At 36.0% G+C, this 115,343-nt stretch carries 108 protein-coding genes and 1 pseudogene (2 of these 109 cut by a window edge); 71 read left to right on the top strand and 38 right to left on the bottom strand.

All coding sequences use genetic code 11. The features are described from left to right. Both QP953_RS00765 and QP953_RS00760 read left to right on the top strand, forming a co-directional pair. Positions 1–1,068 carry the 3' portion of an acyl-CoA dehydrogenase family protein gene (locus tag QP953_RS00765; RefSeq protein WP_052595755.1) on the top strand. 738 nt of this gene lie to the left of the window's left edge, so the window shows 1,068 of its 1,806 coding nt (coding positions 739–1,806); its start codon lies beyond the left edge, outside the window; its stop codon occupies positions 1,066–1,068. A gap of 408 nt (positions 1,069–1,476) precedes the next feature. Then, positions 1,477–1,992 (top strand): hypothetical protein, encoded by a 516-nt coding sequence (locus tag QP953_RS00760; protein ID WP_309553655.1) that lies wholly within the window; start codon positions 1,477–1,479, stop codon positions 1,990–1,992. 79 nt (positions 1,993–2,071) lie between these two features. Here QP953_RS00760 and QP953_RS00755 read toward each other — a convergent pair whose 3' ends face one another. Next, positions 2,072–2,470, bottom strand: a complete 399-nt coding sequence (locus QP953_RS00755; protein WP_156039722.1) for a hypothetical protein — start codon at positions 2,468–2,470, stop codon at positions 2,072–2,074. Between the two features lie 311 nt (positions 2,471–2,781). Between QP953_RS00755 and dinB the strand changes: the two genes are divergently transcribed. Further along, positions 2,782–3,837, top strand: a complete 1,056-nt coding sequence (gene dinB / locus QP953_RS00750) for a DNA polymerase IV (RefSeq protein WP_052595674.1) — start codon at positions 2,782–2,784, stop codon at positions 3,835–3,837. 139 nt (positions 3,838–3,976) lie between these two features. Here the strand turns inward: dinB and QP953_RS00745 are convergent, their stop codons facing one another. After that, positions 3,977–6,649 (bottom strand): S8 family serine peptidase, encoded by a 2,673-nt coding sequence (locus tag QP953_RS00745; protein WP_309553654.1) that lies wholly within the window; start codon positions 6,647–6,649, stop codon positions 3,977–3,979. Positions 6,650–7,167: 518 nt separating this feature from the next. Further along, positions 7,168–7,812, bottom strand: a complete 645-nt coding sequence (locus tag QP953_RS00740; RefSeq protein ID WP_052595670.1) for a DUF4294 domain-containing protein — start codon at positions 7,810–7,812, stop codon at positions 7,168–7,170. Between the two features lie 307 nt (positions 7,813–8,119). Here QP953_RS00740 and rplM point away from each other — a divergent pair, with 307 nt between their 5' ends. The 6 genes from rplM to frr all read left to right on the top strand — a co-directional run bounded on the left by rplM (position 8,120) and on the right by frr (position 12,734). Further along, on the top strand, positions 8,120–8,566 hold the full coding sequence (gene rplM, locus QP953_RS00735; protein ID WP_052595668.1) for a 50S ribosomal protein L13: 447 nt from the start codon (positions 8,120–8,122) through the stop codon (positions 8,564–8,566). Between the two features lie 13 nt (positions 8,567–8,579). Next, positions 8,580–8,966, top strand: a complete 387-nt coding sequence (gene rpsI / locus QP953_RS00730; protein WP_052595666.1) for a 30S ribosomal protein S9 — start codon at positions 8,580–8,582, stop codon at positions 8,964–8,966. A gap of 131 nt (positions 8,967–9,097) precedes the next feature. Beyond that, a complete protein-coding gene (gene rpsB, locus QP953_RS00725) occupies positions 9,098–9,829 on the top strand; it encodes a 30S ribosomal protein S2 (protein ID WP_052595664.1) in 732 nt (243 codons plus the stop codon). Positions 9,830–9,985: 156 nt separating this feature from the next. Further along, the gene (tsf, locus tag QP953_RS00720; RefSeq protein ID WP_052595662.1) at positions 9,986–10,825 is read left to right on the top strand and encodes a translation elongation factor Ts; all 840 of its coding nucleotides are present in this window, start codon (positions 9,986–9,988) and stop codon (positions 10,823–10,825) included. Between the two features lie 499 nt (positions 10,826–11,324). Continuing rightward, positions 11,325–12,035, top strand: a complete 711-nt coding sequence (gene pyrH, locus QP953_RS00715; RefSeq protein WP_052595660.1) for a UMP kinase — start codon at positions 11,325–11,327, stop codon at positions 12,033–12,035. A 135-nt stretch (positions 12,036–12,170) separates the two neighbouring features. Beyond that, positions 12,171–12,734, top strand: coding sequence for a ribosome recycling factor (frr, locus tag QP953_RS00710; RefSeq protein WP_309553653.1), 564 nt, complete (start codon positions 12,171–12,173; stop codon positions 12,732–12,734). A 65-nt stretch (positions 12,735–12,799) separates the two neighbouring features. On the opposite strand, the gene QP953_RS00705 is transcribed toward frr, so the two are convergent. From QP953_RS00705 to prs, 9 genes are all read right to left on the bottom strand, one after another. Continuing rightward, on the bottom strand, positions 12,800–13,183 hold the full coding sequence (locus QP953_RS00705; protein WP_052595656.1) for a hypothetical protein: 384 nt from the start codon (positions 13,181–13,183) through the stop codon (positions 12,800–12,802). A 102-nt stretch (positions 13,184–13,285) separates the two neighbouring features. Then, positions 13,286–13,756: a nuclear transport factor 2 family protein gene (locus QP953_RS00700; RefSeq protein WP_052595655.1), complete on the bottom strand. Its 471-nt coding sequence runs from the start codon at positions 13,754–13,756 to the stop codon at positions 13,286–13,288. 73 nt (positions 13,757–13,829) lie between these two features. After that, positions 13,830–16,325 carry a TonB-dependent receptor gene (locus QP953_RS00695; protein WP_309553652.1) on the bottom strand — a complete coding sequence of 832 codons (2,496 nt, stop codon included), beginning with the start codon at positions 16,323–16,325 and terminating at the stop codon, positions 13,830–13,832. 399 nt (positions 16,326–16,724) lie between these two features. Next, the gene (locus tag QP953_RS00690) at positions 16,725–17,393 is read right to left on the bottom strand and encodes a hypothetical protein (RefSeq protein WP_309553651.1); all 669 of its coding nucleotides are present in this window, start codon (positions 17,391–17,393) and stop codon (positions 16,725–16,727) included. A gap of 106 nt (positions 17,394–17,499) precedes the next feature. Next, positions 17,500–18,162 (bottom strand): hypothetical protein, encoded by a 663-nt coding sequence (locus QP953_RS00685; RefSeq protein WP_309553650.1) that lies wholly within the window; start codon positions 18,160–18,162, stop codon positions 17,500–17,502. Positions 18,163–18,268: 106 nt separating this feature from the next. Next, positions 18,269–18,937, bottom strand: coding sequence for a hypothetical protein (locus tag QP953_RS00680; protein WP_309553649.1), 669 nt, complete (start codon positions 18,935–18,937; stop codon positions 18,269–18,271). Between the two features lie 13 nt (positions 18,938–18,950). Beyond that, positions 18,951–19,937 (bottom strand): hypothetical protein, encoded by a 987-nt coding sequence (locus QP953_RS00675; protein WP_309553648.1) that lies wholly within the window; start codon positions 19,935–19,937, stop codon positions 18,951–18,953. A 249-nt stretch (positions 19,938–20,186) separates the two neighbouring features. Then, positions 20,187–21,641: a nicotinate phosphoribosyltransferase gene (locus tag QP953_RS00670; RefSeq protein ID WP_309553647.1), complete on the bottom strand. Its 1,455-nt coding sequence runs from the start codon at positions 21,639–21,641 to the stop codon at positions 20,187–20,189. Between the two features lie 55 nt (positions 21,642–21,696). Next, entirely contained in the window at positions 21,697–22,536 is an 840-nt protein-coding gene (gene prs / locus QP953_RS00665; protein WP_408913524.1) for a ribose-phosphate diphosphokinase, read from the bottom strand. Between the two features lie 460 nt (positions 22,537–22,996). Here prs and QP953_RS00660 point away from each other — a divergent pair, with 460 nt between their 5' ends. From QP953_RS00660 to QP953_RS00640, 5 genes are all read left to right on the top strand, one after another. After that, a complete protein-coding gene (locus QP953_RS00660; RefSeq protein ID WP_309553645.1) occupies positions 22,997–23,956 on the top strand; it encodes a WG repeat-containing protein in 960 nt (319 codons plus the stop codon). A 303-nt stretch (positions 23,957–24,259) separates the two neighbouring features. After that, positions 24,260–26,218 carry a YgiQ family radical SAM protein gene (locus tag QP953_RS00655; RefSeq protein ID WP_052595640.1) on the top strand — a complete coding sequence of 653 codons (1,959 nt, stop codon included), beginning with the start codon at positions 24,260–24,262 and terminating at the stop codon, positions 26,216–26,218. Between the two features lie 63 nt (positions 26,219–26,281). Next, a complete protein-coding gene (locus QP953_RS00650) occupies positions 26,282–26,659 on the top strand; it encodes a hypothetical protein (protein WP_052595638.1) in 378 nt (125 codons plus the stop codon). 398 nt (positions 26,660–27,057) lie between these two features. Beyond that, on the top strand, positions 27,058–28,587 hold the full coding sequence (locus tag QP953_RS00645) for an aldehyde dehydrogenase family protein (RefSeq protein WP_052595637.1): 1,530 nt from the start codon (positions 27,058–27,060) through the stop codon (positions 28,585–28,587). Between the two features lie 149 nt (positions 28,588–28,736). After that, positions 28,737–29,849 carry a hypothetical protein gene (locus tag QP953_RS00640; protein WP_309553644.1) on the top strand — a complete coding sequence of 371 codons (1,113 nt, stop codon included), beginning with the start codon at positions 28,737–28,739 and terminating at the stop codon, positions 29,847–29,849. 128 nt (positions 29,850–29,977) lie between these two features. Here the strand turns inward: QP953_RS00640 and QP953_RS00635 are convergent, their stop codons facing one another. The 9 genes from QP953_RS00635 to QP953_RS00595 form a co-directional block, all read right to left on the bottom strand. Then, the gene (locus tag QP953_RS00635) at positions 29,978–32,773 is read right to left on the bottom strand and encodes a DUF3458 domain-containing protein (RefSeq protein WP_052595633.1); all 2,796 of its coding nucleotides are present in this window, start codon (positions 32,771–32,773) and stop codon (positions 29,978–29,980) included. A gap of 534 nt (positions 32,774–33,307) precedes the next feature. After that, positions 33,308–34,768, bottom strand: a complete 1,461-nt coding sequence (locus QP953_RS00630; RefSeq protein WP_309553643.1) for a hypothetical protein — start codon at positions 34,766–34,768, stop codon at positions 33,308–33,310. Positions 34,769–35,057: 289 nt separating this feature from the next. Next, positions 35,058–35,321 (bottom strand): hypothetical protein, encoded by a 264-nt coding sequence (locus QP953_RS00625; protein WP_309553642.1) that lies wholly within the window; start codon positions 35,319–35,321, stop codon positions 35,058–35,060. A gap of 169 nt (positions 35,322–35,490) precedes the next feature. Further along, positions 35,491–36,891: a hypothetical protein gene (locus QP953_RS00620; protein ID WP_052595627.1), complete on the bottom strand. Its 1,401-nt coding sequence runs from the start codon at positions 36,889–36,891 to the stop codon at positions 35,491–35,493. A 118-nt stretch (positions 36,892–37,009) separates the two neighbouring features. Continuing rightward, positions 37,010–37,738, bottom strand: coding sequence for a type III pantothenate kinase (locus QP953_RS00615; protein ID WP_052595625.1), 729 nt, complete (start codon positions 37,736–37,738; stop codon positions 37,010–37,012). A 187-nt stretch (positions 37,739–37,925) separates the two neighbouring features. Beyond that, positions 37,926–38,384 (bottom strand): GNAT family N-acetyltransferase, encoded by a 459-nt coding sequence (locus tag QP953_RS00610; RefSeq protein WP_052595622.1) that lies wholly within the window; start codon positions 38,382–38,384, stop codon positions 37,926–37,928. A gap of 1 nt (position 38,385) precedes the next feature. After that, on the bottom strand, positions 38,386–39,552 hold the full coding sequence (locus QP953_RS00605) for an ArsA family ATPase (protein ID WP_052595620.1): 1,167 nt from the start codon (positions 39,550–39,552) through the stop codon (positions 38,386–38,388). A 277-nt stretch (positions 39,553–39,829) separates the two neighbouring features. Continuing rightward, positions 39,830–40,996: an aminotransferase class I/II-fold pyridoxal phosphate-dependent enzyme gene (locus QP953_RS00600; protein ID WP_309553641.1), complete on the bottom strand. Its 1,167-nt coding sequence runs from the start codon at positions 40,994–40,996 to the stop codon at positions 39,830–39,832. A 45-nt stretch (positions 40,997–41,041) separates the two neighbouring features. Beyond that, complete coding sequence (locus QP953_RS00595) at positions 41,042–41,941, bottom strand: flavin reductase family protein (protein WP_052595617.1); 900 nt, start codon at positions 41,939–41,941, stop codon at positions 41,042–41,044. Between the two features lie 420 nt (positions 41,942–42,361). Here QP953_RS00595 and QP953_RS00590 point away from each other — a divergent pair, with 420 nt between their 5' ends. Both QP953_RS00590 and QP953_RS00585 read left to right on the top strand, forming a co-directional pair. After that, positions 42,362–43,954 (top strand): PQQ-binding-like beta-propeller repeat protein, encoded by a 1,593-nt coding sequence (locus QP953_RS00590; protein WP_309553640.1) that lies wholly within the window; start codon positions 42,362–42,364, stop codon positions 43,952–43,954. Positions 43,955–44,303: 349 nt separating this feature from the next. After that, a complete protein-coding gene (locus QP953_RS00585) occupies positions 44,304–47,903 on the top strand; it encodes a PKD domain-containing protein (RefSeq protein ID WP_309553639.1) in 3,600 nt (1,199 codons plus the stop codon). Between the two features lie 109 nt (positions 47,904–48,012). Here the strand turns inward: QP953_RS00585 and QP953_RS00580 are convergent, their stop codons facing one another. From QP953_RS00580 to QP953_RS00565, 4 genes are all read right to left on the bottom strand, one after another. Further along, complete coding sequence (locus tag QP953_RS00580; RefSeq protein WP_052595611.1) at positions 48,013–49,005, bottom strand: cytochrome d ubiquinol oxidase subunit II; 993 nt, start codon at positions 49,003–49,005, stop codon at positions 48,013–48,015. A gap of 1 nt (position 49,006) precedes the next feature. Then, positions 49,007–50,344 (bottom strand): cytochrome ubiquinol oxidase subunit I, encoded by a 1,338-nt coding sequence (locus QP953_RS00575; protein WP_052595609.1) that lies wholly within the window; start codon positions 50,342–50,344, stop codon positions 49,007–49,009. Between the two features lie 668 nt (positions 50,345–51,012). Beyond that, positions 51,013–51,729, bottom strand: a complete 717-nt coding sequence (locus QP953_RS00570) for a peroxiredoxin (RefSeq protein WP_309553638.1) — start codon at positions 51,727–51,729, stop codon at positions 51,013–51,015. Positions 51,730–51,825: 96 nt separating this feature from the next. Then, positions 51,826–53,094, bottom strand: a complete 1,269-nt coding sequence (locus tag QP953_RS00565; RefSeq protein WP_309553637.1) for an FAD/NAD(P)-binding oxidoreductase — start codon at positions 53,092–53,094, stop codon at positions 51,826–51,828. A 360-nt stretch (positions 53,095–53,454) separates the two neighbouring features. Between QP953_RS00565 and QP953_RS00560 the strand changes: the two genes are divergently transcribed. After that, positions 53,455–54,372, top strand: coding sequence for a TraB/GumN family protein (locus QP953_RS00560; RefSeq protein WP_197043818.1), 918 nt, complete (start codon positions 53,455–53,457; stop codon positions 54,370–54,372). A 56-nt stretch (positions 54,373–54,428) separates the two neighbouring features. On the opposite strand, the gene QP953_RS00555 is transcribed toward QP953_RS00560, so the two are convergent. Continuing rightward, the gene (locus QP953_RS00555) at positions 54,429–55,436 is read right to left on the bottom strand and encodes a DUF2279 domain-containing protein (protein WP_309553636.1); all 1,008 of its coding nucleotides are present in this window, start codon (positions 55,434–55,436) and stop codon (positions 54,429–54,431) included. A gap of 203 nt (positions 55,437–55,639) precedes the next feature. Then, on the bottom strand, positions 55,640–56,605 hold the full coding sequence (locus tag QP953_RS00550) for a hypothetical protein (RefSeq protein ID WP_052595599.1): 966 nt from the start codon (positions 56,603–56,605) through the stop codon (positions 55,640–55,642). Between the two features lie 571 nt (positions 56,606–57,176). On the opposite strand from QP953_RS00550, the gene QP953_RS00545 reads away from it, so the two are divergent. The 5 genes from QP953_RS00545 (at position 57,177) to QP953_RS00525 (ending at position 63,128) form a co-directional block, all read left to right on the top strand. After that, positions 57,177–59,432, top strand: coding sequence for a patatin-like phospholipase family protein (locus tag QP953_RS00545; RefSeq protein WP_052595597.1), 2,256 nt, complete (start codon positions 57,177–57,179; stop codon positions 59,430–59,432). A gap of 226 nt (positions 59,433–59,658) precedes the next feature. Next, entirely contained in the window at positions 59,659–60,249 is a 591-nt protein-coding gene (locus QP953_RS00540; RefSeq protein WP_052595595.1) for a 50S ribosomal protein L25/general stress protein Ctc, read from the top strand. A 119-nt stretch (positions 60,250–60,368) separates the two neighbouring features. Beyond that, positions 60,369–61,064 (top strand): aminoacyl-tRNA hydrolase, encoded by a 696-nt coding sequence (gene pth / locus QP953_RS00535; RefSeq protein WP_081909518.1) that lies wholly within the window; start codon positions 60,369–60,371, stop codon positions 61,062–61,064. A gap of 537 nt (positions 61,065–61,601) precedes the next feature. Continuing rightward, positions 61,602–62,165, top strand: a complete 564-nt coding sequence (locus QP953_RS00530) for an outer membrane beta-barrel protein (protein WP_052595593.1) — start codon at positions 61,602–61,604, stop codon at positions 62,163–62,165. Positions 62,166–62,492: 327 nt separating this feature from the next. Beyond that, positions 62,493–63,128 (top strand): outer membrane beta-barrel protein, encoded by a 636-nt coding sequence (locus QP953_RS00525; RefSeq protein WP_063833075.1) that lies wholly within the window; start codon positions 62,493–62,495, stop codon positions 63,126–63,128. Between the two features lie 150 nt (positions 63,129–63,278). On the opposite strand, the gene QP953_RS00520 is transcribed toward QP953_RS00525, so the two are convergent. Further along, a complete protein-coding gene (locus tag QP953_RS00520) occupies positions 63,279–64,040 on the bottom strand; it encodes a hypothetical protein (RefSeq protein ID WP_309553635.1) in 762 nt (253 codons plus the stop codon). A 203-nt stretch (positions 64,041–64,243) separates the two neighbouring features. Between QP953_RS00520 and QP953_RS00515 the strand changes: the two genes are divergently transcribed. Then, a complete protein-coding gene (locus tag QP953_RS00515; RefSeq protein ID WP_063833077.1) occupies positions 64,244–65,008 on the top strand; it encodes a hypothetical protein in 765 nt (254 codons plus the stop codon). A gap of 72 nt (positions 65,009–65,080) precedes the next feature. Here QP953_RS00515 and QP953_RS00510 read toward each other — a convergent pair whose 3' ends face one another. From QP953_RS00510 to QP953_RS00490, 5 genes are all read right to left on the bottom strand, one after another. Beyond that, positions 65,081–66,280, bottom strand: coding sequence for a hypothetical protein (locus tag QP953_RS00510; protein ID WP_309553634.1), 1,200 nt, complete (start codon positions 66,278–66,280; stop codon positions 65,081–65,083). Between the two features lie 131 nt (positions 66,281–66,411). Further along, positions 66,412–67,566, bottom strand: a complete 1,155-nt coding sequence (locus tag QP953_RS00505) for a hypothetical protein (protein ID WP_052595582.1) — start codon at positions 67,564–67,566, stop codon at positions 66,412–66,414. A gap of 157 nt (positions 67,567–67,723) precedes the next feature. Further along, positions 67,724–68,884, bottom strand: a complete 1,161-nt coding sequence (locus tag QP953_RS00500; protein ID WP_052595580.1) for a hypothetical protein — start codon at positions 68,882–68,884, stop codon at positions 67,724–67,726. After that, positions 68,865–69,965 (bottom strand): hypothetical protein, encoded by a 1,101-nt coding sequence (locus tag QP953_RS00495; protein WP_052595579.1) that lies wholly within the window; start codon positions 69,963–69,965, stop codon positions 68,865–68,867. The genes QP953_RS00500 and QP953_RS00495 overlap by 20 nt, the downstream gene beginning before the upstream one ends. 217 nt (positions 69,966–70,182) lie before the next feature. Continuing rightward, entirely contained in the window at positions 70,183–71,307 is a 1,125-nt protein-coding gene (locus QP953_RS00490; RefSeq protein WP_156039717.1) for a hypothetical protein, read from the bottom strand. Positions 71,308–72,087: 780 nt separating this feature from the next. On the opposite strand from QP953_RS00490, the gene QP953_RS00485 reads away from it, so the two are divergent. The 3 genes from QP953_RS00485 (at position 72,088) to QP953_RS00475 (ending at position 74,818) form a co-directional block, all read left to right on the top strand. Continuing rightward, positions 72,088–73,440 (top strand): DUF58 domain-containing protein, encoded by a 1,353-nt coding sequence (locus tag QP953_RS00485; RefSeq protein WP_052595574.1) that lies wholly within the window; start codon positions 72,088–72,090, stop codon positions 73,438–73,440. Between the two features lie 7 nt (positions 73,441–73,447). Then, positions 73,448–73,705, top strand: coding sequence for a hypothetical protein (locus QP953_RS00480; protein ID WP_309553633.1), 258 nt, complete (start codon positions 73,448–73,450; stop codon positions 73,703–73,705). An 87-nt stretch (positions 73,706–73,792) separates the two neighbouring features. After that, positions 73,793–74,818 carry a zinc-binding dehydrogenase gene (locus tag QP953_RS00475; protein WP_052595569.1) on the top strand — a complete coding sequence of 342 codons (1,026 nt, stop codon included), beginning with the start codon at positions 73,793–73,795 and terminating at the stop codon, positions 74,816–74,818. 2 nt (positions 74,819–74,820) lie between these two features. Here QP953_RS00475 and QP953_RS00470 read toward each other — a convergent pair whose 3' ends face one another. Beyond that, positions 74,821–76,080, bottom strand: coding sequence for an START domain-containing protein (locus tag QP953_RS00470; protein ID WP_309553632.1), 1,260 nt, complete (start codon positions 76,078–76,080; stop codon positions 74,821–74,823). A gap of 169 nt (positions 76,081–76,249) precedes the next feature. Next, positions 76,250–76,981 carry an RDD family protein gene (locus QP953_RS00465; protein WP_052595566.1) on the bottom strand — a complete coding sequence of 244 codons (732 nt, stop codon included), beginning with the start codon at positions 76,979–76,981 and terminating at the stop codon, positions 76,250–76,252. Positions 76,982–77,714: 733 nt separating this feature from the next. Between QP953_RS00465 and QP953_RS00460 the strand changes: the two genes are divergently transcribed. From QP953_RS00460 to QP953_RS00440, 5 genes are all read left to right on the top strand, one after another. Continuing rightward, positions 77,715–79,595 carry a stage II sporulation protein M gene (locus tag QP953_RS00460; protein ID WP_309553631.1) on the top strand — a complete coding sequence of 627 codons (1,881 nt, stop codon included), beginning with the start codon at positions 77,715–77,717 and terminating at the stop codon, positions 79,593–79,595. Positions 79,596–79,605: 10 nt separating this feature from the next. Next, positions 79,606–80,340, top strand: a complete 735-nt coding sequence (locus QP953_RS00455) for a DUF4129 domain-containing protein (protein ID WP_197043817.1) — start codon at positions 79,606–79,608, stop codon at positions 80,338–80,340. 111 nt (positions 80,341–80,451) lie between these two features. Beyond that, positions 80,452–81,798, top strand: a complete 1,347-nt coding sequence (locus tag QP953_RS00450; RefSeq protein ID WP_052595559.1) for a DUF4350 domain-containing protein — start codon at positions 80,452–80,454, stop codon at positions 81,796–81,798. 95 nt (positions 81,799–81,893) lie between these two features. Continuing rightward, positions 81,894–82,877: a MoxR family ATPase gene (locus QP953_RS00445; protein WP_052595556.1), complete on the top strand. Its 984-nt coding sequence runs from the start codon at positions 81,894–81,896 to the stop codon at positions 82,875–82,877. 10 nt (positions 82,878–82,887) lie between these two features. Further along, on the top strand, positions 82,888–83,076 hold the full coding sequence (locus QP953_RS00440; protein WP_052595554.1) for a DUF5522 domain-containing protein: 189 nt from the start codon (positions 82,888–82,890) through the stop codon (positions 83,074–83,076). A gap of 45 nt (positions 83,077–83,121) precedes the next feature. Here QP953_RS00440 and QP953_RS00435 read toward each other — a convergent pair whose 3' ends face one another. Further along, positions 83,122–83,892: a cyclase family protein gene (locus QP953_RS00435; RefSeq protein ID WP_052595753.1), complete on the bottom strand. Its 771-nt coding sequence runs from the start codon at positions 83,890–83,892 to the stop codon at positions 83,122–83,124. Positions 83,893–84,306: 414 nt separating this feature from the next. Between QP953_RS00435 and rpsL the strand changes: the two genes are divergently transcribed. The 35 genes and pseudogenes from rpsL to QP953_RS00265 all read left to right on the top strand — a co-directional run bounded on the left by rpsL (position 84,307) and on the right by QP953_RS00265 (position 105,944). Beyond that, positions 84,307–84,690, top strand: a complete 384-nt coding sequence (gene rpsL, locus QP953_RS00430; RefSeq protein ID WP_052595552.1) for a 30S ribosomal protein S12 — start codon at positions 84,307–84,309, stop codon at positions 84,688–84,690. A gap of 135 nt (positions 84,691–84,825) precedes the next feature. Beyond that, positions 84,826–85,311 carry a 30S ribosomal protein S7 gene (gene rpsG / locus QP953_RS00425; protein WP_052595550.1) on the top strand — a complete coding sequence of 162 codons (486 nt, stop codon included), beginning with the start codon at positions 84,826–84,828 and terminating at the stop codon, positions 85,309–85,311. Positions 85,312–85,393: 82 nt separating this feature from the next. Further along, on the top strand, positions 85,394–87,523 hold the full coding sequence (gene fusA, locus QP953_RS00420; RefSeq protein ID WP_309553630.1) for an elongation factor G: 2,130 nt from the start codon (positions 85,394–85,396) through the stop codon (positions 87,521–87,523). Positions 87,524–87,607: 84 nt separating this feature from the next. Continuing rightward, the gene (gene rpsJ, locus QP953_RS00415) at positions 87,608–87,916 is read left to right on the top strand and encodes a 30S ribosomal protein S10 (RefSeq protein ID WP_052595546.1); all 309 of its coding nucleotides are present in this window, start codon (positions 87,608–87,610) and stop codon (positions 87,914–87,916) included. 47 nt (positions 87,917–87,963) lie between these two features. Beyond that, the gene (gene rplC / locus QP953_RS00410; RefSeq protein ID WP_052595544.1) at positions 87,964–88,584 is read left to right on the top strand and encodes a 50S ribosomal protein L3; all 621 of its coding nucleotides are present in this window, start codon (positions 87,964–87,966) and stop codon (positions 88,582–88,584) included. A 2-nt stretch (positions 88,585–88,586) separates the two neighbouring features. Continuing rightward, positions 88,587–89,081, top strand: a pseudogene (gene rplD / locus QP953_RS28590) (50S ribosomal protein L4); the annotation flags it as partial. A gap of 90 nt (positions 89,082–89,171) precedes the next feature. Then, positions 89,172–89,414, top strand: a complete 243-nt coding sequence (gene rplD, locus QP953_RS28585; RefSeq protein WP_368667157.1) for a 50S ribosomal protein L4 — start codon at positions 89,172–89,174, stop codon at positions 89,412–89,414. 39 nt (positions 89,415–89,453) lie between these two features. Further along, complete coding sequence (gene rplW / locus QP953_RS00400) at positions 89,454–89,804, top strand: 50S ribosomal protein L23 (RefSeq protein WP_052595539.1); 351 nt, start codon at positions 89,454–89,456, stop codon at positions 89,802–89,804. 78 nt (positions 89,805–89,882) lie between these two features. Beyond that, positions 89,883–90,713 carry a 50S ribosomal protein L2 gene (gene rplB, locus QP953_RS00395; protein ID WP_052595538.1) on the top strand — a complete coding sequence of 277 codons (831 nt, stop codon included), beginning with the start codon at positions 89,883–89,885 and terminating at the stop codon, positions 90,711–90,713. Continuing rightward, entirely contained in the window at positions 90,714–90,983 is a 270-nt protein-coding gene (rpsS, locus tag QP953_RS00390) for a 30S ribosomal protein S19 (RefSeq protein ID WP_052595536.1), read from the top strand. It begins immediately after the preceding gene. A 31-nt stretch (positions 90,984–91,014) separates the two neighbouring features. After that, a complete protein-coding gene (gene rplV / locus QP953_RS00385; protein WP_052595533.1) occupies positions 91,015–91,437 on the top strand; it encodes a 50S ribosomal protein L22 in 423 nt (140 codons plus the stop codon). 29 nt (positions 91,438–91,466) lie between these two features. After that, positions 91,467–92,204: a 30S ribosomal protein S3 gene (rpsC, locus tag QP953_RS00380; protein ID WP_052595531.1), complete on the top strand. Its 738-nt coding sequence runs from the start codon at positions 91,467–91,469 to the stop codon at positions 92,202–92,204. Between the two features lie 125 nt (positions 92,205–92,329). Further along, a complete protein-coding gene (gene rplP, locus QP953_RS00375) occupies positions 92,330–92,749 on the top strand; it encodes a 50S ribosomal protein L16 (protein ID WP_052595529.1) in 420 nt (139 codons plus the stop codon). 23 nt (positions 92,750–92,772) lie between these two features. Next, positions 92,773–93,027: a 50S ribosomal protein L29 gene (gene rpmC / locus QP953_RS00370; RefSeq protein WP_063833074.1), complete on the top strand. Its 255-nt coding sequence runs from the start codon at positions 92,773–92,775 to the stop codon at positions 93,025–93,027. A 17-nt stretch (positions 93,028–93,044) separates the two neighbouring features. Beyond that, the gene (rpsQ, locus tag QP953_RS00365; protein WP_052595527.1) at positions 93,045–93,308 is read left to right on the top strand and encodes a 30S ribosomal protein S17; all 264 of its coding nucleotides are present in this window, start codon (positions 93,045–93,047) and stop codon (positions 93,306–93,308) included. 10 nt (positions 93,309–93,318) lie between these two features. Continuing rightward, on the top strand, positions 93,319–93,684 hold the full coding sequence (gene rplN, locus QP953_RS00360; RefSeq protein ID WP_052595525.1) for a 50S ribosomal protein L14: 366 nt from the start codon (positions 93,319–93,321) through the stop codon (positions 93,682–93,684). Positions 93,685–93,691: 7 nt separating this feature from the next. Beyond that, positions 93,692–94,021 (top strand): 50S ribosomal protein L24, encoded by a 330-nt coding sequence (gene rplX / locus QP953_RS00355; protein ID WP_052595522.1) that lies wholly within the window; start codon positions 93,692–93,694, stop codon positions 94,019–94,021. Between the two features lie 2 nt (positions 94,022–94,023). Next, positions 94,024–94,575: a 50S ribosomal protein L5 gene (rplE, locus tag QP953_RS00350; RefSeq protein ID WP_052595520.1), complete on the top strand. Its 552-nt coding sequence runs from the start codon at positions 94,024–94,026 to the stop codon at positions 94,573–94,575. Positions 94,576–94,580: 5 nt separating this feature from the next. Continuing rightward, positions 94,581–94,850: a 30S ribosomal protein S14 gene (gene rpsN / locus QP953_RS00345; RefSeq protein WP_052595518.1), complete on the top strand. Its 270-nt coding sequence runs from the start codon at positions 94,581–94,583 to the stop codon at positions 94,848–94,850. 131 nt (positions 94,851–94,981) lie between these two features. Further along, the gene (gene rpsH, locus QP953_RS00340) at positions 94,982–95,386 is read left to right on the top strand and encodes a 30S ribosomal protein S8 (RefSeq protein ID WP_052595516.1); all 405 of its coding nucleotides are present in this window, start codon (positions 94,982–94,984) and stop codon (positions 95,384–95,386) included. Positions 95,387–95,441: 55 nt separating this feature from the next. Then, the gene (gene rplF / locus QP953_RS00335; RefSeq protein ID WP_052595514.1) at positions 95,442–95,996 is read left to right on the top strand and encodes a 50S ribosomal protein L6; all 555 of its coding nucleotides are present in this window, start codon (positions 95,442–95,444) and stop codon (positions 95,994–95,996) included. Between the two features lie 36 nt (positions 95,997–96,032). Continuing rightward, a complete protein-coding gene (rplR, locus tag QP953_RS00330; RefSeq protein ID WP_309553629.1) occupies positions 96,033–96,401 on the top strand; it encodes a 50S ribosomal protein L18 in 369 nt (122 codons plus the stop codon). Between the two features lie 11 nt (positions 96,402–96,412). Then, complete coding sequence (gene rpsE, locus QP953_RS00325; protein WP_052595510.1) at positions 96,413–96,931, top strand: 30S ribosomal protein S5; 519 nt, start codon at positions 96,413–96,415, stop codon at positions 96,929–96,931. A gap of 19 nt (positions 96,932–96,950) precedes the next feature. Further along, entirely contained in the window at positions 96,951–97,130 is a 180-nt protein-coding gene (gene rpmD / locus QP953_RS00320) for a 50S ribosomal protein L30 (protein ID WP_052595508.1), read from the top strand. Between the two features lie 79 nt (positions 97,131–97,209). Beyond that, positions 97,210–97,896: a 50S ribosomal protein L15 gene (gene rplO / locus QP953_RS00315; protein ID WP_309553628.1), complete on the top strand. Its 687-nt coding sequence runs from the start codon at positions 97,210–97,212 to the stop codon at positions 97,894–97,896. Between the two features lie 71 nt (positions 97,897–97,967). Then, entirely contained in the window at positions 97,968–99,308 is a 1,341-nt protein-coding gene (gene secY / locus QP953_RS00310; protein WP_052595506.1) for a preprotein translocase subunit SecY, read from the top strand. 118 nt (positions 99,309–99,426) lie between these two features. After that, positions 99,427–99,645, top strand: a complete 219-nt coding sequence (gene infA / locus QP953_RS00305; protein WP_052595504.1) for a translation initiation factor IF-1 — start codon at positions 99,427–99,429, stop codon at positions 99,643–99,645. 14 nt (positions 99,646–99,659) lie between these two features. Continuing rightward, positions 99,660–99,776 carry a type B 50S ribosomal protein L36 gene (gene ykgO / locus QP953_RS00300; RefSeq protein WP_072010990.1) on the top strand — a complete coding sequence of 39 codons (117 nt, stop codon included), beginning with the start codon at positions 99,660–99,662 and terminating at the stop codon, positions 99,774–99,776. 31 nt (positions 99,777–99,807) lie between these two features. Then, positions 99,808–100,185, top strand: a complete 378-nt coding sequence (gene rpsM, locus QP953_RS00295) for a 30S ribosomal protein S13 (protein WP_052595502.1) — start codon at positions 99,808–99,810, stop codon at positions 100,183–100,185. Positions 100,186–100,223: 38 nt separating this feature from the next. Continuing rightward, entirely contained in the window at positions 100,224–100,610 is a 387-nt protein-coding gene (gene rpsK, locus QP953_RS00290) for a 30S ribosomal protein S11 (RefSeq protein ID WP_052595500.1), read from the top strand. Between the two features lie 70 nt (positions 100,611–100,680). Next, the gene (rpsD, locus tag QP953_RS00285; protein ID WP_052595498.1) at positions 100,681–101,295 is read left to right on the top strand and encodes a 30S ribosomal protein S4; all 615 of its coding nucleotides are present in this window, start codon (positions 100,681–100,683) and stop codon (positions 101,293–101,295) included. A 117-nt stretch (positions 101,296–101,412) separates the two neighbouring features. Beyond that, positions 101,413–102,411: a DNA-directed RNA polymerase subunit alpha gene (locus tag QP953_RS00280; RefSeq protein ID WP_052595496.1), complete on the top strand. Its 999-nt coding sequence runs from the start codon at positions 101,413–101,415 to the stop codon at positions 102,409–102,411. A 114-nt stretch (positions 102,412–102,525) separates the two neighbouring features. Then, positions 102,526–103,062: a 50S ribosomal protein L17 gene (rplQ, locus tag QP953_RS00275; RefSeq protein WP_052595494.1), complete on the top strand. Its 537-nt coding sequence runs from the start codon at positions 102,526–102,528 to the stop codon at positions 103,060–103,062. A gap of 317 nt (positions 103,063–103,379) precedes the next feature. Then, positions 103,380–104,762, top strand: a complete 1,383-nt coding sequence (locus tag QP953_RS00270) for a flippase (RefSeq protein WP_309553627.1) — start codon at positions 103,380–103,382, stop codon at positions 104,760–104,762. 174 nt (positions 104,763–104,936) lie between these two features. After that, the gene (locus QP953_RS00265) at positions 104,937–105,944 is read left to right on the top strand and encodes a calcium/sodium antiporter (protein ID WP_309553626.1); all 1,008 of its coding nucleotides are present in this window, start codon (positions 104,937–104,939) and stop codon (positions 105,942–105,944) included. Here the strand turns inward: QP953_RS00265 and QP953_RS00260 are convergent. Continuing rightward, entirely contained in the window at positions 105,941–106,597 is a 657-nt protein-coding gene (locus QP953_RS00260; RefSeq protein ID WP_309553625.1) for a DUF6992 family protein, read from the bottom strand. The two genes, QP953_RS00265 and QP953_RS00260, sit on opposite strands and share 4 nt — an antisense overlap. A 707-nt stretch (positions 106,598–107,304) precedes the next feature. Here QP953_RS00260 and hflX point away from each other — a divergent pair. The 5 genes from hflX to QP953_RS00235 all read left to right on the top strand — a co-directional run bounded on the left by hflX (position 107,305) and on the right by QP953_RS00235 (position 115,014). Then, positions 107,305–108,513, top strand: a complete 1,209-nt coding sequence (gene hflX, locus QP953_RS00255; protein ID WP_052595486.1) for a GTPase HflX — start codon at positions 107,305–107,307, stop codon at positions 108,511–108,513. 19 nt (positions 108,514–108,532) lie between these two features. Then, complete coding sequence (locus QP953_RS00250; RefSeq protein ID WP_052595485.1) at positions 108,533–109,651, top strand: acyloxyacyl hydrolase; 1,119 nt, start codon at positions 108,533–108,535, stop codon at positions 109,649–109,651. A gap of 271 nt (positions 109,652–109,922) precedes the next feature. Further along, on the top strand, positions 109,923–111,011 hold the full coding sequence (locus QP953_RS00245) for a DUF3078 domain-containing protein (protein WP_052595483.1): 1,089 nt from the start codon (positions 109,923–109,925) through the stop codon (positions 111,009–111,011). Positions 111,012–112,056: 1,045 nt separating this feature from the next. Further along, the gene (locus tag QP953_RS00240) at positions 112,057–113,238 is read left to right on the top strand and encodes an amidohydrolase family protein (RefSeq protein WP_309553624.1); all 1,182 of its coding nucleotides are present in this window, start codon (positions 112,057–112,059) and stop codon (positions 113,236–113,238) included. Positions 113,239–113,283: 45 nt separating this feature from the next. Further along, positions 113,284–115,014 (top strand): hypothetical protein, encoded by a 1,731-nt coding sequence (locus QP953_RS00235; protein ID WP_052600252.1) that lies wholly within the window; start codon positions 113,284–113,286, stop codon positions 115,012–115,014. Positions 115,015–115,093: 79 nt separating this feature from the next. Here the strand turns inward: QP953_RS00235 and QP953_RS00230 are convergent, their stop codons facing one another. After that, positions 115,094–115,343, bottom strand: the end of a protein-coding gene (locus QP953_RS00230; protein WP_309553623.1) for a thioredoxin fold domain-containing protein. It continues 890 nt past the right edge of the window; only the last 250 of its 1,140 coding nucleotides appear in the window; its start codon lies off the right edge, out of view — the gene reads right to left on this strand; the stop codon is at positions 115,094–115,096.

The raw sequence follows: 115,343 nt of genomic DNA, 5'->3' as shown, positions 1-115,343 counted from the left end.
CACAAATCAGCAGTTTTAGGCGAAATCGGAAAAGGGCACTTAATTGCATTTAATGTATTGAACATTGGTCGCTTTAAGTTAGGTGTAATGGCTTTGGGAGCTGCTAAACGCAATGTACGCGCTGGTATTGCTTATTCTAATGAGCGTCACCAATTCAAACAACCTATTTCTAGTTTTGGTGCTATTCAATATAAACTGGCAGAGCAAGCAGTTCAAATTTATGCTGTAGAATCGGCTTTGTATCGTACGTCAATGTTGTTGCAACAAAAAGCAGAAGCATTGTATGATAATGGCAAAGGAATGTCTTATGCAGAAGCGAAGTTGCAAGCAGCTGAAGAATATGCTGTAGAGTGCGCTATGTTAAAAGTATTGGGATCAGAAATGTTGGACTATGTTGTCGATGAAACGGTTCAAATCCATGGAGGATATGGTTTCTCTGAAGAGTATGAAGCAGCACGTCATTATCGCGATGCTCGTATCAATCGTATCTTTGAAGGTACCAACGAAATCAACCGCTTATTGACTTTGGCAATGACCTTAAAGCGTGCGATGAAAGGACACATCGACTTGGTTGGTCCAGCATGGGCGGTACAAAAAGAATTGACATCTATGCCTAGTGCTTCTAAAACAGAAGGTGCATTTGGAGTGGAAATTGACACGGTCAAGAATATGAAAAAAATTCTATTGATTGTGGCTGGTGGTGCTGCCAAAGCTCAAATGGATGGTAATTTGGATTTGAAAATGGAACAACAAATTACGATGAATATTGCTGATGTAATGATGGATGTCTTTACAGCAGAATCTTTGTTGTTGAGAGTTCAAAAATTAGCTATGAAAGGGGGCGATGTGACCAATCCAACACATATCTTAGAGGTGTTCTTGTTTGATGCAATTGATCGAATTGCTAAAAATGCAAAAGACGCTCTCTGCTCATTTGCAGAAGGCGAACCATTGCGTATGATGTTGATGGGAATCAAGCGTTATGCAAAATACAAAACAGTAAACGTTAGAGATGCTCGTAGAGCAATCGCTAAACCAATTATTGAGTCTAACGAATATTGTTACTAAAAATATGTAGATTCTACTTCTTGTTTGAAGTAAGACAGATAGCAATTTATTGCAAAGCCTATGGTATTCATTTACTGTAGGCTTTTTTTTTGAAAAAATTAAGCCTGTCTTTTTTGCGTAATCTGTAATTGTATAAAGTAGCCTGTTGTCTAAAAATAGAACGAAAAGCTGTCAGAAGATTTATTATGTGATAAGCATTAACGAAAATTATGAAAAAAGTGCTTTGAGAGTTGTACAAAATAGATTAATAAGAAGATCGTAATACTTTTTTGTATTGAAGTGAAACTATTATTTTGTTTTTTTAGTTAACTAAAACCTAAGGCGTTTTTTAAATGACGTTTTGTTTTTCTAGACTTACCCCAGACAAGCTATGTCTTTATTCGAAAAATCAACCACCAAAACCAAATTATGGAAGAGCCTGTCCTGGAGAAAAAAAATTCTTCAAAGCACCAGCGAAAAACCATTATAACCGATGACTTTTTATTAATTCGACTATTGATCTTAATAGCAGCTAGCTTTGCAATGTTAGGTTATGCGCACTTATTACCTACTTTGCTCAATGATTTGTTTTATAATTTAGAGGGATATGGAAAGTTGTTAGGGCGTTACTCATTTTTGTCCATGCTTTTTTTGCAAGTGGTATACATCTTTGGAGTTAAACCCGAAATATCGGGACGAGAAAAGGGACCCAAAGGCGATACTACTTATTTGTTTTGTTATATGTTGCTTACCTTATTGCCATTTGTCACAACCCTAATGTTTGGATTATTACAACCTTTTCTAATTTATCTAAATAGTTTTCTACCTACTTTAGTCGTCTTGTATCTGGTAACTATATTACCTGCTTTAATACTGTTAGAGTTGTTGGTTCGATGGCGTTTTAAAGCTTATTGCGAGAGAATTTACAACCGTTGGAAACGATAATGTATAGATAAAAATGCTTTATTCCAGTAGAAACAAAGCATTAATATTAAAAGAAATCAAGTAGGGAACAAGCTACAATCTAAAAAATAGTAACATGAGTTTCTGTGTCTGAACAGAATGTAATGACAATGTTAAAGGGACCAGAACTAGTGACACAAGCTGGATTCCAGCAAGTGTTTATCTGCCAACTCGCCGATCCCCCACCAAAAATACTAGCTCCAATTCTATAAGGACGATAAGGTCCTGTACAACCTGAGTCAGGGTCTGGAAATGTTAATGTTGTTGTTGTTCCGTCAGGAACTGGATCCGTTGTGTTGACGGATGCTCCAATACTAGGTGGACATACATTGGGAGATTCGCAGGTCAGTTGCGCTCCAACGGTAAGCGGGAAACCTGTTGAGTTCGTGACAACTAATGTCTGTCCATAAGAGAAACTCATTAGGAAAAAGAAAACACTGCATAAAAATAAGTTTTTCATAGTTGTATAAATTTAGGTGATGAATGAATTTAAATATTAGTATTACTCTAATATAAGTTATTAAATCTTTTTGTGAACAAAAAATCCATATTCGTCAAGAGAAAAGCAATATTGGTATCACATGAACTCATATTCGTCGTTTTGGCAATGCTATAATGTGTTTTATTTTAGCAGGAAGTGTTGTTATTTAAGAATATGATTCTAATTATTCCTAATAAATCATAGTATATTCGTATTAAAATTACAGGCATTTTAAGTTTTTACAATTGGGAATAGAAGCTGATTATACTAGACGAATTATACACATTGATATGGATGCATTTTATGCTTCCATAGAGCAGCGAGACCATCCAGAACTGAAAGGAAAAGCTATAGCTGTAGGAGGAGGAGGTTCTAGAGGAGTGGTGGCAACGGCTAGTTATGAGGCTCGTAAATATGGGGTGCACTCTGCAATGTCTAGCTTTAGAGCCAAGCAATTATGTCCTCAACTAATTTTTGTCCCTGCTCGATTTGATGTGTATCGGCAAGTTTCGCAACAGATTCGTACAATTTTTGAATCGTATACAGATTCGATAGAGCCTCTTTCGTTGGATGAGGCTTATTTGGATGTAACAACCAATAAAAAAAATATTGCCTTGGCAACAGATGTAGCCACTAGCATCATGCAAGACATTTGGGAAGCTACACAATTGACCTGTTCTGCGGGTGTTTCCTACTGTAAATTTATTGCTAAAATTGCTTCGGATTTAAAGAAACCCAATGGCATTACGGTTATTCGTCCTCATCAAGCTATTCCCTTTTTGGAGCAATTGCCCGTAAAAAAATTCCATGGAGTCGGAAAGGTAACGGCTGAAAAAATGCGTAGCCTTGGTCTTCAAACGGGAGGAGATCTTAAAAAATTGACCAAACTAGAGTTGGCGCAATATTTTGGTAAGGTCGGGCGATTTTATTATAACATTGTCCGAGGAATTGACAACCGACCAGTTAATTCCAATCGCATTCGAAAATCGTTGGCTGTAGAACGAACCTTTAGAGAAGATTTATCAACATTTGAAGATATTGTAATAGCCTTAGAGCCAATTATCTTACAGTTTTTTGAACGGCTGACCAAAGCCAATAATTTTGGTAGAACGATTACACTAAAGTTAAAAACAAGTGATTTTCAACTCATGACTCGCTCTTTGTCGAAGGAGTACTATATTACTTCTTTGGATGAAATTCGGAAGTTTGCCCACGAGTTATTACGAGATAACATAGATAGCTTTGAAAAAATAAGACTAATAGGTCTAACTGCATCTAATTTGCAAAAACAAGGAGATATTCCTGGTATAGGTTATCAACTTAAATTTGATTTTGATGATTTTTGATTGATGGTATAGTTTAGTAGCAGCGCAGCTAACTGTTGATAGTTAGTAGTTAGCTTTTGTGGTTTCAACCTAATCGTAACAGTAGGATAAAAAAAGCCAGCTTTCGCATGAAAACTGGCTAAGAGAAGCAAGTACTACTTTATAATTTAACAATTCGCTTAGTGACCTGTCCGTCTTGTGTTTTGACTTGTAGAAAATAGACCCCTGTTGGCATATTGGGAGCTAACTCGATTGAATGAACCCCTGTTGTTTGATTTTTTAAAATATCATGGTAGACCAATTGCCCTGTTGCCGATAGAATTGACAAATGAACATCTGTATCTTGGTTTAAATCTAGCGTTAATGTAATCTTTTCAGAAAAAGGATTAGGGGCAATGGTGCAAGTGCTAAGGCTACTAGGAAGTTGTTGGATGGCTGTTCCTGGAATTATTTGCACACAATAATCTTCAATTTCTCCTAAATCGGTTACCCCACAGACCAATGGAGGGTTGTTCCAGCGAATCCCAACACGCATTCGAGTAACACCCAACAAAGCAGTTGGAGGGACAATGATAGAACCGTAGATTGTAGACATATTAACAGGCATAACAGCACTATAAATTTCTTCTCCTGGATCCCAAAAATCACCATCTTGGTTTAAATCCAACCAAATTTTTACATGCTCTGTAAAGCTCTTACCTTGACTAATCGCTATGTTGTGAAAGTCTCCTTTGCCTAGGAAAATATCAATATTGCTATATAAAAAATAGCCATTATTATTGCCAGAAGCATAGGTGAAATTATCAACCCTAAAGGTATCTATCCAGTCATCGGTCGTATTGTTGCCATTGGCAGCACAGTAATTGATTGTACTGCAAGATGCACAGCCCAATGTTACAAAGTGGATGGTATCCGAATAATTGGTTCTAGCACCATTATTACAAATCGTTTGAATACGCAAATCATAATAACTACAGGCATTTAGACCAGATAACCAGTAGCTGTTGTTACTTGTACTAGGCAGTTGTTGCCATGTTGTGGTATTAATTTCTTTGTATTCAACTAGATAACTATTGGCAGCTAGCACACTAGACCACTCCACATATACCGAATCAGGACTAACTGAAGTATGGGTGATATTTCTAGGAGCTTCACAGCAACCATCGGTTTTGAAGCTAAAAAAGTTTTTTTCACCTGTTGAGCCATTACAAAAAGAGACAATCTCTACATCGTAATTGGTACAGGCTGTGAGATTGTTCAATGTAAAATTGGATTGCCCTACAGGAATAAGGTTGTACGAAGACCATGCCCCACCTTGTGCTTTGTAGCGATATTGAGCTTGATTAACGGTAGGAGTAAAGGTGAAATTGATTTGGGCTTGTGTATCAATAACAGCACTAGAGTGAATGGCGTAAACAGAGAAACAGGTATTGGTAGGACAGTCATTCACACATAAGTTTAAACTATTATTTAAGTTTAAGTAGCCTTCCGAAACACTGCGTCCTGCCAAATCTGTAATGGGGACTACTCCGTTCATCAAGTATGTTTTCATTTTGAGTGCCGCACTGTCTGGATGCGCTAAAGAGTAAGACATAAAATTACTACAAGCTCCAGCATACATCAATGCAACAGCTCCTGCTACATGAGGACAGGCAGCGGAAGTTCCCCCAAAGGTGCCAAAACCAGATGGCGCCTTGGTGGTGTAGACACCAGCACCAAAAGCACCTAAATCGATACTAATATTGCCATATGCCGCACCAAAGTCTTTTTGACCTAATTTATTAATATTGGTAACTGCTACTAAATAATCGCTAGGGCAAGCTGTTGGAAGATCACCAACCACTTCTATATCTACATTAGCATTGGCGGTAGAAGCAATGTTTAGTATTCCATAGGAGCCTAAGGTATCAAAAAACGAACACCAAAGCGGAGCATTGGCGGGTTGTCCATTATCTAAACCCCAAGAAGCATTGGTAGCAACTACATAAGCTCCACGCGCTCCATTGGTTTGATTATAAATTTTTCGTTGTGTGAGTACATATCCATAAGAAGACAGAACATGGGCTTCATTGGTGTTAAAATCATTTTTTATAATCATCATTTTTACATTCCAATTTACCCCAGCAACTCCATTGTTATTATCACCTTTTGCACCAATAATGCCTGCTACTGATGTTCCATGTGAACCTCCAGCAATTAAATCTGTATTGCTAGTGGGGTTCCAACCTTTGTAGTCGTCTTTATAGCCATTTCCGTCATCATCTACATTGTTATTAGGGATTTCAGCATGGTTGACCCAGATATTGTTGCCAAAATCGGTTTGAGATGGACTTATTCCATTGTCTAAAATGGCGACAACAATGGTATCGTTGTTCGCTGTCAGTCCTCCTGTGGTAATATCCCAAGCTAATTCAGCATCTAAGTCAACACCTGCTGTGCCTCCACCTGCTCCAGTATTGATGTATTGCCATTGATTGTTAAATAAAGGATCATTAGGAGTCGTTGCCATTGGGCTAGGCGATCGAAGGTTTACTTTGTGGTTGTACTGAGCAACCTGTACCATAGACAAGTCTTGCAAAATATGTAAAAGTTTTTCTTGCAAATTGGGTTGGTTGTGCTCTAATAGCCAAATGTCCATGTTAGGAATGAGTTGTTGTGGCTTTTGCCACTCTATAGAACGGTTGTAATCAACTAATCGAGCCATTAGTTCTTTGATATTATGCTGAGCCTTGATCTGAATCAAAAACTGATTGGGAACATACTGTTCGTTTTGGGCAAGACTGAAGGTGCTAAGAAAAATGCTGATTGTGATCGAAAAAATAATCCCTTTCATACTGTTTTATTATGTCTGTGATGTGGGGAGCGATTAAGTTATTTTTGAATGAATATTAAATTAAAGGGGATTTTAGAGTGTTGATATTGTAAGGTTACAAAGTTACTTGATTTTTACATCTAAAAAATAGAGGGCTAAGGTATACTCGTTTGGGAGTGTGGTTGTGTCTAATTATTCATTATTAAGAGGACAAAAAAATAAAGATATGGCTAAAAAATAACAATGTCCATTGTTAATACCGAATAAAAAACTTTGCCCCCTACCTTTGAGTTGCAATTTTTTGCCTATTTAAAGTTTTTTGTTCAAAACAATCCCTTAGTAGATTGTAAATCTACTTTTAGAAATAAAGTAATGACTACCAATTATTAAATATAGTATTATAACGATACAAGAAGTTGAATTATACACAAGAATAGTAAAAAACAAAACCTACAAGTTTTTAGGTTTGTAGGTTTTGTTTAGCAATAACAGAGGTGAACTCTGTGCCCAATTTATTTCTAATAAGATTCGCTTTGGTTTTATTCTTTCACTTTTTCAGTTCCATAGGTAATGTTAAGATCGGCTAAAATAGATTCTAGTAGCTCGTCATCCTTGGGATCATATCCTGTTTTTAGATTATAACCATACCATCTACCTAATGTTTGCCATTGCATGGCTTTCCAACGACCTTCTAATTGAACAACAACATCAAAGAAAGGTTTTTTTAATTCCCGCTCAACCATTTTGATAAGAATATACCCTTGCGATTTGGTTAACTTTTTTAGCTCTTCGGTATATTGCGGTTTTAATTCTTTTTCTTTCTTGCGACCATATTTTCGTTTTTTACCTTTTTTCATGTCTTTAGTAGCTTCTTCTACTTCCCTATAAAGCCGAATGGCTTCAGCGGCATAGGGATATACTTTGGCAGCATATTTTCTCCATTGTTTGTAGCGTCTACGTTCTTCTCTGTTAGCAAAATTTCGTTTTTGAGTTACTTGTATGCCCTCCATATCTGCCACAGGAAGGGTATCGCCATCTATAATTAATATCTTGACAATATGACCATTGATGGTTGTAGTGCCGTAGTATTCTCCATGTCGAATTGCTGTCGAATTTCCTTGTGCGAATAAGTTGCCAACAGAATAGAGCAGGAGGGAGGTTATGATTATTTTGATTGTTGTCATATATATAATTGAATATTTAGAGTTAATAGACGACTATTGATCTGATACCATTAAGGTAGTCAATAACTATACTAAATTGTTAAAAAGTACCTTTGAAAAAGCTAAAATAACGCATTTTTAACAGGTGTTTTAAAAAGCTGTGCGATTTTTTTACTGTTTTTCAGTGGTTTATAAAATGAATTTCAAAAAAAAAGGAAAAAAAACTTCTTTTTTAAAAAAGCTCGTTGTACTTTTGCATTCGCTTTGAGCTATGTATATCTAGCTCATTTTAAAGAGACAATTTTTTAATAATTAAAAGAATATAATTGTGGATACATTGAGCTATAAAACTCAATCGGCTAAGAAGGAGACTGTTTCTCGTACTTGGTTGGTCATAGATGCAGAAGGACAGCCATTGGGCCGTATGGCATCTAAAATAGCTGCAGTTTTGCGTGGAAAGCACAAAGCTAGCTATACCCCGCATGTAGATTGTGGTGATTATGTGATTGTAATTAATGCTGAAAAAGTATTGCTTACAGGTAAAAAATTAACACAAAAAGTACACTATACGCATTCAGGGTACCCAGGTGGGCAAAAACAAAGAACACCTGCACAAATCTTAGCAAAATACCCAAATCGTTTGATCGAGATTGCTGTAAAAGGAATGTTGCCTAAAACAAAATTGGGGAATGCTATGTACAAAAAACTATTTGTTTACGAGGGGTCAGAGCATCCACACAACGCTCAAAAGCCGTCTAAACTAGAGCTAAAATAAAAGAAGTATCATTATGGAAATTATAAATGGACTAGGGAGAAGAAAAGCTGCTGTTGCTCGTGTTTACTTAAAGCAAGGTAGTGGTAATGTTGTTGTGAATGGCAAAGATTACAAAGAATACTTCCCTGTAGAACATGTTCAAGGAAAAATTTTGGAGCCATTGACATTGGTTGATGTCTTGAGTATTTATGATTTAAAAGTTAACGTTAGAGGTGGTGGTATCAAAGGACAAGCAGAAGCGGTTCGTTTGGGTATTGCTCGTGCATTGTGCAAAATCAACGAAGAATTTCGTGAGCCTCTTAAAGCTGCTAAGTTACTATCTCGTGATTCTCGCGTTGTTGAGCGTAAGAAATACGGTAAACCTAAAGCACGTAAAAGCTTTCAATTTAGCAAGCGTTAATTTTTTGTCTATCTATTTCAGGTTGGGCAACTTGTTGGCTTTTTTTCAAAAGCAATTCGACAAAAAGCCTTTCCTATATTTAACATTAACCTTAGACTTCTACAAATAGTCTAATCAAAGAATAATATAATATGCAAACTCCATCTCATAAAGAACTATTGGATGCAGGATGCCACTTTGGTCACATGAAAAGAAAGTGGAATCCAAAGATGAGTCCTTATATCTTCATGGAACGCAAAGGGATCCATGTTATCGACCTAAATCGTACGATCGAAGGTTTAGAAACAGCAGCAAAAGCGTTGCGCCAAATGGCTAAGTCTGGCAAAAAAATTATGTTTGTTGGTACTAAAAAGCAAGCTCGTGAAATTATCTCTGAAGCAGCACAAAGTGTAGGAATGCCTTACGTGACAGATCGTTGGTTGGGAGGAATGATGACAAACTTCTCTACGATTCGTCAGTCTATTCGCAAGATGCAAAAAATCCAAACCATGTTGAACGATGGTTCTTTGGATAATATTACTAAGAAAGAGCGTCTAACCATGACGCGCACTCATACTAAATTGGAGCGTGTTTTTGGTGGTATGGCTCAATTGAACCGTTTGCCAAATGCTTTGTTGATTTTGGATATCAATCACGAACACTTGGCTGTAGCTGAAGCTACTCGTTTGGGAATCAAAACAGTTGGTGTTGTAGATACAAACTCTGATCCAACTAAAGTAGATTTTGCAATTCCTGCTAACGATGATGCTTCTAAGTCTATCAAAATCATTACAGATTATTTGGTAGCTGCTATCAAAGAAGGCTTGGCTGAAAGAAGTCAAGGAAAAGACGAAAAAGCAAAAACAGAAGAAACATCTGCATAATTAATTGTAGATTGACTTGTAAAACGCTTTGACGTTAAACAATTTTCTAAATAATTTGATTTTACTTCATGGCTCTTTTGGTAATTTTACAAGTGTATGGATTGCCAAAAAATCCATGAAGTATTTATTTGATATATATTAAATCTTAATAAAATCATGGCTACTATTAAAATTACTGCCAAAGATGTAAAAGCCTTGCGTGACCAAACTGGTGCAGGGATGATGGATTGCAAAAAAGCACTTGTTGAAGCAAACGGTGATATGGAAGAAGCAATCGCATACCTTCGTAAAAAAGGTCAAAAAATGACTGAGAAGCGTGCTGATCGCGATGCTAAAGAAGGTGTTGTTGTTGCTGCTACTTCTGAGGATAACTCTAAAGGAATTATCGTTCGTATCGGTTGTGAAACTGATTTCGTTGCTAAAAACGATGATTTTGTTGCTTTTGCTAAATCTGTTGCTGACAAAGCATTGGCAGAATTTGTTGCTACAAAAGAAGATTTGTTGGCTGTAACTATGGATGGTCAAACAATTGCTGATAAATTAGTTGAAAGAACTGGTGTTATTGGTGAAAAAATTGAATTGGCTGCTTACGAAAGACTAGAAGCTACTCAAGTAGTTCCTTATATTCATATGGGACACAAAGCAGGTGTTATTGTTGGTTTCAACAAAGCAAACGATTCTCTAGAAGAAGCAGGAAGAAACGTAGCAATGCAAATTGCAGCAATGCATCCTATCGCTGTTGACAAAGATGGTGTTGATGCTTCTGTAGTTGAGAAAGAAATCGAAATTGGAAAAGAGCAAGCTCGCCAAGAGGGTAAACCAGAGGCAATGCTTGAAAAAATTGCTCAAGGTAAACTAGGGAAATTCTACAAAGAAAAAACCTTGTTGAACCAAGAATACGTAAAAGCTGAAAAGAAAGAGACTGTTAAACAATATATTCAGTCTATCGATAAAGAACTTACTGTTACTGATTTCAAACATGTAACTTTAGGTTAAGATTTATTTTAAGCGTTTCATTTTATATGAAACGCTTTTTTTTTAATAGTTTGTTGTATCAATAGTTAGCTGCGCTGCTACTACGTGGTCGTTGAAAAACTTTATTAGTTTACTTCGTGAGTGCTGCGCAGTTGATAATCAATAAGTTGTGAGTTTGCTGTGTTTTGTATTAAAATCTTGATTATCAGATTAATATAAATGTGCTTTTTTGTCTTTTGGGTAACTAAGCTTGCGATCTCATGAGCGTAGCGAACTACCACACAGTAGCAGCGCAGCTAATCAACGAACTACATTATATTCTATATAAAGTAAACCTGAAAATCAGCTTTTTTGATTCTTTTTGAAAAAGTATAGATTGATTAGAAACTATTAACGAATATTTTTTCGTGTTTTTTGTATCGCAGAATTTTCCTTGACAATCGAAACATGCTAATTGTCAAACAGGAAATCAAATCGTGCAAAACCAAAACACAAAACTGTTTTATCAAATAAAAAATTCATGGCTATCCGTTACAAAAGAGTTTTATTAAAATTGAGTGGAGAATCGCTTATGGGCGAGGACGAGTATGGAATCAATCCTGATATGTTACAGCATTATGCTGAAGAAATAACAAGTATCGTTAAACAAGGTGTTGAATTGGCCATTGTTATCGGTGGTGGTAATATTTTTAGAGGTTTACAAGCTTCTAAGTCCAATATTAGTCGCGTACAAGGAGATTATATGGGAATGTTAGCAACGGTTATCAATGGACTAGCTTTGCAGAGTGCTTTAGAGAAAAATGGTATTTTTACTCGATTAATGACGGCTATTGCAATGGATCAAATTGCAGAACCTTATATCCGTAGACGTGCTATTTCGCACTTGGAAAAAGGAAGGGTCATTATTTTCTCGGCAGGGACTGGAAATCCATATTTTACAACGGATTCTGCTGCTGCACTTAGAGCAAGTGAAATTAATGCGGATGTTATTTTAAAGGGAACCCGTGTGGATGGAGTCTATACTGCTGACCCAGAAAAAGATCCATTGGCTACCAAATATGATAACGTATCTTTTGCTGAAGTTATCAAGTCCAAGTTAAACATTATGGATATGACGGCGTTTACAATGTGTGCAGAGAACGATATGCCAATCATTGTATTCAATATTGGAAAGCCTAAGAACCTATCTAGAATTGTTCAAGGTGAATTAGTTGGAACATTGGTGGAATAATTACTTTTTTTGAATTTTATAATAATTCTTATTAGAATTCTTGTTTGTTTAACTAGAAAGTCTTAAAATACTGCGTTTATTAACTACAAGTCCTGTTCTTGGAGAACAACAAAAGCTTATAAATATTACAAAATTATGGAAGAAGACTTACAATTTTACATTGAGGCAACAGAAGACAGCATGAAAGATTCTATTGAACATTTCAAAAAAGAGGCTTCTAGGATTCGTTCAGGAAAAGCAACACCTGCTATGTTTGATGGTGTCAAAGTAGATTATTATGGTTCTCAAACGCCAATTGCACAAGTTGCTAATGTAAAAGCACAAGATGGTCGTACTTTAGTTATTGCTCCGTGGGAAAAAGGAATGTTGCAATCTATTGAGCAAGCTATTTTTCAAGCTAATATGGGCGTTACGCCTCAGAATGATGGCGAAATAATTCGAATTGTTTTACCGATGTTGACAGAGGAAAGACGAAAAGAATTGATTAAGCAAGCACATACCTTAGTTGAAAATGCAAAAGTTAGTATCCGTAATGCTAGACGTGATGCAATGAACGAAATTAAGAAAGCAGTCAAAGAAGGGTATCCTGAAGATGCAGGAAAAACGAAAGAAGCTGTTGTTCAAGCTCTAACGGATAGGTATAGCAATGTCGTAGATGAATTGATGAAAAGCAAAGAAAAAGATATTCTTACGATATAAGAATTGGAATAGAATAATAATAAAAAGTGCTTTGATCTTGTGTTCAAAGCACTTTTTGTTTGAAATTACCCATTTTGAGATAGATTTGCCTTATTTAGGGTCAATAGTGTCCAGCTAGCTGCTAAAGCATCAACCAAAGCAAATAGGAGAATGCTAATTTCTACTTGTTGTAATGCCCATAGTCCAACCATAAACGCAGCAGCTATATATCGAAGCATGGCTGTTGTTTTATAGAGAATATGGATTTTATGTTTGCTGATTAGATAATAATAGACACCCAAAAGCAAAGCCAATAGACCAACCAAACGCGCCGTCCAAAGTTCTTGACCATAGCTAATGTGAAACAAATCAAAAAGCAAATTAGGAATTAATATTAATCCCAATCCTGGAATAAAAATCATATATATTCCAAATACAAGGATACTAGTTTCGGTTGTTTTGAAATTCATAAGGAGTTGTTTTGCAAAGTCTAAAGATGTAAAAATAGACTTGTTTCAGTAAAGAAAAAACTATGGGGTTTCCCATTGCTACGCCTTTCATTCTAAAAAAAACTACAATGTTTGCCCTTGTTGTTGCTTAAACTTAGACAGAGACTTTTGGGTTTGTTCTTGTAGTTTTTTCTGAAAAAAGGCAGTTCCTCCTAGCAAAAAACCTTTGAAACCTAGTGCTTGTTTAGCCCAGTTCCGCAAATTAAAATCATCGGTATGTTTAATGATTTTTCCATCCTTGAATTCAAATTTTGCATCAATGATATTGTGGACGTTTCTTCCTGTTTGAGAAAACGTATACCACGCCTCCCAGTGAGCAGTGCCTTTGTTGTTGTCTGCTTGCACGTTAGAATACTCTATTTTTAAATCTCTAGCATTCTGACAAAGCATGGTCCACATGGCTTTGGCATCACTGCCTTTGAGTACCCCGAATGCAGGGTCACAAAATATAATATCATCGTGATAACAGGCAATCATTCCTTGAGCATCTGCCTTCTGAAATGCATCGTAAAATCTATGTATAATCGTTTGCATAATTGTGATAATTGGGGTGATAAAACGAAAAAAAATAGTAACAACACAGCTACGTATTAAACTAAGATAGTATTTATTTTACAAAACGTACTCGCAAACCTGCGGTTACTCGAATTGGATCTTGTGGTGCTTGTTCAAATACAGGAGTTGCTACTTGAGTCATGTTATAGTATCGTGCGTTTGTAAGGTTGCGAACTCTAACAAAAATATCTAAGGCAAACTTTTTTCGTTTACTTTCATAAAGTCTATAATTAGCAAATGCATTTAATAAAAAGAATGGTTGATTCCCAACGCCTAATTGATTGAAGCTAGATGTTCTAAAGAAGCCACGAGCGTGAATATTTAATCTCTTATACTTAAAGGTTAAGCCTGCTTTGACGGTATGTTGTGCCGAAAAAATAAGAGGCAAACTATCATTCACCCGACCATCGGAGAGAGAATAGCTTGCATAGACGTTAATTTTAGTCGTTTTTCTCTGGTCAAAATAATGTTGAAATAGAGCTTTAAAAGTACCTCCATAAGAATAAGCGGTCGATTTGTTAACAGATCGCTCAACAACATCAATGGGAATTCCAAGAAACTCTTCGCCAAAAGTTATTTCTAAATCAACCAAGTTAGTAATCGAATTATAATACCCACCTAAACTTAAGGATAATTGCTCGTTGGTATAACTGGTAGAAAACTCCGCACTTCTAATTTTTTCGGGTGCTAAGTCAGGATTGGGCAAATGCCAAAAATTACCTCTAAAGGCATTAAAATCACCATTTTGGTCATTCTCTATAGAAAAACTCCCAAAATGTTCAAATCTTTTCTCTGGAGAAGGTGCTAGGAATGCTTCTCCATAAAACAATTTAAAACGGAGGGTCTCCACTGGTTTTATAACAATTCCCAAGCGAGGGTTAATATCATAATATTGCTGTACATTATCACTATCTTTGAGCTTAGAGGCGCTATAATCAAAGCGAGCTCCTAGGGTTATCAACAAAAAATTATTGATGTTTCCCTGATATTGTAAAAATGTCCCTGCATAATGTTGGTCAAAGAAATAAAATTTAGAAGCAACAGCCTGATTGGTTCCATTTTTATCTTCCACATTGGTACCTATATAATAAAAATTTTGATCTGCTGCGGGTTGAAATGGGTTGTATTGAAAAGGCAAATCACTACTTTTGGGAAGTCCATAGGTGTATTGATAGGAAAGCCCCACAATCAAATTATGCCTCTTGTGCAGACTGATATTGATCGACTCATTTAATTTGATGTTGTGGTTAAAACCATATTTAAACCCTTTCTTATAACTGGTAAAGAAATTGATGAATTTAGAATTGTTGTTGATATTGTAATAATTCCAATTGAGGCTAGACAAAATAGAAACTTTACTATTAGGCTTCTTTTTCCAAAGATGTTTTACGTAAGCATTGGTTAAGGATATACTATACTGTGCTTCTGGAATATAAGGGGAAAAGCCAGGTTTGTTTCCCAAGGAGGAACTATGTGTTTGGGTATTGTGCATGGCACCTAATTCAAGCTGCTTTATATTTAGTTTTCCATGCGCAAAATAAGCCAAACGAGTAAGATCAAAAGGGGCAATATCAATTTGAGTTGTATCTGTCCTAGACAAGTTATTAAGGACATAACCATTGGTGCTATATTGATTGTTGTGCCATGCGAATTCTTGTGGATAAAGCTTACTCAAATTAGGTTCTTTGGAATAGTAAACCCCACCATTTAAGTTAAATGAAATATCTTTATTTCCAAATCCTGTAAAAAAGTTATTTTCAGTAGTATGGTACATACCATAACTGCCTTCTATTTCTGCCCGTTGTGTTTTATAACCATCTTTAGAAATAATATTAATTACGCCTGTAAAGGCATCGGCTCCGTATAATGCAGAAGCGGGACCTAGAATAATTTCTACTCGTTTGGCGTATCGAATGAGAAAGTTTTTATCAACAGTATGTTGAGTAGTTGCCATTGAGTTGATGCGCATTCCATCTAGCAAAATCAAAAAACGTTCTGATCCTTGAATACCTCTGACAGTGATGTGGTTGTAATAAACTCCTGTTGCCTTATCTTGAATTTCTACTTCGGGAATATCTTCTAAAATATCTGTTAACGAAGTATACCCTCGTTCTTCTATTTCTTGATTGGTTACAATATGAACAGAAGCAGGTGCATTTAATAAACTCTCTGAATTTTGAGAAGCTGTTGTAATTTTTGTATTTAAACGTTCCCTTACTGTCGTTTCGGCATCTTCGTTAAAGGGAGTAAGTTGGATTTGTATGCGGGCTGTTTGCCCTGTTTCAAAAGCGTATACTTGTGGCAAATAGTCTTCTGCATCAATAGATAGGCGATGTTTTCCTATAGGAATATCACGTAGAACAAATTTCCCTTCAGCATTGGTTGTCGCTGAAATAATGGGACTGTGATTCAGTAATTCGACTAAGGCATTTTCAATAGGAGCTTGTGTTTCTTGGTTGAGAACAGTTCCTGTTATGCTTTGTGCTTGAAGCCAATTATTAAAACAAAACAAACAGAAAATTACTGTAAGTAGTAAGGGACATTTCATAAGACGTGTGGGGAACAAAAGTTATAAAATAAATTAAATACTCAATAACTTTGGGAGAGAAAGGGATTATAAATATAACTTTTTTTCAATAAAAAACCAATAATAAATTGCTGAAGAACAGTTAAAAATAATGCTCTAGGAGATGTCTGCCTCAACTAATACTATTTTGTTTTTTATTTGTTGTTGATTGTTAGTTGATTATGGGTTTTGTTGCTTGATGTGTTTTTCTTTGGAAATTGTTGAATCTCAGATGGTATAAGCAATATAGGTAGTGATTCCAAGGTGTTTATAATCTGAAAATAGAAATACAGTATGCGTGCCTTAAAGTTTGATAAAAAATAAAAAGAGCAAAAACTTCTCAAATGGAAGTCCTTGCTCCACAAACTCAAATTTTATAAGCTACATTTCTTCTGCTTGCTGTTTTGCTAATCGCTTGACACGTTTTTCTTTGGCAATTTTTGAATCCCAAATAGTATAGCCTAAGTAGGTTGTTAATCCAGAATGCTTGAACCAAATGTCATCATTCCAATACCTAAAGGTTGTTAATCCAACTTGTAAACGGGTACCCAATCTAAATTGTTTCCAGTTGGCTTCTGCTCCTAAGATGGCATTTAGATTACCTCTGAATTTGTTATCGAAATCATCTAAAAAATAAATGCCAATATTTGTCAAGCGTACCCCTACTTCAAAGCCACTTTCTATTGTTAGATTCCAGTTTTTAGGCAAATCCAATCGAAGACCAGCGATAATAGGAAGGTTCAAATACATTTCAGCCCAAGGTTGCGTATCTCCAAAGAACTCACTAGTTCCCCAGATAGTTACTGAAAGACCAGTAGAGAGTCGAAGTTTTTTCCAGTCGTATTCATATTCAAAACTGAGGTAAGGTTTATGTAATATAGGTAGTTTAAATAAATCATTGAATATGGGACCTTTTCTTTTATCAGGACTTAAGAATACTTGAATTTTAGAAGCCGTCCATCCCCCATAAGCACTGATTTTGTGTTGTGCTTGACTACTTATTCCGAAACTTAAAAACAAAATGGTTAAAGACAGTATATTTATTTTCATAATGTTTTAGTTTGTATTATTTTAATAGTCGTTTTGGAATAAAGAATAAAAAGAGCAAAAACTTCTCAAATGGAAGTCCTTGCTCTACAAACTCAAATTTTATAAGCTATATTTCTTCTGCTTGCTGTTTTGCTAATCGCTTGGCACGTTTTTCTTTGGCAATTGTTGAATCCCAAATAGTATAGCCTAAGTAGGTTGTTAATCCAGAATGTTTGAACCAAATGTCATCGTTAAAATGTCTAAATGTAGTTAGCCCTATTTGTAATCGGGTACCTAACCTAAATTGCTTCCAATTAGCTTCAATCCCTAAGATCATATTAACATTCATTCTTATTTTAGCTTCAAAATCATCAAGATGATACACACCAAGAGGTGTCAATCGAATTCCTGTTTCAAAACCACTTTCTATTGTTAGATTCCAGCTTTTAGGCAAATCCAATAGAAAACCAGCAATAACAGGAAGATTCAAATACATCTCAGCCCACTGTAATGTACCTCCCCAAGTTGAACTAGTTCCCCAAATAGTAGTTGATAAACCAGTAGATAATCGAAGTTTTTTCCAATCTAATTCGTATTCAAAACTTAAATAAGGTCTATGAAGTATAGGGAATGCGAATAGTTCATCATTAAGAGGATTTTTTTGAGTATTAGAATAAACTTGAATTTTAGAAGCTGTCCATCCTGTATAAGCACTGATTTTGTGTTGTGCTTGACTGCTTATCCCGAAACTTAAAAACAAAATGGTTAAAGATAGTATATTTATTTTCATAATGTTTTAGTTTGTATTATTTTAATAGTCGTTTTGGAATAAAGAATAAAAAGAGCAAAAACTTCTCAAATGGAAGCCCTTGCTCCACAAACTCAAATTTTATAAGCTACATTTCTTCTGCTTGCTGTTTTGCTAATCGCTTGGCACGTTTTTCTTTGGCAATTGTTGAATCCCAAATAGTATAGCCTAAGTAGGTTGTTAATCCAGAATGTTTGAACCAAAGATCGTCATCCCAATATCTAAAAGTAGTTAGACCAACTTGTAAGCGCGTGCCTAGTCTAAATTGTTTCCAGTTGGCTTCTACTCCTAAGATGGCATTTAAATTGCCTCTGAATTTAGGGGTGAAATCATCTAAAAAATAAACGCCAACATTAAGTATCCGTATTCCTGCTTCAAAACCACTTTCTATTGTTAGATTCCAATTTTTCGGCAAATCCAACCGAATACCAGCTATAATAGGAAGGTTCAAATACATTTCGGCCCAAGGTTGCGTATCTCCAAAGAACTCACTAGTTCCCCAAATAGTAGTTGAAATTCCTGTTGATAATCTTAATTGTTTCCAGTCATATTCATATTCAAAACTAAGGTAAGGGCTATGTAATATTGGAAGGACAAATAAATCGTCATCTACTGTGTGTTTTTTCGCATCAGAACTATAAAAGGTCTGTATTTTAGAAGCTGTCCATCCCCCATAAGCACTGATCTTGTGCTGTGCCTTAAGATTTAATATCAAAAGATGCAGAATAAGGACGGTAAATAATATCTTTTTCATCATATAATATCTAAATTTATAAATCACTCCAGTCAAGATTGCATCCTTGCCAAGCCACTTTTATACGAATACTAGAAATCTGATCATTCATATGACCACATATACCAGCCCAAGGTCTATTTGTTAGAGAAGAAATACAAGACTCTGTGATGCCCATGCCTACATTGATAACCATTTTATGTCTACTACAACTATATTGTGCATAATGAGAATCTTTGTATAAAGCATAACAAACAGCTCTTGCGCCGTCTACATAGTTACAACAGTATGAAGAAATACAACCATCCCAATTATTTCCATTGGCTTGGAACTCCTTTGATAAGTCAGGGTTGGCTGTTGTTCTATAGCAGCCCCAAGCTCCATGTGTCCAAGTAACTGTATTTGGTGCTGTTTCTATGTCGAGCATATTGCCTTGCATATTATCGTGTACAAATACCTGCATTAAAGGACCAGATCGTTGATTTTTATGGGCTTCTTTTTTACCAATAAAGTCTTCTATTCGTTTGGGCAAGTCATTGGCAATTTTTAGTTCGGTATAGATGTCCTTAATATGTTGTAAAGCCTCGGTGTAAATGTTAGGATTGTTAAAGTCCAAATGTTCTCCATACTTGTTGAGTAATAAAGTTCTTAATTCATCAATTCGGTGTGTGAGTTTAAATTTTCGACCAATAAGGGGATAGCCATTTTTCTCGACATAGTCGTATGCCTCAAATTCAGAGTCAAATAAGAAATGATGATTGGAAGGGTGATAAGAAAATTCAAAGCTAGTTAGAGGTTTGCCTTTGGTGGCTAGTTCTAGAGCTTCTAAATTTTCATCTTCAACAAAGTTTCCTGTATTGCCTTCTAAGAAATGCAAGGGATAAGTTTTCCCTTTGTAATAATAAACCACATCAGCTGAACTGTTTCTTGCCTGTGGGACGTTGTTGGTTAGGTTAGTTGATTCTTGCTTAGAACAGGCAAGAGTAACTCCTAACACACAAAAAAGATACAAGATTTTTTTCATAGTTTATATAAATTAAGTGATTATGAATTTATACAAAGCTAATTGACCTGTTTAACCTATTCAAAAACAATAAGTTGTGAATTTCTCATTTTTGAATATTAAAGGCGATATTTTAGGATGTGTAATGTTTTGTTAATTAGTTTTTTGTAAGTTGGTGTTGTTGTAGGATTTTTCCCATAAAAAAAGCAAAAATCCTATCTGAATAGAATTTTTGCTCAGTAAGTCAATTAGTTATGAGGCTGTGTTGAATTAGAAATTTTTTAGAGTTGTACGAATTTCTTGTAAACTCCAATCAATTAATAATTTTCCGTCTCTAAATACCTCTTGCATGGCCCCTTTTTGCTCTTCTTCCCAACTGACTTGATCGACCAACGTATAGGTACCATTTTCTTTGATGACTTTGATGAGACCTTTTGCTGATTTTTTGGTTCCATCATCAGTGATAGGGTCCTTAAAAATTTCTCGTCCTACGCCATCTACTTCACCATAGGTCGCTTTCATCGCAAAACCAAAGGTATCTCTTGTATTGTATTGATAAGTAAAAGAACCAATTCCTAGCACGACATTGGTAGAAGCAAACCCTTTTTGTTTTAGACGCTCACAAATTTGAGTAGCACGTTCTAAAGTAATGCTATCACCATAAATAGCTCCAATATGCGGATCTAATTCTTTGTACCCTTTGGAATTAGTGGTTCCTCCAAATGTTTCCCACAGACTTTCAACAACTCCTTTACGCTCAATAGCCGTTTTACCATTTGGATTACCGCAGATAATATCAACAGGATCACCACTATCAGGACGAATAACGACTTTTCCATCTCTAGCCAAAATTTTAGCTTTTAAGGCAGGAAGATATTCTGTCAGCACCTTCCACAAATCCCAAGTATCTGATACAATAGATACAACTCCATTGGGATAAATCTCTGTCACTAGACGTTCAAATGTTTCTAATTCGCCAGAATTGGTTCCCATACACATGACAGAATGTTCTGTTGCAGCAACACTACCTCCCACCAATTCTTTGTCCGAATCGGCATTGTAGTAATGCTCCAAAAAATCAATAGTAGGAATGGTATCGGTACCCGTAAAGCTTAGTAAATGTCCTGCTGAAGACATCATTCCAGCTTCTAAACCCGCCATTCCACGCATAGAAAAGTCGTGTCCTTGCCAATCTACAAAACTAAGGTCACTGGCTGTTTCTTGTGCATACTTATCTAAAATTTGACGATATTTTTTTGCCAAAGTAGCAGAAGTACAAGGCATCCAAACCGTAGCAGATAGTAGTGTCTCAAAATAATTTGTCAACCAAAAAAACTCAGGTTTTGTATTGTACATGGTAAACATTGGCACACGGATAGGAACACTGACTCCTTCTGGCAATGCTTTTATAACCATGGGGATATAACCCAAGTCGTGTAAGGCTGCTATGTGCTCTGTTCCTACGGAGTTAGGTCCTAAATAGTTGTTGATTCTACGAGCATATTGTTGGATGATCTTGTCCTTAGGTTGGTCAAAAAAGTTGCGTTGAAAATCTTCTAAGATATATTTTTTGATAAAATATTGTAAACCAAAGAAAACAACTTGATCAATGCCTTTTATCCTACTTTTTCTAGGTGTCCAGTTGGAATAGACAAGCGATGTATTATCAGGGTATTGTCTTCTGTGGTCTACTTTATATCCGTCAGTATATAATAATGGATTCATTGTCTTCTATTTTATTGTTTTTAAATTTTTTTAATCTTGTTTAGGCATTTTTTTGCTATAGCAAGCCATTGTCTAAGTTTATTTGAACTAGTTGAGGATGGGCATCCATCGTACGAATAGAATTTGTAGTGAAAATAACATCATAATATTGAGCTAAGTCGCTCAGTCCCTTGCTGAAAATGCCATGACTAACTGCCAAATATAGTTTTCCTGCATTTTTATTTTTTAGTTCTGTCGCCAATCCCATAAACGTACCTCCACCATCACAAATATCATCGACAACAAGACAATCGGCACCCTCTAAATCATCAGAATAAACTTTAAAGCCCGATAGTTGACCAGTTTTTACATCCCTAGATTTAGACCCTTCTACAACGTCCATACCTCCTAAAGCAGCGGCAACTTTATAGATTTTTTTTAGTGCTCCTCCATCGGGAGAGACTAGTTTTACATTACCTGTTTGCGCAACGACTTGGCGTATAAAAGCATGATTGGTAACGGCATTGCAATTTTGGAGAAGAGCAATCGCTACTTCTGAATGGGCATCATAGATGGTGACTTGTTTTAAGGCTAGATTGTTGATCAATTCGGCATATACTTTAACAGATAAGGCTTCTCCTGTTACCATAACTCGATCTTGGCGGGCAGCAGGAAAATAAGGAATGATCAAATTGATTGCCTTGATTCCTGAGCGTTGAAGTGCATCTACTGCAATCAAAAGCAAGCCCATATCATTAAAAGAGTTGATACGATGGGTAATTGTCACCTCATCTACTAGCTTAAGGTCGCTTTGGATTTTGATGTGAGGTTCGCCGCCAGAAAAAGTAAAAGACTGAAACTGAATGCTATTTTCTTTTCCAAGGGGAGTGAATAAAGGATCTAAATTCAAATTCATTGTGTTCATTGATCGTTTTGATTTTAGCACGGTTGATGATGTTAATAGTTGGCTGTTGTGTTTAAGTTTTAGAAAGCTGCTTTTTATAAAGTTACAATAAAAAACAACTTTGTTTATATTTTAAACTAAGTATTTTCTATAAAAGTTCACAGACCACTCTAAAAATATACAAAAAAATAGAAAAATTAGGCTTTATAGTTGTTCTTATATAGACATAGTGCATTAAATATCAAGGATGAAAAAATAATAATTTTTGATAATTATTTGATTAATAATTTTTTACATTGTATCTTTGTGCCCCTTTTTGGGTAAAAAAGAGCAAATAGAAATATTCCCACTAATATAATTTTGATAATCATTACAATACCTACAAATTATGCAATTAAAATCCATATACATAATCGTTCTTTGTTTGCTTCATTTGGCAACACAAGCACAACAACTACATCAGAACGCTAGAATGAAAAAAATAATTGATTTTGATCAGCAGCATTATTTTGCACAAAATCAAAAGGGGAAATGGGGCTTTTGTTTGGCAGGCGGTCGAGCTGTTGTTGCAATGCAATACGATACTTTATTGGCACTAGATAGAATCCATTTTAACCCCAAAGATTATTCAATGCAATATACGCATACGAACTATTTGATAGGAAAAAAAGGAGCTGAGCAACTGCTATTGAATTTGAAAGGCGAAACGCTGTTAAAAGCCAATGGTATTATGCCTCGTTTGATGGGAGATGTTGTGTTGGTGCGGATAGGAACCTCTTGGGGGCTGGCAAAAACAGATGGAAAATTTTTGCTATCTGCCAGTTGTTCAGAAATTGAATGGTACAATGATGTTTTGGCATTAAAATATGAAGGTAAATGGAAGTTATTTAATCCCCAACACAAAAATCAGACATTAACTACATCGTACAGTACGGTACAGGAGGTGGTTAATAATACAAGGTATAATCAAAAAGAAACTTTTTTATTGGTTCAGCAAGATGATAAATGGGGCGTATTGAATGAGAATTTGAAGCCAATTATTCCGATTGAAAAAGAGCAACTGAAGCCGATTGTAACGGTGAATAAATATTCTAAAAAGAAGACACAATTTTTAGTTAAGGAAAAAAACCTATGGGGGGTAGTGGATATTGATAATAAATCAATCTTAGAGGTGGCATATGCTCAAATTGATTTGGTACAATGGTCTAGGACAACATTAAATATAGCACAGCAGCCTTTGTTTGTCGTTACTAAAAATGGAAAAAGAGGAATATTGAATCAAGAAGGAACAGTTGTTTTGCCGATTAATTATGATGCAATAGACTTCAAAAAAGAGCATTTTGATGGTGTTTTTGAAATTAAAAAAGAAAATACCACCAGCCAAGTACAATGGGATGGTTATCAAATAGTAGAAATGAGTATGAAGCCTTAATGGGTACGTTTTTTGGAATGATTGGTGAACCAGAAGCCTTTTTTGAGGTTGAATACACAATGAAATGAATTGCTGATGACTTTTAAGCATTCCTAACAGTACTTAAATAATGGAGTAACGAATGATTATAAGGGGTTATAGATTCGTTTTCTTATGACGATTTGTACTACTTGATGCTTGAGGGATATTTGATTGTATCGCTATTATGGCTTATCTTTGCAATGTTGTCGGTGTGAGTTGACTGTATTGAATTCGTAACTTCAACAAACTAGGACATAGAATAACAGGTTTAAATTATATAAAATGCAAGACCAACATCAAATAACAGATTGGCTACCAACTACTAAAAAAGAAGTTGAGAAACGAGGGTGGGAAGAACTGGATGTCATCTTATTTAGTGGAGATGCCTATGTGGATCATCCTGCATTTGGCGCGGCCGTTATAGGGCGAATTATCGAAAGCATGGGCTTCAAAGTAGCCATTGTTCCTCAACCGAATTGGCAAGATGATTGGCGTGATTTTAAAAAATTGGGCAAGCCAAGATTGTTTTTTGGAGTAACATCGGGATGTATGGATTCTATGGTCAATCATTATACTGCCAATCGCCGTAGACGCTCTACCGATGCTTATAGTCCAGGGGGGAAAAGTGGCTTTAGACCAGACTACACAACAACTGTTTATACCAAAATTCTCAAAGAAATTTACCCTGATGTGCCTGTTATGATTGGAGGTATCGAAGCCTCTTTGCGTCGGGTAACACATTACGACTATTGGAAAGATGAGTTATTGCCAACAATTTTAGAAAGTTCACAAGCCGACATCTTGGTGTATGGCATGGGAGAACAACCCCTACGGGACTTGGTTACTTTATTGGATAAGGGAGTGCCTTTTTCGTCCTTGAAAACAATTGCTCAAACAGCATTCTTAGTTGACAAAGGAAATTTACCTAAAAATAAAAATTGGAAAGATAAAATCTTGCATTCACACGAAGTTTGCTTGCAGGACAAAAAATCCTTTGCCAGTAATTTTAAATTTATAGAACAAGAATCCAATAACCTAAATGCGAAACGTCTGTTGCAAGATGTTGGGGACAAAACCTTGGTCATTAATCCTCCTTACCAGACCATGACCGAAACAGAAATAGATGCTTCTTTCGATTTGCCGTATACGCGCAAACCACATCCTAAATACAAGAAGAGAGGCGCTATACCTGCCTACGAAATGATTAAATTTTCGGTTAATATGCATAGAGGTTGTTTTGGTGGTTGTAGTTTTTGTACAATTTCAGCACACCAAGGCAAGTTTATAGCAAGCCGATCTAAGGAGTCGATCTTAAAAGAGGTTGAACATATTACACAAGACGATGATTTTAAAGGATACATTAGTGATTTGGGAGGGCCTTCTGCCAATATGTATCGGATGAAAGGAAAGGTACAAGCAATTTGTGACAAATGTATTAGCCCTTCTTGTATTTCGCCGACTATTTGTAGTAACTTGGATACGTCTCATGCGCCAATGACGGAAATATATAGAGCCGTAGACGAACATCCTAAAGTCAAAAAGGCATTTATTGGTTCTGGTATTCGTTATGATATGTTGGTGCCAGAGTTTAATAAAAATGCTGATGTGGCAGATTTGGAAGAATATTCTGAACAGTTGATTACTCGTCACGTATCTGGTCGTTTAAAAGTAGCACCAGAACATACTTCGGATAATGTTCTAAAGATAATGCGCAAACCATCGTTTAAGCATTTTCACTCTTTTAAAAAGATGTTTGATCGAATCAATAGTAAGCATGATTTGAAGCAACAACTAATTCCTTATTTTATCTCTAGTCATCCTGGGTGTGAGTTGGAAGATATGGCTAATTTAGCAGCTGAAACAAAGGATATGGGCTTTCAGCTAGAACAGGTGCAAGATTTTACGCCAACACCAATGACCGTTGCAACGATTATTTACTATTCGGGTTATCATCCATATACCTTACAACCTACTTTTACCCCCAAAGCTGAAGATGAAAAAAGAGACCAACACCGCTTTTTCTTTTGGTACAAACAAGAAAATCATCGTTGGATTAAAAATGTGTTGAGCAAGGCTAATCGCCAAGATTTGATCAATCAACTCCTCTCTTCTGCAGCTCCAAAGGGGAGTAGTCCTAAGAACAGAAAAGGACCCAAAGGACGAAACAACAAGGCTTACAAGAAAAATTTTCATAAAAAAAAGAAACGAAACTCCACTCTTTCTAGAAAAAATGATCATTAACATTACGATTTTAAGGAATGAGATGGGGGCAAGTTGATAGAAATGCTTTAAACCTATAGCTCAATGAAGAAAGCCATCTTTTTTAATCTATTCATTAGCATTGCTTGGATTCCTTATGCCATGCAACGTTGGCTCGAAATGCCTTACTCAGAGGGTGTTTGGTCATCAGAAGTAATTATTATTTATGTGGCTTTTTTTATTGCCGTAGGCTTGGCAATAAGTAATACTTTGTTGATTTTTACTTATAAATCCATCAAATACAAACGCATATTTGCCAAATTGACGATGATCCATCTTGCTGGATTGTTACTCTATCCTATTTATTCAGGAATTGTTATTGCTAGTACAGGAAATATTGCTTGGGTCGATATATTGGCCATTGGTATTTTGTATGGCAATTTGTGGTTAATGAATCAAGCGTACCAAAAAATAATTGCTTGAAAATAGAATCCTGCTTTCATTATTTTTTTACAGTACTTCGTGGCTTTTTCTTATAGAAATAATAATTTATCTTTTCTTCTCTTTATTCTTAGACTTGAATAGTATCTTTGCGGCATAAAGTTGACGAGTAATTCTAATTCATGGCTTTATATCGTCGCCCGCTGAGTTTTTAGTTTATAGAACTAGCTTGTATTTTGACAAATCGAGCTTTGTGAGTTTTCAATCCTAAAAGGTAGCTCATGGAATGAACAAAAACGATAAAAAAGCATTTTGTATTGCATGGATAATTGATTAGGTTACCAGCATAAATACAGCTTTGAGGTGGCTAGTATTAATTAGAAATAGTTATTGATAATCAATATACTATCCAATTAAATCATTTAATGAAGTAAAAACTTATGCAAGAAGTACTAAAAACACTAGGAATTCAAGAGGTAAATTTTGGAACTAGTACAGGTGTAGAATTTTTTGGCAATACCAATGCTAACTTGATAGAATCGTACTCTCCTGTAGATGGCAAGCTAATCGGAAAGGTAAGCACCACTACTAAAGAAGAGTATGCGCAAGTAATGGAACGTGCTCAAGAAGCTTTTAAGACTTGGCGTTTGATGCCTGCTCCTCAACGTGGAGAAATTGTTAGACAATACGGCGAAGCACTTCGTAAATATAAGGATGAGTTAGGTCGTTTGGTTTCTTACGAAATGGGAAAAAGCCTTCAAGAAGGATGGGGAGAAGTACAAGAAATGATTGATATTTGTGACTTTGCAGTTGGATTGTCTCGTCAACTATATGGATTGAGCATGCACTCTGAGCGTCCTTATCATCGTATGTACGAGCAATGGCATCCAATGGGAGTAGTGGGAATTATTTCTGCGTTTAACTTCCCTGTTGCTGTTTGGTCTTGGAATGCAATGATTGCTATGGTTTGTGGTAATGTTTGTGTATGGAAAGGTTCTGAGAAAACACCTTTATGTGCTGTTGCTTGTCAAAATATCTTGGCAGAAGTATTAAAAGAAAATGATTTGCCAGAAGGCATTTCTGCTATTGTAACAGGAGATTACCAAGTAGGAGAGTGGATCAGTACAGATGCTCGTATTCCTTTGGTTTCTGCAACAGGATCTACTCGTATGGGGAAAATTGTTGCTAAAACAGTAGCAAGCCGTTTAGGGCGTTACTTGTTGGAGTTAGGAGGAAACAATGCTATGATTGTAACACCTTCTGCTGACTTAGACGTAACTTTAGTTGGATCTGTTTTTGGTGCTGTAGGAACTTGTGGTCAACGTTGTACATCTACACGTCGTTTGATTATTCACGAAAGTGTATACGACGATTTTGTGAAAAAATTAGCTCATGCTTATGGACAATTGCGTATTGGAGATCCTTTGGATCAAAACAATCATGTAGGACCATTGATTGATACTGCTGCCGTTGAAATGTATAATAACTCTATTGAAGAGGCTAAAAAATCAGGTGGTAAAGTATTGGTTGAAGGAGGCGTACTAGAAGGAGCTGGTTATGAAAGTGGTTGTTATGTAAAACCCTGCGTAATAGAGGTAGATGCACAATATGAAATCGTTAAACACGAAACATTTGCACCTATTTTATATGTCATGAAGTATAGTAGCTTAGAGGAAGCTATTGAGATGCAAAATGATGTACCTCAAGGTCTTTCTTCTGCCATGATGACAACCAACTTGCGTGACTCTGAAAAATTCTTGAGTGTGGCAGGATCTGATTGTGGTATTGCTAATGTTAATATTGGTACTTCTGGTGCTGAAATCGGAGGTGCTTTTGGTGGTGAAAAAGAAACAGGGGGTGGACGTGAGTCTGGTTCTGATTCTTGGAAAGCATATATGCGTCGTCAAACCAATACAATCAACTATAGTACAGAGTTGCCATTGGCTCAAGGAATTAAATTTGACTTCTAAATCACATAGAAGAAAATATAGGTTTACCACAAACGCTGGCTTCATTCGAAGTTGGCGTTTTTTTATAATTTATGAATTCAATTTTTTACAATTCTTAAGAACACAGAACCTTTTGCTTGTTTTTTGTGTACTATTGATTAAAAAAATCCATGAAAAAGATACCTTTTCTATTTTTATTATGCTATCTCATTAGCTTTGCTATACAAGCACAAATACCAACCAAAGAGTGGGATAAGCTAGGGCAAGAGATAGCTAAAGCACTTAATGCTCATGACCAAAGTGTTGATCAGTATTTTGATAAAACAGCATTTCTAAATCGTTTTATTCTTCAAAATCCTCGAAATAAGGACATCAAACAATTCAATCGAAAGATACGACACGAATGGAGATCGTTTAGTTTGGGGCGAACGTTGGCCAGTCAACCGATTCAGTACAAATACGAATACATCCGAATACATGAAGACTCATCTTTAGTCATCCGACAGTGGCATGAAGAGAGTGGCGTCAATTACTTTTTGTTTAAATTACAATACATCAACGGGCAGTGGATAGCAATGGATGTCTATGTTTTATTGACGGGGCAGTTTTTGAGTGAGACCATGAAAAATACAATATATCTGCCTACGGCGATTCGATTGATTCAGGGAGGAGAAGAAAGTCGTCGAGGAATGTCTAACGCAGAAATTTATATAGAGGCAACATATTTGCTGCGAAAGCAAGAATATCAACAAGCTTATACAAAGATTTCAGGTATTCCTTTAGATGAGCGATTAAAGGGGCATCAAATTCTAAAATTAAATTTAAGCTACCTACTAGAATCCAATGAAAAAATACTTAAAACAATTGAAGAATATCAAAAACTATTTCCAAACGACCCTTCTTTTGAGTTTATAATGTTGGATAAGTACGTTTTGGAAGAGACGTATGAGAAAGCTTTGACTGCTGTACAAGTTATTGAGGATTTTATAGGAGAAGACGATTATCTGTATTATCAAAAAGGAGTGATTTATGAACAGTTGGAGGATTTTAAAGAAGCAGAAGTACAGATTAGAAAGGCTATTGCCAAACGACCCAATGAAGCATTGTATTATTGGGAATTATTATCCATATTGGAGTGGCAAGAGGATTACAAAGGTTGTGTAAAAACCTTGAAACAAATGCAGAAAGTATTGCCTCATACCAAAGAAGCTCTAGTAGAAACTGTGCGACAGTTTTATTATGTTTTTCCCTATGAAAAAGAGTTTGAACGTTGGGCAAAATAAGGAACTATTCAGATCGTTTTACAGGCATTTTTGACAAAGGTAAACTTGTCATATAAATCTAAAAAAGCAGTTTGCGTGTTATTCGCAAACTGCTTTTAGTATTCTTTAAAAGAAGGAATAAATAGGAATTACCAAGAACGATACAATCTCAATAAAGTAGGATCTTCTTCCCATTCTTTAATTTCTTCTATTGCCTCTGCAATAATATCGTAGGTATTGACTTTGGAAAACTCATCTACACGATCTAAAATACTACCAATTTCATTACCTTTTAAACGTTGAATGGCATCCACGGCACGTTCATAATTGGCGTTGGATTTGTCTTTTAGTAATATTTGAAGTTGCGTCAAAGCATCTTTGGTATCTTGCCCTTTTAAATCTAGGATTGATGTCTCGATTTTTTTATATTCTTTTTCTGCTTGGGAGAAATAATCATCTCGCAATTTTTTTAGAGCATTAGAAGCAGCATAACGTCCCCATTGAGAAACATCCTCATTGGTAGCAATGGTTTTAAAATAATCGATTTTCTCTCTAACCAAAGATTCGTCTTTGGTGTTTTCTAGTAAGGCTGCATAGCTATTGAAGAAAGTAAAACGAGCGTAATTATCTGTCTTATTCCAATTGTTTTCATAAAAAGGAATATGTTTTTTATCGCCAGTTTTTTCAAAAATAGCGGCAATACCCAAAAGAATAGAAACATTATCCTCTTTCTTCAAACGCTCCGCATATTCTGTTCCCAAAGCAGGGCTAGTTCTATAGATAGCTTGCAATGCGGCAGAGATAACAATATAAGACTGCTCTTTGTCAACCGCATTTTTGGCAACCTCCAAGTATTGAGCATCTTCCAAGCCTCCAATGCGTTCCATGGCAGCACGACGAACTTGAGAGCGTGGGTCTTTTTGAGCCAATTCGATCAATTTATTAATCAATAATTGGTCGTTAGGGTCAATATTAATGGCATCAATAGCTTGTTCACGGATAGACCAAAATGGATCTTTTAAAGCATCTCTAAACAATCGCTGCACATCAGGATTTTTATCTTGAGAATATCTCAATTCCTTTAACGCTTCATAGCGATTTTGATAACGTTTGCTTAGTCTAAATTGGTTGACTAACTCTTCTTTACTCTGTTTGTATTTACGTTTTCCTAAGATGACTCTTTCTGCATCTACTCCGACCCAAACAGGGGCACTTCCTGTATAAATGGAGAATGTTTGCTCCTGCTCTGTCATAATTACATTCGTACGTTGTGGTTTGCCACTAGCCGAGGTATAAACATCAATAGCAAAGGGGAGTATAAATACAGTACTTTCTTTATAGTTTTGAGTTTGTTTAACGGTTACTTTTAAGGTACGTGTTGCTTCGTCGTATGTCTTGGTAACAGTTAAGTCAGGATGCCCTGCTGTAAAGAACCACTGGTTGAAAAACCAGTTTAAATCTTCTCCTGTTACCTTTTCAAAAGCCAAACGCAAATTGTGTACCTCTGCCGCTTGATATTTATTATCTTCCAAATACTTTTTCAAGCTTGCAAAAAAGGCATCATCTCCAACATAGTTGCGCAACATATGCAAAATAGTTCCTCCTTTGTTGTAACTATGAGCATCAAACATATCCTCTTTATCAGCATACCCGTAGTAAATTAAGGGGTGTTTGTCGCCTCCGATGATAGCTTGGTTCATATAACCATCAATTTCATTCTTGCGGATATAATCAGCAGCATCTCTACCGTATTTGTGTTCAAACCAAAGGTATTCGCTATAGTTTGCAAACGATTCGTTCAATGCAAGATTAGCCCAACTTTCGCAAGTTACCAAGTCACCAAACCAATGGTGCATCATTTCATGGGCTACAATACCTTCGTTGAGGTCGCTATTATCAATTAACTCTCTTGTTGTCATTTGAACAAAATCACCAAAGATCACAGCAGTTGTATTTTCCATAGCGCCAGAGACATAATCTCTAACAACAGCTTGTGAGTATTTAGGCCAAGGATAACTAACTCCCAATTTTTCGGAGAAAAAGGTCAACATTTCGGGCGTGTTTTTATAAATAGCCTTAGCGTCTTTTTCGTATTTAGGCTCTACAAAGTATTGCAACAATTTATTGTTCCATTCTTCAGAGACAACAGCAAACTCACCAACAACCATCGCAAATAAATATGGTGCATGTGGCAAATCCATTTTCCAATAGTCAGTACGAGTACCATCCGAATTTTCAACCGAATTGACTAAGTTACCATTGGATAGTGTTTTGAAACGATCTTCCACCGTAATGAAAATTTCTTGAGTACAACGCTCGTTGGGGCGATCAATGGTAGGGAACCAACAAGAACTAGACTCCGTTTCTCCCTGTGTCCAAATTTGTTGAGGTTTGCCCTTTTCTGTTCCCAATGGATTGATAAAATAGAGTCCTTTGTCGGACGTAATTGCTTCGCTACCACCAACAGGCAATTCATTTGGTTTAGCAGTATACACAATGTACAAACGATACACTTCGTTGGCTTTATACGTTCGATCCAAGGTAATATAGAGATCCTTATTGTTCTCATATTTATATTGCAATGGTACTTGACCAGCAATACCAATTAAAGCAACTTTGTGAATATCAAAACCCTTTGCATCCAACCGCACCTGATTGGTTGGATGAAAAACAGGTTTTAATTCTAAAACAGCTTTTCCATTCAAATACTGATTTGCCCAATCAAAAGAAACATCTAGTTTGGTATGCAACAAGTCATTGGTACGAGTGGCACTAGGATTGTAAACAGGGCGCTCAAAATTGGATGTTCTAGAAGCCGTGACTGAAACGGTGTCCAAATCTCTGTTTTCAACCGTATAATCAACCGTAATAATTCTACTATTAGTTGTGCAAGCTGTCCAAAACAAGGCGATAGCAACTAAAGTAATTAAATGTTTGTGGGTCATCTATTGTCTATTTTTGATGTTTTAGTGTTAATGCATTCTATAAAAAATAATGACAGGGTAGCCATTGAGCAAGTTTTCGAAATTATACTAGTAATATAAAGAAGGGGGCTTAAAAAGTGTAGATAAGTAATTGTTTAGAAAAAGATATTTAAGTATTACGTAGTAGCTATCGCAATACACTTTAGCTTGCTAGAGCCTTTTGATTGGTACTAAAACTAAGTTTAGTTTTTATTCTTACTTTTTCTACCCACTTACTTAACTAAAAGAGCCCTGCAACAACGAACAACTTTAGATTCTTTCTGCTTTGAATCTGAAAAGTCACTACAATAATTTGCCAAGGAATAATTTTTTGCACAAAGCGCCTCCTTACAAAACTAACAAAAAATGGTAGATTCGGGAAAGAAACCTCTATTTAGGTGGTACACAGACTTATTTGTACCCTAAAAGCTAGCACAAAAAACAAAAGCCATCCAAATTGGATGACTTTTGTGGTAATAATATTACCTGTTATGTTAATTTATATATCAAATTGTTTTATTCTCCATTAGACCGAATGGTTGTTGTAGCACCAATCCAACATCCAACAGTATAGCTACCACCTTCTTTTAATCCACGTTGGAAAATATCTCCTTTGGTTGGTAAATACTTTTTGTATTTAGCGATACTGCTATTAGCTTTAGATGCAACGCTAGGGTCAACACTTTTAGCTTTAGCCCACATATCCATTGCAGCCCATGCGACTACTTGTGCATCCCATCCTGTTCCAGCACCACCAGAACAACGTTTCCCACTAGAAGCGTACATATTTCCAATTAGCATATAAGGTTCTCCCCATCCAGATTTTAATTCAGCAGCTTTGTAACACAAGCTTCTTGCTTTGCTATAAGCACCTTTCCCAAAGTAGTGGTAAGCAATACGATATGCCAATTCTCCTTTTTCTTCCTCCGTTGTCTCGCATTCTGGAGAACTAGGATCTTCTAGAGATTTTTCATACCAATCAAAAGCTTCCTCTTTGTATTTTTCAGCAGCTTCTTCGTCGCCTGCTTTTTTGAACTTTCTAGATTCCATTTCACGGAATTGACCTTTTTTCAAGTTGCAAAGTTTGTCAAAGTTAGCTTTCGCTTCTTCATAATCTACCGAATCTTTCCATGGTTGGTAGATAGCAAGAACTTCTACATACAATTCATTCTCTTCGCCACATTTTTTCTTTAAGATATCTAATATTTCTGCATTTTGCTCCATATTAGTTTTGTCTCCCTCAAATTTAGGTTTGTATTGATCAACATAGTAATCACAACCCCAGATAGCACCACCAATTTTTCCAAATTCAGCTTCTACTTTTTCCCATTTTTTCTTGTATTTTTCCCCCTCTTTTTGGTTGTTCTTAATGTTATGCTCAGCAATTCCTTTTAATTGGTCATACAAAGCGCGCATGTATTCAGCTGTAAATTTGGGGTGTTTCTTTTGGAACAAATAAACAGTTAATTGAGCCATTGGAACAAAAATCATTTCATCGGTTTCATTTTTGCCCAATTCAATAGATTTTTCAAACATCTCAATAGCCGTTTCAGAACTACCACGAGCCGAGTAAATATAATATCCTTCCCACGCTCTATCTTTAGAATCCTCGCCAAGACAAGCAGCCATTTGGTCGTATAGATCCATCATCTTTTTTAAGTATTCTTCCTTCTTTGCTTTGTCTTTTTCATCTTTAGCAAAGGTTTTATACATGGTAATACCATTTTTAAAGTGCGTTGTTTTGGCAGGCAACGGAATTTTTACAGTAGCAAATAATTCTTCCCAAACAGGAAAAGCTTCTTTATATTTTTTTGATTTGAATAAGTCTCTATAGATAACATGTTTTTCTTTGGCACTCTCAACACCATTAGGATACGCTTCCCATGACTCACATTGAGCAGAAGCTTGTCCCGCCATTAAAACAGTAAGCGATAAGGCTGAACCAAATTTCAAAAGAGATTTCCATTTTTTTAACATAACTATTTTTATTTTTTATTCTTAATTTAAGTTCTAGTTCTAATTTAAACTTGTAGGTTCCTGTTTTATAAAAGTCCAAAAGCGTGCCATAATAATTTATAGTAAATTAGGTGTGCACTAAATGTCTGCAAATCAGACTCTTAAAATCCTAGTTCAAGAGCGGTGCAAAAATAACAAAAATTGATGGAAACACCTAAAAGCTTTTGGCGCTTAATCTTTTATTATTATTAGTTTTATCCAATCTAATTGGGAGCAACTTGCACCGTGGTTTTTTGCTGAATCCAACAATCTACAAAGTAGGGTGCTCCAATTTGAAGTGCCTGCTGGGAGCTTCTTTTGGGGATTGCACATTTAGAAATAGTGCCTTCCATATTGGAAATGCTTTCTGATATTGCTTGTTGTTGAGCCAATCTCGATAAAGAACGTGTTGTTCTTTTGCATATTCAATACCCTGCGGGTGCGCTTCCCAAGAGTTGCATTGGGCAACCATGTAAGAGTTGTATAGTATTCCAATTATAATTAGATAATAAAGATTGGAATTTGAATAAGTCATATTGCTTTGTTTATAGTTGGCGGGGAACGAACTATACTCAACTAGATGCAGTTATTCGAAGTCTTGGTGGGTTGCCAAATGTTAAAGCCAATCTGAATTACTTAAAAACTTATTATCAAGTTTATTAAAGGCAACTCAGATTGGCTCTTAGACTTTTTTGTCTTATTTTTTATCTAAACTTAGAACGGTCAAACCATCCACTAGCATTTAAGGCAAAACCAAGGTTAACTTTAAAGTAGACATCGCCAATTAGCTCTGGGTGTCCTAAGTACCCTACATCAAAGCCAAGGTTAACAAAACCTAAGATACTTTTTGCTTTGGGAGGACGCATCGGGAAACCTGCTCCAATAGACAATCCATAGTCCATTAGTTGATAGCTAGTGCCATTGGCAGCAACAAAAGTACGAGCATCAAGCCCATAATGTGCGCCTACACGGTAGCGAATTCTATTAAAATAGCTGGTATAATCGGCAAAATCAGGAACAATTTGTAAACCCACTGCAAAACGATGAGAATTGGATAAATTAGGACTTTTTTCCCCATTTCTACGGAACATTGACCACATCTCTGTTTCATAAGATGCGCCGACCAACAGTCCCAAATCTTTGCCAAATGAAACGCCTCCACCTAATTTTATAGGCATGTTAAGACTTCCTTTGATGTCGCTAGCGTTTTGGATAGAATCAATAGGGTGGTATAAGCCAACTCTAGTATATTGTTGGCTAGATGTAGTAATGATATCAGAAACACCTCCAGCATAAACACCAATGGTTAATTTATTGTCGATACTGAAACTTGGGTCTGGGGATACTTTTTTATTTTTGGATGGAACGACATACTCGTATTGCAATCCAAGGTCCCAAATAAAGCCAACACCATTTTCTTCTACTAATAATCGCTCATCATAAGCCAAAGAATAGGAACTATCTCTAAAATCAATATAGGTGCTGTTGCTAATTTTTCCAAATAATAATCCTGCATTGAGTCCTGCCGAAAAGCCTTTGTAGGTAACTCCATTTGACCAATTGACACGATACTTATTGCCTTCTCCTGTATAATTGAACAATACATTAGGAATGTTGCCTACGGTTCGTGTTACAGAAACATCATAATTAACTTGGCTATAGGGCATCAAGCTAAAAGCCATTCCCCATTGAACAGGAGCTCCTCTGCGCAAAGTATCTCGCATAACTTCCCAACTTTTCGTAATCGGAAATGCCAAAGACAAGTAGGTCAAGTTCCCATTATCTGCTTGTGCAGACAAACCTGTGTTTTTTTCTGATAATTCGCTGTGGCGATAGTCCAGGCCAAGTTGAAAAGAGGTGTAACGTAGTTTTCCTAATGAAGCAGGGTTGGTTAGGTTGATGTCCCAATAACTACGGTAGGTAGCTGATAATCCTCCACTCATAGAGGCATTAGGGGTAAAAAGAGAGCCTTTCAAATCTCCTAAGCCATATCGAGAATAAGGCGAATTACCTCTAGAATATTGTCCAAAAGAAGCTGTTACCATTGTTCCCATCAAAAGAAGGACTAAAAATGGTGTAAATGTCTGCTTAAAAAGCTGTTGCATGAAAATTTATTTTTGAATTGTCTGTTGTTTGTTGATTGTCTATCTAAGGCATTGAATTTTTACTTAGATTGGTGGTTCTATGCCAAACCAACAAAATCAAGGTGCAACAGAGGCAAATCTATTGTGTATTATAATTTAAAATCTTATTTAAACCTATCAAAACGAGTTTAGGCTGCGCAAATATCTCATTTTTAAGTTGACTTTCAAAATAAGATGCATCGCCTCCAGTCACAATGACCTTAATATTGCCAAATTGTTGTTCATATTGTAATTTAAAACCTTTCAGTTCGTGTAAAACACCATAAAGTACTCCTGTTTGAATAGATGTTTTGGTAGAGGTACCGATAAAGTGGTTCAAATTTTCTTGCTCAATCAAAGGTAGTTTTGCTGTAAATTGGTGTAAAGCTCGAAAACGCATTTGAATACCTGGTAAAATACTTCCTCCCATATAAACATGTTGAGCTGTAACAAAATCATAAGTGATACAAGTGCCTGCATCTACGACCAAAACTCCTTGTGTAGGATGTATTACTGTTGCGCCAACCACAGCTGCCAGCCGGTCATTCCCTAATGTCTTAGGAGTTTGATATTGGCTCTTTAATGGAACCTTGGTTGCTGCTGATAACTGAATGACAGTTTGTAGCTGTGTGCTCAAAAAGTCTATAATTTGCTGATAATCTGCCCGAACAGAGGATAGAATGGCATGTTTTATTGCAAATTCTGAACATACTTTTTCTAAGAGGGGGATTGATAATTCAGAATGTATAGAAAATGAATGTAAGACATTCTGTGCATCATAAACCCCTAGTTTTACTTGTGTATTGCCTACATCAATGCATAGGTTCATTATATGATTATTTTTGCAAGTTGATTGAACTACATGATATCAAGAAAATAGTTGACTAGTTGACACAAGCTAATTTTTTGACACCATATACAACAAAGTGTTGGTGAATTACTAATTGTAGAAACGTTGCTAAAAAGAGAAAGGATAGTTTTAATTTCAATTTTAGAGTTTCCCAAAGCATTTTTGCCTACTTTACTTCCAAATACATTTGTGTATGAGGGATATTGTCCTCTAGGTATTTTTTACCCGTATCCTTAAAACCTAAGCTTTCATAAAATTCCAATAAGTAATCCTGTGCAGAAATGCGAATATTCTGTTTGCCCCACAAACCCCAACAATAATCAATGGATTTTTCCATTAACAATCGCCCAACTCCCTTGCCTCGTGTCAAAGGACTGGTGACCACACGCCCAATTGAAATATCATGCTCATAAGATCCTCCTTTGGGAACCAATCGAGTATACGCCATGAGTTGATTTTGGTCATTGAACGCCATAACATGCGCACAGATTGTATCCAAGTTATCAAAATCCAAATAAGGACAGTTTTGCTCTACAACAAAGACTTGTTGGCGCAAGTGACCAAGTTGATAAACCTCTATTCCTGATAATGTTTCAAATGATTTGCAAACCCAGTTTAGTGTCATATTACCCCTTTTTTAGACGTATGTGCAACCAAGAATTATTAAAAGCATGACCATCCAAGTCCAAGAAATTAGCAAAACGAGGAAGGAGGACACTTTTTTTACGTCCACCAATACTAATGACTAATTCATCGCCGTATTTTTCTAAGCTAAATTCTTCGGCACCAATAAAAGGAAGGTACATAGAGACTTTGTAGTAATCTGAAAATTCTTCTACTTTGAAAGGACTTTCGTTATGAAATATCTTAGCAGGATTGGCTTCGCTATAGATGGCTGTGGCTATTTGTTGTAATAATTCTAGACCAAATACTTCTTGTCCTTGATGTTCTACTTTAAAAATAGGCAAAGGTTGAAAACTTTCTTCGATGTCTTGAAGGTACTTGCTTTGAGATTGAACATATTGCTCAAAAACAGACCCCGCACCACCAGCCAACTCTGGTAAAATTCGATTCACAACGACTGCATCTACATTGTAACCATACAAGTTGAGGTAAGTATAAGCACGTTTGGCTTCTTGTATAACCATGCGCTCTGGATTGGCTACAATACGAATAGAACAAATTTCAGGATTGAGCATGATTTTTTGAACGGTTTCCAACTTATTAAATAAGTTTTGTAGTTCTTCATAGCCCTCTTCTAGCGGAATGCCTTTGGTCTTTTTTAAGATTTTGCCAACAGCTTTGATAACCATTTTTTGCCCAGGAAAGGCTTTGGTTAACCAAGATTGCATGACTTGAGGCAAGGTGAGTAATGTCAATGTTTCGCCTGTAGGAGCACTATCTATAATTAAGACATCGTAAAATTTTTCTTGATAATATTTTTCAATCCACAAGAAAGCAGAGGCTTCTTCCATACCCGGCAATACTGATAACTCTTCTGCAACAACGTTGTTCACACCTCGCCATTTAAAAATAGACAACATTAAGTGGCGCATACTCTCCCAATTCTTTTTCATAGAATAGTAGACATCAAATTCTTGTCCCCATAAGTTTTCTGTAATCAGAGTAGGTTCGGGCTGAAGCTCAACATGGAGGGCATCAGACAAACTGTGCGCAGGGTCGGTAGAAACGACTAATGTTTTTAAACCTTTTCTAGCGCATTGTAAGGCTGTGGCAGCAGCCGTGGTTGTTTTTCCAACTCCTCCTTTTCCTGTAAATAGTATGATTCGCATATTAAAATTTGATTGATTTTTGAATGTGCCTGTTGGTTTTCTTTTGTATCTCACAGACCTTATTATTAAACTACATTTTGGTGGAAGTAGTTTATAAATTTTGTGAATTAGTCAGCAGCTAAATTACTAGTGTCTATTCTTTGATTGTTGATGGCACAAAATACAGAAGTAAATGGACAAAAAAAAGCTCGTTTTTAGCTTAATTTGCCAAAAACAAGCTTTGTAGGTAAGGATGGGCACAATTTATATTGATATAATCGCGTGTCAATATAGTAATTTAGACCCCTAATATTTTCTTAAAAATACCCAAAAAAGAACTGGCTTGGCGCAGTGTTCCAGAAACTGCTTTCCAGAACAAACGACTTCCAGATGTCTTAATAGGCATATCTTTGAATGCTTTGACCAGACGCATGTTATCTAAGCCTTTTCCAATGGTAATCCGAATGCAGTTGTCTAAACCTGGTAAGTCAGAAACGTTTAAAACATGAATAAGCTCTTCTTTTCGAAGGTGTTGTGTCATGATAGAAGCATCTTCAACTTTGATTAAGAGTGTATTCGTTTCACTGTCAAAAACTTCTAATACCGCAGGGAGCTTTTCTAGCATTGTTTTAACTTGCGCCCTTTCCTCAATTGTTCTAGTTACAATTCTCGCTTTTTGATCGGGTACATACAATGCTTTAGTGGCCATTTTTTGAGCTACCGTATTGACCGAAAAAGGAGGTTTTAAAATATTTAAAATTCGGATAATTTCTGGACTAGCATAAGCCATGCCGACTGGAAGCCCTGCTAAACCCCATGCTCTAGAAAAACTTTGAATGATGATAACATTAGAACACTCATTGATAATGGAAACTAAGCTCTGATTCGGTGCATAGTCGATAGCAGATTCATCGATCACAACAATTCCGTCAAAACTAGTGACTAAGTCTACAATATCAAAATTCGCAAAACAAGAACCCGTAATATGATTAGGGTTTTCAATAAAAAGCAGTTTTGTGGCTTCTGTAGTGGATTTGCGAACCTCATAAATAGGCATTTCAAAATTATGACCTAATTCTAGTAAATCAATTTCAAGTGCCTGCATTTTTGCAAAATGCTTTAGGCGATTGTTAGAAGGTTGAAATCCTATAATATGATCTTGTCCAACATGGCAAAAGGTGCGAATAACCAAATCAATCAATTCGGTAGATCCGTTGCCTATACAAATTTGTTGAGGCGTTAAGTTAGTATAAGCAGCTAATTCTTCTTTGAGTCGAGTTGCTTTGATATCTGGACGTTGACTATAATCTTCATCGGTGCCAACTGTTCCATACAAGCCAGTAGGGCGATGTGCATTCAGAAAACCTGCTTTGATATCAAGCGTTTCGACCAAAGCTTCTTTAGAAGCAACTAACTTTCGAATGTATTTTGGAATCCATTCATTTATTTTTTCTGTATGTTCCATAATTATCCTGTTTAGAATGTTGGCATCAAGAATTGTAGAATCGGCTTAACCTACTGCTTCGTAAAGCATAGCAAAGCCAAATGCTTTTTCTGGTTCCCCCTCATTTAATGCTTTTTTGGCTAACTTATGCAAGCCTTCTAGCATGGTTTCGTCAGGAGCTTCTGCACTAATTAATACTTCTTGGACTTCATTACTCATCAATAATTCTTGAATCAAATCATCTTTAGGGAATTCATATAAGCCTGCAATTTGAGCCAAATCATTGCCAGTAAGTACGGTACTATTGACTAAGTGAGGAGGTAATTGATCAAAACCCAATGATAGTTTGACAACAGATTGATAGACGTCAAAAATATTAGCACCACTCGCTCGAACATAGTGTGCTCGCCCCATTCTTCCCACTAAATCAATTTTGTGTGGGTTGATTCTGTCGCCATCTAGCACCTCTTCGCTGACATGTAATTTTAAAACCTGACATATAATTAGATGCCCTGCACCCCCATGTTCCCCTAAGGTAATGATTTCACTTACTTTGCATTCAAAGTGAGCAGGAGATTCTTTGATTCTAAATGGTTGTACCATTTCGGATTTTAAAGGAGTTAGTCCTGACTTTGCAAATTCGCTGACATCAGAGGGGTATGAAATGCTGGCCAACGCCATTTGACGAACAATAGAATAATTAACTACGTTAACAACGACTTCTTGGTTAAGCTCAATATTGTGCAAGGTGTCTTTTGTCGTATTATCTGCAACGCGTCTATTGGAAGAGAAAACTAAAACAGGAGGATTAGAGCTAAAAGCATTAAAAAAGCTGTAAGGAGCAATGTTCGCCACTCCTTTATCGTCAATTGTGCTCACAAATGCAATGGGTCTTGGGGCTACCGCACCTAATATGAATTGATGCAAATCTTTAGTTTCTATTTCTCCAGGAGTAATGCTACGCATGATTTTTATTCTATTTTAATTTGAGAGTAATAACAGCAGTTTACTAAATGATGTTTTTTTTAGCTAAGAACTACAAACAAGAGTAAATGAGTTCGTGTTATCAGCAAAAAAATCCAATAAAGTAATTCGTGGATATAATTAAATGTACATAACCAAAGTTAAGGATTTTCTTTTGCTATACGATTGTTTTAAAAATAAAGATTCTCTTATTTTGGTTATCCTTGATTTAAATCCTTGTTTATAAGTTTGTTGGAAGCTAAAAAAAAAGATTTATAGTGCTTTGTAAGTCAGTAAGTTGTTAAGAAGTTTTTTGTGTTGCAAGTGATTGGTTATCAAAAGAATAACGTTTTAAAGAATAATTGAATAGAAAACAGCTATTTTTAGGACCAAAAGTACACCTTCAATTGAAATTAAGTACAGATGGACAGATCAGGTAAAATTTTAGTTGGAATAATTGCCATTACCTTCGGAGGAATTGTTGTTTTGCTTTATCAATTGCACCTTGGGCATGTTGTAGTTCCAACAATGGAAGCTTCTCAATTAGAATTAGATGCTTCTAAAGAAACAACGGTTGTTATTACTCACGAGCGCAATCCATACAAGGGGAGTTTCAAAAAACAAGATGGAAGTATCTTTACGTTAGAGCTATTGAATGCCAGTTTTTTGCATAATCCTATGCGAAACTATTATGGCGATAGCGCACCAAGTCAGTTGAATGTACTATGGAAGCACAAACTAGGGCAGGGAATTACCAAAGTAGGTACAGAGGAGAAAATATGGAAAGGGGCAGGTTGGACAGGACAGCCTTTGATAGTAGCTGAAAATGGAGAAAAGTATTTGATACAAGGAGCATACGATCATCATTTGAAAAAAATAGATGCCAAAACAGGGCAATTGATTTGGCAGTATCAATACGATGATGTAATAAAAGGGACTGGTAGTTTGTGGTTGAATCATCAAGCAGATTCTTTGAAACATTTTTGTGTAATTCTGCAAGGAAGTCGGGCAGGGAAAAGCACTTATGCCACAACAATTCCAAGCTACCGAGCTATTTCTTTGATTACAGGGGAAGAACTTTGGCGTTTGAATAGTGCTAAGACAGCAAGTTATAGTAGAGATGTCGATGCTTCTGCTTTGATTGTAAATGATACGGCTTACATTGGTTTGGAGAATAGCATTTGGACTATTTTTGACCCTGATCCCAAAAACGCAACTCAAAGAGGTGGTTTGTTGCAGCCTCAAATTTATAAAAACAAAGATACCCTTTATCTAAAAAGTGATTGGGAGAAACACCAAGGAAATTTGGTAACAGAAGCATCGCCCACTTTGTTGGGGCATCGAATTTATATTGCCTCAGGATCTGGGCATATTTGGGGATACAATTTGCAGACAGATAGTATTGATTGGGATTACTATGTAGGATCAGACATTGATGGTTCGCCAGTTGTAACAAAAGATAGCTGTTTGTTGGTAACTATTGAAAAGCAGTATATAAAAGGACATGGAGGTGTTTTGAAGCTAAATCCTAGCAAAAGTCCGAATGAAGCAGTAGAATGGTTTTTTCCAACAGAAAACAAGCCTTTTTCGACTTGGGATGGTGGGGTCATCGGTTCTACAGGAGTTAACTATTCTTTTAAGAAGTTGGGGGAACCCAATATAGCGGTGTTTACAGCAATTGATGGCTTTATGTATGTTGTTAATACAGATTCCTTAGATCTTACTCAACCCAAGGCAACATTTGATAGCACGCATTTTTTCTCTCAACCAACGCTTCTTTTTAAATACAAGACAGGTTCCTCTATTTCTACACCAATTATTATCAAAGACAAGCTAATTGCAGCAAGCTACAAAGGAATTTATTTGTTTGACTTTGATAGTAATATGAATTTTAAGCTTCGAGATATGGTCAAAGTCCGATGTGAATCAACCCCTGTTGTAGATGAAGGGAAATTATACGTAGCTTCTAGAAATGGTTATTTGTATTGTTTTGGAAATGTAGATTCAACTAAGTAAGTGGGCATAAAAAATTATAGGTAAAAAATAGCCTTATTTTTAGTGCTAATCGAAGAGGAAAAGTGCGGTTTTAGCGAGCTAAAGCAAATTTTTCCGATGAAGAGTAGTGCAAAAAGAAGGTTGTTTAGCTGCGCTGCTACTTCGTGGTTTATAGAATTTTTTCTGAACGATTACTTATAGTAAATTGATTGGAGTTTTTTAGTTAAAAGCAAAAAATTAAGAATTAATTAAGAATTATGACAAAATAAAAGTAATTCCTTCGCTGCTTTTTACTAATTTTGTTTTGTCCCCACAACCAACAAATTTTTGGTGTAATAATCCATTATTTTAAAACAAACTATTTTTATCAATGAAATTGGTATTTGTGTGGCTGTGGGCCATTGGATGTATATTGTTACCCTATCTGCTAAAAGCGCAAACATGGGTAGATCAAATGCAAAATCGTTCTGTAAATTTTTATACTGTTCAACAGAGCTTTGAGACTGCATGGGGCAACAAGCCTTATGAGAGAGGCAATGGATGGAAACAATACAAACGATGGGAAGCATTTTGGGAACCTAGAGTTTTTCCTCATGGAGTACGCCCTCCTGTAAGACATATTTGGAAAGAACATTTGCGTTTTCAAAGAACCTATCCATCTTCAAGTTCGGGAGCTCGAAATGCCAATTGGTCACCAATGGGACCTTATTCTTGGACTACTTCTTCTTATAATCCAGGAAATGGTCGTGTCAATGCTGTAGCAGAAGATCCTAATGACCCGAATACATTGTATATTGGCGCTCCTGCTGGTGGTTGTTGGAAATCAACAGATGGTGGTGCTTCTTGGACGGTCTTAACAGACGATCTACAATCATTAGGGGTATCTGCAATTGCCATTGATTATACAAATAGTAATGTAATTTATATAGGGACAGGGGACGATGATGGTAGCGACACTTACAGCATTGGTTTGTTAAAAACAACGGATGGTGGAACTACTTGGGCAGAAGTTACTCCTTCTTCAGCATCTATATTTGGAGCTAAAATTTATAAAGTAATTATTCATCCTGTTGACCACAATACGGTATTTTTAGCTTCTTCAACAGGATGTCATAAAAGCACGGATGGTGGTGCCACTTGGACATTGTTGCGTACAGGAGTATGGCGAGATATGGAGCTAAAACCTGGTGACCCCAATACGATTTACCTTGCTAATAAAACAGTTTATCGCACGACAGATGGTGGGACAACGTGGAGTTTAGTTAATGTGGGATTGCCTACGGCTTCTAATATTAATCGTGCCGAGATCGCTGTTACTCCTGCCAATCCTGATTACGTATACTTTGTTTGTGGTAATGAGGCTGATGCGAGTTTTTATGGTTTATACCGATCTACCAACAGCGGAACTTCATTTACCTTGCAGGCTAATACACCAAATATTTTTGCTTACGATATGACAGGAAGTAATACTACTTCTGGTCAAAGTTGGTACGATATGGCTATTGCAGCATCACCAACCAATGCTGAAGAAATTTATATTGGAGGTATTAACGTTTGGAAATCAACAGATGGTGGTGTTAGTTATACTATCAAATCACATTGGTATTATCCTCCAACTGTTGGGTATACCCATGCAGATATTCATGTTTTGGAGATGTATGGCAATCGGTTGTATTGTGGTAGTGATGGAGGTATTTTTAAATCAACCAATGGTGGTAATGGCTTTTCAGATTTATCTGATGGTTTGAGCATTTCTCAATTTTATCGTATTGGTGGTTCTGAACAAGTGCCTCATAAGATTGTTGGAGGAACACAAGATAATGGTTGTAATTTAGTCACGAACCGTGTAGCATTGCATACCAATGGTGGTGATGGAATGGAAGCATTGATTTCTCCATTGGATTCTGCGGTCATTTATACAAGTTCGCAATATGGAAACTTTAGACGTTCCGATGATGGTGGCTATAACTTTTCTGGTATTTTTCCAACCAAATCTGGTGACGGTGCTTGGGTGACTCCTTTGGTAATGAACCCACAAGACAATGATATGTTGTTGGCGGGTTTTGATGAAGTTTACCTAACCTTAGATCAAGGAAATTCAGATAGCCCTATTTCTTCGTTTAACTTAGGACCTGGGAATTTGTTACGAAACTTAGCGATTTCACCGTCTGATGGATACACCCATTTTTACGCAGGTACCTACAGTCAGATTTTTGCAACAACAAATAGTGGTGCGAATTGGACAGATGTTACAGCAGGTTTGCCTAACTCTGCAATGTCATCTATTACGGTACACCCAACCAACCCTCTTAAAGTATGGGTTACTTTTTCGGGGATACAAATAGGAGAAAAAGTCTATATGACAGAAAATGGTGGAACGACTTGGACAAATATTTCAGGTAATTTGCCCAATATTCCTGTCAACTGTTTGGTCTACCAAAATGGTTCAGCAGATGGTATTTATATCGGTACAGATGCTGGAGTTTATTATACTGATTCCTTATTGGCGGGATGGCAATATTACTCTACTGGCTTGCCAAATGTGATTGTAAATGATTTGGAAATTAATTATACGATTGGAAAAATTCGTGCAGGAACATATGGGCGAGGACTTTGGGAATCGCCAATTAAGCAACCTGTGACAACGCCACCAACTGCTAATTTTGGATTTAGCAATGATCAAGTTTGTACAACAGATTCAATCGAATTTTCAGATGCTTCTATAGATCATGCCCCTAGTTGGTTATGGCGTTTTCCTGGTGGAAGTCCAAGTAGTTCTACAGAGCAAAATCCTAAAGTTGTTTATCCTTCTACAGGGGTGTATAATGTTACCTTGATTGTTCAAAATATGAACGGAGTAGATAGTGTGACAAAGTCTATTCCTGTAAGTTATCAACCTAATGAACTCAATCTTAGTATACAGTTGGATAACAGTCCTGTTGATGTATCTTGGAATCTGAAAGATAATACAGGAAGTACATTATATGAGAGTCGGCAATTTGCATTGGCAGGTAGAGATAGTCAGTTGGTGGAGCAACCTATTTGTTTGGCAGCGGGTTGTTATACATTAGTAATGTTGGATCTTTCTGGTAATGGTCTCTGTTGTGGTAATGGTGATGGCTATTATTTGTTAACAGATATAAATGGTGATACAGTAGCTTTTGGTGCTTCGTATGGATATACAGATACAACGACATTCTGTGTTAGTCAAGCTACTCCTTTGGTTGTTGGGGCATCAGAAAGTCCAGCAACGTGTGGTATGTCAGATGGAATGATTACAGTAACAGCATTAGGGGGAGATGGTAATTTTACTTATAGTATTGATGGGGGAGCATTTCAAGCTAGTCCTATTTTCAATAATCTTTCTGTCGGTAGTTACACGATTACGGTTCAAGATGGTTTGGGGGCTCAATCTACGATCACGACTGTTGTTAATAACAGCAACCAGCCAACAGCGGTTGCTTCGGTTAATGCAACTACAGTTTACTTAAATCAAGGGGGCGTAGCCAACTTTTTCTCTACCAATTCACTCCATGCAGCTTCGTATAATTGGACGTTTCCTGACGGAACTACTTCCTCACAAGCAGATCCCAACTTTACTTTTACAACAGATGGGCAACAGCAAGTAATTTTAACAGTGAATAATGGTGCTTGTAGTGATTCGGATACATTGAATATTACAGTTATTAATAATGTAAATGTAACTGAAATTGAAAATAAGGCGACTATTATGGTATCACCTAATCCAATTAAAGATAAATTTCTATTGGATATTGAGTTTTTGAAAACTCAGGATAATGTAGAGGTGATTATACACAATGCTGTAGGGCAGCAAGTGTTTTGGCAAGAGCTTAAACAAGTCAAGACATACCAACAACAAATCCATTTTGGTAATGAACCAAGTGGCGTGTATGTTGTCACAGTATTGGGGAATGATATGGCTATTTCTAAAAAGTTTGTCAAATCGTAATTGACGTTACGTCATTATTTATACCTAACAAATAAAAAAGGATTAAGCGGCTATTGGCTACTTAATCCTTTTTGTTTTTAATGGGTAGTGTTGTCAAAAAACTAGTACATTAAGGCTTGAATTTAAAAATTCTAAACAAATAATAAATAGAGGGGAATATTAGTAAAGAACCAATAAGCAGTGCCATTGTTAGATAATAGAGTGTTGTTTCTGGAGCAACAGAATTATATACAGTCAAATGATTGCCATCTTTCATATGAATCAGAATTGGAATCTGCGCAGCTGCCCAACCAGACATAATTAAGCCGACCTGAACAGCTACTAAAATACGAATTCTTTGAAAGTATTTTTTGTTAATATCCATCCATATCCAAGGTAGAAGGAGTGTCGCCCCAACAAATGCAATCCAACTAATCGGAGAGGATAAGGCTAATGCAAAAAATGGAACTTGATAGATATATGCCAATAGTAGGACAACACTGCCTGTTAAAATCATCCCAATAGAAAATCGCTTGGCAACAATAGAGTAAAAATGGATTTGCTTAGGTTCTATGGCTTCACCAAGTATAAAAATGCTAGCGATATAAGCGAAAATTAACGCCACAAAAATTCCAACCCCAACGCAAAAATAATTGAACCAAGGTGCAATGAATTGACTGTAAAATGTTCCATTCGGATTATTATCTATTTGCCCATACATCATAGCCCCTAAGGTTACCCCAAGAAAAATAGCTGTTATCAAGCTAGAAATACGAAAAATCCAGTGGTAATAAACATGGGTACCATCTACATGTGTGTCATAATGTCTAAATGTAAAGGCCGTTCCCCTCAATACAATTCCCATTAAGACAATAAATAGAGGAATATGTAAAGAGATCGACATTTGTGCAAAAATAGGAGGAAATCCATTAAAGATAATCACAACTGCCAAAATTAGCCACATATGGTTTACTTCCCATACAGGAGCAATGGCTTTGTAAATAGGGCGAATACTTTTATTGCCCGTTAATAATTCTATAATTCCTGCCCCAAAATCAGCTCCACCTAAGAGTGTGTAGAAAAAGAAGGCAATACTTAAGACTAAAACAATAAATTCAAGCATCTTAATTGGTTTTTTCTTTATCCGTAGTTGTTGTCAAAGGATAGTGTTGATGAATAGCATTAATTTGACGTTTCATGAGCCAAAAAAGAACAGCAGATAAAAATAGATAAACAAAGAGGGTGATGTAGAATGAATATTGAATACCTGGCATTGGTGTGACAGCGTCCTTAGTACGCATCACTTGATAAATAATCCATGGTTGTCGTCCTACTTCTGTAACTGTCCAACCTGCCTCTAACGCGATAAAACCTAAAGGAATACAGAAAACCAATGTCTTTAAGAAAGTAGTATGATAAATCCATTCTTTTTTTCGCCAATTTAAGACCAAAAAAATAAGTCCAATCAATGCCAGTAAACTCCCGATTCCTATCATAATCTGAAAGGCAAGATGGACAATTAAAACGGGCGGTTCCTCATCATCTGGTATTTGATCTAGTCCAACTACTTCGGCATTAAAATCTCCGTGAGCTAGAAAACTCAACGCATATGGAATGCGAATTGCATAATCAACAGTTTGGGTTTCGCTGTTCGGAATTCCACCAATAATCAACGGAGCACCTTGTTCGGTGTGATAATGTGCTTCCATTGCAGCTAACTTAGCAGGTTGGCGAACCGCAATATCTTTGGCAGCAATATCACCAGATATGGGAATGAGAATAGCAGCAATAGCTCCAAAGCTTAATGCTATGCGAAAGGCTGCTTTGTGAAAAGCATTGTTTTTGTTTTTTAATAGGTAAAAACCATGCAATCCTGCTACCGCAAAACCTGTTGCCACAAAAGAGGCTAATGACATGTGCAAGGCTTGGCTAAACCAAGCATCGTTGAACATGGCTGCCAAAGGATCAATATTGACATATTCACCATCAATCACCTCAAAACCTGCTGGGCTGTTCATCCAACTATTAGCAGCAACGACCAAAATTCCAGAAGCTAAACCTGATATTCCAACGATTAAACCTGAAACCCAATGTGTCCATTTGGGAACCCGTTCCCAACCATAGAGAAATACTCCTAACGCAATGGCTTCAATAAAGAAAGCCGTCCCTTCCCAAGAAAAAGGCATTCCTATAATACCTCCAGCGTGTTTCATAAATTCAGGCCATAACAAGCCTAATTCAAACGATAACATGGTTCCAGATACTGCCCCTACCGCAAAAAAAATGGCAATGCCTTTGGACCATGCTTTGGTCAAATCTCTATAGACAACATCTCCTGTTTTGAGCCATCGCCATTCAGCATATGCCATAAAGAAAGGAATGGTCATTCCAATACAGGCAAAAATGATGTGGAAACCTAACGAAAATGCCATTTGAAGCCTGGCAGCTGTTAATACATCCATAATAAGTTATAGTTATTGTAATCCATAAAAGAACTACAGGTTGATATTTTAGAAGCATGCTTATAGCATGCAATGTGCTTGTATTTTGAACATTCTTTTGATTTAAATCCTATCGTAACCGACAGGTGATCAACGAATGATTATTTATACTATTGAACAATTAAGTCGATACAAAAGTCAACCATTCTATGCTCTAATTTATTGATATGAATCATAAAAGATTAATTTTGAATGCCTCTAAATTGTAATTTTTAATTTTTCTATATAAGTAGACATTATCGTACATTAAAAATAACAAGTACCACGCAGTAGCAGCGTAGCTAAAACAGTCTTCTTTTTGCGCTACTCTTCATCAAAAAAACTTGTCTTAGCTCGCTAAGCCTTCCTTTTTTTTTTAGCAAAAAAATAATCCCATTTTTTGTTCTTATTTTTTCTGACCACTTACTCAAGCTATTATAAAGGAGTTTTAAAGTAGTAGTGGAAATGAAAGTATAGTTTTGGTAATTAATTGAGTAGTTTTGTCGGAAGCATGAATGAAAAAAAACGAGTTTTGAGGGGGGAACTCAAAACTCGTTCAATTGTTTTTGGGGATACATGGATATGATGGATGGGTTAATTGACTGCGTAATGAGAGGAATATCTTGAGGCATGAAATAACAATGATTGGATCAATCTTTCTTTAGCACATTTTCCATAACTGTTTCTTTAGACAGTTTTTTGGTACAGAAAAACCAATCTTGACAGTCTATAGCTGCATCATCCATTCGTTCTTTTGCCGTTCCGCAAGAACCTGCTGGTCCAACAATAACATCATCGCCTGGTTGCCAATCCGCAGGAGTTGCGACATTAAACGCATCGGAGGTTTGAAGGGCTACGACAACACGGTACAACTCATCAAAATTGCGTCCCAAACTTAATGGGTAATAAATTATGGCACGAATAATTCCTTTAGGATCAACAAAAAATACGGCACGAACAGCTTTGGTACTATCCTCGTTGGGTTGAATCATACCATATTTATGCGCTACTTTCATGGTGATATCATCAATCAAGGGAAATGTTACCTCAACATCCTTCATGTTTTTGTAGGCAATTTTTTCTTTGATCGTTCTCAGCCAAGCAATGTGACTATATAAGCCATCAATAGACAGACCAATCAACTTACAGTTGACGGCTTCAAATTTTTTCTCCAAAGTTGCGAAAGTCATAAATTCGGAAGTGCAGACCGGAGTAAAATCAGCAGGATGACTAAAAAGGATACTCCACTTCCCCAAATAATCAGAGGGATAATTAATTTCTCCTTGGGTTGTTGTTGCTAAAAAAGCAGGAGCAGGATCCCCAATTCTAGGCATTGAGATAACAACTTGCTCTTCATTTAATTCCATAATCTTGTTTTTAGTGCTTTGTGGAACTGTTGCCCAATTCGTGCAATGCTTCGACAAAGCATTGATTGTTATAAAATGTATTTTGATATTGTCATTCTAAGCCTTTCCTTTTAGCATTAAATTCCAATACATAAAGGGAAGACCATATTTTTTTAATAGCCACATACTATAGGTTTCTTTCGCAGTATCTACAAATTTGGATATTAAGGGGTCAGACATTCTAACATTATTATATCCAAATTCTGCTAAGACCATTTTTCCATATCCTGTTACCAACGGGCAAGAAGAATAACCTTTGTAGGTCAGTTCTTTAGAGCTGCCTTTGAGGGTGTTGATAATTTGTTGGACAACAACAGGTGCTTGTTTTCGAATAGCGGCTCCTGTTTTGGCGGTAGGAAGCGCAGCAGCATCGCCCAAACCATAAATGTTGGGATAGATATTGTGTTGTAAGGTAGCTGGATCGACATTGAGCCAACCTTTGCTAGGACCTTCTCGATGTGCCAAAGGAGAATTTCTAATAAAATCAGGAGCCGATTGAGGAGGCGCTAAATGGAGCATATCAAAAGGAATACCTACAAGCCTAGTAGCCACTTGTTGCACTTTTACTTTAGGATTAGGGTTGTGTTCTATAGGTTGGTTGTAGTCGTCTAGTTTTGTAATTTCATAATAAGCTACCTTATTCGTACCATCAATTTTGACCAATTTGTGGAAAAATTTTAGATTGATCGCTTTTCTATCAACTACTTGTAGTAATGTTTTGGCAAAATCAGGTACCCCAAAAATAACAGAGCCTGGTGTTGCAAAAATAACATTGGTCGCATTTTTTATTCCTTGTTGCTGAAAATAATCATCCGCCAAATACATTATCTTTTGGGGTGCCCCACCACATTTTATAGGGGTAGAAGGTTGCGTGAATAAAGCATTACCTCCCCTAAATTTTTGCAATACTTCCCAAGTGTATTTAGCATCAATGTAATTGCTACAAACATTATTCTTGCCTATGGTTTCTTTTAGCCCTTTGATGTCTCCTAAATTGATTTGGATGCCAGGGCAAACTACTAAATAATCGTAATAAACAGTAGAGCCATTGTTCAGCTGCAATTGATTAGAAGAAGGGAGGAATGACGCAACTGCCTCTTTGATCCAGTTGATACCATTGGGAATTAAAGTCGCCATAGGGCGAGCTGTTTTTTGATAATCAAAGGTTCCTGCTCCAACAAGTGTCCATGCGGGTTGGTAGTAATGTGTCGTAGCAGGATCAATAATGGCAATGTCTAAGGTTCTGTCTTTTTTTTGTAATTGAGCGGCGACAGTTATGCCTGCTGTTCCAGCACCAATAATGACGATTTGATGTGTGTGTGTCATAATAAATAGGCTTATAATTATAGCAATGATTCTAATGCTACAAAGCTAAGCCATAATGTTGACAGGGTTTGTGATGTAAATCACATATGACTATTTTTTAATATGATTAGCAACAAAGATAAGGAATAGGGGATGTGATAAAATAAGAACTCAATTAATAGAGTACCTTGGATGCATTGTACTGTATTAACAGTAGTTTTAACCTGTAAATATGACACTTAGTCGTTATTTGGCAATGAATTTGAACTCTTTGGTTTAGATAATCATTATTATCAATAATACTTAGCTGCGCTATTATGGTGCGGTTATCGATTATAAAATATGAGAAATTATTCAAGTAAACAATATAAAATTATGTCAATGTTTAAAGCACTCTCTACTCTTTTGGCCATTACTGTATGTTGGGCTTGTTCTTTCGCACCTGCGTCAGCACAAAAAGATGCTCCAAAAGATGGAAAACTAGAAAAAAGTCTGTTGTGGAAAGTTACGGGAAAAGGAATTAAGCCGTCTTATGTCTTTGGAACCATTCATATGATTGGAGCAGACGATTTCTTTTGGGATAAATCAATGGAAAAAGCCTTTAAGAAAACCAAAAAATTGGTGATGGAAATGGACATGAGTCAGCAAATGGTGATGGCGGTTCAAATGATGCAACTAGCGCCAATGAAAGGTGGAGAAACATTAAAAGACCTAATTTCAGAAGAGGACTATCAGATAATTGAAAGTTATTTTACAAAAGAAGCTAAATCACCACAAGCAAAAATGACGTTTGGGATGGCTCAAAACTGGCAACCCATGTTATTGCAATCTCTTTTGTATATGGAAATGATTGACGGTCCCGTTAAGATGTATGAAATGGAACTGACATCCAAAGCAAAAGAAGCGGATATGGCTTTTGGAGGATTGGAAACAGTTGCCGATCAAATGGCGGTATTTAACTCGATTCCTTACAAAACACAAGCCGAAGGTTTGGTTGAAATGATTAAAAATTTAAAAGAGGGTAAAGGAGGAGAGAATGAGTTTGCTAAAATGGTAACTTATTATAAGGCACAAGATGTTGATGGTATGTTAGAGGCAATGCAAGGCGACTTAGACGAAATGGGTAGTCAAGAAGAAATGTTGGATAATAGAAATAAAAAATGGATTCCACAGATCATCGAAATGTCTAAAGAAGCACCAACATTTTATGCTGTTGGAGCAGGGCATTTAGGAGGTGAAACAGGTGTCATTCGTTTGTTGAGAAAAGAAGGATTTAAGGTTACTCCAGTGACAAAATAACGAGGAGTACATCTAACTAATATACAAGTCATGCTCTATATGGGGCATGGCTTTTTTTAAAAGTAAAAGGCATGAAACTTTACTTGCCCTAAAGTATTGACCTCAAGTGTAGGAAAAGGCACTTTGAATATATTCAAAATTCCAAAAACGGTTTTTAGCCATTTGTGTTTGGTTGGGATACGTTCAAAATCAATATCTAAAGATAAGAAAAATTGACTGTGGCGCTGGTATTGAGGTGGCGCTGTAAATTGATCACCAGTTGTTTTGTCTTCCCAAGTATTGCTTTCTGCACCAAAAAAGTTTTCAATACCATATCCAACAGCTACATTGATCCACTTGGGTGGGAAATTATTAGGACGTTCCTTTAAAAACGAAGCAACGTTGACAGACATCCATATTGTTTGACCATTATATTCTTTGAATAAAAGTTCAGCAGGACTTGTACCAAATAAATTGGTCGTACGTGCATTGATAGAAGTGGTAGCCATGCTGTTGTTAGCTTGGAACAATTGCGTAGAATATTGTGGGCGATGGGTAGACATTTTTAAACGGATGCGTTGTTCTTTCCAAAGCAATTCTTGACCTAAATACAAGCCCGAACCAATGACGTTAAAGCCCATGTCGCCCCAAGAAAAACCCCATTGATCTGAAAATCCATCCATGACTTCTAAGGTAGTTTGGAATAGTAGCCCAGTACCAAACCCAACCCATGCAGCATCTCTTTGAGAAAGACCCGCCCAACGATACAAATTGCCAGCCCATTTGCTCTCAAAATATCCAGTCATAGCATGCCCAAACTTATCCATCTGTTGCCAGCCTTGCCAATCGTCAAAAAAATGAAATTGTCCACGAGGGTAATTGGCATACCATGCCCTGTCCAAACCAATGGTCACAGCACTATACCCTGTAATTCCTATCCCTGTTAAGGTCCAAAATCTGCTTTGATTAAAGCTAGGAGCATTCTCAAAAAAGCCAAGCTTTTGCTTTGGAAGCGAAATGCTATCTATTTGTGCTGAGGCAGATAAGCTACAACATAGAATTAAAAACAAGAGCCAATTTTTCATAATGATAAGGGAACAAGAGCGAATGCTTTAAAAGAAGCCTCAAAAGTACAAAAATGCAATTGATTTGCATGGATTGAAAACAGAATGTTTGTTATAAGGTGTCAGAAACCTACCAGTCATTCGTTGCTCCAAGCTTATGTTCACTACAAAATGTGTTATCTAACAGCACTCTATGAGCTTAGTTGGCAATAATAGTGTAATTGTTATTCTATAATTCGTTTTCCACGACGCATCTCATAATAAAGCAAACTTTGTCTGGTTTTTTCGTCCTGTAATTCAATCGCTTTTAAATAAGACTTGATACCTCGATGCATTAAGATAAAGTAATTTTCCTGTGTATTTTCGTCCTTTACTTCGACCTCTAAAACTGTTCTCTTGGCATCTCTATTTTGATACTCAATTTCTTTTAGTTTCTTGACCAATAGTTTTCGGCGCGTACCATCTTTTTGATTAAAGATAATGTATTGGAGTATTTTTTCTTTTTTACCCTTAGCGACAGTTTCTTCTTCGAAACGGATATCAACATCATCAGAACGGTAGATTCGAGAAATTTTTCGATAATCTAAGTTAGATTGATTTTCGAGCGATAAAAAAGGATAAAGTACTTTGCCCCAAAACTCATCCAATGTTCGAGCATCAAAATCTTGTTGGTGCGTGAAAAATTTCCCATCTTCAAGTAATTGTTCTTTGCTAGTTCTTGCAATGATGTAAGTATGCTCAGGATCAGCCATACTTGGACGATATTTGAGCATGTCTACTTGGCTAATTCCATCAATATAAATCTTGAGATATCCTTGCAAGTCTCTATTTTCTGGATCTATTAGCTTCATGTGATAACCATACGGTATTTTGTCAATACGAGAAATTCGCAAACGGTAAGGCTTGTCATCGGTTGGAGGGTCAACAATGCCACCAGGAGTGTATCTAGCACGTTCATCAACCAATAAATAAGAGTTGAATACGGAGAATTTTACAACTCCAGGAGCAATAGGATCAGGATAGTGGGCTGTACTCATTTTTCCTTCAGAAGGAATAAAAGTATAGCCAGTAAAGTCACTTTCTTTGATAAATTCTCGATCTTCCGAAAGCGTGTAACGGACAGAGTCAGTTTGAGCTACAAGTAGCATAGGGACGAAAATTCCTAAGAGGAGTATGATAAGTTGTTTCATAATCTATCTAGTATTATTTTGAAGCTGCTACGGGGATTCTACAAGCAAAATTTTATCTTAGAGTGAACACAAAAATAAAAATTTATTATTGTATTTCTCAAAAATAATAGGATTAAGCCTTAGTAGGTCTGCCAACCGTAGTCGTTTTGTAACATTTTGCCATTGATTATTAATCATATTGGACTAGTAGTAAAAAAAAGAATCGTCTAATTGTATAAATGTCTAGTCTCAGTAAATGATCACCTATCGTTGGCTAAATTTTATATCTAACTTATATTTATTGTACTGTCGTTTTGTCATTTTTAGCTTTTTTGAATTGAGCTTGCCGAGCCAGCTAGTGTTAATAACACAAAGGCCAAAGACCACGACTAAAGGGAATTAACAGACAAGCTACGAGCTGAATAAGGGGGACTAAAAGTTACCTTTGAGCTATTAGCATGATTTTAGCAGATTATTGTTATAATCATTTATTTAAATAAATCGTTAAATCACCTTATAACTATATGGCAATGCTTGTGCCATACTATCTTTGAAGGAGTATTATTTTGTAACATGCATTTGGGGCAGCACAATGAAAGAACGCTTAGCTAATATATATTACACGTTTCCCATTCAATTAATAAAACTACAACTGAAGCATAATATTCTACTATTAAGTCTTTGGGGAGTTTTGTTTGCTATAGTAAATGGAAATATAGGGTCCTCTATGGGATTTCATAAGATGTTTTTAGATCCTGAATATATGGGAAAAGTTACTTTTTGGAGTTTCTTTATAATTGGCTTGGCTTATGGAAGTTTTTTTATTGCTTGGAACACTAGTGTTTATATATTAAATAGTTATCGTTTTCCTTTTTTAGCGTCTTTGTATCGACCTTTTGCCAAATTTAGTTTTAATAACTTTTTCATTCCTGTTACTTTTATCATTTTCTATGTATTCAAAATTGTACATTTTCAGTGGTACAATGAATATACAGGAGAGTACAGCATCTTGTTTGATTGTTTAGGGTTTTTGTTGGGGGCTTTTCTGATGGTTCTAAGCTCTATGCTATATTTTCAGTATACCAATACAGATATGCAAACGTATCGAAAACTGAATAAGCTAAAGTTGTCCAAGATGCTAAAGGCAATTATTGTCAAAAGAAAGGAGCGGCAATTAAACATCATGGATAATGGTCCTTATAAAAATGCTTGGCGGGTCGATTTCTTTTTGACGGAATATTTTCAATGGAGAATTGTGCGGAATGTAGAGCATTATAATTTCAAATTATTAGAGCGTGTGTTTCGTCAAAATCATGCGAATGCTTTGGTCATACAAAGTTTAAGCATTACCGCTTTGATACTGATGGCGGCTATGGTCGAGTACGAACCATTTCGGATTCCAGCAGGAGCGAGTCTATTGTTACTACTGTCCATTGTGACGACTATTATAGGAGCCTTAACCTACTGGATGGAAGAATGGAAAGTGCTTTTTTTGTTGACAGCTTTTTTCTTTATTAGTCAGATGATGTCATGGGGGTGGTTTTCTTATCAAAATAGTGCTTATGGTTTAAATTACGATGCTCCTTATGTGGATTATTCTGTGGAAGTGTTGGATTCAATTTGTTCAAAAGAAAGATACAAAGAGGATAGTAAGGCTACTTTAGAGATTTTGGAGCGTTGGCGAAATAAATTTGGAAAGAGTCGATTGTTGAGAAAGCCTAAGTTGGTATTGTTGTGCGTTAGCGGTGGAGGTATCCGAGCTAGTTTGTGGTCAAATCATGTTATTCGTGAAATTGATAAATCTTTGAACGGAAAGTTGATGAAACATACTGTCTTGATGACAGGAGCTTCGGGGGGAATGTGGGGAGCATCTTTGTATCGAGAGTTGTACTATCAAAAGCAAAAAGGAAAAAAGATTGATTTGTACGATAAAAAATATTTGGACTATACTGCCAAAGATTTGATGAACTCTTTAGCATTTACTTTTTTGGTGAATGACATATTTATTCCTTGGGTGAACCGCGAGGTGAATGGGTATACTTACCGCCAAGATCGGGGATATATTTTTGAACAACAGTTTATTGAAAACACAGAAGGTTTATTGGGAGAGTCCTTAAATTATTATAAAAAACCAGAAGAAGAGGCACTAATTCCAATGATGTTTATTACACCATTGATTTCTAATGATAGTCGAATGATGGTCATTTCTCCCCATGCCGTTAGTTATATGATGCGGCCTCCATTTAGTTATCAAGGAGAGGATCGAGTATCTAGAATTGATGCGGTAGATTATGGGGCTTTATTTTCAAAACACAATCCTTTTAACTTGAGGTTTGCCACAGCTTTGAGAATGAATGCTACCTTCCCTTTTATTTTTCCAAGTGTTCAAATGCCTACGAATCCTGTACTAACATTAGTAGATGCTGGCTTTAGAGATAATTTTGGTTTGGAAACGGCCACAAGATTTGCTGCTATTTTTAGAAAATGGATTAGAGAAAATACTAGTGGAATTACAATTATATCAATTCGTTCGTACGCACAGGCAGAAAAAATTGCAGAGACAACGACCAAATCATTATCCGAATTGGCTTTCAATCCTTTGGGACCCGTTTTTGCCTTAGATGCTATTCAAAATTACCACCATGATACTTATGTATCTTATCTGAAATCAAAAATAGGATATGATAAGATAGATGTAGTTGATTTTGTGTACAAACCAACGATTTTGAATGAACGAGCCTCGTTGAGTCTTCATTTAACTCAACGAGAAAAAAATGATATTTTGAATGCCATTAACCTAGATGAAAATCAGCAGAGTATAAAGCGTTTGCAAGAGCTGATAAAGTAAAAAAGTGTTTTTTTTTGTATTTCAGCTAAAAAAAATACCGCACCTTTGTTTAGGGGGATGTTTTTGATTTTCAGTTTCTTATGGTGTTTTGGGGTTTTTAGGTATTAGTTTTTTGATATAAAAGGCTTAAGTATTAAAGCCATTGTTTTGAATATGATAAATAGTTTTTTATCTTTGCACGTCCAAAAAGAAAAGTATTTACTTAGAATAAAATATAAATATTCAGATGAAAACGATCGCATTATCAGGTACTTCAAGAACTGAATTAGGCAAGAAAAGTACAAAAGCACTACGCAATGCAGGTTTGGTACCTTGCGTTCTTTACGGTGGCGAAAAAAACCTTCACTTTAGCCTTACAACAAAGGCTTTGCGTGATTTGATTTATACAAATGAATTTAGAACAGCAGAGGTTGAGTTAGATGGCGCAAAATACAATGCTATTATCAAAACTGTGCAGTTTCACCCAGTTACTGATGCTATTCAACATGTTGATTTGTTGGAGTTAGTAGAAGGACAAAGCGTAAAAGCAGAAATTCCAATCAAATTGGTTGGTACGGCCAAAGGTGTAAAAGTTGGTGGTGTTTTGATGCAAAAAATTCGCAAAGTTAAGGTGAAAACTACTCCAGATAAACTTTCTTCATTTATTGAAGTAAACGTTGAGCACTTGATGTTGGGTAAATCTATCCGTGTACGTGAAATTCAAGTAGAAGAAGGTATCGAGATTATGAATGCTGGTGGAATTCCTTTGGCTTCTGTTGAAGTACCACGTGCTTTGCGTTCTGCAGAAGCAAGATCAGCAGCAGAATCTGCTCAATAATAAAAAACTTTATATTCTTTATCTTTTTAAGACAAAGAGTAGGTATATAATATCTTAAGACGTATTGGATTTTCTAATACGTCTTTTGTTGTATCTTGTCACTTCATAAATTAATGAATATGTTCAAGTTTATAAAACGTCTGTTTGTCAATCAAGAACTTGAAACTTCAAAAATAGAGAATAGTGTGAAATATCTTATTACAGGTTTGGGGAACATAGGACCAGATTATGACGGTACTCGTCATAATATTGGCTTTGATGTGGTGGATTATTTAGCAGATAAATTTGACGTGCAGTATAAGAGTGAACGTTACGGGATGGTTGGTTCGTTTCGCCACAAGGGGAGAACATTTATTTTGTTGAAACCCAATACGTATATGAATCTAAGTGGACAAGCTATTCGTTATTGGTTGCAAAAAGAGAAGATCAAAATTTCCAACCTTTTGGTTATTTTGGATGACCTGAATTTGAGTTTTGGCAAAGTAAAAGTAAAATCCAAGGGGAGTGCTGGGGGGCACAATGGTCTTAAGAATATAGAGCAACTGTTAAGTACAAGCCAATATCCTAGATTGAGAATAGGCATAGGAGATCGTTTTGGCAAGGGCAAACAAGTTGATTTTGTACTAGGCCGTTGGACGAATCAAGAGGCAGCGGATTTGCCAGCAATTATTAAGCATGCAGGGCAAGGCGTTTTAAATTTTGGGACGATTGGTTTGGAGAGAACAATGAATGTCACAAATAAAGACTTAATGGCGCCTCCTAAGAAAAAGAAAGAAAAGCCTAATAAGGAAGAAAAGGACGGAAACGAAAGTTAAAGAATAGAGCAATAAAATTATTAAGAAGCCTTGTTTGAGGGCGGTGCATTAGCACCGCCTTTTTTTGTTTTATATGAAAAAATAGTAAAATGAGAGAATAAGCTTAAATTTTGGAAAACAACTTTATATATTTATTTTATTTTGATTATCAGTTATTTGTGTTGGTTTTGGTTTTTTTGTTTGAACCTTTTTTTATGTTATCATCTTTAACTAAAGTATGTTTTTTTTAACTTTTTTTTAAACAAAAATAATTTTCTCAATGTTGTATAGATGAAAGCAACGCAATTAATACGTTAATTCTTTGCTTGATGGAACAGGTTTACATTTGCTTTGATTTAACCTTTTTTATAGCTTTATTTTTAATATGTATGTTGTTTTTGTAGACACATTATATGTTTCTTTTAATGCTTTTAAGTGAGTGTAAAACGTATAGAAACTATTTTTTTAACAATTAAAAGAAAAAACATGCTTAATTTTAGAAAGACAATATTCTTTAGTTTATTAACGTTCGCGACACTTTTATTCACAACTAATGCAATGAATGCCCAAACTCAGAAGGGGAACTTTATGGTTGGTGGAGAGGTAGGTTTGTCTACTTCATCTTCTACGGTAAACGTTGATGGTTCAGAAACAGAGGGGTCAAGTGCAACGCAATTTAATATCGCTCCATCTGTTGGTTATTTCTTTGCTAATAACTTTGCAATGGGTATTGGAGTTGATTACACATTGAGTACGGTAAAAAATAATAGACGTGATGAGTTAGATAGTGATTTGTTATTTGGACCATATATGAGATATTATGTGCCATTTGGAGATAAGGCTTTATTCTTTGAGGTCGATTTTGGATATGGGAATTCTACAGATAATATCACCGTAAATAATGAACAACAATTGGCTGTGACCAATGTATTTGCAGCAGGTATTGGACCAGGTTTTACAATTTTCTCTAATGATAATATTGGTATTGAGGCATTGGCAAAGTATAATTTTGCAAGTAGTAATAGTATTTTGACTGCGAATGGAGTAGAGACAACTAGTAACTCTATCACACATGCTTTTGACTTTTCTGTAGGTCTACAAGTATACTTAGGAAGAAAATAATGGAAACTACTTGATTAGTAGTCTATAAATATATATAGATCAGTTGGCTATTGTCAATTGGTCTTTTTTTATTTTATTATAATTATTAAAATTTATTTTATTTTTTAGGTGTAATTAAAAGTGGTTTTTATGAACATTTTTTTGTTTTGGTTGTTTTGTTTATATAGTGACTTGGTAGTGTAATGTATTGCTTATCTGGTTATTGTGTGATTGTGTTTTGTTTTGTTAGATTGATTGATTTTATTAAATTTTAATTTAGTCATGTCACAATAAAATGAAAATATGATCAATAAATGAATTATTATTAATCAATAAAAAAGAAAAAACATGCTTAACTTAAGGAAAATATTATTCGCCAGTACTTTGGCATTTGCAACTGTCTTATTCTCGTTTAATACAATGGAAGCCCAAACGAAGAAAGGTAACTTCATGATAGGTGGAGAATTGGGCTTATCTACAGCGTCGTCTACCGTAAGTGTCAATGGTTCAGAAACAGAAGGGTCAAGTGCAACGCAATTTAATATCGCTCCATCTGTTGGTTATTTCTTTGTTAATAACTTTGCAACAGGTATTGGAATTGATTACACATTGAGTACGGTAAAAAACAATAACCGTGACGAGTTAGATAGTGACTTATTATTTGGACCTTTCTTACGATACTATATTCCTTTTGGAGACAAAGCCTTGTTCTTTGAGACTGATTTTGGATATGGAAACTCTACCGATAATATTACCATAAACAACGAACAACAATTGGCCGTAACCAATGTATTTGCATTCAGTATTGGGCCAGGGTTTACGATTTTTTCAAATGATAACATTGGTATCGAAGCATTAGCAAAGTATAATTTTGCAAGCAGTAATAGTATTTTGACTGCAAATGGAGTAGAGACAACAAGTTACTCTTTGACACATGCATTTGACTTTTCAATAGGATTGCAAGTGTATCTAGGAAGAAAATAATAGAACGGATATAACTATAGCTGGTTGAAACTATGCAGCGCAGCTAACTCTAATAGAAGAAAAGTGAACGTAAAAGTTCATGAATATCTTAAAAGTCGTCCCATTTTAGCTCGTTAAGATGGGACGACTTTTATAATATAAGAGAGAAGATTAATCGGATGATTTTATTTTTCGGAATTGAGTCCATGTGCCTACTACAGCTAAAAATACCATAGCAAACAAAGACATGATAGTAACCCAATTGTTTTCGTAGAACAATCGTTTGCTTCTCAAGAAAATTCCTAAAAAAGCCCATATTAAAACTAATGTAAACCAAATGTCTTGATTGAGGTACAAGACTAATAATGTTCCAAAAATCCCCATAACAATTAAGGCGGCAGTCCAGTATTCCTCTGATAGTCCAAAAAAGTCAAATCCTAAGTAAATGAGTAAGAGATTGAGGTGAAGAAGGGCACCTATGCAAATCCAAGCCAAATAAATACTAAAAGGAATGGTATAAATCCATCGTGCTTTTTCCACCCCTACCAAACGGTAATAAACCCATATAAGGGTTAGCCAATTAGAAAAAATTATTGCAAAAGAAAGAATAAGATATTCAGCTTCCCAAGCAATTAACCATCCGCAGTTTAGGACAAAGGTAATTATAAATCCAATGCCAACACTTTGAACTTCTCTAGGCACTGCTTCTTTTTTTAGCACCGTTTTTATTTGATCAATAATAGATAAACTCAATAAGGGATAAATGATACTCCAAATACTAGACGAAAAATGCTCTGGTGTGAGCATGTTGGCATGTAAATCTGTTAACTCAACGATTGATTTCCCCCAAAAAGGGGACGTAACTGCCAATGTATTGATAATAAGAACGATTACAAAGAATAAAATATTGGCAATCATTAATATGCGATACATGACTCTTTTGTTTATGTAATGGGAAAAAAAATAAAAATCTCAGGCTATATGTTGTTAGCTGCTGCATAATAAGAAAAAGTTTATTACTAACAAATAATAGCTTGCTTATTTTTCTGGATGATTACTTGAAGTCTTTAGAGAATTTTGCCACTGCTGCAAACAAATTAAAGAGGTTGGTGTTGTATAAAGAAAAAGCAAGAATTATGATAAAAAAAATATTACTAGCGAGTTTCTTTTTATTGGGAATACAAGTTGCAAACGCTCAACTAAGAGTGGCGGTAGAAACAGGTACTGCTTTTAATCAATACAATGACGTCCGCACACCAAATGGTGATGTTGATAAAGGAACATTTTTTTCTCTAAGTAGTGATTTTAGACCGCAATCTATCAATCCATTTATAAGAGCAGAGGTATCGTATACAATTATTGATCGACATGACATACAGTTAACCGCAGCGCCTTTAGAACTTCGGTATGTTAGTTACAAAAATCAAGTGATTGATTTTGCAGGAAGGACGTTTAGTGGCGATGATATTACAGGGTATTATAAATTTAATACTTATCGATTGAGTTATCGTTATAATATCGTTCGAAAAGAAAAAATAAGATTTGGAATAGGTGCTTCTGTTCTTTTGAGAGATGCTCGAATTGCATTGGAGCAAGAAGGTCGGACGGCAGAAGATACTGATTTAGGAGCGGTTCCGTTAATTAGTTTCAATCTAATTTACTCTCCAATTAAGAAGTTGTCTATTTTGCTAAAAGGAGATGCTTTGGTTGGACCACAAGGGCGAGCAGAAGATATCTTTTTGGGAGTAACCTATGACTTAATTGATGCTTTAGAACTCAAAGCAGGGTATCGATTAATAGAAGGGGGAGCATCGGTTGCTCAAGTATACAATTTTGCTCTTTTTCACTTTGTCGACTTTGGGTTGGTGTATACTTTTGATTTTGCCAAAGACAAAAAGTAGTATTTAAAGCTTTTAATGAAAAACGTCTAATTGGGGATATATCCAATTAGACGTTTTGTAATTTAGAGCGTGTTAGTCCTCTTCTTTTTTTGGAAAGTAGGTGTATGTATACACGTCTCTTTTGTTTAATTTATCGGCAATAAAAAAGTCAATGTGTGTATAATTGCCACGGTTGTTATACGTTTTGACGGTTTTCCAGTCCTTGCCATTTTTTCGATATTCAATTTCGGTGTAAGTCTGAATTTTAGAAGTTGTATCATAAGTAATTTCTTTTCTTACAAAAGGCTGCCCTTCTAGGGTTTCTGTATAGGTTGTCAAAAGTTGTTTGCTACTATCCAAATAAACATACGTTTTCTTTTCTTCATACGTTTTTTCAGGAGTTACAACCAGTTGAATTTCTTCATTATCATTAAATGTGTAGGTAATTGTTTTTACCTTCTTATTCAGTCTTTTTTCGATCGTTTTTACTGGTAGATTGTATTTGTATGTGGTAATTGTTTGGTCGGTTCGTTTTACCTTGCCATTAGAATCTCTAGTACCAGCCCTCAAAATTGTTTTCTTTAGTTGGTTGTAGCGATCGTACTTGTTGATTACTTGATTCCAATTATGGTATAAATATCCTGTAGATTGGAGTAGTAAGCTATCGTTTTTATAAGTTGCTTGAAAGGAACGGGCTTGCATTTTTGTATCTCCATCATCATCAAAGGATTCCCAATTGGTAATATTACCTAGGGCATTGCGGCTTACTTTTTCTAAAGAACTATTGGGGGGAGAAGTATCGTAGTTGGTCGTTTTTGTTTGTGTAGGAAAACCATTTTTGTCAAAGGTTTTTTCGACTTGACGCAACATCAAATTGCTGTTTTTTTTGTACAAGCGAACCCATTCACGTTTGTGCTCGTGGTCATAACTCTTGAATTTCGAAAGTTGCTTGCTATACTGACGCTTGGGTTTGTCGCTATGGGTTAGTTGTTCTGTATAATAACTACCCAATTTTCGAGCAGGGTTGTATTCAAAAGAATAGTGCGTACGGGGCGCAAATCCTGTATCGACAGCCATGTAATGGTATCTATCTTGACGGATAAGTATAGCATTGGTGTCGTAAACACTTTCCTTTGTCATAGACAACTGAGGAACACCATTTTTATATTTATAAGTTGTATGGATTATAGTTTGAACACTATCTAAATTTCTTTGAGGTTGAGCATTAAGGATAGATGAGCTTCCCCAAAAATTAAAAAAAAGGACAAAACAAATAAGGTAATAATAGTTCATAAAGCATGTTGATTTAAAATAAGAATATCTGTCAACTCAAGAATTGACAGATATTAGACTATTTTATGGATTGGTGTCGTTGATCAAAGTAAATTAACGAACGACCAACTTTTTTTAATAGACAAGTATATTTAGTCTCTAGGAAAATATTCATAAGTATAATGATCTTCTTTTACGATTTTATCATTTTTCTTGAAAATCTGTTTAGAGATATTCCCCCAGTCATCATATTCTTTTAATGTTTCTTCCTTGATGTCATTTTCTTTATCCACCTTTAGCAATTTAATTTGATTGCCATAGTCATCATAAGCATATTGAGTTACTGTAAGAACCCGATCATTGATGCTTTGGGTGGTCACTAGAATATTGCCATAGGCATCATATTCTGTATTCGTGACAAAGATATCAGTATCCTTATTGGCTTTAGATATTTTACTTTTACTTGTCCGTTTATTGATGCGTTCCTGTTCTTTAGCAGCTTCTTCTAATGTTAATACTTGCCTTTTGTTTTGGCGAGTAGTACGAATGATAACACTATCTCTATACTCGTTAAAAAAGTGACTTTCTAGTTTACCATCAATAAATGTTTTCCATTCAACAACATAGTTGTTGCTGAAATAGCGAATATCTTTTCTAAATTCTTTTCCATTGACTTTCTCTGTTGTAATAGACTGTACTAAGTCGCCATCATTATTACGTTTGTAGTTGGTCAAAATTTCTTTGCGAGGCTCTTTGCGATTCTCAATCCAAAGAAGCGACTTGCTAATTTCTTTTTGATTGTTGTAGAACCAAGTCTTTCCCTTGATTTGTGTCCCATCAATATCAAAGAATTTTTCTTGTTCTTTCTGACCTTCGCTATTATACTCTAATAAATAAGTAACAGCGACAGAAGTTTGTTGGCCATCGTCGTATTTGATTTGCTCTACTTTGCTTTTGTTGTTGTACTCATCCCAATAGATTTTGGATTCGGCTTGAAGAATACCCTCGCCATTATATTTTAGCGTATTTTGATGGCGTCCTTTGGGGTCGTAGCTTAGTTTTTCTTGGACCGTTAGTTCTAACTTTTCGTCCTTATCCACTTTGTATTCTTCAAAAAGAGCAAGTTTATTAAACAAATTAAATTCTCTTTTTACTTGCGCTGCCAATTCCATTTTGCCCTCGTCATTAGGTATATACTGTTGGTGCAAAATAGATTTTATTTGAAGCTTCTGCGCATGGGTGCTTAATGAGAAGAAAGAGCCTAATAAAATTATAAGTATAAAAGTTGTAGATTTTTCTCTATGCATAGACCTAAGAGCAATTTAGATTACTAAAATAATTATGTAGTTATTTCTTGTTGTGCAAGAAGGATACCAAGTTTTGGGAGTTAAAAATAGCTAATTGTATTATTACAATAAAAATATGAATTAAGTATTCATTTGCATTGTTTTAGAATAGTTGCAATTATAAACCATAATATTCGTAACGATACAAATGCTCTTGCACCTGTTTTTCATTATGAAAAATCATTTTCTTTACTGGATTACTATAAGAGTCGTATTCGTACTTAACTTCGTCTGTATCTCTGGAGATTTTGTTGTGTGTTTTTTCAGATACTAATTCCTCCTTATCGTTGTAAAAATAATAGACTACCTCAGAAACTTGATTATAAGTTCTGGTAATTTTTTTAGAAGGAAGACCATATTTATTTGTTTTGTACGTAACTGTTTTGAAAGGAGTGTGCGGGATGTTTTCTAGTGGATCCCTTTTGGCATCATCGTATTCCAAAACGATCCTCTGTTCTGGAATAGGAGGGGGGATGGCATATTCTTTTATAATAGCAGTCGTATCTCTTGTGGCAGCTGTAAATTGGCTTACGATTCGACCATTTTTATATTTGATCCAATCAATAATCGCATTATTTTTGAACAACTTGATATCCTTCAGTCTGTTTTTTCCTATTTGAGAAAGCAATGTTGATTGTACAATTTGCCCTTTGTTGTTGTATTGGTTTTCTAAACTAATTGTTTTTTTTATTGACTTAGAATTTTGATACGTATAGGACCAGTCGATGGCGGATAGGAGCTCTCCTGTAGCAGAGTACGTTCGTTTTTGCTCACTCAACTGATTGTCTGCTTGATTGTATGTTTTGCTTAGCACCACCCGATCTTCATCGTCATAAACCAAGGTAGTATAAGTAGAGTTGGAAGGCTGAATATAATCTGTATGAGTAATTTTAATTACATGATCCGTTTCGTCATATTCATTTTCCTCACTCCAAATTAGCGCATTATCTCGATTGTAGACCATATTACCAATATAGAGACCTTCTACATTGTATTTTATGATTTTTAATTTTTCCAAGGCTGCTTTTCCCAAATCTGTTTCTGTGTATTCAGCCTGTTCGATAATTTCACCGTGTATATTGTATTTTGTTTCTGTATGTTTTTGAAGAATCGCTTCGTTGTTTTTTAGTTCAAATGTTTTATGAATTTGAGTTTTGATTTGAGGCTTGGGAGAGGAAGTAGGCAAACGAGATTGAAAGCTTACCAATACCACAAACAGTACCGATAGCAAACTAAATAGAAAGAACCTAATAAAAATTTTAAAAATATGTATAGTCATAGGTATACTTAGAAATTAGTTTTTCATCCTGATAAAGCGCCTTTTTTAAGAGGTTATTATGGCGATCATATTCCAAGACCTCCTTGCTGCTGCTGGTTTCTTTGCCTTCATGAAAAGAGACTTTTTTGGTTTCAGTAAGATTTGAATTTTTGTCATAAGAATACGTGATAATTTGCGTAATCTCTTCGCCAGCCATTTGAGTAGTTTTTATTTTATTACCCTTATCGTCAAATTCATCTTCATTGGTCCACAGACCAAAACCACCGAAGCCGCCACCGCCACTATCGCCACCACCAAATTCCATCAAAACCCTAGCTTTGCTAGGATCATAGCCAGCTTTAGCACCACCAAAGTTGCTAATTTGCTCACCATTCTTAAACTTAAGGTGCTCTTTTACCTTGTTGCGTTGAAATGTGATTAAATCTTTATAAACATCTTTTCCATCTTTGACCATTTTTTCAGAAGAAGCCAAAAAGCCCTCTTGCGTATAAGCTGTCTTTTTGATCTCCATATATTTCTTTCCATTTGGAAGCACTTCCCACTTTTTATAGTAAGTTTCTTCATTGTCGTTGTTGTACTTATATACTTCTTCTCCAACTTTACGACTATCTTTATTGGTCAACGTAATTTTTTCAGGTTTTCCCGTCGATGTATAACTGAACATTTTGGTATATTGATGTCCAGGAGCTTTGATGTAGTCCGTATATTCTTCCTTAATGGTTAGTTTACTCTTATTCGAGATATAAGATTTGGTCGTTAAAATAGGATCTCCCATCTCGTCAAAGGTAGCGACTTCATCTGTTCTAAAGTTTTGCTGCCATTCTTGTGTGCGAATTTTGTTTTTGACCAGCTCACCAATCGGATTGGCCAAGTGCAATTCTAATTTGATCATACGATTTTTTTCATCGTATTCTTTTATTTCCTTCTTAGTAAGGATTAGGTCAGAATCTTTAGGTTGGTCAGGGAGTCGTTCGTAGGATTTGAATTCGACCGATTTTATTTTCGCATCTTGTGCTTGTAAAGTACCTGATAATGCAAAAGCTACGAATAGCAAGAATGGCATTATTAGTGTATTTTTCATAATTGTATCTATTTGTTTTTCAATGAATAGCAACTGCTTTTTTATTTATTAAGCTCGTGTTGAAGCAAAAGAGCTGCTCCGTTGTTACAATAAAATGCACAGTACTACATTTTTCATTTAGGTTAAAAACATGTTCTAAACTGCAAATTTGCCTTGCTTCAAAGTGCTTTTTGTATGCACAAAAGAGGCAAAATGAAGACATTAAGAACAGTTGGTGTTAGTAGTATTTATAAATATACAGCGTTTTTTCTAAACTTTTATTATTATGTGACGATAAACTTTTTTCTATTAAATTCCCTAGACTATCGTATACAAAGCTTGTTATAGACAAAATTTTTCCCCCCATGTTTTGCTCTTCTCTAATTAAATTTTCTTTCTCATCAAAGTAAGAGATGGTTCTATAGTGGATTTTTCCCTTTTTAGTATAGCGGTTGCTTGTCTTCTCTATAATTTTCCAATCTTTATTATAACTATAAATAACTTCTTCTAATAGTGCACCATTAATTGTTTTTCTTACAGTTTTAATGTGTTCATTTTCATAGGTTACTTCTTTTTTGTTGATTTCTTTTTTATTAATGCTTTTGATGTCTGAAATCAAACGTCCATCCTTATAGGTTAAAATATGTTCCTCTTTGTTGATTCGATATTTCTTTTTAGGAGGTTTATCTTTACTACCGACCTGCTTAATTTTTCTTCTTAAAATAGTTTTATCCTCTACAATATGCCCTTGTTTGTCATATTTAATTTTTTGACGAAAACGGTTCTTGTAGTACTTGCCACAGGTATGTGTTAATTGTCCCTTTTTATTGTATTTATAACGGTAGTCTCTTCGTTTTCCAGACCGTTCTACCACATCTCCTTTTATATTAATTGTATTCCACTTGGCATAAGTTGTCCATCTAGTTTTTAAACTATCTTTGTAAGTGTAATAATTACATGATAAAGACGTACTGCCAGTATAGTTATAACTGCATAACTCTGTCAAATTCTGTTGCTCATCATAAGTTAAAGTGTCTTCTTTGGCTAGTTCTCCAAACTTATCATACAATTGGCGCAAGATGTACTTGCTGTCTTCTTCTTTGGCTTGATAATCCAAATAGCGTGTGATTAATTTTTGTCGAAGTGGCTCTTTCCCTTCAGGATAATCAATAATTTCTTCTGTCAAAACCTGCTTGTCCAGATCAAAGAAGGCTTTTTCTTCTTTTGTCAATCGCCCATTATCTCGAATATGATAATAATAATTCTGCTTCTGCATCAATCGCCCAAGAGTATCGTATTGCATGGTTTTTCGGAATCGAATCAGACTGTCCTGTTTCCCAATACCATAGGATAGTATTACCATCTCTTTAATTTGGGATTGCCCAAAAGAAAAAGTACAAGAAAAAACGATAATGAAAATGATCTTTGACAAGATATTCATGCAAATAGATAGTTGAGTAAAGTTGCTTAGTACTCTGTAAAAATGATAGAAACTTACTTTATAGAGTACCTAATAAATGAAGACAATAAGTTAAATCAACAACATAAATCTATGATTGTGTGACAACACAAACTGTTGGTTAATGGTTGTAATATACCAAAAGTAAGCCAATCTGAGAGAAAAGCCAAAGGCTACTAAAAACAAAAAGGCAAATCCGCTCAGATTTGCCTTAAAATTTGTAACAAGAGTTTGCTTCTAGTAAACTTTTGTTTTAGCCTTTTACTTTGATCTTATATAATAAGACCATTGGGTACGTAACGAAAAAAATTGCCTTTGTTTATAAAACGAGACGAAATAATAATCCGCTGCCTCCAACAAAAAAAAATCTTTTTTTATGAAAAAATAAGAACAGGTTCAAATTTTAAACAACTACTATTATAGAAAACAAATAGATACGCGACATTATCCCATTTAATCTGAACTAAAGTGAAGCCGTTCCTGTTTTTTTGAACATACAGTAGATTCAACGGCTAACAAAATTGTTTTTTATACAAAAAAAGCCTAACTTTTTGTGTTGAATAAAGAAAATCATCTTTAAGTAATTCACTTACAATTGTCAACAAACCTTAATTGCTTAACTCAAATAGCCCTAAATAAGTTATTGATAGTTTAGACTACCAATAAATTGTAGAAATAATACTTATGTGGAAAAAAATAATTAGAACACTTACCCTCCAAGATGTCTTTCTTGGAGCCCGATTTTTCTGGCTATTTGGTGCTGTCATAGCTCTATTTGTTGCCAGTTTTCCCTTCTATTTTCTAATGCCAGTAGCCAAGGCAGCATTGGTGGCGGCGGTTGCTATTGTAGTAGTAGATGTTTTTTTGTTGTTTAACAAAGGGGTGCAGATTGCTTGCGAACGTACTTTGCCCAGACAATTATCATTAGGAGATGAAAATACGATTCGATTAAAATTACACAATAAATATGGTTTGGGCTTGGGGATTACTATTATAGATGAGTTGCCTGTAGAATTTCAAAAAAGAGATTTTGAGATAAAAGACTATTTAGAACCAGATGAATCCAAAACATATACTTACAAGCTACGTCCAACAATTCGAGGTGAATATACTTTTTTTGATGTAAATCTATTTATACACTCTGTCTTAGGGTTGGTAGAGCGAAGAATTAAAAAACGACAACAACAAAAAATTTTAGTGTACCCATCTATTATGCAGATGAATCGTTTCTCTTTGATGGCAGTTGCTCGAATATCTACCATGAGAGGGGTGAAAAAAGTGCGTCGATTGGGTACAAGTTATGAGTTTGCACAGATTAGAAATTACGTAAAAGGGGACGACTATAGAAGTATCAATTGGAAAGCGACCAGCCGTAGAAATGATTTGATGATCAATCAATTTGAAGATGAACGCTCTCAACAGATTTTCTCTGTGATTGACAAAGGGCGCTCCATGCAAATGCCTTTTAATGGGATGAGCCTATTGGATTATGCGATCAATACAAGTTTGGTTATTTCTAGTGTGGCTTTGCAAAAACACGATAAGGCGGGTTTGATGACTTTTTCTGATAAAATAGGTGCGACTGTCAAAGCAGAAGAAGGTCCCAAACAACTCAATCGAATTATTGAAACGCTGTACAAGGAACAGCCTCGAAACTATGAGGCAAATTACGAACTGTTGTATACGGCAACCAAGCAATTTATAAGAAGAAGAAGCTTGATGTTTTTGTATACCAATTTTGAAAGTTACTCGGCTATGGCTAGAGTATTACCTTTGTTGCGCCGCATTAATACCGCTCATTTATTAGTGGTTGTCTTTTTTGAAAATACAGAAATAGTGGACTATTCTCATCAAGAAGCAACCACTACAGAAGAAATTTATTATAAAACTATTGCTTCTAAATTTGTAGAAGAAAAACACCGCATTGTTCAAGAGTTGCGTCAGTATGGCATTCAAGTGATTTTGACTCGACCAGAGGACCTTTCGGTAAATAGTGTCAACAAATACCTTGAGATGAAATCTCGGGGAATGATTTAAAAAGAATATGGCAAAAAAGCAAAAAGTAGCCGCACCGATTCAAAAAGAAATGGGCGAAGAGTGGAAAATAGAAGTCAACGATAAAGCATTTACAGAAGGAAAAGGAGGAAACATGCCTGCATTAGGCTACCCTTGTGCTGTATGTGAGAGCAAAGAAACCAAGTTGCGTTTTGCACAAAGTACAGAAGAGGAGGAAAGCAATCTGCTTTGGATGGAATTGCAATGTAAAAATTGCCAAAACTATACCCTTTACACTAGAAAATAACACACACCAATTATAAAATAAGTAAGCACCCTAAAAATATCATTAGGTATTTATAGAAGCTCACTTATCGTCAAAACAACTATAATCATGAGAGCAGTAGTGCTAACCAAATTTGGAAAACCAGAAGAAGCTTTTGAAATACAAGAACGTCCAATTCCTACCCCAAAAGATCATGAAATCTGTATTCAGTCAGAAGCTTTTGGGCTAAATTTTGCCGATGTAATGGCTCGTCAAGGCTTATACCAAGATTGCCCACCACTACCAACAGTATTAGGGTATGAGGTTGTTGGTAAAATTCATGCTGTGGGAAAAGATGTGAAAGACTTTGAAGTAGGGCAACGAGTTGTTTCATTGACTCGCTTTGGAGGTTATGCGGAATATGCCGTTGCAGATGCTCGTGCTGCGGCTGTAATACCTGATGAAATGGATTATTGTGTAGCAGCTGCTCTAGCAACACAGTATGCTACTGCCTATTTTTGTGCTGCTTACACGACTCAATTGCACAAAGGAGAACATGTGTTGATTCAAGCTGCTGCGGGTGGTGTTGGAACAGCGTTGGTTCAAATGGCCAAGCACAAGGGTTGTATTGTATATGGAACGGCAGGCTCAGAAGAAAAATTAGATTACCTGCGAAGCCTTGGTGTTGATCACCCGATTAATTATAATACGACAGATTTTGCGACTTATATTGAAAAGACATCGGGCAAAAATGCTATAGATGTTGCTTTTGATAGTTTAGGAGGTAGTGCGGTTAAAAAAGCTCGTAAATTATTAGCGAAAGGAACAGGGCGGATCATTTGCTATGGTGCTGCTAGCCGATCAGGCAAGAGCAAAGGTGTTTTTGGTGATTTGAAGCTTGTATTTGGTTTTGGCTTTTTGGCTTCTGTTGAACTTTTATTAAAATCACAAGGCGTAACAGGAGTTAATATGTTGCGTGTAGCTGATAATAGACCCGATGCGCTGAAATATTGTATCCAAAGTGTGGTGCAAATGGTTAATGATGGTATTCTTAACCCTACTATTGGGGGCAAGTTTTCTGTAGATGATATTGCTAAGGCGCACAATTTTTTAGGAGAGCGAAAGTCTATCGGAAAAGTAGCTGTACATTGGTAATGCTACGACAAATCTTGAAATAGACGGTTTTGATTTTCCATATCCCTACAATGTGCTTGGGCTAGCCCTGCTTTTAATAAAGAATCTTGAAAGGTAGATAAATTGCCTTTTAAATCGGTTACTAAAACATGTTCTATTTTGGTGGAATGGGCACTTTGATAAATACAACGATGCACTGTTGGGTACAACAAGCCTCGGACGAAACCTTTGGGTACAGGAGAAGGGTGTTGAATCGAGTTATAAATAATTAATGCTTCTTTGTCATTCAACCATTCTCTAGAAAAGTAATAAATATATTCCCGATTGGCCAATAAAGGAGGGGTTTGATAATGGACTTGAATAATCCATGCCATTTTTTTGGGGCTTTCTTCTACAATTTTTAAAACATTGCCTTGAATAAATTCCTTATTCCATTGAGGCAAGTATTTTAAAGATTGGTCAGCAATGACATCTACAACTTTTGTTAAAGGTGCCTCAACCACAATATCGGTACGAAATGCAGAACGAGGGCTATAAGGAAGGCGACCAACTCGGACTTGTCCTACCTTGGGTTTGCCAATGGTTGCCCATGTTGCACTAACTTGAAGGGTATTTAGAGCAATATTAGCTAATTGTGTATAATTGATTTGATCTATAGGAGTAGGATATAAAAATGTTCTCAAATTACGCCATTCTTTGATATAAGCATTGATATGTGATTTTTTTAAAAAATGATCTTGAATAAATGGACCAATAGCACCTCCCAAACGATAGACCATTAGGTGTTCTACTTTGGTAGTGCCACTGTCTACAATAGAAATACGTTGTCCCGAAATAGACATCGGGCAACGAACATAGTTTTTTTGTACAGGAATGTCAAGAGCTTCAGTAGGCGTATAACCAACCAAGTAAGTTTTGTCATCTAGTTTTTGGCTATGGAGACCATGTAGAAACTCCCGATTGACCATAGGAAAAGGCATTTGAAAAGAAGTGCGAACCAAAGAACCTTCAGAATCTATAGGCACAGACCATGTGCGCAATTGTTCTCCTAAAACAAATAAATCGTTGATGCGGTGCATAGCGCCACAAACATCTTTGAGTAGATTAATCACAACAGCTTGTGGAATGGGATGCTCTGTAATAGTTTTAAAACCAATAACACCCGAATTAGACGCATTTGATTTGGAATAAACTTGAATGTCAGTATGATCTATTTCTAGTTGCCAATCAGAAGCATCTAGTTCTTGAGGAATGGTTTGGAGTGTTTGTAATGGAGTAGCCATAAGTAGGATGCATTAAGAAGAAGTACCAATTATTTGTTAAATCCAGTTGTATCTTTTTTAACAATAGGTTTAACCAAATGTTTAATAAAGAGGTGCTTCTTTGAATACATCACAAAGGAAGTGGACAGAAGGAATTAATTGTCCTACAAGATGAGGGCTCAACTTATTTTTAACGCGTCAAAACGATGTAATCATTGATAAGTGTGCGCAAGAACTTACTTTGATCTTTGGGAATAGTAGCAATATCTAGTTGCTGGGCAACATGTTTTGATAATTCAGCAACAGCTTTTTTATGAGCAGGATTAGGGTAGCGGCGTTCACGTTCCAATACTTTTTTAATAAATAGCATATCCTGTTCGTTAAATTTACGAATTTGTGGATAGCTGGGATTATAGGTATCTAGAGTAGAAATTTTCAAAATATCATTTAAAGTGAAGGTACGTTGAGAAGTCGTGCGAATTACAGTTGTACCAGACAACAAGCCACCCAAACGTTGACTTTTGGGAGAGGCGTTGATTAACAAAGCACCAACCGAGCCCAAAGAAATCCACAAATCAACAAAACGAAACATCCAACGCATGACATAGTCGTGTGTTGTTGGAGCATCGCCATTGAGTTTAACGACTTTTAAGCCCATTGATTTTTTCCCAATGGTTTGCCCATGCATGACAATTTCAGAAAAGAGCGTATAAAACAAAAAGATCGGAGCTAAAATTAGATAAACAAATACCAACATATTGTCGTAGCTCTGAATGGCTGACCGTCCCAAAATTAATAGAAAGGTAATGATACCTGCCATGATTAATAAATCAATAAAATATGCCAAAAAGCGATTGCCAAGTGTTGCCAACTCGTATTGAATGGTTACCTTTTGAGCGGTATTGATTTCGATTGTTTTCATTTAAGTAAATGGATTTTGGTATTTGATAGTATATGAAATATACAAAAAAAATGTTGTTAAAAGCAAATAAGAAATGTGGATTCTATTGAAATCATTACCTGCTAATTAATTCGTGTTCATAGAGTTGCTTTGTTTTTCTTTGTAAAAAAAGAAATGGAGATCTATTATCTATTTGTTAGTCAGTTTTTTATAAGGTTTGTTGGTTCCCAAATAGTATGAAAGAGACCAACAACCAAAGATGTAGGAAGGGATTTAATGCGATTTTTTAGTGGACTATTGTTGAAAAGAAAAAGAATCTTATTTATATTGTAGAATGTGCCTACTTGAATTTTTGTCATTTAACCCTCATTCAAAAGGCAATACAAGCATAACAACAAAATAAACAAAAGAAATCCCAAGAAGCTATAATTCTTTTAATCCCTAGTTTTAAATTGAAACTAATATAAATGTGCTTTTTTATCTTTTTGGTAAAAAAGCAAAAAATCAACGACCACGAAGTAGCAGCGAACCGAGCTATGCGAGCTCATGACCGAAGGGAGTAACAAAGCTAACTACTAATGTAAATAAGCATTTTGATAAAGAATATTATAGACGGTAGGGAAATTGTCGTTTAAGACAAAACTAAAAGATGTTAGAGTGAATTTTCTTAGCATTAAATTTGTTCAAGAGAAGAGACTAGCTTTTGACCATCAATTTGCAACTTTTTGTACAAGTTCTAACAACCCAATCTCAAATGCGTGAAACTCATTTTATAAAACAAAACAAAGACAAGTGGGCTAAATTTGAACGAAACTTAGGGAAAGGCGATGCCAATCCTGATGAGTTGAGTAACTTGTTTATAGAAATAACCGACGACTTGTCGTATTCTAGGACATTTTACCCCAATCGTTCGGTTCGAGTATATTTAAACAATATAGCTCAAAAAGTTTTTTATAGTGTCTATAAAAATCGCAAAGGACGCCTGTTTAAGTTTTTGGACTTTTGGAAAGAAACGGTTCCTCAAATAATTTATGAATCTCGAAACGCTTTTTATTTAGCCCTATTGCTTTTTTTAGGAGCTGCATTTATTGGCGTGTTTTCGTCTTATATGGATGCCGATTTTCCTAGAGTTATCTTAGGAGATGAGTACATTGATATGACAATGGAGAACATTGCGAATGGAAAACCAATGGCTGTTTATGAAGACCCTAAGGCTAGAGAGATGTTTTTTCGTATTGCACAGAATAACTTAATGGTTGCGACCCTTTGTTTTATTGTTGGGTTGTTTTTTTGCGTAGGAACTATTTTTGTCATTGTTCAGAATGGGATTATGCTAGGGGCATTTCAGTATCTCTTTATTCGAGAAGGGATTTATATGCAATCATTTTTTACAATATGGATGCATGGAGCGATAGAAATTTCCTGTATCATAATTGCTGGAGCAGCAGGGTTGACGTTGGGAAGCGGACTAGTTTTTCCAAAAACACTGAGCCGAATACAAAGCTTGCAACTGTCTGCTCGAAGAGGACTCTTAATTATGCTGACCATTTTGCCTCTAATCGTCTTAGCAGCATTTATAGAAGGGTTTATCACACGTTATACTGGAGCCTCCTATATTATTCGAGGAATCGTTATTTTTGGTTCTTTTGCCTTTATCATTAGTTATTATATTGTTTATCCTTGGATGAAAGCCCAAAAAGGGTTCACTTCATTTATTGGAGAAGTTAAATTGCCACCAGCTCAATCTACTGAAATAAAATACAATCAAATTAAGAATAGTGCTCAGATTTTTAGCGATGCTTTTATCTTCTATCGCCAGTTAATAAAACCGACGGCATTGCTTTCTTTTTTATTGGCAGCTATATACACCGTTTTATTATTGTGGCAAGGAGACAACTACACGTTTAATACAATTGTTGGTATTGAGCAGTTTTTGGATAATCCGTGGATGTTGTTAGAATATACTTTGACAAATGTATCTCAACTATTATTGACAGGTGAGTTTTCAATGACATGGTGGTTGAATGTGCTTGCGTCTACCATTATGGCTTACGTTGTCTTTTTCTGGGTACAAAAGGATGCCAACAAGCAAAAGGGGGGTGTGTATAATGCTGCCTTCTTTTTTAAGACAATTAGTGCTACTTTATTGTGCATAACAGCTGCTCATCTGTGTTTATTAGCAACAGAAGGTTGGTTGTTTTTGCTGCTTCTTTTTGCTATTCCGATGATATTAATGACTTTGGCAACCGTGTTTAATGAGAACATTAATTTATTGTCTGGTATAGGTAGAATGTTAACAGTTGTAGGAGGAAATTGGGTGGTTATGATGGGGGCTTATTTGGTAATAGGAGGAATGTGCTTGATCTTTTTATTTATGATAACAGCGCCCATTGCTAGCTTTTATTTAGGAGTATTGGTCAATGCACTGCCTATTACAGATTTGGAATTGGTACGTCAAGGGTTTTATATTTTCTTGCATTCTTATATGTTTTGTTTTTTATTTCCACTAGTTTTTGTCGTTATGGGAATAGGCTTTTTTAGTTTTAAAGAAACGAAAGAAGCAACAGATTTGTTTGAACAAATACCCAACATTGGTGTTCGCAAGATTTCTTATGGAATGGAAAAAGAAAGTTAAATCAAAAAGAATGAAAAAACAGAATCTCTATATAGGTCTAATCTTATGGTTTGTGGTTGGTTTTTCTACAACTTTCTATGCCAATGATGCTACAAAGGCTTACCAAAATGAAACCTTGACGGTAAGAACTGTTGACAAAGCAGAATGGAAAAAGACAGCCCAAGGAATGAAATATTCTAAGAAACCAAAGGCTAAAAAAACAAAGAAAAAGAAAGTAACACAGAATACCAGTGGAACTGGCAATGTCGCACCGCCACCACCAAGAGAACCATCTAATTTTTCATTTAAAGACTTTGCACAAACATTATTAGTGTTCTTGGCTGTTATCATACTTGCTTTTGTTGTTTTTAAAGTAGTAGCGGGGGATGCGGTGTTGGTTAATAAAGAGGTTAGGAGACGCAAGCCAGTAACATTAGAGCAAATTGAGACCAACTTGCAAGAGGCGGATGTTGAAGGTTTTTTGAAACAGGCATTGGCAGACAAAGATTATCGCTTGGCAATACGATTGTACTACTTGGCAATTATCAAAGAGTTAGCTGCCAAAGGGGTGATAGAATGGAAAAAAGATAAAACAAATGGACACTATATGAGAGAGCTCCGAAACAAGAACCATCCTAAATTAAAAGATTTTAAAGCCGTTACTCGAATTTTTGAGTACGTTTGGTATAGTAATACAGCGTTTGATGGCGGTCAGTTTGAGGAAGTTCGAATTAATTTTAAAAACCTATTGGCTTCTATTAAGTAATGCTAAAATAGATTAACAATAGAAAACTAAAAGTCGCAATGTAAGCATGAATAGATTGCCAATGCGAATACCCTTAATCCTTATACATTTAATATCAAGTAGCCTTATAATATGAATAAATTTGCTCCATTATTGATTGGTGGTATCGTCCTAATTGGACTGATTGTATACTTTGCGAGCAATCAGCCTGGTTACTATCGTTGGAAACACAGCTATGAGGTAGAGGGTGAAAATCCATACGATATGAAAGTATTGTATGATTTATTAGAAAGCCAATTTGAATTGGATGTATTGGAGGAGCGAGTTGAGACTAAATTATCAAAAAAAGAAGAAGAAGCAAAGGGAACAAGCTATTTGTATATTGGTCAACAAGCTAAATATACAGAGGATGAAGCATGGCATTTGAGGGAGTATGTTCGAGCGGGAGGAGACGCTTTTATTATTACGGAAAATATAAATGATAGCTTAGCAGAAATTCTACTCTATGCCGAAGATTGTGGAGGCTTGTCTAACTGGGACGGCCGAAACCGAACCGTAACAAAGGAAAAAGTGTATGCAAGTTTTAAACACCCTGCTATTAACGATCATTATTACGAGTTCGAATATTTATATGAAAATTATGCACGAGCACATTATTGGCATTTTATCCCTTCTACAGCCTTTTGTGATAGCGATGAAAGCCAATCTAGATATAGAGCTTACCCTTTAGCTTCATTGGGAACTTTCGTTGATCAAGAAGAAAAAGAGTATATTAATTTTGTTCGTTTAAAAGTAGGAGAGGGGCATTTCTATTTTCATACCAATCCAGTTATGTTTTCTAATTTGTTTTTGGTTGACACAGCAGGAATTGACTATGCCAATAATGTACTTTCTCATATCAAAACCAATCAATTGTATTGGGATAGAGAAAGTGCTATGAGACCCAAGGCTAAAGATGCTAAAAGGGATGACAAGCCTCAAATTGCTGCTAAGTCACCTCTAGAGTATATTTTCTCTCAGCCGGCTTTAAGGTGGAGTTGGTATTTATTTATTAGTTTAGGAATTATTTATGTTTTATTTGGCGCCAAGCGTAGACAACGTAAAATTCCAATTTTAGAAACGAATCGAAATACTTCTTTGGAATTTGTAGAAACTATAGGTCGTTTGTATTTTCAGCAACAAGATCACAAAGGAATTATTAAAAAGCAAATGCACCTTTTCTTGGCACACTTGCGACAACGATATCATTTGGTGACGAGAGATTTGGATGATAAGCTGATTCATAGAATTGCTGTTCGCTCAAAAGTAGATAAGGAAATTATTAACGACATATTTGTAGAGTATTTTAGGTTAAGAAAAATATTGCAACAACCTTACTCCAAAGTAGATGTGGACACTTTAAATAACTTTTATCTCTTAATTGATAAATTTCACCAGGAGGTGCATAAAATGCAGTTTGTTGATAAAGAGGTTGTTTAAAAATTATTGTTTGAAGATACACTGCATTGGTGAATATGTTAAAAAGAACAAGAGTTAGAAAAAAAACTAGAGAACAATAAAAATTAAAACAAAACATGAATGAGGATTATTCTTGGGGCGCAGAAGAAGTGTCCGTTGCTAAGATACAAGAAACGGTAGATCAAGTTAGAGAGGAAGTCCAAAAGGTTATTATTGGACAAGACAATCTAATAGAATTGATCATGATATCCATTTTTGCGGGTGGACATGTTCTCTTAGAAGGCGTGCCTGGAGTTGCCAAAACATTAGCGTCTAAATTACTGGCTCAAACCTTGAATGTAGATTTTTCTAGAATTCAGTTTACACCAGATTTAATGCCCTCAGATGTTACTGGAACAAGTGTGTACAATATGAAAACAGCGGAGTTTATGTTCAATAAAGGACCAGTGTTTTCTAATATGGTGCTAATTGATGAGATCAACCGTGCACCAGCCAAAACGCAAGCTTCTTTGTTTGAGGTAATGGAAGAAAAGCAAGTTACAGTTGATGGAAAAACATACAAAATGGCTTTTCCTTTTATGGTAATTGCCACGCAAAACCCTATAGAACAAGAGGGAACTTATAAATTGCCAGAAGCGCAGTTGGATCGCTTTTTATTCCGCATTCAACTAACTTATCCTCAATTGAGTGAGGAACAGCAAATTCTACGTCGATTCCGTGATGATTTCTCAAAACGCCAGATTTCAGATGTTCGCGCTGTTTTAAACGCAAAAGAAATTAAACAATGCCAAGAAATAGTTGAAAAAATCCACATTAAAGATGAATTGCTAGATTATATCGCTGCTTTGGTGCACAATACTCGAAACAATGGAGATTTATTTTTAGGCGCTTCGCCTCGTGCTTCGTTAGCAATTATGCAGACCGCAAAAGCTGTTGCGGCAATCAATGGACGTGATTTTGTTACACCAGACGATATTCAATACGTGGCATATCCTGTACTCAACCACCGTATTATTCTAACTCCAGAGCGAGAGATGGAAGGAATGGATGTTCAAGATGTTATTAAGGATATAATTGCAAAAGTTGAGGTGCCACGATAAGAACAAAACAATGTTTAAATTTATAAAAAGAAAGGATAAACCTACAGAAAAGAAGCCTGCACCATTAGTAGAAGGGCAGGACTATTATATTGAGAATGGTCTATATGTTTTTACGGCACTATACCATCAAAAAAGAGGGTATTGTTGTGGTAATGGTTGTCGACACTGTCCTTATCCTAAAGACGAAAAAAAGCTTTGATCCTTGTGGTCAAAGCTTTTTTTTAGAGTAGTAGAGCCTAAGTAACTAAGCACTTTCCATGATGGCAACAACACGTGCAGGTGCTGCCGAAGCGCCTTTTATTTTTAAAGGAAAGACAGCTATTTTGAACCCATGTGGAGGGAGTGCCTTTAGGTTGGTTAATTGTTCCATGTGTAAATATTCGTGGTCTAGACCAACCAAATGCCCCTCCCAAAAGAGCTCTTTGTTATTGGTTTTTTTAGCTTCTTCTACAAGGTATTTTAATGGCAAATCCCATCCCCATTGATCAATTCCCATTACCTTAATGCCTTTTTGAATCAACCAAAGGGTTGCTTCTTTGCTCATACCTGTGCCCAGTGCCAGCACATCTTTGCCTTTTAGATGATCTCTATCGGTGCGAATGAGGACAATATTGCCTGGTTGTAGAGTGGTTTGAGTTTGTGCCAGAGCTTTTTCTAAATCTTCTACCGTAATAGCATCAAAATCTGCTTTATGACTCATGTCAATCACAACCCCATCGCCATACAGCCAGTCCAAAGGCACTTCATCAATAGTTTTGGCTTTTTTGCCTTCTACAACTGGACCATAATGCCAAGGTGCATCAATATGAGTACTAGCGTGAACGCCCATGTTGACTATTTTGTCGTTGGCCCAGCCTTGAAATCGGGCAGGAATCAGTTTCTTGGGAAGTTTTAGAATGTAGCGAATCAAACGCATGTTTTTGAGATGTGAGATGTGTTTGATTTTAATGCGCATGAACCAAGGATCTTCTTTGTCGTATTGGATCGTTTTAGAAAGGTCTATGATCTTTGCCATAATTTTTAGTGTGTGTTGGTTATAAATGTATTGGTGTGTTGATGATGGCATAGTGGGGACCATCTTTAATTTTGGTTATCTAAATTTTGTGGGTTCTTAAATGTAGCAAAAAAGGATGGGAAAAGGAAATACATGGACAGAGGATTTGTGAAACGGAGCTCTGTTTTAGTTGAAATATTTATATAGTAATTTATTTATTTTGTTGAAGGGCAATAGAATGTGAATTTCTAAGCAAAAAGAGAAGAAAAATGTATTAAATGCTGAATTTTAAGTTGCTAAAAAATAGAAAGCGTAACTTTTTTTAAGAAAAAACACTTTAATTTTCTTTTTCTGAAAAATAATCGTACTTTTGCAATCGCTTAAGTAAACCCCTTTTATAGGGGGATTCGGAAAAAAGTAGTAATTATTTGATAAATGCCTACAATAAATCAATTAGTAAGAAAAGGACGTAAAGTGATCAAGCTAGCTTCAAAAGCAAGAGCTTTAGATTCTTGTCCTCAGAAACGTGGAGTATGTACTCGTGTATATACTACTACGCCAAAGAAACCAAACTCAGCGTTACGTAAAGTAGCAAAGGTACGTTTAACAAACGGAATTGAGGTTATCGCATATATTCCTGGTGAAGGTCACAACTTGCAAGAGCACTCTATCGTATTGGTACGTGGAGGTCGTGTAAAAGACTTGCCTGGTGTACGTTACACAGTTGTACGTGGTGCTTTAGATACTGCAGGTGTAGCAGATAGAAAACAAGCTCGTTCTCGTTATGGTACTAAGCGTCCAAAGGCTGCTAAGAAATAATAGAGAGTTTCAATAAGAATTAAGATAAAAGATCATACGTTGACTAAGTTCTGAATAAGTCAGAACTGAAGATTGGGCTACATGTTTTGAAACAAAACAAGGCTCAAACAACAGCTTAAAAGATTTAACAACAAGATGAGAAAGAGAAAACCAAAAGTGCGCCAAGTCGCACCAGATCCTCGTTATGGTGATAAGCAAGTAACACGTTTTGTAAATATGCTAATGTTAGACGGTAAAAAAAGTACTGCATTTAGAGCTTTTTACGATGCGATGGATATTTTGGAAGAAAAAACAGGAGAGTCTCCTCATGAAATTTTCCAAAAAGCAATTAAGAATGTAATGCCAGCTCTCGAAGTACGCTCTCGTCGTATCGGTGGTGCTACTTTCCAAATTCCTACCGAAATTCGTCCTGAACGCCGCCTCTCAGTGGCTATGAAATGGACCATCAAGTATTCTCGCCAACGCAGTGGTAAAGGAATCGCTTCTAAATTAGCCGCTGAATTACTAGCAGCTTCTAAAGGTGAAGGTTCTGCTGTGAAGAAAAAAGAAGATACACACAAAATGGCTGAATCTAACAGAGCTTTTGCTCACTTCGGTCGTAAGAGAACGAAGTCTAAATAATTTTTTATTTAGCAAAGACATATCCTTAAGATATATTATTAATCAATTTTTATATAAAATTTTAAGCCACTATATATAAGTCATGGCAAAAATAGATTTAACCTATACGCGAAACATTGGTATTGCTGCACATATTGATGCAGGAAAAACCACTACTACAGAACGTGTTCTGTATTACACAGGTATTAGTCACAAGATTGGTGAAGTACATGATGGTGCTGCTACAATGGACTGGATGGAGCAAGAACAAGAGCGTGGTATCACAATTACATCTGCAGCAACTAAGACTGAATGGCCTTGGAAAGATAAAAAATATGCTGTAAACATTATCGATACTCCCGGTCACGTTGATTTTACGGTTGAGGTAAACCGTTCTTTACGTGTACTAGATGGGTTGGTATTTTTGTTTTGTGCTTCTGGTGGTGTAGAACCTCAATCTGAAACAAACTGGCGTTTGGCAGATGGTTACAAAGTGCCTCGTATTGCATTTGTAAACAAAATGGATCGTCAAGGTGCCGATTTCTTTGGTGTTTGCCAACAAATGAGAGATATGTTGGGAGCTAATGCTGTTCCTTTACAAGTACCAATTGGTGCTGAGGATGATTTCAAAGGGGTGGTTGATTTGATTACAGGTCAAGCAATCGTTTGGAATGAGCATGACATGGGAATGACTTTTGAAGTAGTTGAAATGCCAGCCGATTTGGTTGATACTGCTGCTGAAGCTCGTGAACAATTGTTGGAGGCTGTAGCGGAGTATGACGAGACGTTGATGGAGAAATACTTTGAAGATCCAGAATCTATTTCTCACGACGAAATCCGTGCTGCTGTACGTGCTGCTGTATGTGACATGAGTATTATTCCTGTTATGTGTGGTTCTGCCTTTAAAAATAAAGGAGTACAAGCTGTATTGGATGCTGTATGTGCATTCTTGCCTTCTCCTTTAGATGTTAAAGCTGTAACGGGTACTAATCCAGAAACAGAAGAAGAAGAATCTCGCCCAGCTGATTTTGATGCACCATTCTCTGCTTTGGCGTTCAAAATTGCAACAGACCCTTATGTAGGTCGCTTGTGCTTCTTCCGTTGTTACTCTGGAAAATTAGATGCAGGTTCTTACGTGTTAAACACTCGTTCTAACAAAAAAGAGCGTATTTCTCGTATTTACCAAATGCACGCTAACGAGCAAAAACCTATTGATACAGTTTATGCTGGTGATATTGCGGCTGGTGTTGGTTTCAAAGACATCAAAACTGGTGATACTTTGTCAGACTTGGATCACCCAATCGTATTGGAAAGCATGGACTTCCCTGCACCTGTAATTTCTATTGCTATTGAGCCTAAAACTCAAAAAGATGTAGATAAATTGGGTATGGCATTGGCTAAACTATCTGAAGAAGATCCAACTTTTACAGCTAAATTTGACGAAAATACAGCTCAAACAGTTATCTCAGGAATGGGAGAGTTGCACTTAGAGATTATCGTAGATCGTCTAAAACGTGAATTTAAAGTTGAGGTGAACGAAGGTGCTCCTCAAGTAAATTATAAAGAGGCGTTAACAAAAACTGTAACACACCGTGAGCGTTTGAAGAAACAATCTGGTGGATCAGGTTTGTTTGCCGATATGGAATTCGAATTAGGTCCTGCTTCTGAGGAATTCTTAGAAAGTGATGACTTCAAAAATAACAAAACTCGTTTAGAGTTTACATGGGATATCAAAGGAGGTGCTATTGATAAAGCATACATCAACCCAATCCAAAAAGGATTTGATGCTATGATGGACAACGGTATCTTGGCTGGATATAACATGGATAGCATGAGCGTACGTGTTTTTGACGGAGGAATGCACGCAGTGGATTCTAAACCAATTGCATTTGAACTTTGTGCTAAAGAAGGTTTCAAAGCAGCTGCAAAAGGATGTAAGCCTGTTTTGTTAGAACCTATTATGGCTTTAGAAGTAGCTTCTCCTGAAGAGTACATGGGATCTATCATTGGTGACTTGAACCGTCGTCGTGGTATCATGAAATCTCAAGAGCCTAAGGGTATTGGTATTGTAATCAAAGCAGACGTACCATTGTCTGAAATGTTTGGATACATTACTGATTTGCGTACTTTGACTTCTGGTCGTGCGTCTTCTAACATGATTTTCTCTCACTATGCTCCAGCTCCAAATGCTGTTGCAGAGAAGGTGATTGAAGATTCAAAAGCTACTGTATAAGTAAATAATAAATAATCATAAAAATCCCGTTCTTCGGAACGGGATTTATCATTCAACATTCATAATAAATCAATTCATCGAGGCATGAATCAGAAAATTAGAATTAAACTTCGTTCTTACGATCACAATTTGGTAGACAAATCTACAGCTAAGATTGTAAAGACAGTACGTAACACCGGTGCAGTTGTGACTGGACCGATTCCGCTGCCCACGCATAGAAAAATCTTCACAGTATTGCGTTCTCCACACGTAAACAAGAAATCTCGTGAGCAGTTTCAACTTCGTACTCACAAACGTCTTATAGAAATTTACAGTTCTACTGCTAAGACGGTAAGTGCGTTGGAAAAATTGGAATTACCTAGTGGGGTAGATATCCAAGTGAAATTAATGTAATTTGTTCATTTGTAGATTTTGACTACAATTCTTAAAAAAAGAATAAAGTGGAAGGTTTAATAGGAAAAAAAATAGGTATGACCAGCATTTTTACCGAAGCTGGTGATAATGTAGCCTGTACTGTTGTTGAGGTTGGGCCTTGTGTCGTAACGCAAGTGAAAACAGAAGAAACAGACGGTTATAATGCAATCCAATTAGGATTTGGAGAGCGCAAAGCAAAAAATACACCAAACCCTATGAAAGGGCATTTTGCTAAAGCAAATACAACTCCAAAAATTAAAGTAGCTGAATTTCGTGATAGTGCTTTGGAAAGTGCTATTGGTGATTCAGTGACTGTAACAGATGTATTTGAAGAAGGTGATGTTGTAGAAGTAACTGGAACGTCAAAAGGTAAAGGTTTCCAAGGGGTTGTTAAACGTCACGGATTTGGTGGTGTTGGACAAGCTACTCATGGTCAACACAACCGTGGTCGTGCACCTGGATCTATTGGTGCTGCGTCTTATCCAGCAAAAGTATTTAAAGGAATGAAAATGGCTGGTCGTACAGGTGGTGATAGAGTTACTACTAGCGGTTTGCAAGTAATGAAAATTTTTGCTGAGAAAAATTTATTGCTAATAAAAGGAGCAATTCCTGGTCATAAGGGTTCTCTTGTAATTGTGAAGAAATAGTCATGAAATTAGAAGTATATAATATCAAAGGTGAAAACCTCGGTAGAGAGGTTGAATTGCCCGATAATGTTTTTGGGCTTGAGTTGAACGAAAAACATGACCATGTTGTCTACCTTGCTGTTAAGCAATATTTGGCTGCACAACGCCAAGGAACTCACAAGGCAAAGAGTCGTGGTGAAATTAAAGGTTCGACTAAGAAAATCAAAAGACAAAAGGGAACAGGTACAGCTCGTGCAGGTAGTTTGAAAAACCCTTTATTCCGTGGAGGTGGACGTGTATTTGGTCCTCAACCAAGAAACTACGGAATTCAATTGAATAAAAAAGTAAAACAATTGGCTCGTAAATCGGCTCTTTCTGCTAAAGTAAAAGAAGGTGCTATCATCGTAGTAGAAGATTTTACTTTTGATGCTGCTAAAACGAAGTCGTATGTTAACTTGCTAAACAGCTTGAAAGTTGGTGAAAACACGTTGGCAGATACAAAAAGTTTATTAGTATTGGATGCTCCAGAAGCATTGGCAGCTCCAACAAAACCAAGTTTGCCTGCAAAACCAAGAGGAGCTAAGAAAAGAGCTGCTTTTGCTGAAGCAATGAAAACTTACTCTAGTGATTTGAAGCAATACAAAGAAGACAAAGCAACTTATGAGGCTTCTTTGGATGCGCACATGGACAAAGTAGAAAAAGCGTATGACAATATCGTATTGTCTAGCCGTAACCTACAAAAAGCAAGTGTTGCAGATGCTAAAACACTAAATGTTTATCAAATTTTGAACGCAAATTGTTTGGTGGTTTCTGAGTCTGCTGTAAACCGCTTGGCTAGCATGCTTTCATAAATTGAGTTTCTAGAAAAATTAAAATTGAGATAAAAGGCTATGAAAAATATCATAATTAGGCCAATTCTTACGGAAAAAACTAATGCGTTAGCTGAAAATTCACTTCTAAATCAATATACTTTTGAAGTACTTAAATCAGCTAACAAAATAGAAATTAAGAAAGCTGTTGAAGAGCAGTTTGGTGTAACAGTAGAAGCTGTTAACACTTCTATCCGTCCAGGCAAAGCAAAAGCACGTGTGGTAAAAGGTCGTCATACTAAAGGTCGTACTTCTGCGATCAAGAAAGCAATCGTAACAGTTGCAGAAGGAGAGTTTATCGAAGGTTTCTATGGTGAAGGAGACTACGATGATATCGAACTTCTAGAGGACGAAGAAGAAGCAAATGCTTAACTATATTGGAGGTAACTCCTAGAAAAGAAAAATTATTTAATAACTATAGTCGCGGAACTGATAAATTCGTAAATAACAATGCCAGTTAAAAAGTTTAATCCGATTACTCCCGGTACTAGAACTCGCGTAGCAAATAGCTTTGCGGAGTTGACTACAGACAGACCTGAGAAGAGTTTGTTGGGAAAGATGAAGAAATCAGGAGGTAGAAACAACGAAGGTCATAGAACTGTACGTCACAGAGGTGGAGGACACAAGCGTCGTTATCGTGTAATCGATTTCAAACGTAACAAAGATGGTGTACCAGCTACTGTTAAAAGTATAGAGTATGATCCAAACCGTACAGCATTTATCGCTCTTTTGGTATATGCTGATGGTGAGAAACGTTATATCGTTGCTCCTAATAAATTACAAGTAGGTGACATCATCCAATCTGGAACAGGAATCGCTCCTGATTTGGGGAACTGTATGCCTTTGGGGGAAATGCCAGTAGGTACTAAAATTCACGCTATCGAAACACGTCCAGGTAAAGGTGCTGTTTTGGTAAGAAGTGCTGGAGCAAGTGCTGAGTTGGCAGGTAAAGATGGTAAATATGTATTGATCAAATTGCCATCAAGTGAAACTCGCTTAGTTTTGGCTACTTGTAGAGCTACTGTAGGTGAGGTATCTAACAAAGATCACGGTCTAGAAGTTCTAGGTAAAGCTGGTCGTAGCCGTTGGTTAGGTCGTCGTCCTAGAGTTCGTGGTGTGGCGATGAACCCAGTAGATCACCCAATGGGTGGTGGTGAAGGTAGAGCATCTGGAGGACATCCTCGCTCTCGTACTGGTGTAATGGCTAAAGGCCAAAAAACTAGAAAGCCTAAGAAGTACTCTAATAAGTTTATTGTTACAAGAAGAAAAATCAAAAAATAGATGGCACGCTCATTAAAAAAGGGGCCTTATATTTATCACAAGCTCTTGAAAAAAGTAGCTAAGGCCAAAGAATCTAGAAAGAAAACAGTAATTAAAACATGGTCTCGTTCTTCGATGATTATTCCATTTATGGTAGGAGAAACGATTGCTGTTCATAATGGTAAAACTTTTGTTCCTGTATTTGTTACTGAGAATATGGTTGGTCACAAACTCGGTGAGTTTTCTCCAACTCGTACTTACAGAGGACACGGAGGAAATAAAAAGAAATAATTAATACAATAGCAAAGTTCAAATAAAAGTTATGGAACAAAATCAAGAGTTTGTAACAGCTGTTGCGAAAATAAAAAACTGCCAGATGTCTGCGCGCAAAATGCGTTTGGTTGCGGATATCATCCGTGGTGTAGAAGTAGAAAAAGCGCTAGGTATTTTAAAATATACCAAAAAAGAAGCTGCTAGATGGTTGGATAAACTATTGACTTCTGCTATCGCTAACTGGGGTGTATTGACTGATGAAGAAGCAGATGATTATGAATTGGTCGTTTCTGCTATTTGGGTAGACCAAGGATCTCAGTTAAAGCGTTTCCGCCCAGCACCACATGGTCGCGCACACCGTATTCGCAAACACTTCTGTCACGTAACACTTCAAGTAACCAATACAAAAACATTGGAAATTAAAGAAGTTAGTGAAGAAGTTGCATACGAAGAAGTAGAAGAAACCGAATAATAAAAGAAGTATAACACTAATTAAATATTATGGGACAAAAGACAAATCCTATAGGTAATCGTTTAGGAATCATCCGTGGATGGGACTCTAACTGGTTCGGTGGTAAATCCTTTGCTGACAATGTTGTTGGTGATGAAAAAATCCGTCGTTATCTAAAAGTACGTGTTGATAAAGGAGGGATTGCTCGTATCGTTATTGAGCGTACCTTGAAGCGTATTACTGTTACTATTCACACTTCTCGCCCAGGTATCATCATTGGTAAAGGTGGACAAGAAGTAGATAGAATTCGTGAAGAGTTGAAGCAGTTGACAAAAACTGATGTTCAAATCAATATCGTAGAAATTCGCAAGCCTGAGTTAAATGCTCAAATCGTAGGTGAAACTATCGCCAAGCAAGTAGAAGCACGTATCAACTATCGTAAAGCTACTAAAATGGCTATCCAATCAACTATGCGTGCAGGAGCTGAAGGTATCAAAGTGCGTTTGTCTGGACGTTTGAACGGAGCAGAGATGGCTCGTTCTGAGGAGTACAAAGAAGGAAGAAGTCCTTTGCATACTTTCCGTGCAGATGTTGACTATGCTATGGTTGAAGCCTTGACGGTTTATGGTAAAATTGGAATCAAAGTTTGGTTGTGTCGTGGAGAAATCTTCGAAAAAGTAGACTTGTTCCCAACACCAGCTAAACGTGACCGCAAAGGAAATCAAGGAGGTAGAGATAACAACCGTAGAAGAGGTAGCGGAAACAACGATCGTAGAAGAAGAAAATAAAAGCATTAAATATTTAAACTTTCTAAAAGTTTTTTATATTTTTGCACTCGCTTTGACTGTCTGCTTGTCAGACAAATAGGAATCATTGCGACTAAAATTAATGGAAATTAATCAATTGTAGAGAGATGTTACAGCCAAAAAAAACAAAATACCGCAAGCAGCAAAAAGGTCGCAATAGAGGTCTTGCTCACAGAGGCTCTAAGATCGCTTTTGGCTCTTTTGGTCTAAAAGCCTTAGAGGGTGCTTGGATAACTAGCCGCCAAATAGAAGCTGCTCGTATTGCTATGACTCGCTACATGAAACGTGAAGGTAAAGTGTGGATTCGCATTTTTCCTGACAAACCAGTTACCAAAAAGCCTGCAGAAGTACGTATGGGTAAAGGTAAAGGTGCTTTGTCTCACTATGTAGCTGTTATTAGACCTGGAAGAATTATGTTCGAATTAGATGGTGTGCCACAATCTGTAGCAGAAGAAGCACTTCGTTTAGCCGCTCAAAAACTTGCAGTGCCGACTAAATTTGTAGTTCGTAATGACTACGCAGAATAATAACGCTTAAACTAATATAGGAAATGGCTAAATTAGAATTAAAAGGCTTAAGTGTTCAGGAGTTGAATGAAGAGTTGGAAACAACTCAAAAGCACTATTACTCGTTGAAGTTTAACAATGCAGTTTCTAGCTTAGAAAATACTGCTGAAATTAAAACAGTAAGACGTAATATTGCACGCATCAAAACTGAAATCAGAGCAAAAGAACTAGCTGAGTCAACTCAAAAAAGAGACAAAATTCAAGCTAGAAGAAGGTTAGCAAAAAAGATTAAAAAGTAATTTAAATAAATTCCGCAATGGAAGATAATAAAAGAAACTTACGCAAGCAGCGTGTTGGTGTCGTAACCAGCAACAAGATGGACAAGAGTATTTCTGTCTCTGTTGAGCGTCGTGTAAAGCACCCTATTTACAGTAAGACTGTAAAAATGTCTAAAAAATTCATCGCTCATGATGAAGAAAATACTTGTAACATGGGGGACATAGTACGCATCATGGAAACTCGACCATTGAGCAAACGCAAGCGCTGGAGATTAGTTGAAATTATAGAACGTGCGAAATAGATAATAAGTCATGATACAACAAGAAAGTAGACTAAAAGTAGCTGATAATACAGGTGCCAAAGAGGTGCTTTGTATTAAGGTTTTGGGCGGTTCTAGAAGACGATATGCCTCTGTTGGTGATATCATCGTAGTAACTGTCAAAGACGCTGCTCCTGGTGGTCTAAAAAAAGGTACTGTTTCTAAGGCAGTAATCGTTAGAACTAAAAAAGAAATCCGCAGAAAAGATGGATCTTATATCCGTTTTGATGACAATGCAGTTGTATTGTTGTCTGCTAGTGAAGAACCTCGTGGTAGCCGTATATTCGGACCTGTAGCGCGTGAACTTCGTGAGCGTGATTTTATGAGAATTGTTTCATTGGCACCTGAAGTATTATAATAAAGTCATGAAGAAATCAAATAAGAAAATCAAATGCCAGATCAGAAAAGGAGACAACGTTGTTGTACTTTCTGGTGATAGCAAAGGTGATACTGGTGTTGTAGAAGCAGTCTTCTTAGAAGATTATAGAGCAATCGTAAAAGGTGTTAATATGGTTAAACGCCATGTACGCCCTTCTGCTGAACAACCTGGTGGCATTGTCGAAAAAGAGGCTCCTATCCACATTTCCAACTTAATGTTGGTAGATGCTAACGGTGAGGCTAGCCGTATTAAAAGAACTAGAAATGAGAACGGTAAATTGGTTCGCGTTTCTAAGAAAACACAAGAGGTAATTTAGTAATGGACTATCAACCAACATTAAAAACTAAATACAGAGAAGAATTAATCCCTCAATTGATGGAGAAATTCAATTATGACTCTGTAATGCAAGTACCTAAGCTAACCAAAATTTGCCTTTCTCAAGGTGTTGGGTTGGCGACTTCTGACAAAAAACTTGTTGATAATGCAGTTAATGAGATGACTATCATCGCTGGTCAGAAGGCTGTAAAGACTGTGGCAAGAAAATCAATCTCTAACTTTAAACTTAGAGACGGTATGCCAATTGGTGCTAGAGTAACTCTACGCAACAACCAAATGTATGAATTTTTGTATAAATTGATCGCTATCGCACTTCCTCGTGTACGTGACTTTAGAGGGATCAATGATAAGAGCTTTGACGGTAGAGGGAACTACTCTATGGGTATTACTGAGCAAATCATTTTCCCTGAAATTGATTTGGACAAAATTCCTCGTATCACTGGTATGGATATTACTTTTGTAACAACCGCAGAAACAGATGAGGAAGCACTAGAATTATTGAAACTTTTAGGTTTACCTTTCAAAAACCAATAAATAAAATGGCTAGAAAAGCAGTAATAGCAAGAGAGAAAAAAAGAGAAAAATTGGTGGCTAAGTACGCAAAATTGCGTGCAGAACTAAAAGCTAAAGGAGACTATGAGGCATTGGATAAACTTCCAAAAAACTCTTCTAAAGTTCGTTTGCACAATCGTTGTCAACTAACTGGTCGTCCAAAAGGTTATATGCGCCAATTTGGAATTTCTCGTGTAACGTTCAGAGAAATGGCTCTTAAAGGTCTTATACCTGGAATCACAAAAGCTAGTTGGTAAGCGTTTAGAAATTATCCAACAATACAATATATTCAATAGCACAGTCAACTAGACTAAAGCTTTAAAAATTATTTTTTGAATCAGTAATTACATCCTTCTCCAGGATAATAATTGCGATTAAAACAGAAAGTATGGCACTTACTGATCCTATTGCGGATTACTTAACACGTATCCGTAATGCACAGATGGCTGGACACCGTATGGTTACAATTCCTGCATCTAACTTGAAAAAAAGTATCACCGAAATCTTGTACAATCAAGGTTACATTTTGAAATATAAATTTGAGGAGACTGAAAATAAGCAGGGTCAAATCTTAATCGCTTTGAAATACGATAGAGAAACAAAACGTCCTGTTATTCAAAAGTTGAAGAGAGTTTCTAGACCTGGTTTGAGACACTATGTAAAAGCAAGTGAACTACCAAATATCATCAATGGACTAGGAACAGCTGTTGTTTCTACTTCTAAAGGTGTATTAACTGAAAAAACAGCTAGAAAAGAAAATGTAGGTGGTGAAGTTCTATTCTATGTTTACTAGAACAGAATAGTTAGACAGAATTAAACAAGACCATAAATAATTAAAATATATTAAAATGTCAAGAATAGGAAAAACTCCAATCGATTTGCCAGCCGGAGTAGAGTTTAAAATTGACAATAATTGGGTAACTGTTAAAGGACCTAAAGGAGAGTTGAAACAACACATTAACTCTGATGGTATCTCTTTAGAGCAAGAAGGCAACCAAGTTATTGTTAAAAGAACAACTGAACAAAAACGCCATAAAGCTATGCACGGATTGTACCGTCAGCTTGTTTATAATATGGTAGAAGGTGTATCTAATGGCTTCAAAATTGAATTAGAATTACATGGTATCGGTTACCGTGCTAAAAACACTGGACAGTTGTTAGAATTAGCTCTAGGTTATTCTCACCCTGTTATGTTTTACATACCAGATGAAGTAAAAGTAGAGACAGTATCTGAAAAAGGTAAAGCTCCTGCTGTTATTTTGACGAGCATTGATAAACAGTTGATAGGACAAGTAGCGGCTAAGATCCGTGGGTTCCGTAAAACTGAGCCTTACAAAGGTAAAGGTGTTCGCTTCAAAGGTGAAGAAATACGTAGAAAAGCTGGTAAAACAGCTGCTAAATAAATAGTTAGATAATATTCTCTTAAATATATAAGAATCATGAGTTCTAAGACACTAAGTAGTCGTAAAAGAGTTCACAGACGAATTAGAAAAAAAATCTCTGGAACTGCAGCTAGACCTAGATTATCGGTTTTTAGAAGCAACAAAAGTATCTATGCTCAACTAATCAACGACGAAACTGCTACCACTTTGGTTGCAGCAGCGTCTAAAGAAGTTGAAGCAGGAACAAAAATGGATCAAGCTAAAGCGGTAGGTCGTTTATTAGCTACCAAAGCTCTTGAAGCAGGAATTACAAGTGTAGTTTTTGATAGAAGTGGCTACATTTATCATGGTCGCATAAAAGCTTTGGCTGATGGTGCACGTGGCGAGCGAAAAGAAGATGGAACCAACGAATTGTTACAATTCTAAATCTGAAAAAAATGGCTAAGAAAAAAAATAATAGAGTAAAATCTACCGAATCAGAAATGAAGGAAAAGTTAGTAGCACTTAACCGTGTTGCTAAAGTTACTAAAGGTGGACGTACATTTAGCTTTGCTGCTATTGTAGTAGTAGGAGATGGTAATGGAACAGTAGGGCATGGATTAGGTAAAGCTCGCGAGGTGGCAAGTGCAATTACAAAAGCTGCTGACGATGCTAAGAAAAGCCTTATTCACGTGCCTGTATATAAAGGTACTATCCCTCATGCTCAGCATGGGAAGTATGGTGCTGGTAAAGTTTTGATCAAACCTGCTGCTGATGGTACAGGGGTAATCGCAGGTGGTGCTATGCGTGCAGTGCTTGAGATGGCTGGAGTGCATAACGTATTGGCTAAATCTTTGGGTAGCTCTAACCCACACAATGTAATTAAAGCAACTATCGATGCGTTGAGCAGATTACGTTCTCCTATTGATATTGCTAAAACTAGAGGAATTTCTTTAAAGAAAGTTTTTGAAGGCTAATCGTTAAATACAATTTAAAATGGCTAAAATTAAAGTTACTCAAGTAAAAAGCGTCATCGATCGCACAAAAAGGCAAAAAGCAACTATGCAAGCATTAGGTTTACGTAAAATGAACCAAACTGTAGAGCATGAAAGCACGCCACAAATATTGGGTATGATTAACAAAGTTAAGCACTTAGTAAAAACAGAGGAAGCTTAGTTGGTGATCTCTTTGCAATAGTGTTATTCATAATTATAATTATTGATATCTTTATATCAGTAAGATAATTTCAAATAAGATGAAACTTAATAATTTAAAACCTGCTAAAGGTTCTGTTAAAAATAAAAAGCGTATCGCTCGTGGTGTAGGTGCTGGTTCTGGACGTACGGCTACTCGTGGACACAAAGGTGCTAAATCTCGTTCTGGGTTCTCTAATATGAGATACTTTGAAGGTGGTCAAATGCCTTTGCAAAAAGTAGTGCCTAAGCGTGGATTCAAAAACACACACCGTCGTTACCAATCTACTAGACCAACTGACTTTACTCCAATGAACTTGAGTCAATTGGAATACTTCGCAAGTAAGCACAACTTAACAGAAATTACTTCTGCTACATTGAGAGAATTAGGAGTTATTTCTGGAACAGCATCTTGCAAAGTTTTAGGTGCTGGTGAGTTGAAAACGGCTTTGGAGGTTACTGCTAATCGTTTTTCTGCTTCTGCTAAAAAAGCAATTTTGGATGCTGGTGGAAAAGCTTTCGTAGAATTAAAACTAAACACACTTCAAGGTATTGCTGATGCAGATGGTGTAGACAAAATAGATCTAGCACTTATTCGCAAGCATTTCAGTTTTGTAGGAGAGGACGACGCTGTACATGTTGTTGCAGAGGGAACAATCTCAAACAAACTTACTCTAGAAGTAAATAAAATTTCTGAAGAAGCTAAAGCTCAGGTAGAAGCCCTTGGCGGATCTATAGCTTTGGTATAAGTATAAAAAAGAATTGAAGGTGTATTCCTTCAATTCTTTTTGTGCGCTTCATCTAATAATATCTTAAGATAATGAATGGTTTAATTAAAAAATTACAAGACATCTGGGCGGTAGAGGAATTGCGTAATCGTATCCTTCTTACTGTTGGATTTCTTGCAGTTTATCGCTTTGGAAGTTTTGTTATTTTGCCTGGTATCGATGCAGAGGCTTTAGCTAATGCGGTAGGTACTAATTCTGGTGGTTTAATAGGACTGTTAGACACGTTTACAGGAGGTTCTTTCTTCAAGGCAGCTGTATTTGCACTGGGGATTATGCCTTATATCTCTGCATCTATTATTGTACAACTATTAGGATTTGCTGTGCCATACTTCCAGAAACTCCAAAAAGATGGAGAAAATGGGCAAAGAAAGTTGAACCAAATCACTCGAGTTATTACAATTGCTATTACAATCGTACAAGGCTCTGCTTACTTGACTTATTTGAACTCTCAGCAAGGGGTAATTATGCCTCAGATTCCTCCTACGGTATTCTGGTTGGCTAATATTATTATTCTTACAGCTGGTACGGTGTTCTGTATGTGGTTGGGAGAGCGTATTACTGACAAAGGAGTTGGTAATGGTATTTCATTATTGATTACTGCGGGTATTATTGCTGCTTTACCAGGTGCTTTTGTAAGCGAATTTAACTTAAAGTTAGGAACAGGACAATTGGTTATTTTTATACTAGAAATGGCTTTGTTTGTTGCTGTTGTAATGGCAAGTGTTGCTTTGGTACAAGCAGTTAGAAAAATTAAAATACAATTTGCGAAGCATATGATCGGTCGTAATAATCTTACTGAACTTGGTACAGAAAGAGATTATTTGCCTATCAAATTGAACGCAGCAGGTGTAATGCCAATTATCTTTGCACAAGCATTGATGTTTGTACCTGGAGCAGTGGCTGGAGCCTTGGGTAGTGAGAGTGGATTTTGGGCTGTTTTGGCTGACTTTACCTCTTTACCTTATAATGTAGTGTTCTTTTTACTAGTTGTTATATTTACATATGTTTATACAGCATTGATTGTAAATCCACAACAATATGCAGACCACTTGAAGCGTCAAAATGCATTTATTCCTGGTGTTAAACAAGGAAATGATACAGCAGAGTATATTGATGAGGTAACCACTTTGGTCACTTTGCCTGGTTCAATTGCTTTAGGTGTTATTTCTATTATTCCTGGTGTTGCTGCTGCAACAATTACTTCAAATGTTGGTTTTGCCATCTTCTTTGGAGGTACATCATTGTTGATTCTTGTGGCAGTTGTCTTGGATACACTACAGCAAATTGATGGACATCTATCTATGCATGGATATGATGTTAGAAAAATCAAAGGAAGAACTAGAACTACTGAAACGGAAGATTCAGTACTCTAAAAATAAGAAGCATAAAATCAAACAACCTAATTTATTTGTAAGTTATTATTAAATAGACATTTAAAAATTAGGTTATTTAAATTAATATTTAGATATTCGCAGTCCGAAAAGAAAATCTATGGCTAAGCAAGAATTAATCCGCCAGGATGGAATTATTACTGAGGCATTGTCAAATGCAATGTTTCGGGTTCAATTAGAAAATGAGCATATCATTATTGCAACAATCTCAGGAAAAATGAGAATGAATTACATTCGTATATTGCCTGGTGATAAGGTAGCAGTTGAAATGTCTCCATATGATTTAACCAGAGGGCGCATCATTTATCGCTATAAATAAAATTAACTAGAATCATGAAAGTAAGACCATCTGTCAAGAAGCGTTCTGCCGATTGTAAAATCGTACGCCGAAAGGGAAAAGTTTACATTATCAATAAAAAAAATCCTAAGTTCAAGCAACGTCAAGGATAATTAATAGAAGCATAAATTTTAATAGTTAGATATGGCTCGTATTGCAGGGGTAGATTTACCCAAGAACAAGAGAGGTGTAATTGGCCTAACATACATCTATGGTATCGGCCTAACATCAGCAAAAGAAATCTTAAATGAAGCTGGTGTTGATCAAAGTGTCAAAGTAAGAGAATGGAATGATAAAGATATCAAAAGCATTCGTCAAATTCTTGCTGATAAATATACAGTAGAAGGTCAATTGCGTACAGAGGTTCAATTGAACATTAAGCGTTTAATGGATATTGCTTGCTACAGAGGATTACGTCACAGAAAAGGTTTACCTTTGCGCGGACAACGTACGCAAACTAATGCTCGTACTCGTAAAGGAAAACGTAAGACTGTTGCGAACAAGAAGAAAGCAGGTAAATAATAAATAAAATCTAATCGACTAGATTATATAATATAGTTATGGCAAAGTCTAAAAAAGTAAAAAAGAAGAACGTAAAAGTTGAAGCGCAAGGTCAAGCTCACATACGTGCATCATTCAACAATATTATTGTCACATTGACAAATAATGCGGGTCAAACAATCTCTTGGGGTTCTGCTGGTAAAGCTAACTTTAGAGGTTCTAAGAAAAACACGCCTTATGCTGCTCAAATTGCTGCTACTGATGCGGCTAAAGAAGCATACGATTGTGGTTTAAGAAGTGTAACAGTATATGTAAAAGGACCAGGTTCTGGACGTGAAGCTGCAATCCGTGCGATTGATGCTGCTGGAATCAAAGTTTTGACTATCTTGGACGTGACGCCTATACCACACAATGGTTGTCGTCCTCCTAAGAAACGTAGAGTATAAAAATCAAAATCAGTTGTAAATGCCCTTCTATTGCTGGGATTGGTAGTTGCAACACAAATGTTATTAAAAAATGGCAAGGTACACAGGACCTAAATCAAAGAAAGCAAGAGCGCTAGGTGAAGCAATCTTTGGTTACGATAAAGTTTTTGAAAAGAAAAAATATGGACCAGGACAACACGGTCCTTCTAAGCGTCGCAAACAAAAATCGGATTATGCAATCCAATTGACGGAAAAACAAAAAGCTAAATATACTTATGGTGTATTAGAGCGTCAATTCCGCAAAATGTTTGACAAAGCATCTAGACAAGATGGTAAAACAGGTGAAAACTTGTTCAAATTGTTGGAGGCTCGTTTAGACAATACAGTTTACCGTCTAGGTATTGCTCCTACTCGTAGAGCAGCTCGTCAATTAGTTTCTCACAAACACATCGCTGTTAATGGTGTAGTAACTAATATCGCTTCTTGTACCTTACGTCCAGGTGATGTTGTTCAAGTTCGTGGTAAATCTCAAGGAATGCAATCTATCTTGGATTCTATCAATACAAATTCTCAAAATGTTCGCAAATTCCCTTGGTTGGAGTGGAATGGAGACAAAATGGAAGGTGTGTTTATTCAAGCACCTAACAGAGAAGAAATTCCAGAGAAAATCAACGAGCAATTAATCGTAGAACTTTACTCGAAATAATCCTTTTTAAGGAACATACTTTTGCTGTTTTTAGGACTTCATATCGAAGTCCTAAAAATCGTTAAAGGCAATTGTCAATTAATTAGAAATTCTCCACCATCAGATACTAATAATCTTATGAGTTTATTAAACTTCCAAAAACCAGATAAAATCCTTCTTAAGAAAGCAGATGATTTTGATGGTCAATTTGAATTTAAACCTCTAGAGCCTGGCTTTGGTCAAACTATTGGTAATTCTTTACGTCGTGTATTGTTATCTTCTTTAGAAGGACATGCGATTTCTGCGGTTCGTATCCGTGGTGTCGACCATGAGTTTTCTTCTATCAAAGGAGTGGTTGAAGATGTTGTTGACATCATCTTAAACCTAAAACAAGTACGTTTGAAGTATTTGTTAGAGGGCGAAGGAGAAGAAGCTGAGAAAATTTATGCTACTATTAGTGGTAAAGATACATTTACTGCTGGTGATTTGGGTGAGGCAACCAATGTTTTTGATGTAACAAATCCTGATCTAGTTATCTGTCACATGGAAACTTCTGTTACCTTAGAAGTAGAATTGACCGTTACCAAAGGTAGAGGATATGTTTCGGCTGAAGAAAACTTGCCTAAGGATGCTCCAATCGGATATATTCCAATTGATGCGATCTATACTCCAATCAAAAATGTAAAATATGCAGTTTCTAGTAGTCGTGTAGGTCAACACACAGATTATGAGAAATTAACTATAGATTTAAAAACAGATGGTACTATTCATCCTGAATATGCGATCAAAGAAGCTTCTAAAATTTTGATTCAACACTTGATGTTAATCTCTGATGAGAACATTACTTTTGATGATGATTCTAGAAAAGAAGATAATATTGTAGATGAACACATCTTGCACATGCGCAAATTATTGAAAACTTCTTTGGAAGATTTAGATCTTTCTGTTCGTGCTTACAACTGTCTAAAAGCAGCTAAAATCAACTCTTTGGCTGATTTGGTACAGTTCGAAACACATGAATTGTTAAAATTCCGTAACTTTGGTAAAAAGTCTTTGGTAGAAATCGAAGAACTTTTAGTTGAAAAAAGCCTTTCTTTCGGAATGGACTTGTCTAAATACAAATTAGACGAAGAATAAGCATTTAAATTTGCTCGCATCTATTGATGCGGCTGTTTTATTATAAAAATTGCAGTAACGGAAACATCTATCTTAGATTAGGAGTATGTGCTGCGACGTAAATAATCATTAATCATGAGACACGGTAAAAAGTTTAACCACCTTAGTAGAAAAAAAGGACATCGTAAAGCATTGTTGAAAAATATGTCTATCGCTTTGATCGAGCACAAACGTATTAGAACAACAGTAGCAAAAGCAAAAGCTTTACGTCAGTATATTGAGCCTTTGTTGACTAGAGCTAGAAAAGCAGCTAGTGAAGAAAAAATTAAAGATGCTACACACCACAGACGTGTTATCTTTAGCCATTTGCAAAACAAAGAAGCTGTTAAAACTTTGTTTGGTGAAATCGCAATGAAAATCGCTGACCGTCCAGGTGGTTACGTTCGTATCTTGCGTACTGGTTTCCGTCAAAATGATGCTGCAGATATGTGTATCATCGAATTGGTTGATTTCAACACAGACGCTTTAGAAACGAAGACTACGAAGAAAAAACGTACTCGTCGTAGTAGAAAGAAAAAATCTGCTGACACTACTACAACTGCTACTGAAACAGTTGTTGAAGATAATGAAGAGGCAGTTAACACTGATGATACTACCAAAGAGGAAGAATAATCTTCTTTTTGCACAATAATAGAAGTCATCTCGAATCATTTCGAGATGACTTTTTCTTTTTGAGGTAGATACACACTGTCAACTATTAGTAAATTATACTATCAATCCATATTTTGGTGGTAGATTATTATAATAATACTCCGTTGATTTTTTAGTTTTCCTACGAAAAACGTAAAAAAGCATCTTGCATTAGTTTGATTATCAGTCTTTTAGTGTAAAAATCAACAAAGTGCATCTTACTGATAATCAAACTAATACGATTTTTCAACGGAGTAATGTATAAGATAGCCCCAATCAAAATCTTTTAACTGGACTGAATGAAAGCCTTGTTTAGATATATTAATGTTGTGTTGCAGGCATTGCTTGGAAAGGAATTGGATGCTAAGATTAAGCACTATTTCTTAACTGGTGCCTACAAATCAGTTGTAATGCAAGGTTCTATTGCTTTGCTAACTTTCTTTACAGCTTTATTCATTGCTCGAGTAACAGGAGATACTGGATTTGGTGTTTATACGACGGTTTTTACTTGGATTTCTATTATTAGTGTTGGGGCTACGTTGGGGCTAGACGATTTAGTATTAAAACAACTCCCCATTTATCACAACAAGAAACAAGGAACAAAAATTAAGGGAATTTTGTCTTGGGCAAACGGCTTGGGTTTAGTCGTTGGTGTGTTTTCTGCTCTATGTTTGTTGTTATTAGCAGAATTTTCCGATATAGAAATGCTTCATCAATATGTAGATTATTTCTATTGGGCAGTATGGGTAATTCCATTATTTGTGTTAATGCACATTAATCAAGCTGCTCTAAGAGGATTACATCTATTTGGTTGGGGGCAGTTTGCAGAGAAATTTGTACAACCCTTTTCTTTTTTTATAATTTTAATGCTTTTTTATGCCACTCAGAATTATAAATTAACAGATGAACATGCCATCATAGCACGGACGTTTTCTTTCTTGATAACGGCCATCGTTGCTTTATGGCTTTTATTTAAATTTACAACTACATATCGAGAAGAAAAAGCAAGTTATGATAGCCATCACTGGTGGGGAAGTTGTCGATACTTTGCACTCACCTCTCTTCTTTATATTGTTAACACTCGAATAGATATTCTGTTTTTGAGTTGGTATCAAGTTTCGGAAGCGGAGATCGGCTATTATAATGCAGCCGTAAAACTGTCGGATATGGCTTTAATCCCCTTTGCAGTACTATATACCGTCACAGCACCTATGTTTTCAACTTTATACGCCAATAATAGGATGGAAGAATTGCAAAACTTTTTTACCAAAACAACTCGATTAGCTTGTTTAGTGATTAGTGCGATTTTGTTATGCTTGGTATTGGGAGGAGAGTGGTTTTTGATGTTGTTTGGTGAGAACTTTAGAGAAGGGTATCCCATTTTACTCATCTTATGCATCACCAAGTTTGTCCATGTATTTGTTGGACCCGTAAACTATTTGCTGATGATGGTGAATTTAGAACGAGAAGCAACTTGGATATTGCTATTAAGTGTCCTTTTTACAATCGTTTTGCATCTGATTTTAATTCCTTCTTATGGAATCGAAGGAGCAGGATATGCTACCTTGATAGGCTTATTGTTATTTGAGTTCTTAGTGAGCTGGTTGGCGTATAAAAAAGCGGGAATTGTACCAACTGTATTGGGGCGCTTTTTTATTAGAAAGAATAAATCTTCAAAATAATTCTGTTACCTTTGTTCGGTTAATAAAGGCAGTAGTTCGTAGTTGGTTTGGGGGTTGGTGGTTTGGAAATATAAATCCAACTTAGAAATAGTTTTACACGAACCCAATCAATAAAATTATACAAAGGACTATTGTAGAAAGTGAACGTTAAAAAACGAATTAAGACATACCATCATGAATTTAGCAATAGCATTAGGACTACTTATATTTGGTTTTGCCATTTTAATTAAAGGAGCTGATTTTTTAGTAGATGGTGCATCTGCCGTTGCCAAAAAGTTTGATATATCGGATATGATAATTGGTTTGACCATTGTTTCTTTTGGTACATCTGCCCCTGAATTAGTGGTTAATATAGGAGCTGCTTGGGAAGGAAAAAATGCTATGATAATAGGAAATGTATTGGGCTCTAATATCTTTAATACTTGTCTAATCATCGGAGCTGCTGGACTCATTTATCCGCTTGCAGTACAAAAAGCTACTGTACGAAAAGAACTGCCATTTTCTATATTTATTATATTGCTAATGTTTTTTTTAGCTAATGACGCATTGGTTTTTGGAGGTGAAAATTATGTCTCTCATATTGATGGAATTATTTTATTACTGTTCTTTGGTGCGTTCTTATACTATGTTTACACCAGCTCTAAGAATGCTGATAATTCAGATAATATAGAGATTATCGAAGAAATTCCATTGCCCAAAAGCTTGTTGTATATCATAGGTGGAATGACTGGTTTGATCATCGGTGGAAATCTAGTCTTAGACAATTCGCTAGTTTTTGCAAAATATTTTGGCATGACAGAGCGAGTCATCGGCTTAACCGTCATCGCAATAGGAACGTCTTTACCTGAATTGGCGACTTCCGTTGTGGCTGCCATGAAAAAGAACAGCGATATAGCAATGGGGAATGTGGTTGGGTCTAATATTTTTAATATTTTGTTAGTTTTAGGTTTTAGTTCGACTATTTCACCAACTTTGATTGAGTACGATACAGCAGCAAATTTTGATATTGGATTTTTATTATCAGCAACAATTGTTTTAACAGCTTTTTTATTTATAGGCACAAGGGTGAAACCTACAACGGGAGGTTCTCTAACGTACACGATTGACCGTTGGCAAGCAGGCGTTTTATTGATGGCTGTAATAGGTTACATTGTTTATCTGTTGTTGGCTCAACCTGTTTAAAAGGAAGAAAAAGCCATAGGCTGTTGCTGAGATCCGATATGGCTAAAGTTGTATTGGATACTCATACCCAAACCATAAGCACCATAAGGACTAATACTAATCTTGTCCCAATGTTCATTGAGGCGTTTGCCATTAATGGCATGGACACCAAATTCAATGAAATCATAAATTAACAAAAAGCCTCCTTGTACAATAAACGAATTTCCATACCCAGCTAATCGGTTGCTTAATTTGATATCATTGCGGTTGTTCTTACTCATTTCCCGTAGAAGAAAACCTACCGTAATATAAGTGAAGTCTAAAGCACCATTGACCAAATAAACAGTTTTGATTTTTTGTACTTCCTTGACAGACTGCTCAAAGCTCAACCCTGTACGTTTGGCTTTTACAGCTCCAATTAGCCCTGGAATGGCTAGTCCCAAGTTAATGGCATTAAAGTAAAGGTTCATTTCAAAAAAATGTTGTAGTTCTCCTCTAGTTGTAATTACTCCTACCGTACCAGCAATAAGGTTTGCCCCAGTCCAACTAGAAAAGGCAATCATCCCATTCAAGGTGTGTTTACAACGAGTTTGATTGATTTCATCTAAAGATGTTTGTGCTTGTATAGGAGAAAAAATTATAAAAATAAATAGAAGTAACAACATCTTTTTCATAATAATCTTGTTTAAATGAGTAAAATAGTGCTCAAATATTGATGGACTACAAAGTGCAAGTACTGTGAACTACTAATCAAAATAACAAGGTAACTTATATTAAGTTGACCTATTTTTAAAAATAAAGTTCTTTAAGGAACTATTTGGTAGGAAAATGTTTTGTGTAAGTGTTCAAATTCATTTCAAATTTTAAAATACCTATCTCTAGGTCAGTAATATGATTTTTTATATACCTATTTAACTCAAATAGAACCTATCGTATTATCTTAAAATAAAACAGAAAGATATGCTGTTTTATTTAAAAAATGGGTTACCTTTTTCAAAAGAGGTAAGCCTAAACTTATTCTCTTACAATAGTTGCACATTATCACCTAATTTAAACTTTTATCAGTTACTTTAGAGGCTAAGTATACTGTGACGTAATAAATCTATGCCCTGTTGGTGTACTTTTGTCTATTTTTAGAAAAAACAAGCGTTTCAAATTAATTGATGCAAAAGTATCTCTACTTGATGTTTGTTCAGAAAAAAGCAAAGGTATTTTGTTATCAATAATATAGCAACATCAATTTGCTGTATCAATGGAAGAAAATTATTGTTGGGTATACTAAAATAAATGTACAAGGTATTGGAGATCGTTGAATGGAATGTTACCTTATTCAGTTGAAAACCTTAACTTTACATCTATGTGCAATTAAACTATAATATATATGGCAAACGAATGGAATTTAGGCGAAAAAAAACGCGCCTTAGTAAAAGAAGTAGAGACTGCAGTGCTTGTAGGTTTGATTTCACAAGATCAATCAACCGAACAAGCTATAGAATATTTAGATGAATTGGAATTCTTAGCACAAACTGCAGGAGCTCAAGTAAAAAAAAGGTTTTTACAAAAATTAAAACATCCTGATAATCGTACTTTTGTAGGAAAAGGAAAAGCGGAAGAAATTCGTGAATACGTACAGGAGCATGACATTGATATTGTTATTTTTGATGATGATTTAACCGCAAAACAAGTAGGTATCTTAGAGGAGCGTATGGAGCGCAAAATCTTAGATCGAAGTACATTGATTTTAGATATTTTTGCAGCTCGTGCTCAAACAGCACAAGCAAAAGTACAAGTAGAACTTGCTCAAATGCAGTACTTGCTTCCTAGACTTAGAGGAATGTGGGATCACTTGGAGCGCCAGAAAGGGGGAATTGGAATGCGTGGACCAGGAGAGAAAGAAATTGAAACGGATAGACGTATTGTTCGAGACAAAGTTGCGTTGCTAAAAAAACGACTAGAAAAAATTGATTTGCAAGCACGGACTCAGCGCAAAAACCGTGGAGAGATGATTCGAGTTTCTTTAGTAGGGTATACCAATGTGGGGAAATCTACTTTGATGAATGTGCTGGGAAAAGCAGAAGTCTTGGCAGAGAACAAATTATTTGCTACCTTGGATACAACCGTACGAAAAGTTGTAGTAGATAGAATGCCTTTCTTGCTGTCAGATACAGTTGGGTTTATTCGAAAACTACCGCATCATTTGGTCGAAAGCTTTAAGTCTACTTTGGATGAAGTACGTGAAAGTGACTTGTTGATACAAGTGGTTGATATTTCTCATCCCCAACATATGGAACATATCCAAGTCGTTAATAAGACATTAAAAGACTTAGGAGCAAGCGAAATTCCTATGTTGTATGTTTTTAATAAAATGGACTTGTACCAAGATAATAATTTGGATGAGTTTTTATTGGAAGAAGAACGAGCAACATTGTTGGAAGAACTTAAAGCACAATGGAATATGGAAACAAAAGGAAATGCTTGTTTTATCTCTGCATTGAAAAAGGAAGGTTTAGAGGAGTTGAGAGAAAAGTTGAAATCCTTAATCAATGACTTATATGTAAAACGCTATCCTTACAAAACTAGATTTTGGTAACGCATAAATTTATACTCAAATGCGCTTATTACTGATTGTTCTCTTATGTGTTACATCCTACTGTGCACAAACTCAAAATCTTCCCAAAGGTCTATATCTAGAAGGAAGTTTGCACTTTGGTAAAGCATTCAAGCACCGCTCTACAATTACCATAGATTTTCCAGACTTTAGTTATGGAGGTGAAGTGAACATGGAAGTAAAAACGTATGGTCAAAAACATTGGCATCAGCGCTGCGGCTTTCCTCGTTGGGGAGTCGCAGTTGCTTATCAATCCTCAGGCAATGCCAAAGAAATGGGGCATTGTTTTGCCATTTTGCCCAATATAACGGTTGATTTTTTTAAACGTAAGAAAGTTAGAATATTTGGACGTTTAGGAGTTGGTCTTGGGATTGTAACTCGCCCTTTTGACCGTAGAACAAACCCCCTCAACAATATGGTGGGGTCTTATTTGAATAACAACACATCTTTGCGTCTAGGACTTGCTTGGCGTGTTCACAAAAACTTTGAGATTCGCCCTTCTGCTACGTTCAATCATTACTCCAATGCCGCTTCTACTTTGCCCAACTTAGGAATTAATATTCCTAGTTTTCAATTAGGAATCTGCTACATGCCCAATCCTGTAGAGGAAGAAGATTATATTCGATTAGAGCAATCAGAACGCCCTAAACGGAACAAAAGAATCCAATTTTCAGCTCTTTTCTCAATGGGATTTACAGAAATTGGAACAAACAGTGGTCCTAAATATCCTGCATGGCATGGATCTATAGATGCGGGCTTGTACATTACTAGAAACAATCGTCTAAAGGCTGGCATCGAATACGACTATATTGGTTCCTCTTATGCTTTTACTAGACAAAATGGAGGCTATCAAGGAAAAGATCTACATTGGCAAGCCAGCAGAATTACGCTTTTTGTTGCTGACGAAATAATGATTGGGCGTTTTGCTATTTTAGCACAAGTTGGATTTTATGTTACCCAGAACGTAGGTCAACCTTGGTTTATGTCAATCCGTTTGTCTGGACGTTATTATTTCTTAGATCCATATCAGAATCCCACTGTCCCATTTGTTACCATAACAATGAAATCTCATCGAATTATAGCTGAATATTTCTCTATGGGGTTTGGAGTTGCTTTTTAGTTATTAAAATAGTCTATTGATTGTGAGTTACTTGCTTCGTTTAGGATAAATTTGGCAAAAATTACCTGAAACTTTGGCAAGAATTCGTCTTTGGTTATAATGATAAACAAAGATATTGTTCTTTGTAAAGATAAAGGGTACTTGCAAAATGCATATATTTTTGAGCAGAAAAGTTCAGGATAACTAGGCATTCGACAAGTGTTCTATAATGTCATGTAACACTTATTGTAATATAACAAGACATATTAATTCATAACTAAAAAATTTAATCATGAAAAAGTATTTATTACTATTAACCGTTGTATTATTTGCTTTTAATGCTGATGTAATCGCTCAAGAAGAAGAGGATGAAAAGCTATGGAAAGTAGGGGGCGCTGTAGGAGTTGATTTTGCACAAATGTTCTTTATAAATCCTAAGTTTGGAGCAGGAGAAGACAAAATAGGCTTAGGTGGAAATATAAGTTTCTTTGCTAAATATAAGAAAGAACGTTTTAGCTGGGATAATTTTGCTGGTTTTACGTTTGGTGTGCAGCGTTTAGGCTCTTTTAGAAGAGTTGTTCCATTCCAAAAGTCAGTAGATGAATTACGAATTTCTTCAAATGTTGCTTATGGAATTACGCCAACAAGTCCATTTGGATACTCTTTAGATGCCTTGTTATTAACTCAGATAACGCCTACTTATGACGGAAACTTTCTTTCTGCTCCTCAAGGATCTAATGCATTACCAATTGCACAGTTTTTCTCTCCAGCTACACTGACCGTTTCCCCAGGCATTGCTTATAAGAAAAAGACAAAGTTTGGTACTTTTAATGCTTTGTTGTCACCTGCTTCATTAAAAATGATTATGGTAGGAGATGATAATATTGCTAGTCAAGGACTTCATGGAAACCCTTATACATCTGATACGTCAGGTGTTACAGAACAAGAGTTTATAGATGAGTGGAGAGTTTCTCCTGATGGTGCTTTGCCGAATGGAAATGGATTTTATGCTCATAACTATATTCAATTTGGAGCAACTTTAAAAGCTGGATATGCGCACAAATTCTTTAAGTATAAAGAAGATGACAAAGATAAGCACCGCTTAGTGTTGAGTACTACGCTAAATCTATATAGTAACTACTTGAGATTGCCTCAGCATATTGATGTAGAATGGATTACTAACGTTGATGTATTCTTGTTTAAAGGTTTGTCAATCTCATTTATGACCAATCTATTTTGGGACTATGATGTATTTGTACAAGTTGATGCTGATAATGATGTGAATACAAGTGCTCCAGGTACGTTCAATGGTTATGAATCGAAAGAACGTAGAGTTTCTTTCTTCCAATCTTTATTAATTAAGTATAACTTCCTTTTCTAAATCTAATTTATAGATCCCTTTTTTAACGCTTGTTTTTCAATTTGAAAAACAAGCGTTTCTTTTTGAATTAAAATAATTTAATTATATATATGTAAGTACTTGGCTATTATTTATTTTTTGTTTTTGGCATTGCTTTGGACTATTGGTTTGTGTATCAAAAAGTGATAAATATAATAAAATAATAAATTTGGGTTTTAATTGGGGTGATTTAAGGGCTTGTATGAATGGGAATACGTACAAGTCCACTTTTCCACCACAGTGAAAAAACTTAAAAATACGACATAATAAATTTGGGTTTTAATTGGGGTGATTTAAGGACTTGTATGAATGGGAATACGTACAAGTCTACTTTTCCACCACAGTGAAAAAAAACTTAAAAATACGACATAATAAATTTGGGTTTTAATTGGGGTGATTTAGGACTTGTATGAATGGGAATACGTACAAGTCCACTTTTCCACCACAGTGAAAAAAAACTTAAAAATACGACATAATAAATTTGGGTTTTAATTGGGGTGATTTAAGGACTTGTATGAATGGGAATACGTACAAGTCCACTTTTCCACCACAGTGAAAAAACTTAAAAATACGACATAATAAATTTGGGTTTTAATTGGGGTGATTTAGGACTTGTATGAATGGGAATACGTACAAGTCCACTTTTCCACCACAGTGAAAAAACTTAAAAATACGACATAATAAATTTGGGTTTTAATTGGGGTGATTTAGGACTTGTATGAATGGGAATACGTACAAGTCCACTTTTCCACCACAGTGAAAAAACTTAAAAATACGACATAATAAATTTGGGTTTTAATTGGGGTGATTTAGGACTTGTATGAATGGGAATACGTACAAGTCCTTTTCTTTTTCAAAAAAATAAGGTTTATATCGAAAGATGTAAGCCTTATTTTTTTTGAAAAATGATACCTTTGATTGGAAAATAACATTGAACGAGGAGTGAGCAGAAATTCAAAGTTAGTTCCAAAGCCTTTCTCGTTAAATAAATTGATAAATTCAATTTTGAATTGAAAAAAGATTAAAGATGCGAAAAATAACAGCCGATTGGGTATATCCCATTCATACAAATCCGATCAGAGAAGGTGTTGTTCTTGTTGATGAAAATGGTAGAATAGAAAAGATAGACGTACGTGAAAATTATAATGCGGATGAGTTGGAAATTTACAGTGGAATAATTATTCCTGGTTTTGTAAATACACATTGCCACTTGGAATTATCTCACATGAAAGGCAAAGTACATACGGGAACAAGCTTAATCCCCTTTATCACAAGTGTGGTACAACAGCGAGGAGCTAGTGAAGGAGCTATTCAAGAAGCAATAGCCGCAGCAGACCAATATATGTATGAACAAGGTATTGTTGCTGTTGGTGATATTTCTAATGTAACCGATACGTTTTTGCAAAAATCTAAAAGCAAGCTAAGATATTATACATTTACAGAGTTCTTTGATTTTCTTCAAGAGCAAAATACAGAAATGGAATTTGCTAAATATAAGGCAGTTTATGATGCTTTAGAGGTTGTAGAAGGACACCAAAAAAGTTGTGTTCCGCACGCTCCTTATTCTGTTTCTCCCAAACTTTTTGAGGCAATCAATCAAGTGAATGATGGTTTGCAAAAAACAGTTAGCATTCACAATCAAGAGACTCCGCCAGAGAATCAGCTATTTTTAGAAAAGAAAGGAGGATTTATTGATTTTTATGGAGGTTTTGGTATTGCCTTAGATGATTTTGACGCTACTAAAAAGCCTTCTATTTATTATGCGCTACAACATATGGACCCTTCTCATAGAACCTTGTTTGTGCACAATACATTGACAACGGCTGCCGATATACAAGCGGCGCAAGCATGGAGCGATCAGGTATACTGGGCCACTTGTCCAAATGCGAATTTATACATTGAGAACAATTTGCCCAATTATCAAGCATTTATGGATAATAATGCTAGAATGACAATAGGAACAGATAGTTTAACTTCAAACTGGCAATTGTCTGTTTTGGAGGAGATGAAAACGATTGCAAAATATCAGTCTTATGTGCCTTTTGAAACATTATTAGAATGGGCTACTTTGAATGGGGCGAAGGCATTAGGTTTTGAAGAAGACTTAGGGAGCATCGAAGTAGGAAAACATTGTGGGTTAAATCTCTTGTCCAATTTGAATGAGAAAGGGGAATTAGCCAATAATACGATGGTACAACGCTTGGTGTAATTAAGCAAGTTTAACATAAAATGTCAATCAAAGAAAACAATAGTTATGAAGTGTTCTTTATTATTAGTTTTGTTATTGTTTAGCATCAAAGCCATTGCTCAAGGTTCTTTAACAGCCCCACTCAATGATGTAAACCATTATTTGCATGATCGTATGGAAATTCGAACAGGAAATTTTGGCAACATTCATAGTGGATTAAAACCATTGATGCGAAAAGATATACGCAGTTATCAAGATAGTGTGGTTGCTAAAGACTATTGGTCTACGAATAAGCGTCGTCAAAGTGATTATGATTATGTGCATATTGATTATAATGATGATGACGCTACCATTCAGAGTAAAAAAACTTTTATGAAGTTCTTATATCCCAACGGGGATAAGTCTTTTTTGAGACATTTTTATAGAACACCAGCACATTTATTAGAGGTACGAACCAAGCATTTTTATGCAAACATTAATCCTATTCTACATTTCAAAGGATCTTTTGAGCAATACAATGGCGAAGGGCGTTTGTTATTTCTGAATAGGAGAGGTGCTGCGATTCGAGGCAATATTCTAAATAGAGTTTATTTTTATACAGATGTTATTGAAACACAAGCGGCTTTCCCTACCTATGTGGACAGTAGAATACGAAGAGATTTTGCTGTTCCAGGAGCAGGTTTTTTTAAGCAATATGATAGTAATTTAATACCAGGAAAAGATACTTCGGGAGTAGATTACTTATTGGCGCAAGGGTATGTTGCCGTTGACTTGCTGAAAAACCATATTGGTATCCAGTTTGGTCACGGTCAAAATTTTATTGGAGATGGGCACCGGTCGTTGTTTTTATCCGATTATTCTTCCAATTATTTTTATTTAAAAATAAATACAAGAGTTTGGAAGTTGCATTATCAAAATATCTTTGCAGAACTAACACAAAACTATGGACAAGCACAGCGAGCATTCGATTTAGCATTACCCAAGAAGTATCTAGCAGCACATCATTTAAGTATTAATATTCTTAAAAACCTAAATATTGGTTTATTTGAAGGAGTAGTTTTTAGTAGAAATGGACAATTTGAATTGCAATACCTAAATCCGATCATATTTTATCGAGCTGTAGAACAAGCTGTCGGAAGTCCTGATAATGTCGTAATCGGTTTAAACTGGAAATGGAATTTCTTAAAGCACTTTTCTTTTTATGGACAATTTTTATTGGATGAATTATCTGTTGGCGATTTACTTCGACTTGGAGGAGGTTGGTGGGGCAACAAATTTGCTTTGCAAACGGGGCTAAAATATATAGATGCTTTTGGAGTTGACCACTTGGATATGCAAATAGAGTTTAACATGGCTCGTCCTTATACCTATAGTTTCAGAGACAGTTCTGCCAATTATACCCACTACAACCAACCCTTAGCACACCCTTTGGGAGCTAATTTTATGGAATGGATCGGCATTGTTAATTATCAACCTTTGCCTAGAATGAATATCAGAGCACAGATTAATTATTCTGTTTATGGACAAGATTCTTTAGGTTCCAATTGGGGGACAAATCCAAGTATTGGTTATAATTCTAGAGAACGAGAATTAAACAATCAGATTGGGCAAGGGATCAAAACAAATTTGTTTATTCTTCAATTGCACTGGAGTTACCAAATTCGACACAACCTCTTTGCTGATTTACAATTTATGTACCGCCGAGAGGACGCTGTCATAGATGCTTTAGACAACAACACTTTGTTGTTAGGAATTGGCTTGAGATGGAATATCAGCGAAAAAATGAAAGATTGGTAAAAAAGATTGGCTTGAAAACGTTAGAAAAAAGATTGTTTCTTTTAGTCTAAAATTTTCAAGCCAATACCTGTCGTAACGTCTAGTGACCAAGAGCTGGTGTTTTTGACTGTTTGCCTCCTAATTCATTAGCTTTTGCATTTACCTTTTGAGCTTCTTCTGCACGTCCCAACTTTTCTAAAATAGCACTATGTGTTCGTAGATATTCGGCTTTATAATCAATACTAGTTGCTTGACTAGCCCACTTTTCAGCTGTTTCCAAAAGTTTAGCATCATTGGTTTGCATTAAAACACTACGGGCATATTGATGTAATGTTTGGGCATCCTTTTTG

This window comes from Aureispira sp. CCB-E (genome assembly GCF_031326345.1).
In the GTDB taxonomy this organism is placed as follows: domain Bacteria; phylum Bacteroidota; class Bacteroidia; order Chitinophagales; family Saprospiraceae; genus Aureispira.
Note: the sequence above shows the minus strand (reverse complement) of the source record. Positions and strands in the feature narration are given on the sequence as shown.

Excerpts from the sequence above, each read along its gene's own strand:
- QP953_RS00585 (WP_309553639.1), top strand. The coding sequence starts at position 44,304 with ATGAAATTGGTATTTGTGTGGCTGTGGGCCATTGGATGTATATTGTTA.
- QP953_RS00590 (WP_309553640.1), top strand. The coding sequence starts at position 42,362 with ATGGACAGATCAGGTAAAATTTTAGTTGGAATAATTGCCATTACCTTC.
- QP953_RS00490 (WP_156039717.1), bottom strand. The coding sequence starts at position 71,307 with ATGGTAATACTATCCTATGGTATTGGGAAACAGGACAGTCTGATTCGA.
- QP953_RS00650 (WP_052595638.1), top strand. The coding sequence starts at position 26,282 with ATGAAGAAAGCCATCTTTTTTAATCTATTCATTAGCATTGCTTGGATT.
- QP953_RS00545 (WP_052595597.1), top strand. The coding sequence starts at position 57,177 with ATGAAAGAACGCTTAGCTAATATATATTACACGTTTCCCATTCAATTA.
- QP953_RS00260 (WP_309553625.1), bottom strand. The coding sequence starts at position 106,597 with ATGAAAAAGATGTTGTTACTTCTATTTATTTTTATAATTTTTTCTCCT.
- QP953_RS00605 (WP_052595620.1), bottom strand. The coding sequence starts at position 39,552 with ATGCGAATCATACTATTTACAGGAAAAGGAGGAGTTGGAAAAACAACC.
- QP953_RS00510 (WP_309553634.1), bottom strand. The coding sequence starts at position 66,280 with ATGAACTATTATTACCTTATTTGTTTTGTCCTTTTTTTTAATTTTTGG.
- QP953_RS00640 (WP_309553644.1), top strand. The coding sequence starts at position 28,737 with ATGAAAAAGATACCTTTTCTATTTTTATTATGCTATCTCATTAGCTTT.
- rplR (WP_309553629.1), top strand. The coding sequence starts at position 96,033 with ATGAGTTCTAAGACACTAAGTAGTCGTAAAAGAGTTCACAGACGAATT.
- rplF (WP_052595514.1), top strand. The coding sequence starts at position 95,442 with ATGTCAAGAATAGGAAAAACTCCAATCGATTTGCCAGCCGGAGTAGAG.
- QP953_RS00660 (WP_309553645.1), top strand. The coding sequence starts at position 22,997 with ATGAAAAAAATAATTGATTTTGATCAGCAGCATTATTTTGCACAAAAT.
- QP953_RS00530 (WP_052595593.1), top strand. The coding sequence starts at position 61,602 with ATGAATGCCCAAACTCAGAAGGGGAACTTTATGGTTGGTGGAGAGGTA.
- QP953_RS00240 (WP_309553624.1), top strand. The coding sequence starts at position 112,057 with ATGCGAAAAATAACAGCCGATTGGGTATATCCCATTCATACAAATCCG.
- QP953_RS00610 (WP_052595622.1), bottom strand. The coding sequence starts at position 38,384 with ATGACACTAAACTGGGTTTGCAAATCATTTGAAACATTATCAGGAATA.
- QP953_RS00480 (WP_309553633.1), top strand. The coding sequence starts at position 73,448 with ATGGCAAAAAAGCAAAAAGTAGCCGCACCGATTCAAAAAGAAATGGGC.
- QP953_RS00540 (WP_052595595.1), top strand. The coding sequence starts at position 59,659 with ATGAAAACGATCGCATTATCAGGTACTTCAAGAACTGAATTAGGCAAG.
- QP953_RS00525 (WP_063833075.1), top strand. The coding sequence starts at position 62,493 with ATGCTTAACTTAAGGAAAATATTATTCGCCAGTACTTTGGCATTTGCA.
- QP953_RS00465 (WP_052595566.1), bottom strand. The coding sequence starts at position 76,981 with ATGAAAACAATCGAAATCAATACCGCTCAAAAGGTAACCATTCAATAC.
- QP953_RS00740 (WP_052595670.1), bottom strand. The coding sequence starts at position 7,812 with ATGACAACAATCAAAATAATCATAACCTCCCTCCTGCTCTATTCTGTT.
- QP953_RS00450 (WP_052595559.1), top strand. The coding sequence starts at position 80,452 with ATGAATAAATTTGCTCCATTATTGATTGGTGGTATCGTCCTAATTGGA.
- fusA (WP_309553630.1), top strand. The coding sequence starts at position 85,394 with ATGGCAAAAATAGATTTAACCTATACGCGAAACATTGGTATTGCTGCA.
- QP953_RS00685 (WP_309553650.1), bottom strand. The coding sequence starts at position 18,162 with ATGAAAATAAATATACTATCTTTAACCATTTTGTTTTTAAGTTTCGGG.
- QP953_RS00755 (WP_156039722.1), bottom strand. The coding sequence starts at position 2,470 with ATGAAAAACTTATTTTTATGCAGTGTTTTCTTTTTCCTAATGAGTTTC.
- QP953_RS00645 (WP_052595637.1), top strand. The coding sequence starts at position 27,058 with ATGCAAGAAGTACTAAAAACACTAGGAATTCAAGAGGTAAATTTTGGA.
- QP953_RS00270 (WP_309553627.1), top strand. The coding sequence starts at position 103,380 with ATGAAAGCCTTGTTTAGATATATTAATGTTGTGTTGCAGGCATTGCTT.
- dinB (WP_052595674.1), top strand. The coding sequence starts at position 2,782 with ATGGATGCATTTTATGCTTCCATAGAGCAGCGAGACCATCCAGAACTG.
- rplB (WP_052595538.1), top strand. The coding sequence starts at position 89,883 with ATGCCAGTTAAAAAGTTTAATCCGATTACTCCCGGTACTAGAACTCGC.
- QP953_RS00630 (WP_309553643.1), bottom strand. The coding sequence starts at position 34,768 with ATGTTAAAAAAATGGAAATCTCTTTTGAAATTTGGTTCAGCCTTATCG.
- rpsD (WP_052595498.1), top strand. The coding sequence starts at position 100,681 with ATGGCAAGGTACACAGGACCTAAATCAAAGAAAGCAAGAGCGCTAGGT.
- QP953_RS00565 (WP_309553637.1), bottom strand. The coding sequence starts at position 53,094 with ATGACACACACACATCAAATCGTCATTATTGGTGCTGGAACAGCAGGC.
- QP953_RS00550 (WP_052595599.1), bottom strand. The coding sequence starts at position 56,605 with ATGAAACAACTTATCATACTCCTCTTAGGAATTTTCGTCCCTATGCTA.
- QP953_RS00655 (WP_052595640.1), top strand. The coding sequence starts at position 24,260 with ATGCAAGACCAACATCAAATAACAGATTGGCTACCAACTACTAAAAAA.
- QP953_RS00675 (WP_309553648.1), bottom strand. The coding sequence starts at position 19,937 with ATGAAAAAAATCTTGTATCTTTTTTGTGTGTTAGGAGTTACTCTTGCC.
- tsf (WP_052595662.1), top strand. The coding sequence starts at position 9,986 with ATGGCTACTATTAAAATTACTGCCAAAGATGTAAAAGCCTTGCGTGAC.
- infA (WP_052595504.1), top strand. The coding sequence starts at position 99,427 with ATGGCTAAGCAAGAATTAATCCGCCAGGATGGAATTATTACTGAGGCA.
- QP953_RS00280 (WP_052595496.1), top strand. The coding sequence starts at position 101,413 with ATGAGTTTATTAAACTTCCAAAAACCAGATAAAATCCTTCTTAAGAAA.
- rpsH (WP_052595516.1), top strand. The coding sequence starts at position 94,982 with ATGGCACTTACTGATCCTATTGCGGATTACTTAACACGTATCCGTAAT.
- rpsE (WP_052595510.1), top strand. The coding sequence starts at position 96,413 with ATGGCTAAGAAAAAAAATAATAGAGTAAAATCTACCGAATCAGAAATG.
- QP953_RS00635 (WP_052595633.1), bottom strand. The coding sequence starts at position 32,773 with ATGACCCACAAACATTTAATTACTTTAGTTGCTATCGCCTTGTTTTGG.
- rplV (WP_052595533.1), top strand. The coding sequence starts at position 91,015 with ATGGAACAAAATCAAGAGTTTGTAACAGCTGTTGCGAAAATAAAAAAC.
- QP953_RS00445 (WP_052595556.1), top strand. The coding sequence starts at position 81,894 with ATGAATGAGGATTATTCTTGGGGCGCAGAAGAAGTGTCCGTTGCTAAG.
- rplX (WP_052595522.1), top strand. The coding sequence starts at position 93,692 with ATGAAGAAATCAAATAAGAAAATCAAATGCCAGATCAGAAAAGGAGAC.
- rpsB (WP_052595664.1), top strand. The coding sequence starts at position 9,098 with ATGCAAACTCCATCTCATAAAGAACTATTGGATGCAGGATGCCACTTT.
- rplE (WP_052595520.1), top strand. The coding sequence starts at position 94,024 with ATGGACTATCAACCAACATTAAAAACTAAATACAGAGAAGAATTAATC.
- QP953_RS00570 (WP_309553638.1), bottom strand. The coding sequence starts at position 51,729 with ATGGAATTAAATGAAGAGCAAGTTGTTATCTCAATGCCTAGAATTGGG.
- QP953_RS00235 (WP_052600252.1), top strand. The coding sequence starts at position 113,284 with ATGAAGTGTTCTTTATTATTAGTTTTGTTATTGTTTAGCATCAAAGCC.
- rpsL (WP_052595552.1), top strand. The coding sequence starts at position 84,307 with ATGCCTACAATAAATCAATTAGTAAGAAAAGGACGTAAAGTGATCAAG.
- QP953_RS00475 (WP_052595569.1), top strand. The coding sequence starts at position 73,793 with ATGAGAGCAGTAGTGCTAACCAAATTTGGAAAACCAGAAGAAGCTTTT.
- rpsM (WP_052595502.1), top strand. The coding sequence starts at position 99,808 with ATGGCTCGTATTGCAGGGGTAGATTTACCCAAGAACAAGAGAGGTGTA.
- rpmD (WP_052595508.1), top strand. The coding sequence starts at position 96,951 with ATGGCTAAAATTAAAGTTACTCAAGTAAAAAGCGTCATCGATCGCACA.
- QP953_RS00760 (WP_309553655.1), top strand. The coding sequence starts at position 1,477 with ATGGAAGAGCCTGTCCTGGAGAAAAAAAATTCTTCAAAGCACCAGCGA.
- hflX (WP_052595486.1), top strand. The coding sequence starts at position 107,305 with ATGGCAAACGAATGGAATTTAGGCGAAAAAAAACGCGCCTTAGTAAAA.
- secY (WP_052595506.1), top strand. The coding sequence starts at position 97,968 with ATGAATGGTTTAATTAAAAAATTACAAGACATCTGGGCGGTAGAGGAA.
- rplP (WP_052595529.1), top strand. The coding sequence starts at position 92,330 with ATGTTACAGCCAAAAAAAACAAAATACCGCAAGCAGCAAAAAGGTCGC.
- rplO (WP_309553628.1), top strand. The coding sequence starts at position 97,210 with ATGAAACTTAATAATTTAAAACCTGCTAAAGGTTCTGTTAAAAATAAA.
- QP953_RS00555 (WP_309553636.1), bottom strand. The coding sequence starts at position 55,436 with ATGAAAAATTGGCTCTTGTTTTTAATTCTATGTTGTAGCTTATCTGCC.
- QP953_RS00265 (WP_309553626.1), top strand. The coding sequence starts at position 104,937 with ATGAATTTAGCAATAGCATTAGGACTACTTATATTTGGTTTTGCCATT.
- QP953_RS00670 (WP_309553647.1), bottom strand. The coding sequence starts at position 21,641 with ATGAATCCATTATTATATACTGACGGATATAAAGTAGACCACAGAAGA.
- rplQ (WP_052595494.1), top strand. The coding sequence starts at position 102,526 with ATGAGACACGGTAAAAAGTTTAACCACCTTAGTAGAAAAAAAGGACAT.
- QP953_RS00620 (WP_052595627.1), bottom strand. The coding sequence starts at position 36,891 with ATGCAACAGCTTTTTAAGCAGACATTTACACCATTTTTAGTCCTTCTT.
- pth (WP_081909518.1), top strand. The coding sequence starts at position 60,369 with ATGTTCAAGTTTATAAAACGTCTGTTTGTCAATCAAGAACTTGAAACT.
- QP953_RS00435 (WP_052595753.1), bottom strand. The coding sequence starts at position 83,892 with ATGGCAAAGATCATAGACCTTTCTAAAACGATCCAATACGACAAAGAA.
- rpsK (WP_052595500.1), top strand. The coding sequence starts at position 100,224 with ATGGCAAAGTCTAAAAAAGTAAAAAAGAAGAACGTAAAAGTTGAAGCG.
- QP953_RS00500 (WP_052595580.1), bottom strand. The coding sequence starts at position 68,884 with ATGACTATACATATTTTTAAAATTTTTATTAGGTTCTTTCTATTTAGT.
- QP953_RS00250 (WP_052595485.1), top strand. The coding sequence starts at position 108,533 with ATGCGCTTATTACTGATTGTTCTCTTATGTGTTACATCCTACTGTGCA.
- rplW (WP_052595539.1), top strand. The coding sequence starts at position 89,454 with ATGAAAAATATCATAATTAGGCCAATTCTTACGGAAAAAACTAATGCG.
- QP953_RS00470 (WP_309553632.1), bottom strand. The coding sequence starts at position 76,080 with ATGGCTACTCCATTACAAACACTCCAAACCATTCCTCAAGAACTAGAT.
- QP953_RS00695 (WP_309553652.1), bottom strand. The coding sequence starts at position 16,325 with ATGAAATGTCCCTTACTACTTACAGTAATTTTCTGTTTGTTTTGTTTT.
- QP953_RS00700 (WP_052595655.1), bottom strand. The coding sequence starts at position 13,756 with ATGCAAACGATTATACATAGATTTTACGATGCATTTCAGAAGGCAGAT.
- QP953_RS00495 (WP_052595579.1), bottom strand. The coding sequence starts at position 69,965 with ATGAAAAATACACTAATAATGCCATTCTTGCTATTCGTAGCTTTTGCA.
- rpsI (WP_052595666.1), top strand. The coding sequence starts at position 8,580 with ATGGAAATTATAAATGGACTAGGGAGAAGAAAAGCTGCTGTTGCTCGT.
- pyrH (WP_052595660.1), top strand. The coding sequence starts at position 11,325 with ATGGCTATCCGTTACAAAAGAGTTTTATTAAAATTGAGTGGAGAATCG.
- QP953_RS00595 (WP_052595617.1), bottom strand. The coding sequence starts at position 41,941 with ATGCGTAGCATTACTCCTGGAGAAATAGAAACTAAAGATTTGCATCAA.
- QP953_RS00625 (WP_309553642.1), bottom strand. The coding sequence starts at position 35,321 with ATGACTTATTCAAATTCCAATCTTTATTATCTAATTATAATTGGAATA.
- prs (WP_408913524.1), bottom strand. The coding sequence starts at position 22,536 with ATGAATTTGAATTTAGATCCTTTATTCACTCCCCTTGGAAAAGAAAAT.
- rpsQ (WP_052595527.1), top strand. The coding sequence starts at position 93,045 with ATGGAAGATAATAAAAGAAACTTACGCAAGCAGCGTGTTGGTGTCGTA.
- rpsS (WP_052595536.1), top strand. The coding sequence starts at position 90,714 with ATGGCACGCTCATTAAAAAAGGGGCCTTATATTTATCACAAGCTCTTG.
- QP953_RS00440 (WP_052595554.1), top strand. The coding sequence starts at position 82,888 with ATGTTTAAATTTATAAAAAGAAAGGATAAACCTACAGAAAAGAAGCCT.
- QP953_RS00615 (WP_052595625.1), bottom strand. The coding sequence starts at position 37,738 with ATGAACCTATGCATTGATGTAGGCAATACACAAGTAAAACTAGGGGTT.
- QP953_RS00560 (WP_197043818.1), top strand. The coding sequence starts at position 53,455 with ATGTTTAAAGCACTCTCTACTCTTTTGGCCATTACTGTATGTTGGGCT.
- QP953_RS00575 (WP_052595609.1), bottom strand. The coding sequence starts at position 50,344 with ATGGATGTATTAACAGCTGCCAGGCTTCAAATGGCATTTTCGTTAGGT.
- QP953_RS00505 (WP_052595582.1), bottom strand. The coding sequence starts at position 67,566 with ATGCATAGAGAAAAATCTACAACTTTTATACTTATAATTTTATTAGGC.
- QP953_RS00520 (WP_309553635.1), bottom strand. The coding sequence starts at position 64,040 with ATGTATCGCATATTAATGATTGCCAATATTTTATTCTTTGTAATCGTT.
- rplN (WP_052595525.1), top strand. The coding sequence starts at position 93,319 with ATGATACAACAAGAAAGTAGACTAAAAGTAGCTGATAATACAGGTGCC.
- QP953_RS00460 (WP_309553631.1), top strand. The coding sequence starts at position 77,715 with ATGCGTGAAACTCATTTTATAAAACAAAACAAAGACAAGTGGGCTAAA.
- rpsN (WP_052595518.1), top strand. The coding sequence starts at position 94,581 with ATGGCTAGAAAAGCAGTAATAGCAAGAGAGAAAAAAAGAGAAAAATTG.
- QP953_RS00745 (WP_309553654.1), bottom strand. The coding sequence starts at position 6,649 with ATGAAAGGGATTATTTTTTCGATCACAATCAGCATTTTTCTTAGCACC.
- frr (WP_309553653.1), top strand. The coding sequence starts at position 12,171 with ATGGAAGAAGACTTACAATTTTACATTGAGGCAACAGAAGACAGCATG.
- QP953_RS00245 (WP_052595483.1), top strand. The coding sequence starts at position 109,923 with ATGAAAAAGTATTTATTACTATTAACCGTTGTATTATTTGCTTTTAAT.
- ykgO (WP_072010990.1), top strand. The coding sequence starts at position 99,660 with ATGAAAGTAAGACCATCTGTCAAGAAGCGTTCTGCCGATTGTAAAATC.
- rplD (WP_368667157.1), top strand. The coding sequence starts at position 89,172 with ATGAAAACTTACTCTAGTGATTTGAAGCAATACAAAGAAGACAAAGCA.
- QP953_RS00680 (WP_309553649.1), bottom strand. The coding sequence starts at position 18,937 with ATGATGAAAAAGATATTATTTACCGTCCTTATTCTGCATCTTTTGATA.
- QP953_RS00485 (WP_052595574.1), top strand. The coding sequence starts at position 72,088 with ATGTGGAAAAAAATAATTAGAACACTTACCCTCCAAGATGTCTTTCTT.
- rpsJ (WP_052595546.1), top strand. The coding sequence starts at position 87,608 with ATGAATCAGAAAATTAGAATTAAACTTCGTTCTTACGATCACAATTTG.
- rpmC (WP_063833074.1), top strand. The coding sequence starts at position 92,773 with ATGGCTAAATTAGAATTAAAAGGCTTAAGTGTTCAGGAGTTGAATGAA.
- QP953_RS00455 (WP_197043817.1), top strand. The coding sequence starts at position 79,606 with ATGAAAAAACAGAATCTCTATATAGGTCTAATCTTATGGTTTGTGGTT.
- QP953_RS00515 (WP_063833077.1), top strand. The coding sequence starts at position 64,244 with ATGATAAAAAAAATATTACTAGCGAGTTTCTTTTTATTGGGAATACAA.
- QP953_RS00705 (WP_052595656.1), bottom strand. The coding sequence starts at position 13,183 with ATGAATTTCAAAACAACCGAAACTAGTATCCTTGTATTTGGAATATAT.
- rpsC (WP_052595531.1), top strand. The coding sequence starts at position 91,467 with ATGGGACAAAAGACAAATCCTATAGGTAATCGTTTAGGAATCATCCGT.
- rpsG (WP_052595550.1), top strand. The coding sequence starts at position 84,826 with ATGAGAAAGAGAAAACCAAAAGTGCGCCAAGTCGCACCAGATCCTCGT.
- QP953_RS00580 (WP_052595611.1), bottom strand. The coding sequence starts at position 49,005 with ATGCTTGAATTTATTGTTTTAGTCTTAAGTATTGCCTTCTTTTTCTAC.
- QP953_RS00600 (WP_309553641.1), bottom strand. The coding sequence starts at position 40,996 with ATGGAACATACAGAAAAAATAAATGAATGGATTCCAAAATACATTCGA.
- QP953_RS00690 (WP_309553651.1), bottom strand. The coding sequence starts at position 17,393 with ATGAAAATAAATATACTGTCTTTAACCATTTTGTTTTTAAGTTTCGGA.